General features: G+C 71.9%; 92 protein-coding genes and 1 pseudogene (1 of these 93 running past the window's edge). 42 read left to right on the top strand and 51 right to left on the bottom strand.

All coding sequences use genetic code 11. From position 1 onward, the window contains the following. The 4 genes and pseudogenes from ACFVTC_RS15850 to ACFVTC_RS15835 all read left to right on the top strand — a co-directional run. Positions 1–8,657, top strand: a pseudogene (locus tag ACFVTC_RS15850) (SDR family NAD(P)-dependent oxidoreductase); its annotated part reaches 1,132 nt to the left of the window's first position; the annotation flags it as partial. A gap of 60 nt (positions 8,658–8,717) precedes the next feature. After that, complete coding sequence (locus ACFVTC_RS15845) at positions 8,718–18,083, top strand: type I polyketide synthase (RefSeq protein ID WP_390127216.1); 9,366 nt, start codon at positions 8,718–8,720, stop codon at positions 18,081–18,083. 212 nt (positions 18,084–18,295) lie between these two features. Beyond that, entirely contained in the window at positions 18,296–19,603 is a 1,308-nt protein-coding gene (locus ACFVTC_RS15840; RefSeq protein WP_390127215.1) for a cytochrome P450, read from the top strand. Positions 19,604–19,668: 65 nt separating this feature from the next. Beyond that, a complete protein-coding gene (locus ACFVTC_RS15835) occupies positions 19,669–20,904 on the top strand; it encodes a macrolide family glycosyltransferase (RefSeq protein ID WP_390127213.1) in 1,236 nt (411 codons plus the stop codon). 183 nt (positions 20,905–21,087) lie between these two features. Here ACFVTC_RS15835 and ACFVTC_RS15830 read toward each other — a convergent pair whose 3' ends face one another. From ACFVTC_RS15830 to ACFVTC_RS15790, 9 genes are all read right to left on the bottom strand, one after another. Next, positions 21,088–22,266 carry a cytochrome P450 gene (locus ACFVTC_RS15830; protein ID WP_390127211.1) on the bottom strand — a complete coding sequence of 393 codons (1,179 nt, stop codon included), beginning with the start codon at positions 22,264–22,266 and terminating at the stop codon, positions 21,088–21,090. 115 nt (positions 22,267–22,381) lie between these two features. Beyond that, complete coding sequence (locus tag ACFVTC_RS15825) at positions 22,382–23,008, bottom strand: nitroreductase family protein (RefSeq protein WP_390127209.1); 627 nt, start codon at positions 23,006–23,008, stop codon at positions 22,382–22,384. Then, a complete protein-coding gene (locus tag ACFVTC_RS15820) occupies positions 23,005–23,904 on the bottom strand; it encodes a hypothetical protein (protein WP_390127208.1) in 900 nt (299 codons plus the stop codon). Before ACFVTC_RS15820 ends, ACFVTC_RS15825 begins: the two co-directional genes overlap by 4 nt. Continuing rightward, positions 23,901–24,959 carry a ScbA/BarX family gamma-butyrolactone biosynthesis protein gene (locus ACFVTC_RS15815; RefSeq protein ID WP_390127206.1) on the bottom strand — a complete coding sequence of 353 codons (1,059 nt, stop codon included), beginning with the start codon at positions 24,957–24,959 and terminating at the stop codon, positions 23,901–23,903. Before ACFVTC_RS15815 ends, ACFVTC_RS15820 begins: the two co-directional genes overlap by 4 nt. Beyond that, on the bottom strand, positions 24,956–25,930 hold the full coding sequence (locus ACFVTC_RS15810) for a nucleoside-diphosphate kinase (RefSeq protein ID WP_390127204.1): 975 nt from the start codon (positions 25,928–25,930) through the stop codon (positions 24,956–24,958). Before ACFVTC_RS15810 ends, ACFVTC_RS15815 begins: the two co-directional genes overlap by 4 nt. Then, the gene (locus ACFVTC_RS15805; protein ID WP_390127202.1) at positions 25,927–27,024 is read right to left on the bottom strand and encodes an SDR family oxidoreductase; all 1,098 of its coding nucleotides are present in this window, start codon (positions 27,022–27,024) and stop codon (positions 25,927–25,929) included. Before ACFVTC_RS15805 ends, ACFVTC_RS15810 begins: the two co-directional genes overlap by 4 nt. A gap of 26 nt (positions 27,025–27,050) precedes the next feature. Beyond that, positions 27,051–28,703: a hypothetical protein gene (locus tag ACFVTC_RS15800; protein WP_390127200.1), complete on the bottom strand. Its 1,653-nt coding sequence runs from the start codon at positions 28,701–28,703 to the stop codon at positions 27,051–27,053. A gap of 34 nt (positions 28,704–28,737) precedes the next feature. Beyond that, positions 28,738–31,503: a phosphoenolpyruvate synthase gene (locus ACFVTC_RS15795; RefSeq protein WP_390127198.1), complete on the bottom strand. Its 2,766-nt coding sequence runs from the start codon at positions 31,501–31,503 to the stop codon at positions 28,738–28,740. A gap of 101 nt (positions 31,504–31,604) precedes the next feature. After that, positions 31,605–32,624, bottom strand: a complete 1,020-nt coding sequence (locus tag ACFVTC_RS15790; RefSeq protein WP_390127416.1) for a beta-ketoacyl-ACP synthase III — start codon at positions 32,622–32,624, stop codon at positions 31,605–31,607. Positions 32,625–32,959: 335 nt separating this feature from the next. Between ACFVTC_RS15790 and ACFVTC_RS15785 the strand changes: the two genes are divergently transcribed. Continuing rightward, positions 32,960–35,149 carry an SAM-dependent methyltransferase gene (locus ACFVTC_RS15785; RefSeq protein ID WP_390127196.1) on the top strand — a complete coding sequence of 730 codons (2,190 nt, stop codon included), beginning with the start codon at positions 32,960–32,962 and terminating at the stop codon, positions 35,147–35,149. A 134-nt stretch (positions 35,150–35,283) separates the two neighbouring features. Here ACFVTC_RS15785 and ACFVTC_RS15780 read toward each other — a convergent pair whose 3' ends face one another. From ACFVTC_RS15780 to ACFVTC_RS15770, 3 genes are all read right to left on the bottom strand, one after another. Beyond that, positions 35,284–36,903 carry an acyltransferase gene (locus tag ACFVTC_RS15780; protein WP_390127193.1) on the bottom strand — a complete coding sequence of 540 codons (1,620 nt, stop codon included), beginning with the start codon at positions 36,901–36,903 and terminating at the stop codon, positions 35,284–35,286. 21 nt (positions 36,904–36,924) lie between these two features. Further along, entirely contained in the window at positions 36,925–38,145 is a 1,221-nt protein-coding gene (locus ACFVTC_RS15775; protein ID WP_390127191.1) for a cytochrome P450, read from the bottom strand. Positions 38,146–38,207: 62 nt separating this feature from the next. Next, a complete protein-coding gene (locus tag ACFVTC_RS15770; protein ID WP_390127188.1) occupies positions 38,208–39,443 on the bottom strand; it encodes a cytochrome P450 in 1,236 nt (411 codons plus the stop codon). 319 nt (positions 39,444–39,762) lie between these two features. Here ACFVTC_RS15770 and ACFVTC_RS15765 point away from each other — a divergent pair, with 319 nt between their 5' ends. The 4 genes from ACFVTC_RS15765 to ACFVTC_RS15750 all read left to right on the top strand — a co-directional run bounded on the left by ACFVTC_RS15765 (position 39,763) and on the right by ACFVTC_RS15750 (position 43,307). After that, positions 39,763–39,960, top strand: coding sequence for a ferredoxin (locus ACFVTC_RS15765; protein WP_390127186.1), 198 nt, complete (start codon positions 39,763–39,765; stop codon positions 39,958–39,960). A gap of 106 nt (positions 39,961–40,066) precedes the next feature. Continuing rightward, positions 40,067–41,320 (top strand): activator-dependent family glycosyltransferase, encoded by a 1,254-nt coding sequence (locus ACFVTC_RS15760; RefSeq protein ID WP_390127184.1) that lies wholly within the window; start codon positions 40,067–40,069, stop codon positions 41,318–41,320. Between the two features lie 194 nt (positions 41,321–41,514). Further along, entirely contained in the window at positions 41,515–42,525 is a 1,011-nt protein-coding gene (gene rfbB / locus ACFVTC_RS15755) for a dTDP-glucose 4,6-dehydratase (RefSeq protein WP_390127182.1), read from the top strand. After that, entirely contained in the window at positions 42,519–43,307 is a 789-nt protein-coding gene (locus ACFVTC_RS15750) for a BTAD domain-containing putative transcriptional regulator (protein ID WP_390127181.1), read from the top strand. The genes rfbB and ACFVTC_RS15750 overlap by 7 nt, the downstream gene beginning before the upstream one ends. A gap of 149 nt (positions 43,308–43,456) precedes the next feature. Here ACFVTC_RS15750 and ACFVTC_RS15745 read toward each other — a convergent pair whose 3' ends face one another. After that, a complete protein-coding gene (locus tag ACFVTC_RS15745; protein ID WP_390127179.1) occupies positions 43,457–44,440 on the bottom strand; it encodes an NAD-dependent epimerase/dehydratase family protein in 984 nt (327 codons plus the stop codon). 207 nt (positions 44,441–44,647) lie between these two features. Between ACFVTC_RS15745 and ACFVTC_RS15740 the strand changes: the two genes are divergently transcribed. Next, positions 44,648–45,235: a dTDP-4-dehydrorhamnose 3,5-epimerase family protein gene (locus ACFVTC_RS15740; RefSeq protein ID WP_390127177.1), complete on the top strand. Its 588-nt coding sequence runs from the start codon at positions 44,648–44,650 to the stop codon at positions 45,233–45,235. Positions 45,236–45,321: 86 nt separating this feature from the next. Beyond that, positions 45,322–46,569 carry a macrolide family glycosyltransferase gene (locus ACFVTC_RS15735; protein WP_390127175.1) on the top strand — a complete coding sequence of 416 codons (1,248 nt, stop codon included), beginning with the start codon at positions 45,322–45,324 and terminating at the stop codon, positions 46,567–46,569. On the opposite strand, the gene rfbH is transcribed toward ACFVTC_RS15735, so the two are convergent. After that, complete coding sequence (rfbH, locus tag ACFVTC_RS15730; RefSeq protein ID WP_390127173.1) at positions 46,553–47,854, bottom strand: lipopolysaccharide biosynthesis protein RfbH; 1,302 nt, start codon at positions 47,852–47,854, stop codon at positions 46,553–46,555. The two genes, ACFVTC_RS15735 and rfbH, sit on opposite strands and share 17 nt — an antisense overlap. 616 nt (positions 47,855–48,470) lie before the next feature. Between rfbH and ACFVTC_RS15725 the strand changes: the two genes are divergently transcribed. Next, the gene (locus tag ACFVTC_RS15725; RefSeq protein WP_390127414.1) at positions 48,471–50,612 is read left to right on the top strand and encodes a zinc ribbon domain-containing protein; all 2,142 of its coding nucleotides are present in this window, start codon (positions 48,471–48,473) and stop codon (positions 50,610–50,612) included. A 157-nt stretch (positions 50,613–50,769) separates the two neighbouring features. Continuing rightward, positions 50,770–52,134, top strand: coding sequence for an acyltransferase (locus tag ACFVTC_RS15720; protein WP_390127171.1), 1,365 nt, complete (start codon positions 50,770–50,772; stop codon positions 52,132–52,134). 113 nt (positions 52,135–52,247) lie between these two features. Here the strand turns inward: ACFVTC_RS15720 and metK are convergent, their stop codons facing one another. From metK to ACFVTC_RS15665, 11 genes are all read right to left on the bottom strand, one after another. Then, positions 52,248–53,459: a methionine adenosyltransferase gene (gene metK / locus ACFVTC_RS15715; RefSeq protein WP_390127170.1), complete on the bottom strand. Its 1,212-nt coding sequence runs from the start codon at positions 53,457–53,459 to the stop codon at positions 52,248–52,250. Between the two features lie 39 nt (positions 53,460–53,498). Further along, positions 53,499–54,197, bottom strand: coding sequence for a nucleosidase (locus ACFVTC_RS15710; protein ID WP_390127168.1), 699 nt, complete (start codon positions 54,195–54,197; stop codon positions 53,499–53,501). 24 nt (positions 54,198–54,221) lie between these two features. Beyond that, positions 54,222–54,740, bottom strand: a complete 519-nt coding sequence (locus ACFVTC_RS15705; RefSeq protein ID WP_390127166.1) for a hypothetical protein — start codon at positions 54,738–54,740, stop codon at positions 54,222–54,224. Between the two features lie 116 nt (positions 54,741–54,856). Beyond that, complete coding sequence (locus ACFVTC_RS15700) at positions 54,857–55,576, bottom strand: transglutaminase family protein (protein WP_390127164.1); 720 nt, start codon at positions 55,574–55,576, stop codon at positions 54,857–54,859. 25 nt (positions 55,577–55,601) lie between these two features. Further along, complete coding sequence (locus tag ACFVTC_RS15695) at positions 55,602–56,768, bottom strand: acyl-CoA dehydrogenase family protein (RefSeq protein WP_390127162.1); 1,167 nt, start codon at positions 56,766–56,768, stop codon at positions 55,602–55,604. Between the two features lie 20 nt (positions 56,769–56,788). After that, positions 56,789–57,166 (bottom strand): ectoine synthase, encoded by a 378-nt coding sequence (locus ACFVTC_RS15690; protein ID WP_148015058.1) that lies wholly within the window; start codon positions 57,164–57,166, stop codon positions 56,789–56,791. Positions 57,167–57,213: 47 nt separating this feature from the next. After that, positions 57,214–57,474, bottom strand: coding sequence for an acyl carrier protein (locus ACFVTC_RS15685; RefSeq protein ID WP_390127160.1), 261 nt, complete (start codon positions 57,472–57,474; stop codon positions 57,214–57,216). Beyond that, positions 57,471–58,922 carry an AMP-binding protein gene (locus ACFVTC_RS15680; RefSeq protein ID WP_390127158.1) on the bottom strand — a complete coding sequence of 484 codons (1,452 nt, stop codon included), beginning with the start codon at positions 58,920–58,922 and terminating at the stop codon, positions 57,471–57,473. The genes ACFVTC_RS15685 and ACFVTC_RS15680 overlap by 4 nt, the downstream gene beginning before the upstream one ends. A gap of 365 nt (positions 58,923–59,287) precedes the next feature. Continuing rightward, positions 59,288–59,980, bottom strand: coding sequence for a LuxR C-terminal-related transcriptional regulator (locus tag ACFVTC_RS15675; protein WP_390127156.1), 693 nt, complete (start codon positions 59,978–59,980; stop codon positions 59,288–59,290). Between the two features lie 200 nt (positions 59,981–60,180). Continuing rightward, positions 60,181–61,161, bottom strand: coding sequence for a DMT family transporter (locus ACFVTC_RS15670; protein WP_390127154.1), 981 nt, complete (start codon positions 61,159–61,161; stop codon positions 60,181–60,183). A gap of 54 nt (positions 61,162–61,215) precedes the next feature. Further along, positions 61,216–62,580, bottom strand: a complete 1,365-nt coding sequence (locus ACFVTC_RS15665; RefSeq protein WP_385081534.1) for a TrpB-like pyridoxal phosphate-dependent enzyme — start codon at positions 62,578–62,580, stop codon at positions 61,216–61,218. Between the two features lie 509 nt (positions 62,581–63,089). Here ACFVTC_RS15665 and ACFVTC_RS15660 point away from each other — a divergent pair. Together ACFVTC_RS15660 and ACFVTC_RS15655 are read left to right on the top strand one after the other, a co-directional pair. After that, a complete protein-coding gene (locus tag ACFVTC_RS15660; protein WP_390127152.1) occupies positions 63,090–63,578 on the top strand; it encodes a GNAT family N-acetyltransferase in 489 nt (162 codons plus the stop codon). A gap of 1,044 nt (positions 63,579–64,622) precedes the next feature. Then, positions 64,623–65,300 (top strand): LysR substrate-binding domain-containing protein, encoded by a 678-nt coding sequence (locus tag ACFVTC_RS15655; RefSeq protein WP_390127150.1) that lies wholly within the window; start codon positions 64,623–64,625, stop codon positions 65,298–65,300. Positions 65,301–65,413: 113 nt separating this feature from the next. On the opposite strand, the gene ACFVTC_RS15650 is transcribed toward ACFVTC_RS15655, so the two are convergent. Further along, positions 65,414–66,154, bottom strand: a complete 741-nt coding sequence (locus ACFVTC_RS15650) for a class I SAM-dependent DNA methyltransferase (RefSeq protein WP_390127148.1) — start codon at positions 66,152–66,154, stop codon at positions 65,414–65,416. A 106-nt stretch (positions 66,155–66,260) separates the two neighbouring features. Next, a complete protein-coding gene (locus ACFVTC_RS15645; RefSeq protein ID WP_390127146.1) occupies positions 66,261–66,992 on the bottom strand; it encodes an SDR family oxidoreductase in 732 nt (243 codons plus the stop codon). A gap of 158 nt (positions 66,993–67,150) precedes the next feature. Here ACFVTC_RS15645 and ACFVTC_RS15640 point away from each other — a divergent pair, with 158 nt between their 5' ends. Next, positions 67,151–67,627 (top strand): RrF2 family transcriptional regulator, encoded by a 477-nt coding sequence (locus tag ACFVTC_RS15640; protein WP_390127412.1) that lies wholly within the window; start codon positions 67,151–67,153, stop codon positions 67,625–67,627. 33 nt (positions 67,628–67,660) lie between these two features. Here the strand turns inward: ACFVTC_RS15640 and ACFVTC_RS15635 are convergent, their stop codons facing one another. The 4 genes from ACFVTC_RS15635 to ACFVTC_RS15620 all read right to left on the bottom strand — a co-directional run bounded on the left by ACFVTC_RS15635 (position 67,661) and on the right by ACFVTC_RS15620 (position 71,907). After that, complete coding sequence (locus tag ACFVTC_RS15635; protein WP_390127144.1) at positions 67,661–67,873, bottom strand: hypothetical protein; 213 nt, start codon at positions 67,871–67,873, stop codon at positions 67,661–67,663. Between the two features lie 30 nt (positions 67,874–67,903). Then, on the bottom strand, positions 67,904–69,319 hold the full coding sequence (locus tag ACFVTC_RS15630; protein WP_390127143.1) for a DEAD/DEAH box helicase: 1,416 nt from the start codon (positions 69,317–69,319) through the stop codon (positions 67,904–67,906). 458 nt (positions 69,320–69,777) lie between these two features. Further along, the gene (thpR, locus tag ACFVTC_RS15625; RefSeq protein WP_390127141.1) at positions 69,778–70,374 is read right to left on the bottom strand and encodes an RNA 2',3'-cyclic phosphodiesterase; all 597 of its coding nucleotides are present in this window, start codon (positions 70,372–70,374) and stop codon (positions 69,778–69,780) included. Between the two features lie 240 nt (positions 70,375–70,614). Further along, the gene (locus ACFVTC_RS15620; protein ID WP_390127139.1) at positions 70,615–71,907 is read right to left on the bottom strand and encodes an MFS transporter; all 1,293 of its coding nucleotides are present in this window, start codon (positions 71,905–71,907) and stop codon (positions 70,615–70,617) included. A gap of 134 nt (positions 71,908–72,041) precedes the next feature. Here ACFVTC_RS15620 and ACFVTC_RS15615 point away from each other — a divergent pair, with 134 nt between their 5' ends. Beyond that, the gene (locus ACFVTC_RS15615; protein WP_390127137.1) at positions 72,042–72,977 is read left to right on the top strand and encodes a LysR family transcriptional regulator; all 936 of its coding nucleotides are present in this window, start codon (positions 72,042–72,044) and stop codon (positions 72,975–72,977) included. Between the two features lie 221 nt (positions 72,978–73,198). Here ACFVTC_RS15615 and ACFVTC_RS15610 read toward each other — a convergent pair whose 3' ends face one another. Beyond that, positions 73,199–73,369, bottom strand: coding sequence for a hydrophobic protein (locus ACFVTC_RS15610; protein WP_381931184.1), 171 nt, complete (start codon positions 73,367–73,369; stop codon positions 73,199–73,201). A gap of 330 nt (positions 73,370–73,699) precedes the next feature. On the opposite strand from ACFVTC_RS15610, the gene ACFVTC_RS15605 reads away from it, so the two are divergent. Next, positions 73,700–73,945: a DUF5133 domain-containing protein gene (locus tag ACFVTC_RS15605; protein WP_390127135.1), complete on the top strand. Its 246-nt coding sequence runs from the start codon at positions 73,700–73,702 to the stop codon at positions 73,943–73,945. 340 nt (positions 73,946–74,285) lie between these two features. On the opposite strand, the gene ACFVTC_RS15600 is transcribed toward ACFVTC_RS15605, so the two are convergent. Beyond that, positions 74,286–75,308: a LysR family transcriptional regulator gene (locus ACFVTC_RS15600; RefSeq protein WP_390127133.1), complete on the bottom strand. Its 1,023-nt coding sequence runs from the start codon at positions 75,306–75,308 to the stop codon at positions 74,286–74,288. Between the two features lie 126 nt (positions 75,309–75,434). Here ACFVTC_RS15600 and ACFVTC_RS15595 point away from each other — a divergent pair, with 126 nt between their 5' ends. The 3 genes from ACFVTC_RS15595 to ACFVTC_RS15585 all read left to right on the top strand — a co-directional run bounded on the left by ACFVTC_RS15595 (position 75,435) and on the right by ACFVTC_RS15585 (position 78,078). Further along, positions 75,435–76,130, top strand: coding sequence for a type 1 glutamine amidotransferase domain-containing protein (locus ACFVTC_RS15595; protein WP_390127131.1), 696 nt, complete (start codon positions 75,435–75,437; stop codon positions 76,128–76,130). A 237-nt stretch (positions 76,131–76,367) separates the two neighbouring features. Next, entirely contained in the window at positions 76,368–77,153 is a 786-nt protein-coding gene (locus ACFVTC_RS15590) for an SDR family NAD(P)-dependent oxidoreductase (protein ID WP_390127128.1), read from the top strand. Between the two features lie 358 nt (positions 77,154–77,511). Next, positions 77,512–78,078 carry a hypothetical protein gene (locus ACFVTC_RS15585; protein WP_390127126.1) on the top strand — a complete coding sequence of 189 codons (567 nt, stop codon included), beginning with the start codon at positions 77,512–77,514 and terminating at the stop codon, positions 78,076–78,078. Between the two features lie 124 nt (positions 78,079–78,202). Here ACFVTC_RS15585 and ACFVTC_RS15580 read toward each other — a convergent pair whose 3' ends face one another. Next, complete coding sequence (locus ACFVTC_RS15580) at positions 78,203–78,973, bottom strand: crotonase/enoyl-CoA hydratase family protein (RefSeq protein ID WP_390127124.1); 771 nt, start codon at positions 78,971–78,973, stop codon at positions 78,203–78,205. A 47-nt stretch (positions 78,974–79,020) separates the two neighbouring features. Then, positions 79,021–80,229 carry a cytochrome P450 gene (locus tag ACFVTC_RS15575; protein WP_390127123.1) on the bottom strand — a complete coding sequence of 403 codons (1,209 nt, stop codon included), beginning with the start codon at positions 80,227–80,229 and terminating at the stop codon, positions 79,021–79,023. Positions 80,230–80,583: 354 nt separating this feature from the next. Here ACFVTC_RS15575 and ACFVTC_RS15570 point away from each other — a divergent pair, with 354 nt between their 5' ends. Further along, positions 80,584–81,891 (top strand): PQQ-binding-like beta-propeller repeat protein, encoded by a 1,308-nt coding sequence (locus ACFVTC_RS15570; RefSeq protein ID WP_390127121.1) that lies wholly within the window; start codon positions 80,584–80,586, stop codon positions 81,889–81,891. A 336-nt stretch (positions 81,892–82,227) separates the two neighbouring features. On the opposite strand, the gene ACFVTC_RS15565 is transcribed toward ACFVTC_RS15570, so the two are convergent. Continuing rightward, positions 82,228–82,605: a hypothetical protein gene (locus tag ACFVTC_RS15565; RefSeq protein ID WP_390127118.1), complete on the bottom strand. Its 378-nt coding sequence runs from the start codon at positions 82,603–82,605 to the stop codon at positions 82,228–82,230. Positions 82,606–82,894: 289 nt separating this feature from the next. Between ACFVTC_RS15565 and ACFVTC_RS15560 the strand changes: the two genes are divergently transcribed. After that, positions 82,895–83,764 carry an LLM class F420-dependent oxidoreductase gene (locus ACFVTC_RS15560; RefSeq protein ID WP_390127116.1) on the top strand — a complete coding sequence of 290 codons (870 nt, stop codon included), beginning with the start codon at positions 82,895–82,897 and terminating at the stop codon, positions 83,762–83,764. Between the two features lie 215 nt (positions 83,765–83,979). Here the strand turns inward: ACFVTC_RS15560 and ACFVTC_RS15555 are convergent, their stop codons facing one another. Further along, positions 83,980–84,624: a dihydrofolate reductase family protein gene (locus tag ACFVTC_RS15555; RefSeq protein WP_390127114.1), complete on the bottom strand. Its 645-nt coding sequence runs from the start codon at positions 84,622–84,624 to the stop codon at positions 83,980–83,982. 281 nt (positions 84,625–84,905) lie between these two features. Here ACFVTC_RS15555 and ACFVTC_RS15550 point away from each other — a divergent pair, with 281 nt between their 5' ends. Next, positions 84,906–85,538: a glyoxalase gene (locus ACFVTC_RS15550; RefSeq protein ID WP_390127113.1), complete on the top strand. Its 633-nt coding sequence runs from the start codon at positions 84,906–84,908 to the stop codon at positions 85,536–85,538. 233 nt (positions 85,539–85,771) lie between these two features. Here ACFVTC_RS15550 and ACFVTC_RS15545 read toward each other — a convergent pair whose 3' ends face one another. Continuing rightward, complete coding sequence (locus ACFVTC_RS15545) at positions 85,772–86,467, bottom strand: TetR/AcrR family transcriptional regulator (RefSeq protein WP_390127111.1); 696 nt, start codon at positions 86,465–86,467, stop codon at positions 85,772–85,774. A 263-nt stretch (positions 86,468–86,730) separates the two neighbouring features. On the opposite strand from ACFVTC_RS15545, the gene ACFVTC_RS15540 reads away from it, so the two are divergent. Together ACFVTC_RS15540 and ACFVTC_RS15535 are read left to right on the top strand one after the other, a co-directional pair. Continuing rightward, positions 86,731–87,159, top strand: a complete 429-nt coding sequence (locus tag ACFVTC_RS15540; protein ID WP_390127109.1) for a hypothetical protein — start codon at positions 86,731–86,733, stop codon at positions 87,157–87,159. Between the two features lie 425 nt (positions 87,160–87,584). Beyond that, positions 87,585–88,637 (top strand): DUF6215 domain-containing protein, encoded by a 1,053-nt coding sequence (locus ACFVTC_RS15535; RefSeq protein ID WP_390127107.1) that lies wholly within the window; start codon positions 87,585–87,587, stop codon positions 88,635–88,637. A gap of 421 nt (positions 88,638–89,058) precedes the next feature. Here the strand turns inward: ACFVTC_RS15535 and ACFVTC_RS15530 are convergent, their stop codons facing one another. Then, the gene (locus ACFVTC_RS15530) at positions 89,059–89,610 is read right to left on the bottom strand and encodes a hypothetical protein (protein ID WP_390127105.1); all 552 of its coding nucleotides are present in this window, start codon (positions 89,608–89,610) and stop codon (positions 89,059–89,061) included. 228 nt (positions 89,611–89,838) lie between these two features. Here ACFVTC_RS15530 and ACFVTC_RS15525 point away from each other — a divergent pair, with 228 nt between their 5' ends. After that, positions 89,839–90,279 (top strand): VOC family protein, encoded by a 441-nt coding sequence (locus ACFVTC_RS15525; RefSeq protein ID WP_390127104.1) that lies wholly within the window; start codon positions 89,839–89,841, stop codon positions 90,277–90,279. A gap of 229 nt (positions 90,280–90,508) precedes the next feature. On the opposite strand, the gene ACFVTC_RS15520 is transcribed toward ACFVTC_RS15525, so the two are convergent. Further along, positions 90,509–90,952 carry an SRPBCC domain-containing protein gene (locus ACFVTC_RS15520; protein WP_390127102.1) on the bottom strand — a complete coding sequence of 148 codons (444 nt, stop codon included), beginning with the start codon at positions 90,950–90,952 and terminating at the stop codon, positions 90,509–90,511. A 377-nt stretch (positions 90,953–91,329) separates the two neighbouring features. Here ACFVTC_RS15520 and ACFVTC_RS15515 point away from each other — a divergent pair, with 377 nt between their 5' ends. Further along, positions 91,330–91,602 carry a hypothetical protein gene (locus tag ACFVTC_RS15515; RefSeq protein WP_390127100.1) on the top strand — a complete coding sequence of 91 codons (273 nt, stop codon included), beginning with the start codon at positions 91,330–91,332 and terminating at the stop codon, positions 91,600–91,602. 146 nt (positions 91,603–91,748) lie between these two features. Here ACFVTC_RS15515 and ACFVTC_RS15510 read toward each other — a convergent pair whose 3' ends face one another. Continuing rightward, on the bottom strand, positions 91,749–92,411 hold the full coding sequence (locus tag ACFVTC_RS15510; protein WP_390127098.1) for a hypothetical protein: 663 nt from the start codon (positions 92,409–92,411) through the stop codon (positions 91,749–91,751). Between the two features lie 634 nt (positions 92,412–93,045). On the opposite strand from ACFVTC_RS15510, the gene ACFVTC_RS15505 reads away from it, so the two are divergent. Beyond that, the gene (locus tag ACFVTC_RS15505; RefSeq protein ID WP_390127096.1) at positions 93,046–93,336 is read left to right on the top strand and encodes a WhiB family transcriptional regulator; all 291 of its coding nucleotides are present in this window, start codon (positions 93,046–93,048) and stop codon (positions 93,334–93,336) included. 242 nt (positions 93,337–93,578) lie between these two features. Here the strand turns inward: ACFVTC_RS15505 and ACFVTC_RS15500 are convergent, their stop codons facing one another. Continuing rightward, the gene (locus ACFVTC_RS15500; protein ID WP_390127094.1) at positions 93,579–94,247 is read right to left on the bottom strand and encodes a hypothetical protein; all 669 of its coding nucleotides are present in this window, start codon (positions 94,245–94,247) and stop codon (positions 93,579–93,581) included. 590 nt (positions 94,248–94,837) lie between these two features. Between ACFVTC_RS15500 and ACFVTC_RS15495 the strand changes: the two genes are divergently transcribed. Beyond that, complete coding sequence (locus ACFVTC_RS15495) at positions 94,838–95,233, top strand: hypothetical protein (protein WP_390127092.1); 396 nt, start codon at positions 94,838–94,840, stop codon at positions 95,231–95,233. A 39-nt stretch (positions 95,234–95,272) separates the two neighbouring features. On the opposite strand, the gene ACFVTC_RS15490 is transcribed toward ACFVTC_RS15495, so the two are convergent. Next, the gene (locus tag ACFVTC_RS15490) at positions 95,273–95,941 is read right to left on the bottom strand and encodes a hypothetical protein (RefSeq protein ID WP_390127091.1); all 669 of its coding nucleotides are present in this window, start codon (positions 95,939–95,941) and stop codon (positions 95,273–95,275) included. A gap of 385 nt (positions 95,942–96,326) precedes the next feature. Continuing rightward, entirely contained in the window at positions 96,327–96,935 is a 609-nt protein-coding gene (locus tag ACFVTC_RS15485; protein WP_390127090.1) for a TetR/AcrR family transcriptional regulator, read from the bottom strand. Between the two features lie 41 nt (positions 96,936–96,976). On the opposite strand from ACFVTC_RS15485, the gene ACFVTC_RS15480 reads away from it, so the two are divergent. From ACFVTC_RS15480 to ACFVTC_RS15465, 4 genes are all read left to right on the top strand, one after another. Beyond that, the gene (locus ACFVTC_RS15480; protein WP_390127088.1) at positions 96,977–98,053 is read left to right on the top strand and encodes a zinc-binding dehydrogenase; all 1,077 of its coding nucleotides are present in this window, start codon (positions 96,977–96,979) and stop codon (positions 98,051–98,053) included. 20 nt (positions 98,054–98,073) lie between these two features. Continuing rightward, on the top strand, positions 98,074–98,676 hold the full coding sequence (locus ACFVTC_RS15475; protein WP_390127087.1) for an NADPH-dependent F420 reductase: 603 nt from the start codon (positions 98,074–98,076) through the stop codon (positions 98,674–98,676). A 63-nt stretch (positions 98,677–98,739) separates the two neighbouring features. After that, the gene (locus tag ACFVTC_RS15470) at positions 98,740–99,825 is read left to right on the top strand and encodes an alkene reductase (protein ID WP_390127086.1); all 1,086 of its coding nucleotides are present in this window, start codon (positions 98,740–98,742) and stop codon (positions 99,823–99,825) included. 144 nt (positions 99,826–99,969) lie between these two features. Then, positions 99,970–100,929, top strand: a complete 960-nt coding sequence (locus tag ACFVTC_RS15465) for a DUF1152 domain-containing protein (RefSeq protein WP_390127085.1) — start codon at positions 99,970–99,972, stop codon at positions 100,927–100,929. Here the strand turns inward: ACFVTC_RS15465 and ACFVTC_RS15460 are convergent. From ACFVTC_RS15460 to ACFVTC_RS15450, 3 genes are read right to left on the bottom strand one after another with little or no spacing between them, the layout of a single operon-like run. Next, the gene (locus ACFVTC_RS15460; protein WP_390127084.1) at positions 100,898–101,236 is read right to left on the bottom strand and encodes a hypothetical protein; all 339 of its coding nucleotides are present in this window, start codon (positions 101,234–101,236) and stop codon (positions 100,898–100,900) included. The genes ACFVTC_RS15465 and ACFVTC_RS15460 overlap by 32 nt on opposite strands. After that, a complete protein-coding gene (locus tag ACFVTC_RS15455) occupies positions 101,233–102,282 on the bottom strand; it encodes a BN159_2729 family protein (RefSeq protein WP_390127083.1) in 1,050 nt (349 codons plus the stop codon). Before ACFVTC_RS15455 ends, ACFVTC_RS15460 begins: the two co-directional genes overlap by 4 nt. Further along, on the bottom strand, positions 102,279–102,827 hold the full coding sequence (locus tag ACFVTC_RS15450) for a sigma-70 family RNA polymerase sigma factor (protein WP_390127082.1): 549 nt from the start codon (positions 102,825–102,827) through the stop codon (positions 102,279–102,281). The genes ACFVTC_RS15455 and ACFVTC_RS15450 overlap by 4 nt, the downstream gene beginning before the upstream one ends. 464 nt (positions 102,828–103,291) lie before the next feature. Between ACFVTC_RS15450 and ACFVTC_RS15445 the strand changes: the two genes are divergently transcribed. Then, complete coding sequence (locus ACFVTC_RS15445; protein WP_390127081.1) at positions 103,292–103,768, top strand: transcriptional regulator; 477 nt, start codon at positions 103,292–103,294, stop codon at positions 103,766–103,768. Between the two features lie 6 nt (positions 103,769–103,774). Beyond that, positions 103,775–104,278: a hypothetical protein gene (locus ACFVTC_RS15440; protein ID WP_390127080.1), complete on the top strand. Its 504-nt coding sequence runs from the start codon at positions 103,775–103,777 to the stop codon at positions 104,276–104,278. A gap of 426 nt (positions 104,279–104,704) precedes the next feature. On the opposite strand, the gene ACFVTC_RS15435 is transcribed toward ACFVTC_RS15440, so the two are convergent. From ACFVTC_RS15435 to ACFVTC_RS15425, 3 genes are all read right to left on the bottom strand, one after another. Continuing rightward, entirely contained in the window at positions 104,705–106,624 is a 1,920-nt protein-coding gene (locus ACFVTC_RS15435; RefSeq protein ID WP_390127079.1) for a hypothetical protein, read from the bottom strand. A 330-nt stretch (positions 106,625–106,954) separates the two neighbouring features. Then, on the bottom strand, positions 106,955–107,464 hold the full coding sequence (locus tag ACFVTC_RS15430; protein WP_390127077.1) for a GNAT family N-acetyltransferase: 510 nt from the start codon (positions 107,462–107,464) through the stop codon (positions 106,955–106,957). Between the two features lie 242 nt (positions 107,465–107,706). After that, the gene (locus ACFVTC_RS15425) at positions 107,707–108,195 is read right to left on the bottom strand and encodes a MarR family winged helix-turn-helix transcriptional regulator (protein ID WP_390127076.1); all 489 of its coding nucleotides are present in this window, start codon (positions 108,193–108,195) and stop codon (positions 107,707–107,709) included. 97 nt (positions 108,196–108,292) lie between these two features. On the opposite strand from ACFVTC_RS15425, the gene ACFVTC_RS15420 reads away from it, so the two are divergent. From ACFVTC_RS15420 to ACFVTC_RS15395, 6 genes are all read left to right on the top strand, one after another. Then, positions 108,293–109,498, top strand: coding sequence for a PP2C family protein-serine/threonine phosphatase (locus tag ACFVTC_RS15420; RefSeq protein WP_390127075.1), 1,206 nt, complete (start codon positions 108,293–108,295; stop codon positions 109,496–109,498). 177 nt (positions 109,499–109,675) lie between these two features. Continuing rightward, a complete protein-coding gene (locus tag ACFVTC_RS15415; protein WP_390127074.1) occupies positions 109,676–111,355 on the top strand; it encodes a SpoIIE family protein phosphatase in 1,680 nt (559 codons plus the stop codon). Further along, positions 111,352–112,455 (top strand): B12-binding domain-containing protein, encoded by a 1,104-nt coding sequence (locus ACFVTC_RS15410; protein ID WP_390127073.1) that lies wholly within the window; start codon positions 111,352–111,354, stop codon positions 112,453–112,455. Before ACFVTC_RS15415 ends, ACFVTC_RS15410 begins: the two co-directional genes overlap by 4 nt. Continuing rightward, on the top strand, positions 112,452–112,844 hold the full coding sequence (locus ACFVTC_RS15405; RefSeq protein ID WP_390127072.1) for an STAS domain-containing protein: 393 nt from the start codon (positions 112,452–112,454) through the stop codon (positions 112,842–112,844). Before ACFVTC_RS15410 ends, ACFVTC_RS15405 begins: the two co-directional genes overlap by 4 nt. A gap of 151 nt (positions 112,845–112,995) precedes the next feature. Next, the gene (locus ACFVTC_RS15400; RefSeq protein WP_390127071.1) at positions 112,996–113,139 is read left to right on the top strand and encodes a hypothetical protein; all 144 of its coding nucleotides are present in this window, start codon (positions 112,996–112,998) and stop codon (positions 113,137–113,139) included. Then, positions 113,136–113,549, top strand: a complete 414-nt coding sequence (locus tag ACFVTC_RS15395) for a hypothetical protein (RefSeq protein ID WP_390127070.1) — start codon at positions 113,136–113,138, stop codon at positions 113,547–113,549. The genes ACFVTC_RS15400 and ACFVTC_RS15395 overlap by 4 nt, the downstream gene beginning before the upstream one ends. A gap of 188 nt (positions 113,550–113,737) precedes the next feature. On the opposite strand, the gene ACFVTC_RS15390 is transcribed toward ACFVTC_RS15395, so the two are convergent. Continuing rightward, positions 113,738–114,751, bottom strand: coding sequence for a CHRD domain-containing protein (locus ACFVTC_RS15390; protein WP_390127068.1), 1,014 nt, complete (start codon positions 114,749–114,751; stop codon positions 113,738–113,740). Between the last annotated feature and the right edge of the window lie 592 nt (positions 114,752–115,343).

Genomic DNA, 115,343 nt, shown 5'->3' with positions numbered 1-115,343 from the left:
AGCCGTCCACCACCGTCGACTGGACGGAGGGCGACGTCCGCCTGCTGACGTCACCGGTCGAATGGACCGACCCGGGCAGGCCGCGCCGGGCGGGCGTCTCCGCCTTCGGCGTCAGCGGCACCAACGCCCACGTCATCGTGGAACAGGCGCCGCCCGCCGAACCGGCGGACGACCGGGACGACGACGCACCGGCCGACGCCGCCGGGACACGAACCGCGCCCACCCCGCCGGTCGTGCCCTGGCTGCTGTCCGCACAGACCCCACAGGCCCTCCAGGCCCAGGCCCGCGGCCTGCTCACCCACCTCGGCACCCGCCCCGACGACGGCGACCACGCCGTGGCGCACGTCCTGGCCACCACCCGCTCCGTGTTCGACCACCGTGCCGTCGTCCTCGGCGACGACCACGACGCCCTGATCCGCGGCCTCGAAGCCGTGGCGGACGGCGCCCCCGCCCCCGAGGCCGCCGTGGGAACGGCCCGCCGCGGCGGAGGCAAGCTCGCCTTCCTGTTCTCCGGCCAGGGCGCGCAACGCCTGGGCATGGGCCGGGAGTTGTATGACTCGTATCCGGTGTTCGCCGAAGCCTTCGACGCGGTGTGCGCGCACGTGGACGAGGGGCTGCGGGAGGTGGTGTTCGGTGCGGACGCCGACCTGCTGAACGAGACGGGCTGGACGCAGCCCGCGCTGTTCGCGATCGAGGTCGCGCTGTTCCGGCTGGTGGAGTCGTGGGGTGTGCGGCCCGACTTCCTGATGGGCCACTCAGTCGGTGAGCTGGCTGCCGCGCATGTGGCGGGGGTGTTCTCCCTGGAGGACGCGTGCCGTCTGGTGTCGGCGCGTGGCCGTCTGATGCAGGAACTCCCCTCCGGTGGTGCGATGTTCGCGCTGGAGGCCGCCGAGGACGAAGTCCTGCCGCTGCTGGCGGAAGGGGTGTCGGTCGCGGCGGTCAACGGCCCGCGCTCGGTGGTGGTCTCCGGTGTCGAGACCGCGGTGGAGGCGGTCGCGCAGGGGATAGCCGCTCTGGGCCGCCGTACCTCCCGTTTGCGGGTCTCGCACGCCTTCCACTCGCCGTTGATGGAGCCGATGCTCGCGGAGTTCCGCACGGTCGCGGAGAGTGTCACCTACGCACCGCCGCGCATCGCGGTCGTCTCGAATGTGACCGGACAGGCCGCCGGTGCGGGGGAGTTGGAGTCGGCCGAGTACTGGGTCCGGCATGTGCGCGAGGCCGTGCGGTTCGCGGACGGGGTGCGCACGCTGGCCGCGAACGGTGTCACCCGGTTCGTGGAGCTCGGCCCGGACGGCACCCTCACCGCCCTCGCGCAGTCCAGTGTCTCCGGCGACGAGGGCACGTTGTTCGCGTCCGTCCTGCGCAAGGACCGCCCCGAGCCGCTCACGGCGCTCGGCACGATCGCCACCCTCCACACCCGCGGCACCCCCGTCGACTGGCCCGCCGTGATCCAGGGCGGCGACTGCCCGCCGGTCACCCTGCCCACCTACGCCTTCCAACGCCGGCGCTACTGGCTGGACCCCGTCGCCAAGAACACCGCCAGGACGACGGGACACCCGCTGCTCAGCACGTCCATCGCGCTCGCCGGCTCACACACCGTCGTCTCCACCGGACGCGTCTCGCGCCGGACCCAGCCCTGGCTCGCCGACCACACCGCTTTCGGCACACCGCTCGTGCCCGCCGCGGTCTTCACGGACCTCGCCCTGCACGCCGGTGCCCGGCTCGACAGCCCCCACCTGGCCGAACTCACCGTGGACCGGCCCCTCGTCCTGCCCGAGACCGGCGAGACCGAGATCCAGACCGTGGTCGAGGGCACCGAGGAGGAAGGCCGCTGGACGTTCACCGCGCACTCCCGCCCCGCCGCCCCCACGGGGGACGGCCCCTGGCAGCAGCACGCACGAGGCGTCCTGCTGCGGCGGCCGGACACCGTGACGGCCGCCGAGCACCAGGACCCGGCCGCCTGGCCGCCCACCGGAGCCATCCCCCTCGACCTCGACGAGCTCTACCTCACCCTCGAGGACCGCGACACCGTACCCGGCACCGCCCTGCGCACCCTGACAGCCGCCTGGCGGCTCGGCGACGAGGTGTACGCCGACGCCGTGCTGCCCGATCCGCAGCGCGCCGAGGCCGGCCACTTCACCCTGCACCCGGCCCTGATCGAGGGCGCCCTCCTCGCGCTCTCCGCGACCGGACACCCCGCACCCCACGCCCTGTCGTGGTCCGGTCTCACCCTGCACGCCACAGCCGCCGAGTCCGTACGCGTCCGTATCCGCCCCCGCCCGGACGGCACCGTCGCGCTCGCCCTCTTCGACCCCACCGGCGCACCCGTCCTCAGCGCGGACGCACTGAGGACACGCACCCTCACGGCGTCGGACCTGCCGGCCTCCGAGGCCGCGGAGAACGACGACGTCTTCGGCCTCGTATGGACCGCCTCGCCCGGACCGGTGCTGGCGAACGCCCCCCGACTCGCCGTCCACGCCTCCCTCGACGACCTCCTCACCGCCGCCGGGACCGGCCCGGTGCCCGAGGTCGTCGCCGTTCCCCTCCACACCCCCCTCGACGACCGCACGGCGACCGCCGAAGCCGTCCGCACCGCCACCACCACCGCACTCGCCCTGCTGCAGACCTGGCTGACGGACGACCGCTTCACCGGCTCCCGCCTGCTCCTGCTCACCTCCGGCGCCGTCGCCGCGGCCGACGGCGAGACACCCGGCGACCTGCCCGCCGCGGCCGTCCGCGGACTCGTGCGCTCCGCCCAGGCGGAGAACCCCGGCCGCTTCCTGCTCATGGACACCGACACCCCCGGGCCCGACCCGCGGGCCGTCGCCGAGGCACTGCGCCACGACGAGCCCGACACCGCCCTCCGCGACGGCCGGGTCCTGCTGCCCCGCCTCACCCGCACCGATGCCGGGCAGACCTCGCGGACAACGGTCTTCGATCCCGAGCGCACGGTCCTGGTGACCGGCGGCACCGGCACCGTCGGCGCCGCCACCGTCCGCCACCTGGTGACCGGGCACGGCGTACGCCACCTCGTCCTCGCCGGACGCAGGGGCGCGGACGCGCCCGGCGCCCGCGAACTCGTCGCCGAAATGGCCGAGGCGGGCGCCGACGTCACCGCGGCCGCCTGCGACGCCACCGACCGCGACGCCCTGGCCGCACTACTGGCGGCCATCCCACGGGCCCACCCGCTGGGCGCCGTCGTCCACGCCGCCGGCGTGGTGGACGACGGCCTCATCACCTCCCTCACCCCCGAACGCCTCGAGGCCGTACTGCGCCCCAAGGTCGATGCCACGGTCAACCTCCACGAGCTGACCCGCACCCTCGACCTGACGGCCTTCGTCATGTTCTCCTCGGCCGCCGCCACGCTCGGCAGCCCCGGCCAGGGCAACTACGTCGCGGCCAACTCCTTCCTGGACGCCTTCGCCGGACACCTCCGCGGCGAAGGACGCCCCGCCCTCTCCATCGGCTGGGGACTGTGGGCCGCGGACAGCGGCATGACCGGCCACCTGGACACCGCACAGCGCGGCCGCATCGACCGCAGCGGCATCGGCGCCCTGCCCACCCGTGCCGCCCTGGCCCTCCTCGACCGCTGCCTGTCCCACACCGACGGCACCCCCCTGCCCCTGCGCGTCGACCTGCCCGCACTACGCCGCAACGCGGCCGGGCTCACCCCCCTCCTGCGCACCCTGACCGGCCGCGCACCGCTGCGCCGGGCCGCCGGTGCCGGGGCGCCCGGCCCGGCACCCGCGAGCGGCACACTGGCCGCGCTCCCCGAGGAGCAGCGGCACAAGGCGGTCCGCGCCCTGGTCCGCACGACGGTCGCCGGTGTCCTCGGCCACAGCAGCGACGCGTCGATCGCCCTCGACCGCCCCTTCGCGGAAATGGGCTTCGACTCCCTCACCGCCATGGAGCTGCGCAACGCCTTCACCCGCGAGACCGGCCTCGCCCTGCCCGCCACCCTGGTCTTCGACCACCCCACCCCGAACGCGGTCGCCGACCTCCTGCTCGCCGAACTCGTCCCCGCCACCGCGCGGTCGGCGCAGACCGCGCGACATGGTTCCGGCGCGGCGGCCGACCTCGCCGACGACCCGGTCGCGATCATCGGCATGGGCTGCCGCTTCCCCGGAGGGGTCGAGAACCCCGAGCAGCTGTGGGACATGCTCCTCAAGGGCGGCGACGGCATCAGCGACTTCCCCGCCGACCGCGGCTGGGACCTGGCCGCCCTCCACGACCCGGACCCCGAGTCCCGGCGCCGCGGCACGACGTACACCAGTCGCGGCGGCTTCCTGGAGAACGTCGCATCCTTCGACGCGGACTTCTTCGGCGTCTCACCCCGCGAGGCGCTCGCCATGGACCCGCAGCAGCGCCTGCTGCTGGAGACGTCGTGGGAGGCCGTGGAGCGGGCCGGCATCGACCCCCGCTCCCTGCGCGGCAGCCGCACCGGCGTCTTCACCGGCACCAACGGCCAGGACTACGCGCAGGTCCTGAACACGGCGGACGCCGACACCGAGGGCTACCTCGGCACGGGCAACGCCGCGAGCGTCATCTCGGGCCGGGTCTCCTACGTCCTGGGTCTCGAAGGGCCCGCCGTCACCGTCGACACCGCCTGCTCGGCCTCCCTCGTCGCCCTGCACTGGGCGATCCGCGCGCTCACCTCGGGGGAGTGCTCGATGGCACTCGTCGGCGGTGTGACGGTGATGTCGACCCCGGCGGCGTTCGTCGAGTTCAGCCGCCAGCGCGGCCTCGCCGCCGACGGCCTGTGCAAAGCGTTCGCGGAGGGCGCGGACGGTACGGGCTGGGGCGAGGGTGCGGGCGTGCTGCTCGTGGAGCGCCTGTCCGAGGCCCGCGCCAACGGCCACCCCGTGCTGGCCGTCGTACGTGGCTCGGCGGTCAACCAGGACGGCGCGTCGAACGGTCTGACCGCGCCGAACGGTCCCTCGCAGCAGCGGGTGATCCGTGCCGCGCTCGCGAGTGCGGGACTGTCGCCGTCGGACGTGGACGCGGTGGAGGCGCACGGCACCGGCACCTCGCTGGGCGACCCGATCGAGGCGCAGGCGCTGCTCGCGACCTACGGCAAGGACCGTGACGCCGAACGGCCGTTGTGGCTCGGCTCGGTGAAGTCCAACATCGGTCACACGCAGGCGGCCGCGGGTGTGGCGGGTGTGATCAAGATGGTGGAGGCGCTACGGCACGGCGTGCTGCCGGCCACCCTCCACGTGGACGAACCGTCCTCGCACGTCGACTGGGCCGCGGGCGAAGTACGCCTCCTGACGGAGTCCGTGGACTGGCCGCGGACCGCACGACCCCGCCGGGCCGGAGTCTCGGCCTTCGGGTTCAGCGGGACGAACGCGCACGTCGTGCTGGAACAGGCACCGGAGACGGTCACCGAGGAACCCACCACCGCGCTTCCCCGGCCCCTGCCCGTGACCAACTGGGTCGTCTCGGGCCGCGGTTCCGAGGGGCTGCACGCCCAGGCCGCCAGACTGCTGGCGCACGCCCAGGCCCACCCGGAACTGGACTCGGCCGACGTGGGTCTGTCGCTCGTCAGGACCCGTTCGGCGTTCGAGCACCGTGCGGTGATCCGGGGCGGCGACCGGGAGGAACTGCTCGCGGGCCTGGCCGCCGTCACCCGCGACGAGACGCTGCCGAGCGTGGCGCGCGGCACCGTGACCGAGGGCAAGCTCGCCTTCCTCTTCTCCGGCCAGGGCGCGCAACGCCTCGGTATGGGAAGGGAGTTGTACGAGTCGTTCCCGGTGTTCGCCGAAGCCTTCGACGCGGTGTGCGCGCAGGTGGACGAGGGGTTGCGGGAGGTGGTGTTCGGTGCGGATGCGGATCTGCTGAACGAGACGGGCTGGACGCAGCCCGCGCTGTTCGCGATCGAGGTCGCGCTGTTCCGGTTGGTGGAGTCGTGGGGGATGAGCCCCGACTTCCTGATGGGGCACTCAGTCGGTGAGCTGGCCGCCGCGCACGTGGCCGGTGTGTTCTCGCTGGAGGACGCGTGCCGTCTGGTGTCGGCGCGTGGCCGTCTGATGCAGGAACTCCCCTCCGGTGGGGCGATGTTCGCGCTGGAGGCCGCCGAGGATGAGGTCCTGCCGCTGCTGGAGGGCTGGGAGGCGGAGGTGTCCGTCGCCGCGGTCAACGGGCCCCGCTCGGTGGTGATCTCCGGCGTCGAAGCGGTCGCGGAGACCGTCGCGGGGGAGGTGGCTGCTCTGGGCCGCCGTACCTCCCGTTTGCGGGTCTCGCACGCCTTCCACTCGCCGCTGATGGAACCGATGCTCGCCGAGTTCCGCACGGTCGCCGAGAGCGTGACCTACGGTGAGCCGCGCATCGCGGTCGTCTCGAACGTGACCGGACAGGCCGCCCGCGCGGGGGAGTTGGAGTCGGCCGAGTACTGGGTGCGGCACGTGCGGGAGGCCGTACGGTTCGCCGACGGGATCGCCCGGCTCGAAGAACAGGGCGTGACCCGGTTCGTGGAACTCGGACCCGACGGCACCCTCACCGCCCTCGCCCAGCCCTGTGTCCCCGACAGCCAGGACGCGCTCTTCACCCCCACGCTGCGCAAGGACCGCCCCGAGACGGACACCGCCCTGGCCGCCCTGTCGGCGGCGTTCACCCACGGGGTCACCGTCGACTGGCCCGCGCTGTTCACCGGCGCGCGGACCATCGCCCTGCCCACTTACGCCTTCCAGCGCGAGCGGTTCTGGCCCGAACCCGCGCAGGACGCCCTCGAGCGACGCGTGGACGGCTGGCGCTACCGCGTCGACTGGGAGCCGACGGCCGTACCGCTGCCTCCCGCACCCGTACCGGGCCGCTGGATCCTGCTCCAGCCCTCGGACGAGGACGCGTTGGCGGGCATCGAGGAGTTCGTCCCCGGTGCCGACCGCTTCACCTGCCCCCCTCGCACGGATCGTGCCGCGCTGGCACGGGTCCTCGTACAGGCCGCCGAGGGCGGGGCCGTCGCGGGCGTGCTGTCGTGCCTCGCCCCCGCCGGTGGCGCGGGGACGACCCTCGCGCTCGTCCAGGCCCTCGGCGACGCGAGCCTCACGGTTCCGCTCTGGACGGTGACGCACGGCGCGGTGTCGACCGACGGACCGGCCGAGGAACCGGCCGATCCGGCACAGGCCGCCGTATGGGGCCTCGGCCGGGTCGCAGCCCTGGAACACCCCGACCGCTGGGGCGGCCTGGTGGACGTCCCGGCCCAGCGGCCCGACCGACACGCCCTCGCCGGCATCGCCGCCGCCCTCGTGTCCGGCGAGGACCAGGTCGCCGTACGCGGCCCCGAACTCCTCGCCCGCCGTTTGGTCCACGCCCCGGTCTCCGCCACCTCGGCCCCGGCCACCGCCTGGACCCCGCGCGGCCCCGTCCTGGTCACCGGCGGAACAGGCGCCCTCGGCGCGCGCCTCGCACACTGGCTCGTACGGCGCGGCGCGCGGGACCTCGTCCTGACGAGCCGCCGCGGAGCGGCAGCGCCCGGCGCCGTCGAACTCGCCGACGCACTGCGCGACCTGGGCGCCCAGGTCGCCCTGGAAGCCTGCGACATGGCGGACCGCGACGAGGTCCGCGCCCTGCTGGACCGGCACGCCGTCGACGCGGTGTTCCACGCCGCGGGCCGGGGCGACGCCGCACCGATCGACACCGCCGACGCCCAGCACCTCGCCGACGTATGGGGAGCCAAGGCCGCCGGCGCCACCCACCTGGACACCCTCCTGAAAGACCGCGACCTGTCGGCGTTCGTGGTGTTCTCCTCGATCGCCGGGGTGTGGGGCAGCGGAGGCCAGTCGGCCTACGCCGCCGCCAACGCCCAACTGGACGCGCTGGTCGAGCGCCGCCGGGCCCGTGGGCTCGTCGGTACGGCGGTGGCCTGGGGCCCGTGGGGCGGCGGGGGAATGGTGACGGACGACGGGGCCGTCGAGCTGGCGCGACGGGGTCTGCGGGTGATGGACCCCGGCCGTGCGCTGGCAGGTCTGGGGCGTGCCCTGGACCTCGGGGACGGCACGGTGGTGGTCGCCGACGTGGACTGGGAGAGGTTCCTCCCCACGTTCACCAGCAGCCGTCCCAGCCCGCTCCTGTCCGCACTCCCGGAAGCGGCCGCCCCGGCGGCCGGCCCGGACGACACCGCGGCCCAGGCCGCGGACCTCAGGCACCGGCTCTCCGAACTCTCCACCACCGACCGCAGGCTCGCCCTGCGCAACCTCGTGCGCGACCGGGCCGCCTCGGTCCTCGGCCGCGCCGACGGCCGGAGCATCGAACCCGGCCAGGCGTTCCGCACCATCGGCTTCGACTCCCTGACCGCCGTCGAACTGCGCAACCAGCTCAACCACGACACCGGTCTGCGCCTGCCCACCACCCTCGTCTTCGACTACCCCACCCCCGGACACCTGGCCGAGCACCTCTGCACCGAGCTCTTCCCCGACACCGCCGGCCCCGCGGACGCCGACGAGGACACGCTGCGCAAGAAGCTGTCCACCATCCCGCTGGCCCGCCTCCAGGAGAGCGGCCTGCTGACCGCGCTGCTGGCGCTCGCCGAGCCGGACGGCCCCTCGCAAGCGGAGGGGACGGCCCCGGGCGTGGCCGCCGAGGCCCAGGACGACGACCTGATCAGCACGATGGACGTCGACGACCTCGTCCAACTGGCCCTCGGCGACTCGGCCCACTGACGTGCAGCCCGCCGCCCACCCCGCCCGCCGAAGCCCGAAGCAAGAACAGTGGAGCTGAGTATGCCCACCTCCGAGGAACGCGTTGTCGCGGCCCTGCGCGCGTCGCTGGTCGAGAACGAGCGGCTGCGCAAGCAGAACGACCGCCTCGCCCGCGCGGCGACCGAACCGGTGGCCGTCGTCGGCATGGCCTGCCGCTATCCGGGAGACGTCCACTCGCCCGAGGACCTGTGGCGGCTCGTGGCCGACGGCCGGGACGCGATGACCGGATTCCCGGAGGACCGCGGCTGGGACCCGGCCGTGACCCCCACCGACACGGCGGCCCCGCGCGGCGGATTCGTGGCCTCCGCGACCGAGTTCGACGCCGGCTTCTTCGGCATCTCGCCCCGCGAGGCCCTCGCCATGGACCCGCAGCAGCGCCTCACCCTGGAGGCGTCCTGGGAGGCCCTGGAACGGGCGGGCATCGACGCCGCCGCCGTACGCGGCAGCCGCACCGGGGTCTTCGTCGGATGCAGCAACCAGAACTACGGCTCCGCGACCGGACGTGAGCTGCCCGAGGGCATCGAGGGCCACCTGCTCACCGGCAACGCCGCGAGCGTGGTCTCGGGCCGGGTGTCGTACGTGCTGGGTCTGGAAGGGCCCGCGGTGACCGTGGACACGGCGTGCTCGTCGTCGCTGGTCGCCCTGCACCTGGCCGTGCAGGCGCTGCGGTCGGGGGAGTGCGACCTCGCACTCGCCGGCGGCGTGACCGTGATGTCCACCCCCGACGTGTTCGCCGAGTTCGACCGGCAGGGCGGCCTCGCGGGCGACGGGCGGTGCAAGGCGTTCGCGGAGGGTGCGGACGGTACGGGTTGGGGCGAGGGTGTCGGCGTCCTGCTCGTGGAGCGGTTGTCGGACGCGCGCGCCAATGGTCATCCCGTGCTGGCGGTGGTGCGGGGTTCGGCGGTGAACCAGGACGGTGCGTCGAACGGCCTGACCGCGCCGAACGGTCCCTCCCAGCAGCGCGTCATCCGCGCGGCACTGACCGGTGCGGGACTGTCCGCGTCGGACGTGGACGCGGTGGAGGCGCACGGCACCGGCACGTCCCTGGGCGACCCGATCGAGGCCCACGCCCTGCTCGCCACCTACGGCAAGGACCGTGACGCCGAACGGCCGTTGTGGCTCGGCTCGGTGAAGTCGAACATCGGTCACACGCAGGCCGCCGCGGGTGTGGCGGGCGTGATCAAGATGGTGGAGGCGATGCGCCACGGCGTGCTGCCCGCCACCCTCCACGTCGACGCACCCTCGACCCACATCGACTGGGAGGCGGGCGAGGTCCGCCTCCTCACCGCACCACGCGCCTGGCCCGAGACCGGCCGCCCCCGCACCGCGGCGGTCTCCGCCTTCGGCGTCAGCGGGACCAACGCCCACGTCATCCTGGAACAGGGCACCCCCGCACCCGCACCCGCACCCGCCCCGGTCCCGGTCCCAGTCCCGGTTCCGGTTCCGGTTCCGGTTCCGACAGAGAACCCGGCACACGACCCGGCCCCCGTCGCCGCACCGCCCGTGGTCCCGTGGCTCCTCTCCGCCCGCACCCCGGAAGCCCTGCGCGCCCAGGCCCGCGTGCTGTCGGCCTTCCTCACCGGACGTCCCGACCACAGCTCCGTCGATGTCGGCTGGTCGCTGCTGACCACCCGGTCGACGTTCGACCACCGCGCCGTCGTCCTCGGCGGCGACCGCACCGACCTCCTCGACGGCCTGCGCGACCTCGCCGAGAACGAGACGACCCCCCGGACGGCGACCGGCCACAGCCGCGACGAGGGCAAGCTCGCCTTCCTCTTCTCCGGCCAGGGCGCGCAACGTCGTGGTATGGGCCGGGAGTTGTACGACTCGTATCCGGTGTTCGCCGAAGCGTTCGACGCGGTGTGCGCGCAGCTCGGTAACGGGTTGCGAGGTGTGGTGTTCGGTGCGGATGCGGATCTGCTGAACGAGACGGGCTGGACGCAGCCCGCGTTGTTCGCGATCGAGGTCGCGCTGTTCCGGCTGGTGGAGTCGTGGGGTGTGCGGCCCGACTTCCTGATGGGGCACTCAGTCGGTGAACTCGCCGCCGCGCACGTGGCCGGTGTGTTCTCGCTGGAGGACGCCTGCCGGTTGGTGTCCGCGCGGGGCCGTCTGATGCAGCAACTCCCCTCAGGTGGTGCGATGTTCGCGCTGGAGGCCACCGAGGACGAGGTCCTGCCGCTGCTGGCGGAAGGGGTGTCCGTCGCGGCGGTCAACGGCCCTCGCTCGGTGGTGGTCTCCGGTGTCGAGACCGCGGCGGCGGCGGTCGCGCAGGAGATAGCCGCCCTGGGCCGCCGTACCTCCCGTTTGCGGGTCTCGCACGCCTTCCACTCGCCGTTGATGGAGCCGATGCTCGCGGAGTTCCGCACGGTCGCGGAGAGTGTCACCTACGCGCCGCCCCGCATCGCGGTCGTCTCGAACGTGACCGGACAGGCCGCCGGCGCGGGGGAGTTGGAGTCGGCCGAGTACTGGGTGCGGCACGTGCGTGAGGCCGTACGGTTCGCCGACGGGATCGGGTGGCTGGCCGCGAACGGTGTCACCCGGTTCGTGGAGCTAGGCCCCGACGGCACCCTCACCGCCCTCGCCCAGCCCTGCGTCCCCTCCGACGACGGGATGCTCTTCACCCCCGTACTGCACAAGACCGGCTCCGAACCGGCGACCGTCCTGCGCGCCCTGGGCCGTCTGCACGCACATGGTGCGCCGGTCGGGTGGGAGACGTTCTTCGCAGGAACCGGTGCGGCGGCCGTGGAACTGCCCACGTACGCCTTCCAGCGCGAGCGTTACTGGCTCGACCCGTCCACGCCGAGGCCGAAGCCCGGCGCCGGCTCCTGGCGTTACGCCGTCACCTGGAAGCCGCTGGCCCGGTTCTCCGGCACCACGCCCGCGCTCGCGCCGCCCCCGGGCCCGCGGCTGGTGCTCGTCCCGCAGGTGCGCGACGAGCGGGCCGACGCCACCGTCCGCACCGTAATCGAAGGGCTCGCGGGGCACGGGTTCGAGCTGCGGCGGATCGAGGTGCCGCACCCCGCGTCCGAGACGGGCCGAGCGGACCTGGCGGCCCGACTCCGTGACGCCCACGACGAGTTCGGACCCGTCACGGCCGTCCTGTCCCTGCTCCCGCTGGCCGAGGACCGGACCGGGGTGGCGGCGGCCACGGCCACACTGGTCCAGGCGCTCACGGACAGCGGACTGCGCGGTCCGGTGTGGTCGTTGACGCGCGGCGCCGTCTCCGTGGGACGCTCCGACGTGCTCACCGCACCCGAACAGGCGGCGGTGTGGGGACTCGGCCGGGTCGCGGCCCTCGAACACCCCGACCTCTGGGGCGGACTCGTGGACCTCCCGGACGACCTCGACGAACGGGCGGTCGCACGGCTCGCCGCGGTCCTCACCGAACTGCCCGGCGGAGGCGGCGCGTTCGGTGCGTCCGCCGAGTCCGCCGAGTGCGGCGAGGACCAGGTGGCGGTCCGCGACTCCGGTGTCTTCGGCCGCAGGCTGTCCAGGCCCCGCCCCGCCCCGCTGGACGCCTGGCAGCCACGGGGAACGGTCCTCGTCACCGGAGGCACGGGCGCCATCGGCGCCCGGGTCGCGCGCTGGGCGGTCGAGCGTGGTGCCGAGGACATCGTCCTGGTGAGCCGGCGCGGCCCCGACGCGCCCGGCGCCCCGGAACTGGAAACAGCCCTCCGTGAGATGGGCGCGCGGGTCACGGTCGCCGCGGCCGACGTGTCCGTCAGGGAAGAGGTCGCCGCGCTCCTCGAACGGCACCGCGTCGACGCCGTGCTGCACACCGCGGGCGTCCTCGACGACGCCGTCATCGGCGGCACCGATCCCCAGCGCATCCGGCACGTCATGCGGGCCAAGGCCGAGGCGGCCCTGCACCTCGACGAACTGACACGGGACCGGGAACTGTCCGCCTTCGTCCTCTTCTCGTCGCTCGCCGGCGTCATGGGCAACGCCGGACAGGGCGCGTACGCCGCCGCCAACGCGGTCCTCGACGCGCTCGCCGAGCGCCGTCGCGCCGAGGGGCTGCCCGCCACCTCCGTCGCCTGGGGCCCGTGGGCCGGTGGCGGTATGGCCGCCGACGCCACGGGCGGCCGCAGGCGCGGCCGCGGCGCCGTGGCGTCACTCGACCCGGACCTGGCCGTCGCCGCCCTCGCGACGGCCCTGGACTCGGGTGTGACCACCGAGTTCGTGGCCGACATCGACTGGCCCCGGTTCGCACCGGCCTTCACATCGATCCGGCCGAGCGCACTCCTGCGGGAACTTCCGGAGGCCACCCCCTCCCCGTCCGCCGACCGGCCGTCGCCGGACGGCACGGACAGCCCCGGCGCCCGCATCGCAGCTCTCCCGCGCGAGGCGGGCGTCCGGGCCGCCGTGGACCTGATCCGTGCTCGTGCGGCGGCGGTGCTGGGTCACGCCGGGCCGGAAGCGGTTCCGGCCGACCGCGCGTTCCGCGAACTGGGCGTGGACTCGCTCATCGCGGTGGAGCTGCGCAACGTACTGGGCGCGGAGTGCGGGGTACGGCTGCCCGCCACCGTGGTGTTCGACCATCCGACTCCGGCGGCTCTGGCGGTGTTCCTGTACGGCGAGTTGGGCGGCGCCGTCGACGAGGCGCCCGGCGCGTCCGTGAGCGTGGCGGTGGCCGGCGACCCCGTGGTGATCGTCGGGATGGCCTGCCGGTTCCCCGGCGGAGCCGACTCCCCGGAGACCCTGTGGAGCCTGCTGTCGGAGGGACGCGACGGCATGACCGGCTTCCCCGACGACCGTGGCTGGGAAGGTCTCGGCGCGGTCTACGGATACGACGCCGCGGACTTCGCAAGGGTGGGCGGATTCCTGTCGGGTGTGGGCTCGTTCGACGCGGGCTTCTTCGGAGTGTCACCGCGTGAGGCGCTGGCGATGGACCCGCAGCAGCGCCTGCTGCTGGAGTCGTCGTGGGAGGCTGTGGAGCGGGCCGGTATCGACCCGCGGTCGTTGCGCGGTTCGCGGACCGGCGTGTTCGCGGGAACGAACGGCCAGGACTACCCGGCGCTGCTGTCGCTGTCGGACGGTGACTTCGGTGGCTACGTCGGCACCGGTAACGCGGCGAGCGTATTCTCCGGCCGGGTGTCGTACGTGCTGGGTCTGGAAGGGCCCGCGGTGACCGTGGACACGGCGTGCTCGTCGTCGCTGGTCGCCCTGCACCTGGCCGTGCAGGCGCTGCGGTCGGGGGAGTGCGACCTCGCACTGGCCGGCGGCGTGACCGTGATGTCGACGCCGGGTGCGTTCGTGGAGTTCAGCCGGCAGGGCGGGCTGGCGGGCGACGGCCTGTGCAAAGCCTTCGCCGAAGGCGCGGACGGTACGGGTTGGGGCGAGGGTGTCGGCGTGCTGCTCGTGGAGCGGTTGTCGGACGCCCGCGCCAACGGCCACCCCGTCCTGGCCGTCGTACGTGGCTCGGCGGTCAACCAGGACGGCGCGTCGAACGGCCTGACCGCGCCGAACGGTCCCTCGCAGCAGCGGGTGATCCGGGCCGCGCTCGCGAGTGCGGGACTGTCGCCGTCGGACGTGGACGCGGTGGAGGCGCACGGCACGGGTACGTCGCTGGGCGACCCGATCGAGGCGCAGGCGCTCCTCGCCACTTATGGCAAGGACCGTGACGCCGAACGGCCGTTGTGGCTCGGCTCGGTGAAGTCGAACATCGGTCACACGCAGGCCGCCGCGGGTGTGGCGGGCGTGATCAAGATGGTGGAGGCGATGCGCCACGGCGTGCTGCCCGCCACCCTTCACATCGACGCACCCTCGACCCACATCGACTGGGAAGCCGGTGACCTACGGCTGCTGACCGAGTCGGCGCAGTGGCCGGAGACGGACCGTCCCCGCCGCGCGGGTGTTTCCTCGTTCGGACTGAGCGGCACCAACGCGCACGTGGTGCTGGAACAGGCACCGGACCCCGCCGTCGAGGAAGAGCCGGCCGCGGGCCGGCCGCTGCCCGTCACCCCGTGGGTGGTGTCCGGGCAGAGCCCCGCCGCGCTGCGGGCCCAGGCGGACCGACTGCTGCACCACCTGCGGACTCGCCCGGAGTCGGCCCCTGCCGATGTGGCCCTGTCGCTCGTCGGGTCACGGTCGGCCTTCGGCAACCGTGCGGTGGTGCGCGGCACAGACCGTGAGGAACTGCTCGCGGGCCTGGCCGCCGTCACCCGCGACGAGACGGTGCCGAGCGTGGCGCGCGGCACCGTGACCGAGGGCAAGCTCGCCTTCCTCTTCTCCGGCCAGGGCGCGCAACGCCTCGGTATGGGCCGGGAGTTGTATGACTCGTATCCGGTGTTCGCCGAGGCCTTCGACGCGGTGTGCGCGCACGTGGACGAGGGGTTGCGGGAGGTGGTGTTCGGTGCGGACGCGGATCTGCTGAACGGGACGGGCTGGACGCAGCCCGCGTTGTTCGCGATCGAGGTGGCGCTGTTCCGGCTGGTGGAGTCGTGGGGGATGAGCCCCGACTTCCTGGTGGGCCATTCAGTGGGCGAGCTGGCCGCCGCGCACGTGGCCGGAGTGTTCTCGCTGGAGGACGCGTGCCGTCTGGTGTCCGCGCGGGGCCGTCTGATGCAGCAACTCCCCTCCGGTGGGGCGATGTTCGCGCTGGAGGCCACCGAGGATGAAGTCCTTCCGCTGCTGGCGGAAGGGGTGTCGATCGCCGCGGTCAACGGCCCGCGCTCGGTGGTGGTCTCCGGTGTCGAGACCGCGGCGGAGGCGGTCGCGCAGGAGACAGCCGCCCTGGGCCGCCGTACCTCCCGTCTGCGTGTCTCGCACGCCTTCCACTCGCCGTTGATGGAGCCGATGCTCGCGGAGTTCCGCACGGTCGCGGAGAGTGTCACCTACGCGCCGGCCCGCATCGCGGTCGTCTCGAACGTGACCGGACAGGCCGCCGGTGCGGGGGAGTTGGAGTCCGCCGAGTACTGGGTCCGCCATGTCCGCGAGGCCGTACGGTTCGCCGACGGGATCGGGTGGCTGGCCGCGAACGGTGTCACCCGGTTCGTGGAGCTCGGCCCGGACGGCACCCTCACCGCCCTCGCGCAGTCCAGTGTCTCCGGCGACGAGGACATGCTGTTCGCGTCCGTCCTGCGCAAGGACCGCCCCGAGACGGACACCGTCATGGCGGCGGTGTCGCGGGCGTTCGCACACGGTGCCGCCGTCGACTGGCCCGCACTGCTGGCCGGTTTTGGGGCGCGGCGGGTGGAACTGCCGACGTACGCCTTCCAGCGTGAGCGATTCTGGCCCCGGCCCGCCGCACACCGCCCGTCCGGGACGAGTACGAACCCGCTGGACGCGAGCTTCTGGGAGGCCGTGGAACGCGGCGACGCCCACGAACTCGCCGGGGTCCTGGGCGTGGCCGAGGCCGAACTCGACTCCGTCGTACCGGCCTTGTCTGCCTGGCGGCAGGGCGCTGCCGAGCGCAGTCGGGTCGACGGCTGGCGCTACCGCGTCGAATGGCAGTCCTCCACCGCACCGCCACCCGCCGCCCCGGACCCCGGCCGCCGGCTGCTGCTCCAGCCGACCGGCGAAGGCCCGGTGCTCGACGGCATCGAGGAGTTCCTCCCCGGTGTGGAGCGGATCGCCTACGACTCCGACGCCGGCCGTGCCGAACTGGGCCGTGTCCTGTCCGAGGCGGCAGTGGCGGGCGATCCGGTCGTCGGGATCCTGAGCCGGCCCGCGGACGTGACGGCCTCCCTGACGCTCGTCCAGGCGCTGGGTGACGCGGGCGTGAGCGCGCCGCTGTGGCAGCTCACCCACGGCGCCGTCACCGTGGGCACCCCGTCCGAAGGTGTCGTCGATCCGGCGCAGGCCGCCCTGTGGGGTTTCGGCCGGGTCGCCGCCCTGGAGCACCCCGACCGGTGGGGCGGCCTCGTCGACCTGCCGGAATCCGTGGACCGGAGTGTCCTCGCGAGCCTGGCCGCGGTCGTCACCGACGGCGCCGAGGACCAGGTGGCCGTACGCGGTGCGGCGCTGTTCGCCCGGCGGCTCTCCCACGCCCCGCTGCCCGGTGGCGCACCGGTCTGGGGGCCCTCGGCCGACGGCTGGCGCGCTCCGGAACGGGTGCTGGTGACGGGAGGCACGGGCGGAGTCGGCGCGCGGGTGGCCCGGTGGCTGGTGGGGCGGGGTGCGAGTGAGCTCGTCCTCACCAGCCGTCGCGGAACCGGCGCCCCGGGCGCGGCCGAACTCGTCGGTGAGTTGGAGGTGTTGGGGGCGCGGGTCGTGGTGGAGGCGTGCGACACGGCTGACGCTGAGGCGGTCGCGAGCCTGTTGTCCCGGCATCCGGTCGACGCGGTGTTCCATGCCGCGGGTGTGCTGGACGACGATCTGATCGACCGGCTGACTCCGGAGCGGGTCGCCGCGGTGCTGGCCGCGAAGGCGGTGGGTGCCGGTCATCTCGACGCGTTGAGCCGGGACTTGGATCTGTCGGCGTTCGTGGTGTTCTCCTCGATCGCGGGTGTGTGGGGCAGTGGTGGGCAGTCGGCGTACGCCGCGGCCAACGCCCACCTCGACGCCCTCGTCGAGCGGCGCAGGGCCCGGGGTCTTGCCGGCACCGCCGTCGCCTGGGGCCCCTGGGGCGGCGGAGGGATGGTCTCGGAGCAGGGCGCCGCGGAATTGGTGCGCCGGGGTCTGCGGGTGATGGATCCGGACCGGGCGCTGACCGGCCTCGGACGCGCGCTGGACGTCGGCGACGCCACCGTGGTGGTGGCCGACGTCGACTGGGAGAGGTTCCTCGCACCGTTCACCGCCCGCCGTCCCAGCCCGCTGCTGTCCGCCCTCCCGGAGACGCGGGCCGCCGCGACGGCGCCCGGGAACGCGGAGACCGGCTCCGACGCCCCACGCCCCCTGGTCGAGAAGCTGACCGCGGCACCCGCCGAGGCGCGGCTCCAGCTGGTGCAGGACCACGTGCGAAGCGTCGCCGCCACGGCACTCGGCTTCGACGGGGTGTCGGGCGTCGAACCCACCAAGGCGTTCCGGGAGATGGGCTTCGACTCACTGACCGCCGTGGAACTGCGCGACCGGCTCAACGCCGACACCGGTTTGCGGCTGCCCACCACCCTCGTCTTCGACCACCCCACACCCGCCGACCTCGCCCGCCACCTGGCGGACGAGGTCTTCGGGGGCGGGCAGGCGAACCCCACGGCGCTGCTGGCCGAGGTGGAGAACGCGGTCGGGAAGATCATCGGCTCTGGGCCCGGACAGGACCTGAGGGTTCTGCTCAAGGCGCGGCTCAAGGCGTTCCTCACCGAGGTCGAGGACCTGGAGGCCGGCCTGAATGGCCTGAACGGCCCGGACGACGGCACCCGGTCCGGGGTCTCCATGGCCGACCGGCTCGACGACGCCACCGACGAGGAACTGTTCGACCTGATCAGCCGGGAACTCGACCAGTCGTAGGAGCGCGGACCGCCCGAGAGCAGTGCGAGCCGTGATGACGAGCCGATTCACGGGTGCTTTTCGAAACGCCCGTGAATGGGGCGACTAGGGGATTTCAGGGTTTCCGTGGTATTCCCGTCGGTTTTCTCGACGGTGGTATTCGGGGCTTCGTATCGTGCTGTGCGTGATGGTGCACGACGGTTCCTCAAGGGAATTTCGGATACGGAGAGCGTATGTTGATCAGTACCGAGCGGATCGGCAGTGACCTGCGAGCGGGGGCCGTTTCCCTGACGACGCGGACTGTGGTGCGGGCGATGGCACTGTCCGGTGATCCCGTCATGCGGATCCTGGGCCGCCGCGCGCCCGCCGACCCCTATCCGGAGTACGAGCGGATCCGCGCGCGGGGCAGGGTGAGCCGACACCCGCTGGGCCTGCACGTCACGGCGGACCACGCGGTCAGCCGGGCCGCGCTGCGCGATCACCGCCTGGGCGTGGGGCCGACGAGGAAACGGCCCGGCGCCCTGGACTGGCTGGTCACGTCCGGGGAGGAGGAGCGGCTGTTCCACCCCATCGACGAGTCGCTGCTGGTGCTCAACCCGCCCGAGCACACCAGGCTCCGCCGGATCGCGGGTCCACTGTTCACCCCGCACGCGATGCGGGACCTGACCCCGGCGGTCGAGAAAGTCGTGACGCGAATTCTCGACGAGGTCGCGGGACGCGAAGAGTTCGACCTGGTGGCGGACTTCGCCCGGCGGATACCCCTGGAAGTGATATGCGACCTGTTCGCCGTTCCGGGAGCGGACCGTGACACCTTCGTACGGTGGGGCGGTGTTCTTGCCAACACACTCGACGGTATTCGCACCTTCGGCGAACGGCGGGACGTACGCCGCGCCCTGGCGGAGATGACCGAGTTCCTCGGCGCCCTCGTCGAGGAACGGCGCCGGGAGCCGGGCGACGACCTGGTGAGCCGGCTCGCGGCGGCCGCGCCCGCAGGGGAGCCGCTGGACGGCCGTACGCTCGTCGTGCTCGTCGGGATGCTGCTGATCGCCGGGTTCGAGACCGTGGTCAACGCGATCGCCGGGGCGGCCGTCGCGCTGCTGGAGCACCCCGACCAGAAGGCCCTGCTGCTGGACGACCTCGATCTCGCCGCCGAGGCCGTCGAGGAGTTCCTGCGCTACGAACCACCGGTCCAGGTGCTGCTGCGCGTCGCGCAGGAGCCGGTCGCACTCGGCGAGGCCGAGCTGCCGGCCGGGGCCATGCTCGCGATCGCGATCGGTGGCGCGAACCGGGACCCCGCTGTGTTCGACGACCCGCACCGCTTCGACCTGAGCCGCCCCAACAAACGCGACCACCTGGCCTTCTCGGCCGGCATCCACTACTGCCTGGGCGCGGGGCTGGCACGGCTGGAGAGCGAACTCGCCCTGCGGCACCTGTTCTCCCGCATGCCCCGGCTGGCCCTGGCCGGCCGGCCGCAGCTGCGTCCCATCCGCAACATCCGCGGCCCCGGCATCGTCCCGGTCCGGGCCCGGGGCACCCGGTGAGCTCCGCCGCCGGGGCCCGCGCGCCGCGTTCCCGCGCCGGCGGTCCGCGCTCCCAGGAGGCCCCCGTGCCCGGTCACATCCTCGTCCTGGACATTCCGGCGCAGGGCCACATGCGGCCCGCGCTGGCGGTCACCGAGGAACTCGTGCGGCGCGGGCACCGGGTCAGCTTCCTGACCGTGGAGGGCTTCGCGCCCGCCGTGCGGGCGACCGGCGCCACCGCGCTGGTCCACGACTCGCTGCTGACGCGGGCACTGAGCCCCGGGCAGTACAAGGAACTCACCCCCGACGTGCTGGCGTGGTCGGCGGTGCTCTTCCTCAAGGAGAGCGTGAAGCTGACGGAACTGGCCCGCAGGCTGTTCGCCGACGACGTGCCGGACCTGGTGTTCTACGACATGATCGTCTCCTCGGCGGGGCGCGCGCTGGGCAAGCTGTGGGACCGGCCCGCGGTGCAGTCCACCCCCTCGATGGCGTCCAACGACCACTACTCGCAGGTGCGGGAGATCGCCGGGTTCTCCGGCGTCGCCACCGACCACCCGGCCGTGGTCGAACTCCTCTCCCTGGCCGCGAAGTTCGCCGCCGACCTCGGCATCGACATGTCCCCGGAGTCCCTGGTGGGCTGGCGGGCCGACCGCAACGTGGTCTACGCGCCCCGGGAGTTCCAGCCGGCCGGCGACACCTTCGGCGAGGAGTCGGCGTTCGTCGGACCCTGCTTCTCCGCGCAGTACACGAAGGGGATCTGGGACGCGCCCGCCGACGGACTGCCGCTCGTCGTGCTCTCGATGGGCACCCTCTACAACGACCAGGCCGACTTCTTCCGCACCTGCGTCCGCGCCTTCGAGGGCCGGCCGTGGCACGCGGTCATCACCGTCGGCAACGGCGCCGACCCCGGGCGACTCGGCCCGCTGCCCCGCAACGTGGAGGCCCACGCGTGGATCCCCCAACTCGCGGCGCTGCGGCGGGCCGAGGTCTTCGTCACGGCCGCGGGACTGGGCAGCATGATGGAGTCGCTGTACGCGGGCACCCCGCCGGTGCTGGTCCCGCTGGTGCCGGAGACCCGGGTACTGTCCCGCCGCGCGGCCGAGCTCGGGCTCGGCACGCTGCTCGACCCGGCCGGGATCACCCCGGACAGCCTGCTGGACGCGGTGGAACGGACCGCCGCGGACACGGGACTGCGCGAACGGGTACGGCGTATGCCCGCGGTGATGGAACGGGCCGGCGGCGCGCCGCGGGCGGCACGGGCCCTGGAGGCACTGCTGCCCACGCCCGCGGAACAACGCCCCCGTCCCGGAAGCCTGTTGTAGAGCCGCACCACCCCCCTGCCGGCCGGACATGACCGGACGGATGCGCCACGCTCAACGCCCGTGCGCCGCAAGCCCGTTGATCGGGCGGGCGGACGGAGGCCGTGGCCGTCCGCCCGGCCCTCGCCACGTGGGACGGCGGAGCGGTGATCACCGGCCCCCGGTTTCCGCGGGATTCGCCAGGGGCTACGAGGCGGGCGCTCGCGGGTCCTCGTCACGCAGGACGACCGGCAGCGCGGTGAGCCTGCCGCCCAGGGCGCCGCCGCCGTCGATCTGGCGCAGGCCGCTGAAGGGGACGGCGAGGCGCGCGTGCGGATAGTGCTCGGTGAACACCTCGGTGAGCGCGCGCATCTGGAACAGGGCGAGTTGTGCGCCGACGCAGTAGTGCGGGCCCGCGCCGAACATCAGGTCCGGGCCGCCGGCCGGGCGGCCCGGGTCGACGCTGATACCGAAGAGGTCCACCATCACGGGCGTGCGCGGGGGCAGGGTCACCCCGGCCAGTTCGACCTCGACCGCGGTGAAGCGCCACAGCGTGAACGGGGCGGGCGGTTGGCGCCGCAGCACCTCCTGGACGAACTCGTCGAGGGCCTTGCGGCCGGTGCCGGAGACTCCGTGTTCGAGCAGGTGGGCCACCAGGAAACCCAGGAACGCCTCCATGGTCGGCTGCCCGGCGAAGATGATCACGAGAACGAGGTAGCGCAGGTCGTCCCGGCCGGTGTCGTCCGGCAGCCGGTCCCGCAGCTCGGCGGCGACTCCGGCGCCCGCCTCCAGCGCCGCGTCGGCGAGTTCGGCGAAGGCCGCCAGCGCGGCGCCGAACGCGACGGGATCCGGGCTGAAGAGGTCCCGGCACGCGGTGATCGCCCGGTCGAGGTGCTCGGCGGGCACACCGAGCACCTCGACGACCACCGCCAGCGGGAAGCGGACGGTGAAGTCGGCGGTGAGGTCGACCGCGCAGCCGGCGGGCACCGACGCGGCCAGGTCGTCGAGCAGTTCCCGGGCGATGGCGGTCATCCGGTCGTAGTACCGGCTGATGCCGCGCGCCGAGAACATCGGGGCGTGCGCCCTGCGCAGTGCCGTGTGCGCGGGGCCGTCGAGGGTGGTCACCGACATCTGCTCGGCGGCGGGCCGCTCCAGGCCGGCCACCCGCCGGTCCCAGCCGGCCGGTGCCATGCCCGGGTCCTTGACGAACCGCGCGTCCGTGAGGACCTGCCTGGCGAGGTCCTCCTCGGTGACGATCCACGCGGGGCCGCCGGCGGGCGCCTCCACCCGCACGAGCGGACCGGCCGCGCGTAACGCGGCGTGGGCCGGCCGGTGTTCGGTGACACCCCGTTCGACCGGGACGAAGGGGGTGATCGGTTCGGACATGGACCCTCCGGGTGAGCGCCGAGAGCGAGCGGTCCCGGTCGTCTCGACCGTGGACGTCCGTCGCTGATGTCTGGTGAAACCTGTGGCCTTCACACGCCGGCCGGCCCGTTCTCCGTCACCAGCCGTCGTGGTGCAGCACCTGTTCCAGCGGCAGCCGGGGGCCGGGGCGGAAGGCGGTCCGCAGCGGATGGGCGGTGGGCAGCAGGGCGCCCTGGTGGACCGTGGCCGGCAGCCCGAGCAGGTCGGCGACCTCCCGCTCCCGGTCCAGGTGGACCGTGGTCCACCCGGTGACCAGCCCGCGGCTGCGCGCCGCCAGCGCGAAGCTCCAGGCGGCGGGGAGCAGCGAGGACCACAGGCCCGCCTGGTTCCCGGACGGCAGCTCCTCGACCTCCAGTTGGAGGCAGGGGATCACCAGGACCGGGACCTCGTGCAGCCGGTCGGCCAGCCCGCGGGCGGCGGTGAGCATGCGCCGTACGTCGTCCGGAGCGCGGTCGAGGCCGGCCAGGGCGGTGGCGTTGCGCTCGTAGTACGCGGCCCGGTACACGGCCGCCACCTCGGCGCGCACCCGCGGGTCGGTGAGCACCAGCCAGCGCCAGTTCTGCCGGTTGTTGCCGTTGGGCGCCTGCAGGGCGATGCGCAGGCAGTCCTCGACCACCTCCCGCTCCACCGGGCGCTCCAGGTCCAGCCCGCGCCGTACCGTGCGGGTGGTCGTCAGCAGTTCCTCGCAGGTCAGATCGGTCACGGTGGGAACACCGCCTGGAGCACCAGGGCGAGATGGGTGAGCACGACGTATCCCATGGCCGGCGCCAGGGGCCAGCGGCCGTGGCGGGCGGTCAGGAAACGCCGGGCCGCCACGGCGGGGAGCAGGGCCGGCAGACAGGGCAGCAGTCCGGGCACGGTGGTCGGCCGGAAGAGCAGGACGTCGCACACCACGGCGCCGGCCACCAGGGCCAGGGCGACGGCGGCGCTGCCCGCCGGGCCGAGCACCGAGGAGTACAGGCGGTCGTCCGGGGCCGATTCCCAGGCGGTCTTGCGGGCGAACTCGAAGTGCAGGAACACACCGGCGCACAGCGCCAGCAGCGGCACGGCGCGCCAGTCGGCGCTGGCCGTCCCGGACCCGGCCGCCGTCAGGCAGACATAGCCGCCGAGCAGCACCTGGACGGGGTAGGTGACCGCCAGGTTGAGCAGCGGCCGCTCGCGCACCGCCGCGGACGCCGCTTCCAGGGCCGGGAGCACGAGCGCGTAGGCCGGCGGCAGCAGGATCAGGAGCACGGCGACGGGGGACAGGGCGGCGTTCAGGCCCGCCACCACCACGGTGATGACGGTCATGGCCCCGCGCAGTTCGGGGACGGTGATCGCCCCGGTGACCAGCGGCCGGTCCGGGTGGTGCACGCGGTCGTGGGCGAGGTCCTTCTGCTCGTCCAGCATCCGCAGGAACAGCAGGACCAGGACGACGCAGGCCGCGCGCACGGCGGTCGCCGCGGTGGGACGCCAGGCGCCGCCGGACAGGGCGACGGCCGAGCCCTCCAGGGCGAAGACCCACAGCACCCCGTAGGTGACGTACACGTGGGGGCGGAACATGCACAGCACGAAGCGGCCCAGGCGGACCGGGACCCGGGGCAGGACGACGGTGCTCACAACCGGGCTCCCGCGCCGTGGACGGCGGCCCGCGGACCGGCCCCCGAGGTGGCCAGGGCGGGCGGGGCGGCCTGAGCGGCCCGGGTGCCGCTCATCGGTTCGTGGGGGCGGGCCGGGGCGGCCGGGCCGCGTTCGGCGAGCCTGACCCGGGCGTCGGCGACCAGCGCGCCCGGCTGCCGCAACGTGCACTCGACGTCCGCCCCGGGCCGTACCGGGCCGGTCCGGCACTCCACCGGCAGGTCCAGCTCCGCGAAGCTGCGGAACCGGGCGTGCAGGGCGAGCGGCCGAGCGGTGGGGGTCAGCAGGACTCCCGCCCGCACGGCGGCGGCGATCGCCATCTGCCGGAAGGCCTCCAGCTCCAGCATCCCGGGGACGTGGTCGACCCAGTGGTCGAACATGACCGGATGCGAGGTGTCCGGTACCAGACGGGCCGTCAGGCCGTCGTCCGCGGTGGCCCGGACGGGTGAGATCACCGCGTTGGCGGGGTCCCGGCGGCCGACCAGTTCGGGCCGGATCCGCGTCACCGGCGGCGCGATGGGCACGGCGGGCAGCTCCAGCCGGCCGCGCTGGGCCGTACGCAGCCGGGTCCAGTGCTGCGGCGGCATCCAGGAGTAGTCGATGCCGGCCGTCATGACCTCGCGGTTCGCCACGGTCGCGGTGAAGCGCAGCCGCAGTCCCGTCACCCCCGCCCGGCCTCGTGCCCGGTGTTCGATCCGGGTGCTGATGACGACATCGGCGGGGAACGGGCCCGGTGCCGGCGGCCCGGCGTCCAGCACCTCGAACTCGACGGTCCGTAACAGGAACTTGTGGTCCAGCGGCACGTCCAGGAACCGGTGCGCCACCACGAAGATGCCCTGTCTGCAGGCCTCCAGCAGCATCATGGGGTCATGGCCGGCGCGGGCGCCGAGGGTGTCGTCGTAGAAGGCGTGCAGGCGGGGCAGCTGGGCGGCCAGCACCACCTCGTCCTCGCCGCGGCGCTCCGCGTCCGTCAGGAACACCTCGGCGACGGCCGCCCGGTGCACCAGCGCCCTGGGCAGGGTCCGGTCGAACTTCATCGGCTGCTCCTTCGGGAGGGGACGGCACGGAGATCCGCCAGGTGGCGGCGCCACTGCTCGACACCGGCGCCGTCCAGTACGGGAGCCCGGCCCGGCTCACGCATGGGCAGCACCTTCGAACCGACGACGACCGTGTCCCACGCGTCCAGCGCCACCTGGTGGTGCCACGCCGTCTCCAGCAGCTCACGCGGGGCGGCCGCCGCGTCCAGTCCGGGATGGCGGGCGACGGTGTCGCGCAGCCGCCCGAGCGCGGGCTCGAAGTGGAGTTCCCTGGGCTCGGAGGCGGCGTGCAGACGGCCGGCGAGCGCGCGGGCCCGCGCGGACCGGTCCTCCCCGGCCAGGGCCGAGCGGTAGATCCCCGCGCGCTGCTCGTCGTCGAAGTGGACGGCCAGCTCCCGCAGCACGTCGGCGGGTTCGTCGGGGGTGTGCACCAGATTGAGCAGATAGCTGTATCGGCCGAGCAGATGACGCAGCTGGCCCGGGACCCGGGCGTCCGGGTCGGTGGGGCCCTTCAGCCGGGTGAGCAGGACGGACGCGGGCACGTCGGTGTCGGCTTCGGGACGCACCAGCAGGACCAGGGAGTCGGTGCTGTCCAGGAAGAGCCCGGCGAGCCTGCGCCGGTAAGGGGTGGCGAGGTTCCACTGGTGGTACCAGAGCGAGCGGATCACGGTCCGGGTGAGCCGGGTCGGCTCCGCGGCGACGATGCGCAAGCCGTGCTCGGCCAGCCAGTCCACCGCGGCGAGCAGTCTGCGGGCGACCACCGCGTCGGGCTTGAGCAGCAGCGCCGCGTGACGGTGGGCGAAGCCGGTGACGTCGCCGGTCAGGGCGGCGAGCTGCTCGTAACTCTCCTGGTAGTAGGTGTCCGCGCCGTAGAGACGGCGTTTGAGCGGGTCGCAGGCGAGCAGCGGGGACACCTCGATGCCGTGGACGGGCTCGGACCGGTGCGGGGCGAGGGGGGCGGCGGGGCTCACGCGCGGTCACTCCCGTCGGTGCGGGCGAGTGCCGGTGCCGGCTCGCGGGACACGGCGGCACCGAGGTAGCCGACCTTGAGGCAGTGGTCGAGGAGGCGGCGCAGATAGGCCGGGCCGCCGGGCGGCGCCGGGTGCCGGGTGAAGGCGGCCGCGGTGGTGGCGTCGAAGTGGACGCGCCGGCTGAAGTAGCTCTCGTACAGCGAGATGACCCGCTGGTGGTAGGCGCGTTCGCGGTCCGGGAGGGCCGCCGCGGAGAAGGCCGAGGGCGGGACGAACCGGGCCACCTGGAAGGACGGGTACTCGGCGAGCACCGCGGAGAAGTCCCGCAGGGTGACGGCCTGCCCGACGGCGTGCAGGGTCAGCCCCCGGGCATCCTCGAAACGCGTGGTCACGTCGGTGACCAGATCCGCGACGTAGTCCACCGGCACCAGGTCGAGAGCCGCGTCGTAGCGGCCCGGGATGGTCCTGGCGAGGCCCTTGGTGATGAGCTTGACGACCGGGTACAGCGTCTTGAAGTCACGGACCCGGCCGGTGCGCGCCGCCCCGGCGACGATGCTGGGCCGCACCACGGCCACCGCCAGGCCCTCGGCCGCGGCCTGCCGCACCAGCCTCTCCCCCTGGAGCTTGCTCAGCTCGTAGGCGTTGCCGGGGCGCTGTCCGACGTCGAGTTCGTCCTCGTAGACGATGCCGTCCCGGGCACCGCACACATAGGCCGTGCTCACATGGACCAGCGGGATCCGGTGGGTTCGGGCGAAGGCCACCACCTGCCGGGTCCCGGTGACGTTCACGTCCCGGTAGCGCTGCTCGGGCAGCCCGAAGTCGGTGAGGGCGGCGCAGTGCACGATGCGGTCCGCCGCCGCGGCCGCGCGCAACTCCTCGCCGTCCAGGCCGAGTCGGGGGCGGGTGACGTCACCGGTGAGCCGGCGCGGTCCGGCCGGCGCGGCCGGCAGCGCCCTGCCGTTGTTGCGGACGATGTCACCGTTGCTGTGCATGAGGGCGAGCACACGGTGGCCCGCCGCGGTGAGCCGGGCGGTCACCTCGGCTCCCACCAGTCCGCTCGCTCCGGTGACCAGTACGGTCATGGTGTCAGCCATCGGTCGGTCCCTTTGGGTGGTGGGGGTCATACGGCCTGGTGGGGCTGGACGCCATTGCTGACGATCAGGTCGCGGGCCTCCTCCAGGGGGAGTTCCGCGCCGAGGTAGGTGCCGATGCGCAGCCAGTCGTAGCCGAGCTCCAGGGTGGCCCGCCAGGTGTCGGCGGAGTCGAAGGAGGACGGGAAGGCGTCGGCCCCGGCGGTGTCGCGGACCAGCGCGACGAAGTCCTCGAGATCGGTGCGGACCCGCTCGCCCTGCCCGGGTGAGGCGATGGTGCGGCCCAGCAGGTCCTCCGCCCGGCCGCGCACGGAGCCGGGCAGCGACGGCAGCAGCGACAGCCGGCGCACCAGATCGGTGTCGGCGGGCAGCGGGTTGACGCCGTACGAGCTCAGCAGCCCGCGCAGCGCGGCGTGGACCGCGCGGCGGGAGGTGAGTTCGGCGACCCGCCACTGGCCGCGGCGCAGGGCGCCGTCCAGGTCCTCGCGGGCGTTCTCCACCACGACGTTGGACCACACCAGGGCCATCGTGGCCGCCGCGAAGCGTTCGGCGGGCAGCGGGACCAGGTCGATGCCGTCGGGCCCGCTGACGGCCGCCCCGCGGACGGACAGCAGGGGCGGCGCGCTGTGGGGCGGCGGGGTGACGGGGCCGGCCGGGGCGGCCAGCGGCAGCGCCGGAGTGACGGTGCCGGCACCCTTCCAGGCGAGCCGGACCAGCCCGTAGCGCAGGAAGGCGGCGATCAGCCGGCCGGAGTCCGCCGCCCCGGCCCGCCGGGCACCGGCCAGCACCGCGGGCAGCGGTGTGCCCAGGACCAGGGAGCGCCAGACCGCCCCGGCCCGGCCGCCGAGCGCGAACACGTCCCGCCGGTCCCGGATGACGTGCACCCGCTCGCCGGTCTGCCAGGTGGTCACGCGGGCCGCGCGTTCTACGGTCAGCCGCTCCGGGCGCCACGCGACACCGGTGATGCCCAGCTCCGCGGCGAAGGCGAGACACTCACCGAGGTAGCCGTGCACGGCGTCGGCCTCGTGCCCGGCGGGGGCGGCCGATTCCAGGGCCCAGTACCGGTCGCGGACGTCCGCCCGGCCGGCCCGGTCGAGTTGCAGGGACAACCACTTGGGTTCGAGATAGGTCTCACCCAGGCCGGCCGCCCAGGCCTTGACCGCCTGGACGAGACCGGCGCGGGCCCAGTCGGCGGCCTCCGCGCCCTCGCCCAGGCAGTCCAGCGCCATCGCGTGCCGCAGCGACTGCTGGGCCCGGTGCGTCCACCACCCGGCGGCGATCTCCCGCAGCCGCCCGGCCGGGAGCAGGGCCTTGACCTCGTCGACCAGGGCGTGCCCGCGCAGCGGATGACTGCCCAGCAGCCGCTGGCAGCGGTTGAGGAGGTCCTCGGAGAGCCTGCCGGGCCGCCCGGCGCCCGCTTCGAGAGCCGTGAACTGCTCGGCGAGCTGACGCACCGACCGGGTCCGTATCTCCACCCGGCGGCCGTCGACGAAGAGCAGCGACGGCATGGTCGGCAGATCCGCCCCGTCGCGGCCGATGAGCAGGAAGTCGATGTCGGAGGAGGGGTTGCCGAACCCCTCCGCGATGGAGCCTTCGAGGACCACCGCCCAGTCGGGGCCCGGCGGCAGGGCGGCGAGCGACTTGTCGAGCAGGTCCTGCAACTGCTCGTCGGTGAGGATCACGGTTCGGGGTCTCCGTCCTGCGGGTGTCGGGGCTTCACGACGTGGACGTGCCGGCGTCCACGGACACCGGCACGTCCGGCACGTCCAGCACGGTGACCGTGCCGGCGGCGCCGTCGACGCGCAGCCGGGTGCCGCCGCGGATCTCGGTGGTGACGTTCTTGACCTGGACGACGGTGGGGATGCCCAGTTCGCGGGCGACCACGGCGACATGGGTGAGCGGACTGCCGCGCTCGATGACCAGGGCGGACGCCGAGGGCAGCGCGGTCACCCAGCCGGGATCGGTGCGGTAGGCCAGCAGGATGCCGCCGCCGACGTCGCGCGGGGCGTCGAGGACCACCGCGGGTCCCTCGGCGACGCCCGGACACGAAGGGGTGCCGCGCAGTTCGCGGGCCCCGCTGCGCACGGCGGCCGCCGTCCAGCCGCCGCGCTCGAGGTTGCCCGCCCAGTAGGCCGCGCCCCGGGTGGTGAACCGTGCGGGGGCGCGCAGTGCGCCGTCGTCGGCCAGGTGCCGGCGGCGCAGCGCCACCAGGTCCCTCAGCTCGGCGTCGGCGAGCATGCCCTCGTAGGCCCCGCGGACCTCCTCCAGACGCAGCAGGAACACGTCGTCCCAGGCGTCGAGCGCCCCGGCCCGCGCCAGGTCGCGGCCCATCGCCCGCAGCATGCGCTTGGCCGCCCCGAACGCCCTGGTACGGCAGAACCGCAGCCGTTCGCGGTCCGCGAGGGAACCGCGGGCCTTGCCGCGGACGAGTTCGTAGACCCGGCGGCGCGGACCGCGCAGCCGCCCGTCGAGGTACGCGTCGGCGTCCCCGCCGCGGCCCGCTGCGGTGGCGGGGCCGGTCAGGGCGCCGCGCAGCATGGTGAACAGCCCGGCCGGGTCCTCGTGCAGATCCGGCACCTCCAGCTTGAGTTCGTCGGGGCTGCGGTACCCGTAGGAGGCGATGTACGCGTCGACGGCGGCCAGCACCTCGGTGTGACCGCCCTCGCGCAGCGCCTGGTACGCCTCCTCGTCGGAGGTGGCCTCGAGCAGCCGGCGCACCTCGTCGTCCGCCGTGGCCAGGGCCGCCAACTCGGCCAGCGCCCACACCGGTTCGGCGGACTCCAGGTCGCCGCCGGGGCTCGCCGCGGCCCAGGTGAACCACTCGGGGGCGCCGGGCAGCCACCTGCGGGTGAGCAGGGCCAGCAGTCCGACGGAGAGCAGGATCGCGGCGTCGAGGGCCTGCATCGGCCCCCATTTCTCGATCAGTTCACGCTGCAGCCGCCGGAAACGCCGGTAGGTCTCCTCGCCCGGCAGCGCGTCGTAGTCGACGTTGTTGAACACCTCGTAGGCGCGGTAGAAATCGCGGTGGAAGGCGTCCACGGATTTCCTCATGGTGAGGAATTTCCGGGTGAAGACGAGAGTGCGGTACAGGCGGTTGAGACGGCCCCGAAGTCCCGGCCGGGGGGTGAAGGGGTGCAGTGCGTCGGCCGCCTCGTCGGAAATGCTCTCCTCGACCCCGAGGGATTTCTCCAGCACGCGCCGGTTCAGCCGGTAGAGGGGAGCCAGCCGTACCATCCGGTACCAGTGCAGGAGGTTGTAGTAGACCCGGCCGTGGAAATAGCCGAGCAGATGCGGGGTCCATTCCTGGACCTCCCGCAACTGGTCAGGCGTGACCGCGAGCGCGCGGGCGTAGCTCTCGTAGACCTTGGCGTAGGTGTCGGCGGCGAAGCTGTAGGTGAGCGGGGAGACGATGCCGCTGAAACTCTCGATGATGTTGGAGTTGTCCCAGATCCGCAGCTCTCCCCGGGCCTCCTCGGCCGGCACGGACGGCGTGGCCGTGGAGCCGGCGAGCGGGGTGGTGACCGGGCGGGACTGCAGCACCCACACGGTGTCCCCGGCGATCGCCCACTCGATGTCCTGCGGGGCGCCGTAGTGCCCGGCCACCCGGGTCCCGACGTCGTGCAGCCGGGCCAGGTCGCGCGCGCTCAGCGACAGCACCTCCCGGTCGGCCTCGGCGACCGGCCGTATCGCACAGCCGGGACCCGTACCGGCCCCGTAACTCTCCTGCTTGTCGCCGACGACGGCGTGCAGCCGTTCACCCGACGCGGCGTCCAGGACGACCGTGTCGGCGTCGACGGCCCCGGAGACCAGCCCCTCGCCCAGCCCGTACACGGCGCTGACGACGTAACGGCCGGTGCTCCCGGTCGTGGGGTCGACGGTGAACAGCACCCCGCTGCGCTCCGCGGGCACCATGCGCTGCACGATGACGGCGACGCCGCCCGCCGAGGGCGCCAGCGCGCGCTGCGCGCGGTAGTGCAGGGAACGCTCCGAGAAGGCGGAGGCCCAGCAGCGGCGGACGTGCGCGACGACCTCGTCGAACCCCGAGACGTTGAGGAAACTGTCGAACTGCCCGGCGAACGAGTGCTCCGCGCCGTCCTCGTCCGCCCCCGACGAACGCACCGCCACCAGGCCGCCGCCGACGTGCTCGTAGGCCCGGCGGACGGCTTCGGTGACGTCCTCGTCCAGGGGCGCCCCGGCGATGAGCGCGGCGATCTCCTCCGACGTCCGCCGCTCCCCGCCCCGCGGCGCACCGGCCAGGAGGGCCGTCAGACGTGTGTCCAGCCCGCTGCGCCGGGCGAATTCCGTGAAGACGTCGAGGCCGATCACCGACCAGTCCGGTACCCGGAATCCGACGGCGGTCAGGGAATGCAGGTTCTTTCCCTTTCCGCCGGCCCATTCGGCGATTTCGGCCGGTTCACCGGTGCGGGTGAGGACACGTAAGGACGTTGCGGACTGCTGGCCGGATCCCGCGCTGGGCGACACGTGGTTTCCCTCCGGGTAGTCGATCGGTTTCCCTCCCGAAGGTCTCACGGCAGGTTCCGCGAAAGACTTCCGCGATGACGGTCGTAGGTATTCACCTAAGTTCACGGGCAGTTCACTGCCGACCCCGGCAGTTCCGTACGCAGCGGCCGCAGTTCGGGCCAGATGAGGGCCGCCGAACCCCAGGTGAGCCCGCCGCCGAACCCGGTCAGCACCACCTTCTGACCGGGCCTCAGCTCGCCGGAGGCGGCGCAGTCGGTGAGCGCGAGGGGGATCGACGCGGCGACCGTGTTGCCCAGCGCGGCGATGTTGGACGGGAACCGCCGGGCGGGCAGGCCGAGGCGCCTGGCGACGGACGTCAGGATGCGGGCGTTGGCCTGATGGAGCACGAAGGCGTCGATCTCCCGCGGCCGCCACCCGGTGTGCGCGGCGATGTCCTCCACCGACTGCGCCATCCGGCGCACCGCCTGCGCGAAGACCGCCTGGCCGCGCATCGTGAAATAGGTGTCCTCGGTCTTCGTCGGCAGGCCCGTGGAGCGCTGCCTGGACCCGCCCGCGGGGATCTCGATGAGGTCGGCCTCGCCGCCGTCGCTGCCCAGGCTGAACCCCAGCAGCGCACCCGGCTCCGCGGCCTGGCCCGCGCGCAGCACGACCGCGCCCGCCCCGTCGCCGAACACCACCCGGGTGCCCCGGTCCGCGGGGTCGAGGATCGTGGAGAACGTGTCGGCGCCGATCACCAGCACGCTGTCGGTGATCCCCAGCGAGATCAGTCCGGCACCGGTGGCCAGGGCGTACACGAAACCGGTGCACACGGCCTGCACGTCGAACGCGGGCACCGGGCCCAGGCCGAGCCGGCTCGCCACCTGGGGCGCGGTCGCCGGGCAGAGCCGGTCCGGAGTGCTCGTCGCCAGGACGACGGCCCCCACGCGCTCCAGGCCCGCCGACGCCAGCGCGTTGCGCGCCGCCTCGACGGCGAGGTCGCCCGTGGACTGACCGGGCGCGACCACACGCCGGTGCCGGATGCCGGTACGACGGCGGATCCACTCGTCATCGGTGTCGAGGACGGCGGCCAGGTCGTCGTTGGAGACCACCGTGGCGGGCACCGAGCCACCCAGCCCGGCCACGACCGCCGACCGCGGCCCGAAGGGACCGGGCGCCGGAGGGACGAGCGGACCGGGCCGCGGCTCGGTCCGCGAACTCTCCTGCTCGTACGGGCCGTTCGGCCCACTGTCCACTGACTTCACGCCACCTCACCTCATCGCGGTAAGCGCAACGGGAATGAGCATGGGGTAACAAAGCCCCCTGGAATCAGTCGAGTTGACTCGCCTAAGCGAACTTCTACACTCTCGCGCCGGACCTGGGACGCGGTCCTCGCACCGTGTGTCCTTGGTCGGTGAGACACCAGTGACCGGCTGCTCCCACTGTCCAGGCCGGCGGTTCAATCGATGGGGGTCCCTCCATGATCCGTGTTGACCATGCCCGCGTCTTCGACGGCGAACGGGTACGGGACGGGATCTCCGTACTGATCGACGACGGACTCGTGGCCGCGGTGACACCCGCCCCGGAAGCGGACGCCGCCACGGACCCCCGGGTGACCGAGGTGATCGACGCCACCGGCCACACCCTGCTGCCCGGACTGATCGACGGACACACCCATGTCATGGGCACCCTGCACAACCTGCGGCTGGCACTGGCGTTCGGAGTCACCACCGAACTCGACATGTTCAGCTTCCCGCCCGCACTGACCGGCTGGCTCTGCGACACCGCGGCACGCACCGACGACGTCGCCGACCTGCGCAGCTCCGGAACCGTGCTGTGCGCGGCCGGCGGCCACCCGGCGGCCTCGATGCCCTTCCTCCCCTCGCTGGCCGGCCCCGACGACGCACAGGAACAGGTGACGGCACGCCGGAAGGAAGGCGCGCACCACATCAAGATGATGTTCGACGACGGCGGCCACCACGGCGCCGACCTGCCGACGCTGGACGGGCCGACCGCGCGCGCGGTGACCGCGGCGGCCCGGCGGGAGGGCCTGCCGACCGTCGCCCACGTCGCCGACGAGGAGACGGTACGCGCCGCGCTCGCCGCGGGGGTCGACGCGTTCACCCACGTCCCGCTGGCGGCACCGCTGCCCGGCGACCTGGTCGCACGGACCGCCGCGGACGGCCGGTTCGTCATCCCCACCCTGGCGATGATGGAGATGTCCAGCGGCGCCCGCGGCGGGCGCGCCCTCGCCGACGACGACCGCGTCGCCGCCCACCTGCCCGCCGACGCCGACGCCGCGATCAGGAACGGCACCGAGGGACTCGCCGTGACCGTCCCGTCCCCGGACCTGGACTTCGCCCACGCGCTCGCCACCACCCGCCGGCTCCACGAGGCCGGAGTGACCCTGGTCGCGGGCACGGACGCCAACAACGCGCCGGGGCGGGCCTGCCCGGTGGTCCACGGCGCCGCACTGCACCGCGAACTCGAACTGCTCGTGGCCGCCGGACTCACCCCCGTCGAGGCGCTGCGGGCCGCGACCTCGGCACCCGCCCGGCTCTTCGGACTGTCCGACCGCGGGCGGATCGCCCCCGGCCTGCGGGCCGATCTGCTGCTCGTCGAGGGCGACCCCACCACGGACATCACCGCCACCCGGGCCATCCGGCGCATCTGGCGTCGCGGAGTCCCCTTCGACCGCGAGGGGTTCCGTACCGCACGGCAGACCCCGGCACGCCCCACCCGGACCCCGGCACCATCACCGGACACGGACGGCACAGCCCGCCGCCGGCACGACGGCGGCACCACGGCGGACGGCGAGCTGACGGCCGTGGGCTCCACCGCGCTGGCGCTCGCCGCGGCCCGCGCCAGGGAGAGCGGCCGCCCCGACCGGCTCTTCGACGACCAGGTCGCCCTCCAGGTCACCGTCGCCGCGGGCGCCGCGCTCGCCGCCTGGTCGGGCCCCAGGGGCGAACGGCTGCGCAGGGCCATGGGCGACTACTTCGCCCTGCGCACCCGCTACTTCGACAACTGGCTGCTGGAAGCGGTCGGTTCGGGCTGCCGGCAGGTCGTCGTGCTCGCCGCCGGCCTGGACGCCAGAGCCTTCCGGCTCGACTGGCCCGCACCGCTGACGCTGTTCGAACTCGACCGGGCCGACGTGCTCTCCTTCAAGGAGAAGATCGTCACCGCCCGCGAACCGGCACCCGGCTGCGCACGCGTCCCGATGGCCGGCGACCTGCGCGACGACTGGCCCGCCGCCCTGCGCGCCCACGGCTTCGACCCGCACGTCCCGACCGCCTGGCTGCTGGAGGGCATCCTGGTCTACCTCACCGAGCAGGAGGGCGACGAGGTGCTCGGCCGCATCGGCGAACTCAGCGCCCCAGCGAGCCGGCTCGCCCTTGAGTACGGCAGCCGGACGATGTTCGCCACCGACACCACCAGGGCGGCCCTGGACCACGCCACCGCGACCGACACCCTGCACACGCTCGCCGCGCTGTGGCGCAACGAGAGCACCGCGGACCCCCTCGCCCGCCTCACCGGACACGGCTGGTCCGCCCGCTCCCGCGAGATCACCGACCTCGCCGGCCAGTACGGGCGGCCGGTGCCGCCCGCCTTCGACCCCACCGTCCCGGGCACCGCCCGCATCACGCTGCTCCAGGCCACCCGCGCCTGAACCGCCCCCATGACGGACCCGGCCCCCCGGTGACGGACCCGGCCCCCCACGACGGACCCGGACCGCCATGGCGGGGGAGCGGACACGGGCGGGCCGGTGGCCCCGGCCTCGCCGGGGACACCGGCCCGCCCGCCTCACCTCCCGCCGGGAACGCCACCCCCGCCGGTCCGCCCGTGGACGTGCAGGCGCTCCAGCCAGGCCGGGTCCCGCACCACGGCCGCGTGTTCCTGCGCCAGGCACAGATAGACGTCCCGGCCCCCGTCCTCGGCGGGCGTCGGCGCGATGTGCACCGTCGGCACCGGAAGGTCCGGGAACTCGTACCAGAACGGTTTTCCGCCGCCCAGGTCGATGCGGTACAGCGGGAACTGCGACCAGTTGTTGACGGACAGCGCCGTCTCGAAGACGTCCGGCGCCCGGACCGACATGACGTGCCGTGACACCCCCGCCCCGCGATAGGAGTTGAGGAAGGCGATCTCGTCACGGATCTTCTCGGCGGTGTTGGCGTCCAGACAGGCCCGGACGTCCTGGGCGACACGGCCCAGCGGACGCTCGCGCAGCGCCGCCGCCGGGGTGGTGGTCCAGCTGTTGCTGACGCAGTTGCCCCAGTAACCGGCGGGCAGCGCGTCGCCGAGCCGGGACTGCACGCTGACGATCATGCCGAGCCACTCGGCCGCCTCGTCGGGCCGGCCGCGCAGCTCGCCGAGCACCTGCCAGATGTGCGCGCTCAGCACGTCGTTGGTGGAGACCCAGGAACCCTCGCCGGTCAGCTGCCGCTGCGCGGCGTTCTTCATCGCGGCGAGTTCGGCGGCCTCGAAACGGGTGGCGACGGTCGCGAGTTTGTGCAGGCCGACCTTGAGGTTCGTCTTCAGCAGGCGCAGCCGGGAGACCCCGATGAACGCGCGCGAGGCCACCGTCGCGGGGTCCGCGGACTCCCGGCCCAGCGCGTCCATGACGTCACGGTCGTGGGACGGCTCCGGAGAGGCCAGCCCGTGGTGCTCGCGCGACCAGCTCTCGAGGAACGCGAGGGTGTTCCCGCCGTCCGCGAGACTGTGGTTGATCGTCACGCCCAGGATCGAGCCGCCGCCGCGCATCTGCGTCAGCCGGATCTTCAGCAGCGGGGTGTCCCGGTCGACGACACGGAAGGCGCTGACCTCCCGCAGCAGACCGCCGATCACCGGCTCGGTGCGCAGGCCGGGCCCGTACTCCCGCATGGACTCCGACGACACCGCCTCGGTGAAGCGGACCCCCGCGTCGTTGCAGAGCACACTCAGGCCGCCGTCCCGGTCTCGGGTGAGACGCCCGGCCAGCGGCGGGTAGCCGCGCAGCGTACGCGCCAGGGACGCGCGCAGTTCCGCGCCGTCCAGCGTGTTCCGGTAGAAGAACGTCATCGGCGTGTACCAGGGGCCGGTCAGCAGGTCGTAACCGCTCAGCCGGACCCGGCCGCCGCCGGCCGTGCCGGCGCGGACCAGGAAGGTCCGCTCCTCCCGGCTCTCCACGGTGTGGCGGAAGGCCGACACGGGCGCCTTGCCCTTCCCGCCCTTCGCCCTTCCCGCCCTACGCGTCCTGGCGGTCGCGCTCGTCGCGCTCGTCGCGCTCGTCGTGTCCGTCGTGCTCGTCGTGTCCGTCCTCGTCGTCTTCTCCGTGCCGGGCGTGCCGGGTATGCCGGGGGTGCCGGTCGGGTCGGGGGTGCCGGGCGTGCCGGGCGTGCCGGTCGGGTCGGGCGTGTCCGTCGGGTTGGTCGTGTTCGCTGTCACGGTGGTCCTCCTCGCGGCCGATCAGTCCCAGGCGACGAGCAGGCTGTCGACCCCGTAGTGCACGGCACGGTCGCGCAGCGGCACCTGGTCCGCGGGCGTGGCCAGCCGCAGCTTCGGGAAACGCTCGAACAGTGTGCGCAGACCGATCCTGAGGGTGGCGCGGGCCAGATGCTGGCCCAGGCACTGGTGCGCCCCGAAGCCGAGCGCCAGGTGCTTGCGCGGGATACGGGTGACGTCGAGGGAGTCGGGGTCGGTGAAGACCGAGGGGTCACGGTTGGCGGCGGGCAGCGACAGGACGACGGTCTGCCCGGCCTTGATGGTGACGCCCTCGATCTCGACGTCCTCCAGCGCGCAACGGCTGGACCCCATCTGCGAGATGGTCAGGTACCGCATCAACTCGTCGACAGCACCGGCCTCGTACAGCTCGGGGCGGCTGCGCAGCAGCGCCAGCTGCTCCGGCTGCTCCAGCAGCGCGAACGTGCTCAGGGCCAGCATGTTGGGCGTCGTGTCGAGGGAGCCGCCCAGGGTGAGGACCGCGAGGTTGACCATCTCCTCCTCGGTCAGCTCCCCGGTGGAGGCCAGCTGTCCGAAGAGGTCGTCGCCCTGTTCCCTCATCCGCTCACGGACCATGGGCCGCAGCGCCGCGTCCATGGACTCGACGTGATGGATGAACTCTTCCAGCGTGTACGTCAGCGTCATCATCGCCGAGAAGTGCTTCGAGATGACCGCCATCAGCTCGGCGGAGGCCCCCATCAGGGACTGCACCGTGCGCACGCTCACCACCTCGGCGAACGACGTCAGCAGGTCGGCCTGCGAGCCCTGCGCCGCCATCTCGTCGAGGGTCTCGCCGATGATGCGGGTCAGCTCGGGCTCGAACTGCTGGATCCGGCGGACCGTGAAGTGCCCGGCCAGCAGACGGCGGTACTTGGAGTGCTCGGGCGCGTCCGTCTTCGCGAACGAACCCGGCGGGGAGGGCTGGGGGTTGTACTCGTCCATCGGGAACGGCGGCGCGACCACGTGCGCCAGCAGCTCGTTGCGGTGGCTGAAGCGGTTGTCGGCCAGGATCTGCCGCACCAGGTCGTGCCGGGTGACCAGCCAGCCCGAGGTGTCCGCCGGGGCCACCTGGAAGGTGATGGGGCTGATGGGGTTCTCCGCGCGCAGGCGGGCGTACGCCGCCGGCGGATCGAACGGGCATTTTCCCCGGTCCGCCGGGATGACGGGTGCGTCGGGCCGTGTCTTCATGGTCACTCCGTTGGTGAGCCGGCTACGCCGTCGGGTGTCGTGGGGCGAGAGCTGGTGGGGTGTCAGGCACGCTTGACGGCCAGCGGCAGGTGTCGGGCGCCGAAGACGTTGGTGCCGTGGTAGGTCAGCCGCGCGTCGGGGTCGACCTCGATCCGGGCGAACCGGTCGAGGAGCGCGTTCAGGGCGACACGCCCCTCCAGCCGGGCCAGCGGCGCCCCGATGCAGTAGTGGATGCCGTGGCCGAAGGCGGCCTGGCGGGAGTTGGAGCGGTCCGGGCGGAAGGCGGCCGCGTCCTCGAAGACCTCCTCGTCCAGGTTGGCCGACAACAGCCACAGATGCACCAGGGTGTTGGGGGCGAGGCTCGTCCCGTGGAACTCGGTCACGGCCGTGGTGACCCGCTCGATCCGCGTGAACGGCGGACGCAGCCGCAGGGTCTCCTCGATCACGGCCGGCACCAATGACCGGTCCTCACGGACCCGTTCGAACAGTTCCGGCTCCCCGTCCAGGCACATCAGCGTGTTGCCCAGCAGCACCGAGGTGGTGACATGCCCCGCGAGCAGCAGCAGGGTCGCGAAACTCGCGATGTCCTCGTCGTCCAGACGCTCGCCGTCGAGCTCCGCGTGCACCAAGGTGCCCAGCAGGTCGTCCTGCCGCTCCCGGCGCCGCTCGTCGATGAAGCCCTGCAGGTACGCCGAGATGGTGGTGCCGGTCTCCTCCATCCACTGCACGCTCGCCTGATCCTCCGGGTCCGTCGACAGGAGCTGGTCCGCCCACCCCTGGAACAGATCCCGGTCGGCCGTCGGCACGCCGAGCATCCGCGCGATCACCGTGACCGGCAGCGGGTTGGCGAGCACGTCCACCAGGTCGAAGCGGTCATCGCCGGCCGACTCCAGCAGCTCCGCGGTCAGTTCGGTGATCCACGGTTCGAGACCGGAGATCAGCCCCGGCGTGAAGGCGCGGCTGACCAGGCGGCGCATCTTGCCGTGCAGCGGCGGGTCCAGCAGCAGGAGGGTGCCGCGCGGAGCCTGGCGTTCACCGCCCGACAGACGGCCCACGGTGTCGGACGAGAACGTCGCCGGGTCCGCGAGGACACGCTGGACGTCCTCGTACCGGAAGAGGTGCACCTGGCCCGCCTCGTCACGCCAGACCGGGCACTCCTCGCGCATCCGCGCGAGCCAGGCGAGCAACGTCGTCCCGCCGTCCGGCTCCACCGAGGGAGCCTTGCCGATGCCGGGTCCCGGCGCCGGATCCGCCGCTTCCCGCGTCACACCGACGTCCGAGGTGCCTTCCTCCGCCACCAGTGGTTCCCCCTCTCGTGCGGCCCGGTCGCCGTCGCGGCCCGCGACGCGCCGAATCCGACCGGCGCCCCGACGGGCCCGGCTCTCGCGTCACTCCAGCACGCGGCGCCGGACCGGGGCCAGGAACGGCCGCGCAGTCTAGGGATTCACCGAGTACCGCCCGCCGGGCCCCGCGCGAGGGCACGGCGGCGGCCGCAATCTCTGGAGGAAATCCCAGACAGTGACGGCCCACGGCCGCAACACCTGTGCCCGCGGCCCAAGATGGGCACGCCCCGGCAGCGGGGCGCCACCCCCGTACCGCCCGACGCGGAAGGCCGGCATGGACATCGCGATCGACCAGGACAAGTGCATGGGAGCGGGTCAGTGCGTACTGATCGCGCCCGAGGTCTTCGACCAGGACGAGACCGACGGACGCGCCCTTCTCCTGATCGAGCGGCCGGGAGGCGACCACCACGAGGCGATCCGCGAAGCGCACGATTCCTGCCCGCTGGGTGCCATCACCCTCCAGGAGGACTGAGCGGGTCCGGCGGCCGGCCAGGTGACAGCGCCCGGCTCACCTTCCGCCGGGCCCTCTTCGATGTCCCGCGGCCCGGCCGCAGACCTTCTACGAACGAGAGGATGCCATGCGCGTTCTGTTCGCCGGCCTGTCGGAGAAGTCGCACCTGAACACCATGGTGCCGCTGGCCTGGGCCTTCGTCACGGCCGGGCACGACGTGCTGATGGCCAACTCTCCGTCGCTGACCCCCGCCATCACCGGGGTCGGTCTGGTGGCCGCCCCCGTGGGCAGCGACGACCACACCCTGCTGCACGCGGACATGGCCCTCGCCCGCGAGTCCCAGGACGCCGACGTCGCCAACTGGAGCCACCTCGGCCCCGGCCAGGTCGACTGGGCCACCCTGCGCGAACGCTACGAGATCAGCGTGCCCTGGGGCTTCGCCCGCTACAACGACCCCGTCATGGACGACATGGTGGCCCTCGCCCGCGACTGGCGGCCCGACCTCGTCATCCGCGACCCCATCGCCTACGCCGGCGCGGTCGCCGCACGCGCCTGCGGCGCGGCCCATGCCCGCCTGCTGTGGTGCGCCGACGTGTACGGGCAGGCCAGGAGCACCTTCGTCGACCTCGCCCGCGACGTCCCCGAGGCCGAGCGCACCGACCCGCTCGCCGAGTGGATCGACGAACGGGCCCGCACCTACGGCGTGTCCTGCGACGAGGAACTCCTCAACGGCCAGTTCACGATCGACACCCTGCCCCCGAGCCTGCGGCTGCCGAGCGAACTGCACCAGCTGCCCATGCGCTACATCCCCTACAACGGCCCCGCCGTGCAGTGGGACTGGCTGCGCGAGCGGCCCAAGTCGCCCCGGGTGTGCGTCACGCTCGGCCGCACCAACAGCGAGGCCTACGGCGGCGACTACGTCCCCCTCTACGACATCCTCAGGTCGCTGGGCGCCCTCGATGTCGACGTGGTCGCCGCGCTCATGCCCGAACAGGCCGAACAGCTCGGAGACCTGCCCCCCAACGTGCGCGCCGTCAGCGGGATCGCCCTGAACACGCTGCTGCCCACCTGCTCCGCCGTCATCCACCACGGCGGCTGGGGCTCCTTCGCGACCGCCCTCGTCAACGGCGTCCCGCAGCTCGCCCTGTCGACCAACGTCGCCGACCAGGAACTGCGCGGACGCGCGGTGGAGAAGGCCGGCGCCGGGATCTTCGTCCACCACAGCGACGTCGACGCCGGACAGGTCCTCGTGCACACCCGCATGCTCGTGGAGGAACCGTCGTTCGCGGCCGCCGCGGGACGGCTGCGGGACGAGTCCGCGGCCCTGCCCAGCCCGCGCGCCCTGGTCGGCCGACTGGAACAACTGGTCGCCGACCGCTGACACCGCCCCGAACGCACGCCCGGAACGCACGCCCGGAACGCACGCCCGGAACGCACGGCCCGAACGCACCGCCCCGAGCCCGCTGCCCCGTACAGACCGGCCCACCGGCCGGATTCGCGCACCACACCGCACACACGAGGAAGGAGGACGGCGTCAACCGCGACCCCGACGGGGTACCTGGCGCCGCAATCCCGATGAGTCAGACACGCATCCTGGTGACCGGCGGTGCCGGCTTCATCGGTTCCCACTACGTCCGCACCCTCCTCGGCCCCCTCGGCCCCGACGACGTCTCGGTGACCGTCCTGGACGCCTTCACCTACGCCGCCAAGCGGGCCAGCCTCGACGAGGTCGCCGACTCACCCCGCTTCCGGCTCGTCGTCGGCGACATCTGCGACCCGGACGTCGTCGGCCCCCTCATCGCCGAGCACGACCAGGTCGTCCACTTCGCGGCCGAGTCGCACGTCGACCGCTCGCTGTCCAGCTCCGCCGAGTTCGTCCGCACCAACGTCATGGGCACCCAGGTGCTCCTGGACGCCGCACTGCAGCACGGCATCGGCACCTTCGTGCACGTCTCCACCGACGAGGTCTACGGCTCCATCTCGACCGGCTCCTGCTCCGAGGAGCAGTCCGTGAACCCCAACTCGCCCTACGCCGCGTCCAAGGCGGCCAGCGACCTGCTCGCCCTGGTCTACCACCGCTCCCACGACCTGGACGTACGGGTGACCCGCTGCTCCAACAACTACGGCCACCACCAGTACCCCGAGAAGATCATCCCGCTCTTCGTCAGCCTCCTCCTGCAGGGCAGGAAGGTCCCGCTGTACGGCGACGGGATGAACGTGCGCGACTGGCTGCACATCGACGACCACGTCCGCGGCATCGAACTGGTCCGCACCCGGGGACGGGCCGGCGAGATCTACAACATCGGCGGCGGCACCGAGCTCGACAACCGCCGGCTCACCGAACGCCTCCTGGAAGCGTGCGGCGCGTCCTGGGACCAGGTCGAGTACGTCACCGACCGCAAGGGCCACGACCGCCGCTACTCGGTCGACTGGAGCAAGGCCCACACCGAACTGGGCTACAAACCGCAGAAGGACTTCACCGAGGGCCTCGCCGAGACCGTCGCCTGGTACCGCGGCAACCGTGACTGGTGGGAGCCCGCCGTCACCGAGGCCGACGGGCCCGCGACCGGGACCCCCGCATGCTGACCTTCCGCACCCTGGGACTGCTCGAGGTGACCCGGGACGGACGGCCCGTGACACCCACCGCACCGAAGGTCCGCCAGATGCTGGCGCTGCTGCTGGCCCGCCGCAACACCCTGGTGCCGATCTCCGCGATCGCCGGCGAACTGTGGGAGCGCACCCCGCCGCGCAGCGCCACCGCCACCGTCCAGACCTACGTCTACCAGCTGCGCAAACTCCTGCAGAGCGACGACGAGACGGCCGCCGGAACGGGACCGCTCGTCACCAGGGCCACCGGCTACATCCTGCGGGTGGCCCCCGGCGACTACGACGCCGAGGAGTTCGAACGGCTCACCGTCCAGGCACGGTCCGCGATCGAGGCCGGTGACGCCCGCACGGCCACCGAACGCCTCCAGGCCGCACTGGCCTGGTGGTCCGGCCAGCCGTTCGCCGACATCGGCCAGGGCCCCTGCCTCCAGGCGTACGCGCTGCGCCTGGAGGAGCTCCACATGCACGCCCTGGAGCTGCGCATCACCGCGGGGCTCGGACTCGGCCAGCACCGCGAACTCGTCGCCGAACTCAAGGAACTGGCCAGCACCTACCCGCTCCACGAGTGGTTCCAGGGCGGCCTCATCATCGCGCTCCAGCGCTGCGGCCGCAGCAGCGAGGCCCTCCAGGTCTACCAGCGGCTGCGCCGGCTGCTCCGTGACGAACTGGGCCTGGAACCCTCCGCGGGACTGCAGCAGATCCGCCAGCACGTCCTCATGGACCAGGTCACCACCGCCGACCTCAGCCTGCTGCCGGGCTGACCAGGGAGCCGCCGGACGGGCTCACGCCCGCCCCGGCCCCTCCCTGCCCGGGTGCCCGCGCGGTGAGCTGCTCGGCGGGGCAGATCACCGGTTTCCCCGTGCCCGCGCGTCGGCGCGCCGCCGGCCCGCACGCGTCCCGGCGGCGCGGCTCAGACGGAGCACTCCGCCGCCTTCCACAGGTCCCGTACGGCATCCTCGGGCCCACGGCGGGGCGACCAGCCCAGCAGCTCGCGCGCCGCGGTGACGTCCACGCACATCCAGTCCGCGTCCGCGGCGGGCCGCACCGTACCGCCGGTGTCCTCGACCAGCCGCACCGCCCGCCCGCTCGCCGCGATCAGCCGGTCGACCACGGCACGCACATGCAGCGAGGTGCCACTGCCGATGTTCACCACCCTGCCCCGCGCCCGCGGCGTCCGCGTCGCGGCCACGACCGCCTCGGACGCGTCCTTGGCATCGACGAAGTCCCGGCTGCTGCGCAGCGGGGACAGCTGCACCGTGACGGGCTCACCCGGCGCCGGCCGGGCGAGCAGCTGCTGCGCCACCCGGCCCAGCAGGCTGTCGGGCGGGATCCCGGAACCGATGACGTTCGACAGCCGCAGCACCACCGCGTTCGTCCGGCCCTCCCGGGCGGAGCGCAGGACGGCCTGGCTGCCGAGCAGTTTCGACTGCCCGTAGTCCGTCGCCGGGCGGGTGGGGGAGTCCTCGGCGAGCAGGACGCCCGCCGGCTGCGGCGTGTACTCGTGCACCGAGCCCAGATGCACCAGCCGCGGCTGCCACGAGGCGGCGTCCAGCGCCGCCAGCAGCTGCTCCACGAGCAGCTGGTTGCCCTGCCGCATCACGCCGACCGACGACGACCAGGCCACGCCGGCCGCGTTGACGACGGCCACCGGACGCTCCGCGTCGATCAGCCGCGTCAGCGCGGCGGGCCCGTCCTCGACCAGGTCCATCGGGCAGAACTGCCACGAGGCCGGCGTCTTCGCGGCCTGCCGCGCGACGGCGAGGACCTCGTGACCGGCCGCCTCCAGGGCCGCGCCCGCGTGCCGGCCGACGAAACCGGTCGCGCCGAGGACGATCACCCGGCCGGACGATCCGTCCGGTGCTCCGGGCACTGCCTGCGTACCGACCAGCGACATGCCGCTCCCCCCTTTGGTCCGGATCGCCCCGCACCCGTACGTCGTCCCGGTGCGCCACGGCGGCGGACGTCGGTTTTGTGCGGTCACTGTGGCACCCGGCGATCGAGGACCCCTCCAGGACCGTTCGACTCGACCGTGCCCTGTGCGGCTCTTCAACGGTCCTCGACCGGCCCGCCCTATGGTGCTGCCACCATGAAGGTTCGAGAGATGGCTGTGCCGGACGCTTTCCACATCACACCGCACAAGATCGGCGATGTGCGCGGGAACTTCTACGAGTCGTTCCGCCACGACAGGCTGGCCGAGGAGATCGGCAGACCGGTGCCCCTCGTGCAGGTGAACTACTCGGTCTCCCGCAGGAGCACCCTGCGCGGGCTCCACGGCACCCTGCTGCCACCCGGCCAGGCGAAGGTCGTGTGCGTCGTACGCGGCGCGATCCTCGACATCGTCGTCGACGTGCGCCTCGGCTCGCCCACCTTCGGCACACACGAGGCGAACTGGATGAGCGCCGAGTCCGGCGACAGCGTCTTCGTCTCCGAAGGACTCGTGCACGGCTTCCTCGCCCTCACCGACGACACCTGCGTCTCCTACCTGTGCTCCACCGAGTTCGTCCCCGGCACCCAGGTCGACATCGACCCCCTCGACGCCGAACTGGACTTACCGTGGCAGCTGTCGGAGACCCCGCTGATGTCGGCCAAGGACTCCCGGGCCGTCTCCGTCGCCACCGCCCGCCGCACAGGTCTGCTGCCGCGCTACGAGGACTGCCTCGCCCACTACGCGGCGCTGCGCGGCACGTGACCGGTTCCCCGTCAGCGGGCCCGTCCCTCTCCCCGGCGGCCGCGGGCGCACCGTCCGAGGCCACCGCCGTACCGAAGGAACAGCCGATGCCGCACCGCACCGACCCCCGCCCGCTCCACTGCGCCGTCCTGCCCTTCGCGGACTTCGGGCACGTCGCTCCGAGCCTCGGCGTCGCCCGCGCGCTCATCGCCGCCGGCCACCGGGTGACCTACGTCGTGGACGAGCGGTACGCCGGCCTGGTCGAGGAGGCGGGCGCCCGTGCCGTCACCTACACCTCCGCGCGCGGCGAGTTCTACCGCGCCGCCGACCCGGCCCCCGGCCAACTGGCCGCGGAGGGCTACGCGTTGCTGGTGGACACCATCCGCACGGTGTTCCCCGCCGCCCTGACCGCCCTCGCCCAGGACCCCCCGGACGCCGTCCTCTACGACTTCGAGAACGTGGCCGCCGGACGGGTCGCCGCCCGGGTCCTCGACGCCCTGCCGGTGCAGATGTTCCCCAGCCACGCGGCGAACGAGACCTTCTCCCTGCGCGCCCAGATGTGGGACCGGGCCGACCCGGTCATGGCCAAGGGCGCCGGCGTCCTCATCGAGTTCATGGGCGAACACGGCATCGGCCTCGACGAGATGAGCCGCTACGGCACCGAGTGGGACGAGCACAACCTCGTCTTCCTGCCGCGGGACTTCCAGATCGAGGGCGACACCTTCGACGACCGCTTCGCGTTCGTGGGCCCCATGGTCACCGAGGCCCCGGCCGGCCTCTGGTCGCCGCCGGCGGACGGCCGGCGCACCGCGCTGGTGTCCCTGGGAACCGAGTCGGGCGACCGCGGCGACTTCTTCCGCACCTGCGCCCAGGCCTTCGACCCGGCCTCCTGGCACGTCGTGATGACACTCGGACACGGCGCCGACCGCGCACAGCTGGGACCGCTGCCCCCGCACGTCGAGGTCCACGAGTGGCTGCCGCACCCGGCCGTGCTGCCGCACGCGGACGTCCTCGTCTGCCACGCCGGCATGGGCAGCCTCATGGAGGCCCTGTACTTCGCCACGCCCGTGGTGGCCATCCCCCGCGCCCACGAACTCGGCCTCAGCGCACGGCGGCTGGAGGAATGCGGGGTCGGCCGCACCCTGTCGCGGACCGGCCTCGACGCCGAGGTCCTCGCCCGCACCGTGAACGGGCTGCTGGCCGAACCACGCACCCCCGCCGCCCTGCGGCGGATGCGCGCCGCGGTCCGCGCCGCCGGCGGTGCCGCCCGCGCCGCCGACACCCTTCAGGGCTGGGCCGCGCAGCACCGCCGGCACCGCACCGGCCGGCCGGCCGACATCAGTGGGGCAGCGTGACGAACTCGCTCACCGTCGAGATGCTGTAGTCGATCATCTCGTCCGTCAGGCCGGGGAACACACCGATCCAGAACGTGCTCTCGGTGGTGATGTCGCTGTTGGTCAGCGGACCGCTGACCCGGAACTCCCGCCCCTCGTACGCCGGGTGACGGGTGAGATTGCCCGCGAAGAAGCGCCGGGTGGCCACCTTGCTGTACTCCAGGTGGTCGATGAGCGCCCCCGGCGCGAACGGGGCCCCCGGCACGACGGTGATGGCGAAACCGAACCAGCTCGGGTCGCTGCCCGGCGTCGCCTCCGGCAGGATCAGGTGCGGAAGACCGTCCAGGCCCTCCCGCAGCCGCGCCCAGTTGCGGCGCCTGGCCTTGCCGAACTCGTCGATGTGCGACAGCTGCTGCAGCCCGAGGGCCGCCTGCACGTCGGTCGACTTCAGGTTGTAGCCCACGTGGGAGAAGATGTACTTGTGGTCGTAGCCGGCCGGCAGCGTCCCCATCTGGTGCTCGAACCGCTTGAAGCAGCGGTTGTCCTCGGCCGGCTCGCACCAGCAGTCCCGGCCCCAGTCACGCATGGACTCCACGATGCGGGCCAGCGCCAGGTTGTCCGTCAGGACCACCCCGCCCTCACCCATCGTGATGTGGTGCGCCGGATAGAAGCTCTCGGTCGCCAGGTCACCGAACGTGCCGGTGAGACGGCCCTTGTACGTACTGCCCAGCGCGTCGCAGTTGTCCTCGATGAGGAACAGACCGTGGTCGTCGGCGATCTGCGCGATCTCCTCGACGGCGTACGGGTTGCCGAGCGCGTGCGCCACCATGATCGCCCGCGTGCGCGGCCCGATCGCCTGCTCGATGCGCTCCGGCGTCGGGTTGTAGGTGCCGATCTCGATGTCGGTGAAGACCGGCACCAGACCGTTCTGGAGGATCGGGTTGACGGTCGTCGGGAACCCGGCGGCCACGGTGACCACCTCGTCGCCCGGCACCAGACGGCTGTCCTCCAGCTGGGGCGAGGTGAGCGAGCTGAGGGCCAGCAGGTTCGCCGACGAACCGGAGTTCGTCAGATGCGCCTTGCGCAGGCCGAAGTACTTGGCCAGCGCGCGTTCCAGCTTGCGCGAGCTCGGTCCGGCGGCGATCCGCAGGTCCAGGGCCGCCTCGACCATCGCGACACGGTCCTCCTCGTCGAGGACGGCACCGGAGGCCATGACGGACGTGATACCCGGCACGAATCCCGAGGACGCGTTACTGCGGTGGTACTCGCGTACCAGGTCGAGGATCTCTGTCTTGTCGTTGCCCATCGGCTGGTGGCCTTCCTGTGGCTGCCGGCGGGGACGGAGCCGTGGCCTCGACGGCAGGAAGTGCGAGCGGGGTCCCCGGACCGGGCTTGTGCCGTCCGGGAAGCCCAGCCCAACACACCGCGCACCGGCGTGCCCAGCGCTGCCGGAGAAGTCTAAGAGTTATCCCGTAATGTGACTCGGCTCGTGTGCCGACGGCCAGTGGTCTCGTTTACGCGACGTTGAGCTTCAGTTCGTGCGGTGCGGTGACGGCATGGTTGATGGCGTTGGTGCGACGACACTGCGAGGGATCTGACGGCCTTTGAGGTGCACGGTGGCGTGCTCAGCTATGGCGCGCCGTAGCCGGAACCGTTTGTAGTTCCGGTCTTTGATGATCCGGCCGTCCGCGGCGCGGTGACGTGATCTGGTGTGCAGGTCCTGCGCCTGCGGACCCGGAGTTCCCTGCTGGCGCAGTGGGCCAGAGCCAGCACATGCGTGCAGCGTAGAACCCCGCCCGGTGCGTTGTCGTGATCCCGTTGTCGGCGGTCCGTTGTAGCTTTGGCCTTCCTTGTCGGAGCCGCCAAGTTCCAGACTGAATGCCGTTGTTGCCGTGAACGAAAGGAGGTATGCCGTGAGCACTATGCTGCTCGGCGCGGCACCAACTTCCGACGGAGCCTTTCCCCGCAAGGTCCGGGGGAAGAACAAGGGCACGCGGTGGACGCGTGGTGAGGACACCGAACTCGCGGTCGTCCGACTCCCGCTGGACGTGAGCCGGCCCGAGGGTCGACACCGTGTGGTGCAGTTGTTCTCGGCGATGTGGTCGGTGAAGCGTGCCCTGCAGCGCGACGCACGGGATGCCGTTGATGCGTACTGGGCCGGCGATGTCCGCCGGGAGGCTGACGCGAGAGCGTGGCGGGCTGAGCTCGGCCTCTCGCGGGAAGGCATGGAACGTCGCGGGTACCGTCACATGGAACGCTCCCGATACCTTGGGCATCATGTAACGAAGGCCCTGGTGATGCATCAAGCGGACGAAGTGTGGCAAGGCGTCAGCAGGCACCTGTTTCTGGACGCGTCCGGCCGCCGGGCCGGGCGTCCGAGGACCGGCGTGTGGTGGGAGTACAGCCGCATCCCGGGCCGGGCCCGCTCTCACACTACGGCGAGGAAGTGGGAGACGTTCCGCCTCCATGGCACCCTGGCCGGGCACCTGGACACTTACCGGCACCGGAACCTCGACCAGGCCGTCATCACGCCAGAACAGGCGGCCGGGCTGATGCCAACGACGAGTGTTCTCGCGCAGCCGCGGCGAATGCCCGTGCCTGTCCGGCCCTCGGGGGCCGTTACTGGTGAAGTCACCGCGAAGGGCCGGCTGAAGACGCGGGCCGCGACCTGGTGGGACCATATCGGACCTCTCGTCCTCGTGTTCACGGGAGGCGTCGACTCGGTGCGCGGTGACATCGTTCTTCCAGTCCGGCTGCCTGCGGGTGCCGGCCGCTGGCCACGTCTGCTGCACTTCCTCGGAAATCCGGAAGCGTGGCACAAGGTCGACTTAGTCCGTCGCCGCGACGCATCCGCGCCGGGCGGGTGGGCGTACGAAGCGCACCTGATGATCATGTCCGGCGGATACGCGTCACCAGCCGCCCAGGCGCGAAGGGCCGCCGCGGTGAGCCTCAAGCGAGTCGGCGGGATCGATAGCAACGTCACCAACCTCTCCATCGTCTCCCTCCCTGACACCTTCGACCCCGCAGACGCAGATGTGCACGCGACCCGCGTCATGCTTACCCCTGACGAGCGGGCTGAGCTCGAGAAAGCCCGCCGCAAGGAACGCGGCCGCAAGCGTGCCCTCGACCGGTCCCGGCGCGCCACCAACCCCGGCCAGTTCAGCCCGTCGAAACGCCAGCAAGACAGGGCAGTGCGACGTGGCGCCGCCGGGCTCCCGGGACGGCACGTCGAGACACCTGGGGGCGCTCGGGCGGCGAACAGGGCCGGCGTGCCGGAGCAGGCCTACCGCCGGGATACTCTCTCAGCCGGCTACCGCCTGGGCAGGGCCCGGCTCGCCGAAACCGCCGCGACCGCGGCCGTGGCGAAAGACCACCGTGCCCGACGCATCGCCGAACAGATTGTCGCCGGTCACGGCGCCAACCTGGTCGTCGAGGACTGCGACATCCGCACCTGGTACCGGCTGTGGGGCAAAGCCCTGCAGGCCACCACCCCCGGCAGACTCATCACCGCGATCGACCGTGAATGCGAGAGGGCTGGCGGCCGCCTCCTGCGGGCATCAACGTTCACCACCAGGCTGTCCCAGCGATGCCTGTGTGGCGCCGACGTGCGGAAAACCCTGGCCGACCGGATCCACACCTGCCCGATGTGCGGCTTCACCGCAGACCGGGACATGGTCTCCGCCGCGCTTGCCGCGCATGTCCGGCTCACCGACCCCAACGACCCCAGCACTGCGGGCCTGGACACTGTCCAGGCCCGCACCACACAAATACTGTTCTCACCAGGGCTGCAAGAAGCCCTGTCGAGTCAACCGCAGCGCGGTGCCCTCCTCACCCGGGGCGTACCCACGCGGCAGCCCGCACGACCGAGATCCCCCGGCCGCAGGCCTCTGCTCGACACAACACCCCCGACCCGGACCGGCCCACCCCGAATGAGACCCGACCCGCAACCATGCGGCCAAAGGCCCACGTCGGAACAGCCGCTCGCACAGGAGACGCCGCCAACAGCGGAAGTCCACCTGCACGAGAACCGGTTGGCGGGCATCCCAATACAGGATGACTCTTAGGGATCCACCAAAACCGGCTTCGCGCAAGGTTGTTGGGTGTCCGCGCGCCCACCGGGACGATCCACGGAAGAGGACTAGGGATTTCCTCGCCCGGTCCGCGGAACGCTGGAGTGTCAGGCCAACAGGCGCGCCCGCAGGCCGATTTCAGTGAGGCACAGTGACCAACTCTTCAGCTGCGTCCCGGACACGGCACCACACCGTCACCGTCCGGGCCGGCGCGGCGAGCGCGGAGCGCGTGCGCCTGGGTGTCTACGACCTCATGACCGGCACGTTCGCGACCCCGCGCACCTTCTACTACCGCCGGACGCTGGACACCGCGGCGCTGCGCGCCTCGCTGGCCGCGACCCTGCGGCACTACCCGCTGCTGACCGGACGGCTGGTCCGTGACGACGACCGCGGGCTCAGCGTCGTCTGCGAGGACGCGGGCGTCCCGTTCACCGAGAGCCACAGCGACCGGCCCATGCCCGCGTACGGACTCGGCCGCTCGGCCAAGGACGACATCGGCTCCTACGTCCACAAGGCCAGCGCGTTCCGGATCGTCGGGCACGACACCCCCCTGCTGACCGTGCGGGTCACCCATATGCGCGGCGGCGGTTCGGTCCTGGGCGTCGCGATCAACCACAGCATCGTCGACGGCGCGGGATACCTCGACTTCCTGCGGCACTGGTCGCGCGTCCACCACGGTGAGGAGCACCGTGCGGCGCCGTTCGCCCGCACGCTCCTGGACGGTGTCGCGGAGGGCGCCGCGCCGGACGCCGCCCGGCACAGCACCCAGTACGCCCTGGTGTCCGGACCGCAAAAGGCCCGCTTCATCCTCCGGGTCAACGCCGGTGCGCGGCGCGTGCGTACCATCACGCTGCGCTTCGCCGCCGACGAGGTGCGGGCGCTGAAGGAGCACGCCCGCGCCGGGCTCGCCGGCAGCGGCCTGCGGGTCTCCAGCGGCGACGCCCTCAGCGCCCACCTGTGGAAGGTCCTCGCCGAGCTGCGGGCGCGCCCCGACGACAGCGTGGAGCGGCTCGGCATGGTCGTCGGCCTGCGCTCCGCCCTGCGCGCGGCCCTGCCCGACGGATACTGGGGCAACGCCGTCAGCAACGTCACCCCGGCCCTGCCGGCCGGAGAACTGCGCGCCGCCTCCCTCGCCGACACTGGCGCGGCCGTCCGCCGGGCCGTCGACGGCGTCACCGCCGACCGGGTCCGCGACGAAGTCGCCTTCCTGCAGGCCCAGCGCGACGCCCGCCGCACCCACCTCGTCCTGAGCCGCATGGCCCTGGACGCCTTCGGGGGAACCGTCGCGGTCAACAACGTCAGCCGGCTGCCCGTCTACGAGATCGACTTCGGCGCGGGACGCCCGTTCTGGTTCGAGTTCCCCGCCAGCCCCGTGCCGTGGTCGCTGCTGATCACCCCCACGCCGCTGGACGACCACAGCCGGGACGTGCACTTCAGCGTCCCGCGCAGGGCCGCGCAGGCGCTGCTCGCACCGGAGTGGACCAAGCGGCTGCACGCGTACGCGCCCCACGCCTGAACCTCCTCCCCGGCCCGCCCCGAGGGAACGCGCGGGGGCCCGGCATCCCCGCGGATGCCGGGCCCCCGCGCGTTGCGGGAGGGCGCGTCGTGACGCGCTCTCCCCGACAGCCCTCAGAGGCCGACGGCGGTGCGCAGCGCGTTGACGCGGTCGGTGCGCTCCCAGGTGAAGTCGTCGCCCTCGCGGCCGAAGTGGCCGTAGGCGGCGGTCTGCGCGTAGATCGGGCGCAGCAGGTCGAGGTCGCGGATGATCGCGGCCGGGCGCAGGTCGAAGACCTCGTCGATGGCCTTCTCGATCCGGTCGACGTCGACCGTGTGGGTGCCGAAGGTCTCCACGAACAGGCCGACCGGCCGCGCCTTGCCGATGGCGTAGGCGACCTGGACCTCGCAGCGCGAGGCGAGACCCGCGGCGACGACGTTCTTGGCGACCCAGCGCATCGCGTACGCGGCCGAGCGGTCGACCTTGGAGGGGTCCTTGCCGGAGAAGGCGCCGCCGCCGTGGCGGGCCATGCCGCCGTACGTGTCGATGATGATCTTGCGGCCGGTCAGGCCGGCGTCGCCCATCGGGCCGCCGATCTCGAAGCGGCCGGTCGGGTTGACCAGCAGGCGGTAGCCCTCGGTGTCCAGCTTGATGCCGTTGTCCGCCAGCGCCCGCACCTCCGGCTCCACCACGAACTCCCGGATGTCGGGGGCGAGGAGGGAGTCCAGGTCGATGTCCGCGGAGTGCTGGGAGGACACGACGACGGTGTCCAGCCGGACCGCCCGGTCGCCGTCGTACTCGATGGTGACCTGCGTCTTTCCGTCGGGGCGCAGATAGGGAATCGTCCCGTTCTTGCGGACCTGCGACAGCCTGTGGGAGAGCCGGTGCGCCAGATGGATCGGCAGCGGCATCAGCTCCGGCGTCTCGTCCGTCGCGTAGCCGAACATCAGGCCCTGGTCGCCGGCGCCCTGCTGGTCCAGGTCGTCGCTCTCCCCGTTCCCGGCGCGCTTCTCGTACGCGGAGTCGACGCCCTGGGCGATGTCGGGGGACTGCGTGCCGATCGACGTGGACACCCCGCAGGACAGGCCGTCGAAGCCCTTGACGGAGGAGTCGTAGCCGATCTCCAGGATCTTGTCGCGGACGAGCTGGGCGATGGGCACGTAGGCCGTGGTCGCGACCTCGCCGGCTACGTGCACCAGACCGGTGGTGATCAGTGTTTCCACGGCCACGCGCGAGGTGGGGTCCTGGCGCAGCAGGGCGTCGAGAATGGTGTCGCTGATCTGGTCGGCGATCTTGTCGGGGTGTCCCTCTGTCACGGACTCCGAAGTGAACAGGCGATGAGACACAGCGCTCCCTTGGGTGCGGGGGCTGTCGGCGGTGCAGCCCTATGCGGCGTGGGGCGCTGACAGCGGGTGGACGGTGAAGGTGACGGACGTGCGGGTGCGGCGGGGCAGACGGCGGGGCGTGCGGGGTGCGGGGACGTGCTTGTCGACCCAGCCGGCCAGGATCCCGGCGGCGTGGTCGAGGGCCTCGGGCCAGGTGGTGCGTGCGTCCTCGTCGGCGCTGTCGCTGACGAACTTGACGAGGCGTACGGGGATGCCGAGGTGCTGTGCCACGGTGGCGACGGCGTACCCCTCCATGTCGACGAGGTCGGCTTCGAGGGCGAGCCGTTCACGGACGGCGGAGTCCGTGACGAAGGTGTCCCCGGTCGCCAGGGTGGGCCCGCGGCCCGCGCCGACGGTGAGGGGAGCACCGTAGACGTGGCCGCTGATCCTGTGCAGAAGGGCCGTGTCGAGGTCGTGCTGGACGACCCGGGAGATCTCGTGGAGGCCCGACAGGCCCTCCTTCAGCGCCCCGGCCGTGCCCAGGTTGACGATCTCGCCGGGGCGCTCGCCCCGGGACAGGGCGAGGGCGAGGGCCGCCGCCGCGTTGACCTTTCCCATCCCGGTGACCAGGAGGGGGAACCGGCCGTCCAGGCGGGCGGCCTCCTCCTCCACGGCCGCGACGATCAGCGGCCGGTCGGAGCGGATCTCACCGAGGAGGCGGGGGCACAACGCGTGGTCGGTGACCGGGTGAAGGGACACGGCGCTTCCTGCCTTTCGCAAGTGTCAGCCCACCGGGCGTTCGGCGTCGAAGTCGTCGAGGTAGGCCCGCTTCGCGGCGGTGTCACGCGCCGATCGCAGATAGCGCGACCAGGCACGCCGCTCGTGCCCGGTCACGTCCAGTTCGACGACGTCCTGGGCGGCGAGCTGCAGGCCGGGCTCCTGCTCGTAGGGCCGGAAGCCGCCGCCGGTGTCGGCGTAGATCGCCTGGACCAGCTCGTTGCGGTCCCGCCACACGCAGACCTGCATGAAGTGGTTCTCGCCGCAGCGGTGCAGCAGCACGTAGCCGAACTCCTTGCGGAACGCCAGCCGTCCGGCCGCCTCCTCGGCCCGCAGGAACACCCGCGCCCGGTCGCTCACCGCGGGCGTCGCCTCCTGTTCCGCGCCGCGGATGTCGTACCACTTCAGGTAGGCGCCCGGCAGCACCAGGTGCCCTCCGGGACGGCTGCGGTGCAGCGTGTGCGACCAGCCGGCGTACTCGGCGTATCCGGTGAGGTCGTCGACGATTCCTGCCGCTGCCGACACAGCGATCTCCGTTCCTGTGGGTGCGGGTGCGGGTGCGGGTGCGGGTGCGTGGGTGTGGGCGGTCCGGTGCGGCCGCCCGGCGGGGGAGACCGGGTGGGGCCGCACCGGACGCCGTCTCAGACCGTCGCGGTCGCGGCCTCGTCGGCCAGCGATCCGGAGACGGTGGTGTGCGCGCTCGCGAACAGCTGCGGGTGCGCCTGCTGGATCCCGCCGACCACCAGGTCGTAGGGCACGTCGTCGAAGGAGCCGTGCTCGTGGATGAACTCCATGTGCTGCCGCCCGTCCTCGTCGAACGGGTGGTACAGGCTGTCGGTGCGGCCGTCGAAGTCCAGCGGCTTGATCTTGTAGAGCCGGCAGAGAAGCTTGTTGAAGACCGGGGTCGCCTTCACCCACCGGTCGTCGAGGTTGACCACGGTCAGGCTGTGGAAACGGAACACGTCCCCGCCGACCAGCTCCCGCAGCCGCGGCGAGGCGAGGTGGTTGCGCACGTCGCCGTAGTAGACGCGGCTCGGGATGCCCACGGCACGCAGCGCGGCCGCGTACAGGATGGACTTGTGGACGCAGAACCCGAAGCCCTTCTCCAGCACGCCGGTCGCGCTCAGGCCGTGCCGGGTCAGATCGGCGCCGTACACCTCGTAGGTGATGCCGTCCCGGACGGCGTAGTAGAGGGCTGTCGCCTTCTGGGTCTGTGTCTCGCTCTCCTTCGCGCGGGCGAGGGTCTTGTCGACGAACGCGCGGACGGTGGGCGAGCGGTGGTCCAGGAACTCGGTCGCGGCCAGGGTGGCCGTCTCGGTGGCGGTGCCGGCCGCAGCGGCGGCACCGGTGGTCTCTGCCATGTTTCTCGGGATTCCTTCCAGATCCTCAGGCCTGCGCGGGCCTGAGCGGACGGTTCAGGCCCATGAGGGTGGCCAGACGCTGGCGTTGGATCTCCGAGGTGCCGGAGTAGATCCGCCCGCCCACGGCGTCCCGCAGGTCTTTCTCGACGCCGTACTCGCTGACGTAGCCGTAACCGCCGAAGACCTGGATCGCGTTCAGCGCGGAGCGCACGTTCGCCTCGCTCACCACCAGCTTGGTCATCGCGACGTCAGCGGCGGCGTCGGCCTTGGACTGCACCTTCTCGGCGGTGTCGTAGATCCACTTCTGCGAGGTCTCCAGGTCGATCCGCATCTCGACGATCATGTTGGCGACCGACTGGTTCGCGCCGATGACCGAGCCGAACTGGGTGCGGGTGCGGGCGTACTCCACGCACCGCTCCAGGCGCCGGCGCATCTCCCCGACGTTGATCCCGAAGCCGCACAGGATCTCCCACTTCATGACGTGGTCGAAGATGAGGAACCCGGCGCCCTTGCTGCCGACCACGTGGTCGCGGGGGACCCGGACGTCGTCCAGGAAGACCTCGGCCAGCGGTGAGGTGCGCAGCCCCATCTTCGAGATGGGGTTGCCGACCGACAGGCCCGGCGAGTCCCGGCGCACCAGGAACGCGGTGATCCCGGCCAGATCACCGGGCGCGCCGGTACGGGCGTAGACGACGATCACGTCGGCGATCGAGGCGTTGCTGATGAACGACTTGCTTCCGTTGAGGACGAAGTCGTCGCCGTCCAGGACGGCGGTGGTCTGCATCCCCATCACGTCCGAACCGCCGGAGGGCTCGGTGATGGCGTGCGCGCCGATCATCGTGCCGGCGCAGATCTCCGGCAGGTAGCGGGCCTTGAGCGCCGACGAACCGAACCGCTGGAGCGGGACACCGGTGCTGACCATGTGGGTGGAGACCGAGAAGTTCAGCCCGGAGTCCTGGCATCCGTGGCCGAGCTGCTCCAGCACGTGGACGGTGGTCAGCAGGTCCTTGCCGAGACCCCCGTGCCGGGGGTCGAACGGCAGCCCGAACAGGCCGACGTCCTTGAGTCGTTGCCAGCCGTCCCGGTCGAACGTGCCGGCCTGGTCGCGTTCCAGGTGGTCGGCGCCGAGCTTCGCGGCCACGGCGCCGATCGCCTCACGCAGTTCCTGCTGTTCCTCGCTCCAGCGCATCATGACGGGGGAGATTCCGATCCTCAGTACTGGGAGAAGGCTTCGTCGCTGAGCGCGTGGCTCTCGTCGCCCCTCAGCGGCGGGTTGAAGACGCTGACCAGCTCCATGTCCTGGTCGGGGGAGGCGATCAGGAAGTGGGCGTCGTGCTCGTCGAGGACGTACAGCACACCGGGGGTCAGGTCCTGCGCGACGCTGCCGTCGGCGGCCTCGACGCGGCCCGAGCCGGAGATGCAGTAGCACGCCTCGAGGTGGCGCCGGTACTGCAGCCGTGACTTCGTGCCCGCGCGGACGACCGTGTGGCAGATGCCGAAGCCCATGTTGTCCGCTTCGACCAGGAGGCGGTGACTCGGACCGCTTCCCCACTCGACCGGTGTGACCTGCGACTTCTCGCGAATGAACATGGTTTCCTTTCTTTCTCCTGGGTGGGGACGTGCGGGGGAGCGGGGGGTTACTCGGGAGCGGTGACGCCCGCGTAGCGGCGGACGACCTTCTCGACGGCCGAGACGGACCGGAAGTCGTCCGGGGAGATCTCCAGGTCGGCGAACGGGATGTCGAAGCGGTCACCCAGCCACTCGATGAGCCGCAGCAGATCCAGGCTGCTGATCACCCCGTTCTCCAGCAGGTCGTAGGACGGGTCCAGTTCCGAGACGGGGGTGCCGGGCAGGTACTCCGCCACGATGTGCGCGGTGATGTCGCGTTGGATGGTCATTCGATCTTCTCCATGAGGAGGCGACGGCTCACCTTGCCGGTGGGCCCGATCGGCAGTGGGTCGGTCATCAGATGGAAGGCGGCGGGAATGGCCGCCCGGTTGACCTTGGCGGCGCAGTAGCTGCGCAGCTGCAGTCCGGTCACCGCGTCGTCGCTGCGACGGACGAACGCGTGCAGTGCGCGTCCCGAGACGGCGTGCGGCACGGCCACCACGGCCGCCTCGGCGACCCCTCCGTGGCCCTGGAGGACCCGTTCGACCTCCTCCAGGTTGATCCGCACACCGCGCACCTTGACCTGCGAGTCGGTGCGGCCCACCAGGGCCAGTTCACCGCCGGCGGAGCGGGTGACGACGTCGCCGGTGCGGTACCAGACGCGGTCACCGCGCACGACGAACCGGTCCTTCGCCCCGGCCTCGCCGAGGTACCCGGCGGTCTGGAACGGCGTCGAGACCAGCAGTTCGCCGCTGCCGGCGCCCCGCAGCACCTCTCCGTCGGCCACCACGTCCACCAGTACGCCCGGCAGCGGACTGCCCAGGGGCAGCACCTCCCGGTCGGCCGCCTCGGCGGCGGAGAAGGTGTGGATCATGCTGTCGTTCGTCTCGGTGCAGCCGTACACGTTGTGCAGCCGCGCCGCCGGGAAGAGCCGGGCGAGTCCGGCCCGCACCGACCGCGGCACGTGATCACCCGTCAGCAGCAGCTCACGCACACCCGGGAACTCGGAGGCGGTACCCGCCTCGGTCAGCAGACGGAAGAACATCGGCACCGCCTGCACGACGTGCGGCCGGGTGCTCGCCAGCAGTTCGAGCAGGTACTTGGTGTCGACGGCCCGGTCGTGGTCGACCGGTACGACACAGCCGCCGTGCCGCAGGGTCCCCCAGACGTCCAGGAGAGTGAGGTCGAAGTTGAGCGGGGCGAAGTTCAGCACCCGGGTACCGGTGCCGAGCGCGAACGCGCTGCCCGCCCAGGAGGTGAAGGCGTCGACGCCGGCCCCGCCCAGCGGAACGAGCTTGGGGACGCCGGTGGAACCGGACGTCGTCAGCAGCAGGCTGGTGTCCTGGGGCAGCACCGGCCCGCCCTGCGCGTCGCCGGCCACCGGACGGTGCGTCAGACGCTCCTCGACGACACCCAGTACGGCCTGACAGCCGCTGCGTCCGACCAGCTCGGCCAGAAGTTCCCGGCCGAGTTCCGTGGAGGCCAGCAGCAGCGGCCGTCCGGCCCGCATGCAGGCCAGGACCGTGGCGATCGCCACGGTCGACTTCGACGCCTGGAGCGCGAGCGGGCGGCGGGTGTCGGGATACCGGCCGGCCAGTTCGGCACCGATCCGCTCCGCCGCCCCGACCAGTTCGGCATACGTGACGACCTCGTCCGGCCCGCCGCCGAACAGCAGCGCCGGATCGTCCGGGCTTTGCCTCGCACGCACTGCGACGTCCGCCGCCACCGATCTGGACATGACTCCCCATTGATCGAAAATCGATGGACCCGAGCATTCGAGTCCTCCGACCGGATATACCGTCACGAACATTCTGAGGGTGTCGCCCAGCCGATTTCTTCGGACTAGCGGCCTGGTTTTGTACCCGTTCTTTGGACCTGTATCAGGACCGGATTGTACGGGCGCGGTGAATAAACCGTGACAGGCGTCTCGGGCGCATTATCGCTGCCCTTTCCCGGAAAACAGAAAAACTCATCGGGACGGCACGGACCGTGAATTCAAACCGGTCCGGACCGCCTTCGACGAGCATCCGTCACAACAGCGGTGACACTTGTACCGCAGGAAATCCCACACCCGTTTCCGCGACAGGTCTCAGTGCCGCGGCACTAGAAACCCCCGCCCTGCGGGCCCGCCAGAACACCCCGGTCCCACGCACGGACGATGGCCTGCGCACGACTGCGCACACCGAGCTTGCGCAGCAGGTTGGACACATGGAACTTCACGGTCTTCTCGCTCAGCACCAGCGCCTGGGCGACCTCGCCGTTGGACATGCCCGCCGCGATCAGATCGAAGATCTCCCGCTCCCGCGACGTCAGCGTCGACACCTGCGGCACCACCACCTGCGCCGGCCCACGCCGGACCAGGAGATCCACCAGCCGGCGCGTCAGCGGCGGCGGCAGCACGGCGTACCCGTCCGAGACCGCGCGGATCGCGGTGGCGATCTCGCTCAGCGCCGCGTCGAGCGGCACGAACCCGTCCGCCCCGGCCCGCAGATACTCCAGCGCCGTCTCGTCCACGCACTGGTCCACGAGCACCACCACCGCCACCCCGCCGGCCCGCCCGGCGACCGCACGCAGGATGTCACCGGTCTCCCAGCCCGGATCCGAGTCGTCGATCAGCACGACCCGCGGCTCCTGCTCGTCCAGCAGACGCAGCAGCTGCGGCCGGGAATCGGCCACCCCGACCGCCTCCAGCTCCGCCTCCGCGCCCAGCAGGGCACGCAGCGCCGTGACGAGCAGCGGCCGGCGGGCCAGAACGGCGATCCGGATCGGCCGGGTAGGGGAATCGGTGGCGGCCATCTGCGACATCAACCTCCAAACTTCCTGGATGAGGCACCGGGACCACAGGTGCCCCGGCTCGTGAACGCGCCGGTCCCGGCGCGCACCCGGCTGTGCGCGCCGCGCACCGGATCCGTCCCACCGCGACCGGCAGCGCCCGGCCCGCCGCCTGCGCACGGGGACCTCGCCCCGCACGGCGGCACCGCGGCGCGCCCGCACGGTCAGGGGACGCGCCCCGCCTCACCCGCGGGCTGCGCCTGCACGGCGCCCACGGCCACCGCGGCCGGCGTGAACTCCGGCTCGGGACCGGTGACGACCGGACGCCGCCCCAGCCGCGACAGCTGGTTCTCGCCGAGCAGGATGCTCACCACGATCACCGCACCGCCGACCGGCACGTTCCAGCTGAACCGCTCCCCGAGGAAGACGGCGCTGACCACCAGACTGATGAACGGCACGAGGTAGTTGACCGCGGAGGCACCGGTCGCACCGATGTCCGCGATCAGCCGGTTGTAGAGCACATAGGCGAGCCCCGTGCCGAACACCCCCAGCAGCACGATGCTCAGGGAGACCGACCAGGTGAACGACGGGGTGCGCCAGCCCAGGAACGGCAGCAGCGCCGCCTGGATGACCAGCGCCACCAGAACCTGCGCACTGGCCGACGACATCGGGGGGATACCGCGGTCGGACAGGAACTTGCGGACGAACACCGCATGCCCCGCGTAGATCACGGCGACCGCCAGACACGCCATCTCACCGCCCGCGGTGCCCGTCGCACCGTTCCAGGGCGCGATGGCGAGCACGATGCCCGCGAAGCCGAGCGTCAGCCCCGCACTGCGGCGCAGCGTCGCCCGCTCGGTGCGCAGCTGCACGGTGGCCAGCGCCAGCGTCAGCAGCGGAGTCGCGCCGGTCAGCACACCGGCCATGGCGGCACTGGTGTGCTGCTCGCCCCAGGCGAGGAGAAGGAACGGCGCGACCATGCCCAGCACGGTCGTGACGGTGATGTGCACCCACACGAAGCCGAAGCGCGGCAGCCCCGCGCCCGTCACCGCACCGATGCCGATCAGGACCACCGCCCCCAGGACCAGCCGGGCCAGCACCAGCTGCCCCGGGTTCAGCCCCTCGCCGGAGACCTTGATCAGGGGGTAACTGGAGCCCCAGATGACCCCCAGGACCACGAACTGCACGGCGCTGACACGTTTCACGGGATCGTCCCGTCCCTTCTCCTGTGCTCCTGCTTGCGGGCGGCCCGGACTGCGTCAGGCGTTCACCAGCTTGGGAATGCTCTCCAGCCCGTGCTCGAGGGCGCCGGGGTCGATGCTGTCGTCGGCGAGACTGCCGGACAGATAACGGTCGTAGGCGCTCAGGTCGAAGTTCCCGTGCCCGGACAGGCCGAACAGGATGGTCTTGCCCACGCCCTCCTCACGGCACCGGATCGCCTCGTTGACCGCGCCGCGGATCGCGTGCGTCGACTCGGGAGCGGGCACGATGCCCTCGGTACGGGCGAACAGCACACCGGCCTCGAAGCAGTCACGCTGACGCAGCGCCACCGCCTCCATCAGGCCCTCCTCCACGACCCGGCTGACCAGCGGAGCGATGTTGTGCGCCCGCAGCCCGCCCGCGTGCACCGACGGCGGCACGAATTGGTGGCCCAGCGTGTGCGTGCGGGTCAGCGAGGTCAGCCCGGCGGTGTCGGAGTAGTCGTAGGCGATCCGCCCCTGCGTGAGCGAGGGGCACGCGGCCGGCTCGGCCGCGATGAACCGGATCTTGGGCCCGCCGTGCAACTGCGCCCGCAGGAACGGGAACGACAGCCCGGCCAGGTTGCTGCCGCCGCCCGCGCAGCCGACCACGATGTCCGGGTAGTCCCCGGCCATCTCCATCTGCAGGAGCGCCTCCTGCCCGATCACCGTCTGGTGCGCACACACGTGGTTGAGCGCGCTGCCGCGGGTGTAGCCCCAGCGCGGGTCGGAGAAGGCGACCTGCAGCGCCTCGGACTTGGCGATGCCCAGGCTGCCCGGGTGGTCCGGGTTCTCCTTCAGCACCGCACGCCCGGCCTCGGTCTCCATGCTCGGGCTCGGCGTGCAGCTCGCCCCGAAGGTCTCCATCAGCGCCCGCCGGTAGGGCTTCTGCTGGAAGCTCACGTTCACCATGAACACCTTGGCGTCCATGCCGAACAGGGACGCGGCGAACGCGACCGCGCTGCCCCACTGGCCCGCACCGGTCTCCGCGATGAGACCGGTACGGCCCGCGCGCTTGTTGTAGTAGGCCTGCGGGATCGCGGAGTTCGGCTTGAAGCTGCCGGTCGGCGCCACACCCTCGTACTTGAAGTAGATCCGCGCCGGCGTGTCCAGAACCTTCTCCAGACCACGGGCACGCAGCAGCGGCGCCGGCCGCCACCGGGCGTAGAACTGCCGCACCTCTCCGGGAATCTCGAACTCGGCTTCCCTGCTGAGCTCCTGGTCGACCAGCGCCTCCGGCATGGTGCGGGTCATCTCGTCACGTGTGACCGGCTTACCGGTCGCCGGGCTCAACACCGGCGCCACATAGTCGAGGTCGGCGGCGATGTTGTACCAGGTCTCGGGAATGTCCCGGGCGCTGAGCTCGAACCGTACCGGCTCTATCATGGCTGCCTCTCTGCGCGTTGAATCGTCACTCCGGCCACGCGACCGCCGGGCTCTTGTGTCACCACACCTGCAGGCCGCCTCCGGACAATGAATTCTGGCCGCCGCAGCCACCGGCCGGATACCTCGGCAGGCAGGTGGTAGGGAAAACAATGGAACGTCACGAGAGAGCGGGACGAAGCCCGACAGACCTTTTCCTCCCGGCCGGCCATGTGGTACAAGCATGTCCCCACCCGCTTGGCCACCCGCATTCGAGGGTATTCCGGAGACGGACGGGCATGAACCCTCCCAGCCACCCCCGTATTTACCTCCGGAACCCTTCCCCGGGAAGCACGCGCGGCAAGGTCTGGGAATTCCACCAGTTCCCCCGCGGCCGATCCGTGGCATCTGCGCACGCGTGCGAACCTGAGCCCCCGGGGGCCCGGCCGCCGCGGCACCCCGACGCCGCACCGCCCGCTCGCCGCACCCACGCGGCCGGTTCATCGGATCACCAGGATCAGGGGATGGCACACATGATTCGTCCAGTCACCGCCGAGGACGTCACGCTGCTCCACACGATGGTGCACGGGATGGCCGAGAACGAGGAGGCGACCCAGCAGATCAGCACCGACGAGGACGAACTGCGCCGCGCCCTGTTCGGCCCCCACCCGGTGGCCTGGGCCCACTTCGCCGTCGACGACAAGACCGACGAGATCGTCGGCTACACCCTGTGGGCCCTCGTCTACAGCACCTGGCGCGGCACCGCCATCCACATCGACGACATCTACGTCCGCGAGGACGCGGTCGGACGCGGCTTCGACACGGCCCTGCTGAGCACCCTCGCCGGCCTGTGCGCCACGCGCGGCTACCGCCACATGCAGTGGTGGGGCAGGGTCACCAACGAGCCGACCGCCGCCTTCTACCGGTCGCTCGGCGCGGAGATCCCCTCGGTCCAGGGCAAGGAACTGACCGTCTTCCGCCTCTCCGGCGAGCCGCTGGCCGACCTCGGCCGCCAGGCCTGACCCACCCCGCACCGCCACCGCGCCGCGCGCCGTCCGAACGGGAAGCGATCCGTAAGTGAATTATTAGATGTGCCCCTCCCGGCTGTCGCGCGGTGCGCCCGACCCGTGAGGCTGACGGCATGAGCACACCACTGAGCGTCAGCGGCGCCGCCGCGAGGCGCACCGGCCGGCCGGGCGGACCGCGCGACAGGGACAAGGCCGAACCCGTCCGGGCACCGGGTCTCTGACCCGGCGTCAGCGGCCCTGGCCACCGGGATGTCCTCCCGCGCACGCGCTGCCTCCCGCCCTCCGACACCGGGCGGCCACCGGATTCCCGGATGTACCGACACCGGGAACCGGACGGCCCGCGTGCGCCCGGACCACGGACACCGGGCGGGGCCTTCGCAACACGCCCCAGTGCCCGCGGGCCACCGGCCGGTGGGTGACAGCCGCCGGCGACCGCACATCCCCGCGCGGCACTCCACCGCCGCACCGCACCCGCGCCACACCCGCACCGCACCCGCACCGCACCCGCGCCACGCGAGCCCACCGGGCCGTACTCCGGCACCCCGCCCACCCGGCCCCGCGGACACCGGCCACAGCCTGCCCGCGCACGGACGCCCACCGCACGGCACCCCCACCCGGTGTCCCGTGCAGAGGGGCCGCCGCCGCACCGGGACGGGCGGGCGTCCTCTCACCGATCCGCGCCGAGAGCGCCGCCGCACATGGGCGGGAGCGCCGCGCCCTCGCCGCAGCCGACGGACACCGGCCGCGCCCCGCGCCACGCCCACCGCGTGGGTCACCGTCGCCCGGGGTGCCCACCCCGCCGGCCCCCTGCCCGGCCGGAGCCGTCGTGGACGCACTGACCGGCCCCGGCGACCGGCTGACGCCGCGTCCGGTACGCCGCCCGGCGGGCCACGGACGCACGCTCACCGCCGTACGTACGCACCGAGACCGACGTACGGCGCCCCACAGCACCCCCCACAGCCCCTGCGACGCCCACCCGCACCTCCGGTGCGCCCCCGACCCTCCACATCCACGCCGCCCTCACCGAGGAGCTCTGACATGGTCCACCTGACCGACCCCGAGCCGACCACCCGCGGCCTCGGTACCACCGACGCCCCCGCGATCCGCTTCGGCATCCACGTGACACCGGACCTCGCCAAGGGCGTCATCGCCCGGACCGGCGCGCGCATCGAGGACTTCGTCCTGGTCCCGTCCAGCGTCCGTGAGTCGTTCACCCAGCTGCGCACCCGCCGCGTCGACGTCATGCTGGTGAAGTACAGCCCGCACGAGAACGACATCGCGGTGGGCCCGCCGGTCGGCTTCGACGCCCGCGCCGTGCTCGTCGGCACGGACCACCCGCTCGCCTCCCGCGACACGGTGTCGGTCGAGGAGGCCGCCTCCTACGACGCCTTCGACCGGCCGCAGGGGTTCCCGGAGTCCGTGTGGGACCTGATCGTCCCCCCGCGCACCCCCGCCGGAACGCCGATCCGCCGCGTCCACACCCTCACCACCCAGGAGGCGCTGACCCACACCCTGACCACCACGCAGGCACTCCACTTCTCCTTCCGCTCGGTCGAGGCGGGCCTGTCACCGCGGATCAGGGCCGTCCCGGTGAGCGACCTGCCCAGCGCGCCGATCGCCCTGGCCTGGCTCAACGGCGCCGTCCTGCCCGCCCATGTACGCGCCTTCATCCGCGCCGCCCAGACCGGCGCGACGTGGCTGCCGCAGGCGACCTGAGACCGGTCCCGCACGGCCGGCGGGCAGCGCGAGGTGAGGCCCCGTCATGATCCGCGTCCCGCCCGCGCCGCCCCCGCCGCTCTCCGCCGTCCCCTGGCGGTGCCCGGCCGGGGTCAGCCGGCCGGTTTCTCCCAGATCGAGACATGCCGGGTGCTCTCGCCGGTGAACGGGGCCCGTGTCCATCCCTCCCACCGGTCGCGCAGCCGCAGCCCGGCGAGTTGCGCCATCAGGTCCAGCTCGGCCGGCCACACGTACCGGAAGGGGAGGGACCAGTGCTCCGCGCGCCCGTCGACGATCGTGACGTAGTGCGAACTCATCGCCTGGGTGGCGACGTCGAAGGTGTCGAACGCCCATCGTGTCGAACTGATGTGGAACGGCACGGCGTTCTGTCCCGGCGGCAGCCGGCGCAGGTCCGGCACTCCCACCTCGACGACGAAGCGGCCGCCGGGGTCCAGATGGGCGGCCGCGTTGCGGAAGCAGGCCACCTGGGCGTCCTGCGTCGTCAGGTTGTTGATCGTGTTGAAGACGAGGTACGCCACCGCGAACGTACCCGGCGCCGTCGCTGTCGCGAAGTCGCCGATCGTCACCCCGACGGCGTCGCCGCCCGGCTTCGCGCGCAGCCGGGCCACCATGGCCCGGGACATGTCGATCCCGTGCACCGGGACCCCGCGGCGGGCCAGCGGCAGCGCGATCCGGCCGGTGCCGACGCCGAACTCGAGTGCCCGGCCGCCGCCCGCGAGCTCGGCCAGCATGTCGACCGCCGGGTCGACCGCGCCCGGCCGGAACATGTCCGCCGCCGAGTCGTCGTAGCCGGCCGCGATGGATTCTCCGAAGTAGCCGTCCTCATCGAGCATTTCGGGACCGTACCGCCCGCGGGCCGGCCGGCGCGCGCCGTTTTCCCCGCGGACGGGTGTCTTCGGAAGGTTCCGCGCGAGCCGGCACCGGCAGCCCTCTCGGGGTCTACTTCAGCCAGTCGGTGTAGCGGGTGGGGGCGATGCGGGCGCCTTCCTTGGTGGTGAGGACGTCGCCCTGGGGGACGGCGAACATGCCGGCGGTGTCGTCGACGGTCACCGAGCGCTTGTCGCCCTTGGCGGCGAGGGTGATGCGGCCGATCTCGTCCAGCGGGTAGGTGTCGGGTCCGCCGAGGTCGAGGGTGCCGTCGAGAGGGGATCCGACGGCCACTTCGGCGACGGTGGCCGCGACGTCGGCCGCGGCGACGGGCTGGAGGGGGGTGCTGGGCAGGCGGACGGTGTCGTCGTCGGCGGTCCAGGACAGGGTGGCGTCCATGAACTCCATGAACTGGGTGGCGCGGACGATGGAGTAGGGGACGGGGCCGCCCTTGAGGAGGTCTTCCTGGAGGGTCTTGGCGCGGTAGTAGTCGAGCTCGGGGACCTGGTCGACGCCGACGATGGACAGGATGACGAAGTGCCCGGTGCCCGCGCGCTCGGCCGCGGCCAGGAGGTTGTCCATCGAGGTCCGGAAGAACGCGGGGGAGGCGTCGTCGAAGGTCGGGGAGTTGGTCAGGTTGACGACCACGTCGGCACCCTCCAGCGCCGCGTCCAGGCCCTTGCCGGTGAGGATGTCGACCCCGGTGGACAGCGAGTGCGGGACCGCCTCGTGCCCGGCCGCGTTCAGGTCCCGTACGACCTGCGATCCGATGAGCCCGGTTCCGCCGATGACCGCGATCTTCATGACACGCCCTGCCCTTCTTTGATGGCTTATGTCCGCTATATAGCCAAAGAGGCGTGCGCGCACTCCATGCCTCTTACTCGGACATCTGATGTCCGGGATATTACTCGGATATTTGATGTCCGAGTCAAGGAGGGGTGGATTAGAGTGAAGCGGTGAAGATGTCTGGTGGGGTCGAGTGGGCGCTGCACTGCTGTGTCGTGCTGACCTCGGTGGAGGAACCGGTACCGGCCGCACGGCTGGCGCAACTGCACGACGTCTCGCCCAGCTACCTGGCCAAACAGCTCCAGGCACTCTCCCGCGCCGACCTCGTCCGGTCGGTCCAGGGCAAGGCGGGCGGCTACGTCCTCACCCGTTCCCCCGCACAGATCACGGTGCTCGACGTCGTCGAGGCGGTCGACGGACCCGGCCCGGCCTTCGTCTGCACCGAGATCCGCCAACGCGGCCCGCTGGCCGCCCCGCCGGAGTCCTGCCCCGCCCCCTGCGCCATCAGCCGCGCCATGGCCGGCGCCGAGACCGCCTGGCGCGACGCCCTGCGATCCGTCTCCGTGGCCGACCTGGCCCGCAACGTCAGCTCCGACTCCGGCCCCGGCGCGCTGAAGGGCATCAGCACCTGGCTGACCACGGCCGAGGCATAGGCGTACGGCGCCCGCCCTCTGGCCGGCCCTGTCCTATTGCTGGTAGGGGTCGCTGATGATGTGGCGGCGGTCGGCGGTGTCCAGCACGCCGCGGGGGAAGTCGGGGCCCGCTACGTAGTAGTGGGCCTTGGTGTTGCCGATCGGCGTCGAAAGGCCCGCTCTGGTGAGTGCCTGGATGTCCTGGGTGGCCTGCTGATTGGTGAGCCCTTCGATGTCCCGTACGGATGTGGCACGTGCACGTGCCACATCCGTCACCTGCCCGGCAGGGCCCGGTGTTCAGCGCCCCTTGCGTGTCCGGGCCGCCGCGCGGGCCTCCGCGACCTTGCGGGCCTCGGCGGCTTTGCGGGACTCCTTGGCCGGACGGCCCGGACGGGTGCCGAGGCCACCGAAGGGGACGTGGCCGCCGCCCTTCGCCCCGGCCGGCGGCCGCTTCGCCCCGGTGATGGCCGTCAGCGCCTCCTCGCCGGAGCGCACCTGCGTGACCGTCGGCCGGATACCGGCGTCGGACATCACCCGGTTGACCTCGCGCCGCTCGCCATGGGTGACCAGGGTGACCACCTTCCCGGACTCCCCGGCGCGCGCCGTACGCCCGCCCCGGTGCAGGTAGTCCTTGGCGTCGGCCGGCGGATCGACGTTGACGACCAGGTCGAGCGCGTCGATGTGGATGCCGCGCGCGGCGACGTTGGTGGCCACCAGCACGGTGACCTCACCGGCCTTGAACTGGGCGAGCGTGTGCGTCCGCTGCGGCTGCGACTTCCCGCTGTGCAGGGCGGCGGCCCGTACCCCGCTGGCCCGCAGATGCCGGGTGAACTGGTCCACGGCCGCCTTGGTGTCCAGGAACATCAGCACCCGGCCGTCCCGCGCCGCGATCTCGGTCGCCGTCGCGTACTTGTCGGCACCGTGCACGTTCAGCACGTGATGTTCCATCGTGGCGACCGAGCCGGCCACCTGGTCGACCGAGACGACGACGGGGTCGTGCAGGTAGCCGCGCACCAGCTGGTCGACGTTGCGGTCGAGCGTGGCGGAGAACAGGAGCCGCTGACCGTCGCCGCGGACCTGGTCCAGGATCTCCGAGACCTGCGGCAGGAACCCCAGGTCGCACATCTGGTCCGCCTCGTCCAGCACCGTGATCCGCACCTGGCCCAGATGACAGTCCCGCCGCGACACCAGGTCGGCCAGCCGTCCCGGCGTCGCGACGACCACCTCGGCACCGGTGCGCAGCAGCGCCGACTGCCGGTTGATCGACAGACCGCCGACCACCGTCGCCAGCCGCACGTTCAACGTCCGCGCGTACGGTTCCAGCGCGTCGCTCACCTGCTGCGCGAGCTCCCGGGTCGGCACCAGGACCAGTGCGAGCGGCCGCTTCGACTCCGCGCGCAGACCCGCCGTCCGCACGAGCAGCGCGAGCCCGAAAGCCAGCGTCTTGCCGGAACCGGTGCGCGCTCGGCCCAGGACGTCGCGGCCGGTCAGCGCGTTGGGCAGGGTCGCCGCCTGGATCGGGAAGGGCTCCGTCACCCCGAGGCCGCTCATCGTCCCCACCAGCTCCGGGGGCAGCCCGAGGGCGTCGAAGGACGCGGCCGGCGGCAGACCGGCGGAGACCGTCTGCGGCGTCGCGGGCTCGCCCTGTGGCGCCGTCGCCGACTGGTGCTCGCCGGCACGGGGGAGTCCGGAGACGGGCGGCTTCGCGTTCATGGGGAACCTTCCTCGATGCGACGCCCGAAACGCGCCGGGGCCCGTACCCCTTCGGTACGGGCCCCGGCGACATCGAAGCGTGCTCCCATTTTACCAGCGGGGCCCCGGCCGCCGGCCGGCCCCGATCGGGCCGTGCGGACACTGCGCGATCCGGAGCCGTTCCGCGTCCGCGACCGTGGGCCTCGAAGGCACGGACCGAGGCCGGGCAGTGCCTGCCAGTGGGGATGTTCTGCGGGCCAGCCGTCAACCACGTGTCTGACGACCTCGGCATGCGGCTTCGGTACAGCTTCCGCCCGTACCCGACGATCGGTCAGCGTGTTTCGCCGGGGGAGGTGTTCGGGTGGGCTCGGGTGGTCCGCGACGACGCTCTCAGGGCGCGGGAGACCGCCCGCTTCGAGGGGCTGCCGTTCCGCGAGGCACCCGGGGTGATCCCGTTTTCTCGGGCACTGCCGGTTCGTTCAGGAGCCCGTGGTGCTTTCGTCGCCGAGGGCCCATGCGTCGATGTCGCGGTAGTGGATCGGTCCGCGGCTGCGGCCGGCGTTGCTGCCGACCAGGTGCAGACGTTCGGCAGGCCAGCCGCGGCCGGTGAATCCCGCGAACCCTTCGGCGATCTCTTCCGCCGAGGACCGGTCTCCGCGGCGGGCGCGGGCCAGTGTCAGATGGGGGCGCAGGGGCCGGTCCTCGAAGGCGACCCCGCAGTTCTTGACGGTGGTGCGCACATCGGCGGCGAGCATGTGCAGCTCGTCGAGGTCTCCGTCGATTCCGCTCCACAGCACCCGGTCGTCGAAGGTTCCACTGCCGCGGAGTGCCAGACGGAGGGGCTGGTGGTCGGCTGCGAGGTCGGCGAGAGCCGGTCGCAGGAGCGGAACCGTCCCGGCCGGCAGCTCCCCGAGGAACGCCAGGGTGATGTGCCAGTCCTCGATGCGGTTCCACCGCATGTGAGGGTGGGTGCCGTAGGCGGGGCGCAGCTCCCGGGCCAGTTCTTCCTTCGCGTGGTCGGGCGGGGCGAGGGCGATGAACACGCGAACGGTCGCGGGTCGAGTCTGGTCGTTCACACCCGACTTCCTACCGCACCCGGGTGGCGGGGGCGACGGCCCGGGTACTGCGCACCCGCACCCGCACCACCGCCGTGCCGAAGCGCGGCCCTCTCCTGGCAGGCGCCAGGCGCCAGGCGCCAGGCGCCAGCCAGCCAGGCAGGCAGACATGCAGACATGCCGCGGCCCTCGACGGAACCGGCACCGGTCCGCTCCCGGAAGTGCGGCGCGGCCCGGTCGCCGTGAAGGCCGCGCGCCCCGTCAGGTGCGGCTCGGTGACGGCTCCGGATCGGAGAGACGCGCCGGCGCGCGGCGGGGGAGCAGCAGCGGGGTCGCCAGCAGGAGCACGCCGGCCAGTCCGATGGCCGCACGCGGGCCGAACAGGCTGCCCAGCACGCCCCAGACGGCCGTCAGGAGCGCGGTCGAGGCCTTGGTCGTCACCGCCCACGCGGACAGCGTGCGGGCGACCCGGTCGGTCGCGGTGCGCTCGAGGCGGTAGGTGGCCTGGACGGGGTTGAAGACCCCGCAGCAGAAGATGAGCCCGAGTTCGACGCCCGTCACCAGCAGCAGCCCGCCGGTGCCCGGCCCGAGGAAGGCCAGGCCGACGGGCCAGAGCGCGCGCAGCGCCCCGGCCCCGACCAGGACCTGGTGCTGCCCGAACCGGGTGACGAGCGGTCGGGCCAGCCGCGAGCCGAGCAGGCCGCCGATCGAGGGCGCGGCGAAGGCGAGGCCGTACTGCCACGGTGCGAACCCGAGCCGGCCGAGCATCAGGACGGCCAGCAGCGGCTGGGCGGCCATCACCAGGCCGTTGAACAGGGCGGTGTTGAAGAAGAGCGGACGCAGCGTCGCGTCGGCGAGGATGAACCGCCAGCCGTCGAACAGGTCCCCGGCCCGCACGCGTGCCGTCTCCCGGCGTCCGGGCGGCGGCTCGTGCCCGCCCGCCGCGCGGATGCCCAGGGCCGAGAGCAGGTAGCTGACCGCGTCGGCCACCACCGTCGCCACCGGACCGAGGAGCCCGATCGCGGCGCCGCCCAGCGGCGGTCCGATGATCGTGGTCGTCCAGGCCGTGGACTCGAACCGGGCGTTGGCGACGAGCAGGTCCTCGGCCGCCAGCAGCGTCTTCAGGTACGCGCCGGAGGCGGCGCGGAAGGTGATGTCGGCCGCCGCGACGACGACCGAGACCAGCAGGAGCTGGACGAAGGTGAGCGCGCCGAGCGCGAACGCGGCGGGAATCGTCAGCAGCGCCGCGAACCGCACCAGGTCCGTGGCGATCAGCACCGTCCGCTTGCGGCGGAACTCCACCCACGGACCGAGCGGCACCGCCACGGCCGCGCCCACCGCGGCCCCCACGGAGGCGAGTGCGGCGACCTCGGCCGGTCCGGCGTGCAGCACCCGGATGGCGATCAGCGGGAACGCGCCGAAGGCGAGCCACGTGCCGAGCGCGCTGGTCCCGTACGCTCCCCAGAACCACCCGAACCGCCGCCCCAGCCGATGCCCGCGCAGACGTCCCGGCCCGTGCCCGCGCAGACGTCCCAGCCGGTCCCCGCTACCCATGCCCGCCGTCCCCCGCCCCTCACCCGCACAACCGATCCGCGACCGGAAGCATCAAAGCGAGCGCCACACCCAGGGGTCAAACAACCGCGGGACCGCCCGGCCACAACCAACGGTTGTGCCCGTAGGGTGCCGACATGGACCTCGACACCGTCCGGACCTTCGTCGCCGCCGCCGACGCGGGGCAGTTCCAGGAGGCCGCCGCCGAGCTCGCGGTCACCCAGCAGGCCGTCTCCAAGCGCATCGCCGCGCTGGAGCGCACCCTCGGCGTGCGGCTGTTCACCCGTACCGCGCGCGGCGCCCGACTCACCATCGACGGGCAGGCGTTCCTGCCCCACGCGCGCGAGCTGCTGCGCGTCGCCGAACGCGCGGTCGCGTCCGTGCGCACCGGCCGCCGTCCGCTGCGCGTCGACGTGATCGCCTCACGCGGCGCGGCGGCGGGCCTGCTGCGCGGCTTCCACCGCGCACACCCCGAGATCGACCTCGACGTGGTGATGCTGTTCGACATCGAGACGGCCGTCGCCGCCGTCCGCTCCGGTGCGATCGACGCGTCCTTCCGCGCCGTCGCCGTGCCTGGCCGGCCCCTTCCCACGGACATCGGGTCCGTCCGGGTGCTCGACGAGCCGCTCGAGCTCCTCACCGGCCCCGCCCACGCGCTGGCGGGCGCCCGGTCGGTGCCCCTCGCCCAGCTCGCCGGGCACCGGATCTGGATGCCCGGCATCGTCCCCGGTACCGAGTGGGCCGCCTACTACGACGACCTCGTCGCCGAGTTCGGCCTCACCATCGAGGCGACCGGCCCCAACTTCGGCTCCGACGCGCTTCTCGACACCATCGCCGACACCCCGGCCCTGGCCACCTTCATGGGCGGGCAGACCCGCCTCGTCTGGCCCGCCGGCCACGGTCTGCGCCGCATCCCGGTGACCGACCCGACGCCCGTCTACCCGCACTCGCTCCTCTGGCACCGCGACAACCCCCACCCGGCGCTGGCCACGCTCCGCGCCCACCTCGCCGCCACGACGGCCGGCCACGACGCCGCCGGGACCTGGGTGCCGGACTGGGTGCTCCCGCGCTGAACACCGCCGTCCGTGCGGCCGGTGACGTTTCCTCAGGAATCCGGGTGCCTGGTCACCGGAGCCCACACGTTCACGCCGGGGGAGGACCGCTTTCGTCACCACGGTGACCCGGAGGTGCGACACACGGGTGGGCCCCGACACCGAGGCGTCGGGGCCCACCCGTGTGAATGCCCTGCTCAAGGCCGGCTCAGGACCTGAGCCCAGTACCTTGTCAGGACCGCTTACCAGCGGTACCAGCGGCCGCGCTTACCGCCGCTCGCCGTAGGACGGATCACAAATCCGAGGACCCACACGATCAGCACGATGACAGCGATCCACCACAGGGCCTTGAGTGCGAAACCGGCACCGAAGAGGAGCAGCGCGAGCAGGAGAACAAGAAGAACGGGAACCATGGTTATCAACCTCCGCCGCCCCGTGTGCCCTGCGGAACGATCTCCACTCCCGCGGATCCCAGGTGTTTCCCGGACGGGTCGGGGACGCGAAGGGGCCGTGCGGCACCGCCGGAGAGCCTGGGCGGGAGGCGGAGGCGATCGCGCGGGCCGAGCCGGCCGGGGGACGGTGCCCGCGCACGGTGGCATGGGCCGCTCGACCCGGGGCACACGAAGACCTGCCTGACGCCGGCTCAGTGACGAGCGCGGCGCCGGATGCCACACATGCGACCTGTTTCTCGCGATGCCGGCCATCTGTCACGCGAGCTGTGTTCTGGGGAGAGGAACAACATCATGATCCTTCCGGCGGAGAGGGAACTGCGCGCGGTACTGGCCCGGTTCGCGCAGACGCGTATCGAACACGATGTCCGCCCCACCGGCCGTACCAGCCGTGCACTGGACGACGTGACGTACACGCTGTGCGTGATGACCGGGGCCCGGACGGCCGAGCAGGCTCTGCTCGCCGCGGACGCCCTGCTGGAGCGGTACGGCGCTGACCGCGAGGGCACCAAGCGAGCGAACGAGACGCTGGCCGCGTAGCAGTGGGACCCGCCGGCACGCCAAGCGGTCCGGCGCGCCACCCCGCGACGATGTCCCTGTTCCTCAGCGGAGGGCATCCGTTCGCTCTCGTGTGTGCGGGGCGCGGCGCCGACCAGCGTCGGTTCACGCGCGTGGCCCTCCTGGCCAAGCCCACCGGGTCCGGGAACTCCGCGGCCACATCCACCTGCGCGGTGGCGTCGTACGTGTCACGTCTTCCCCTCAGCGGGACCGACGCCGTATCCGGACGCCGGGTACCGACAGGCCGACGAGCGCCTGCGCCGCACCCGGAGCCCGAGGTGCGTCCGTGCCCGACAGGGGTAGCCCGCGGGGTCCGCATCCGTCACCAGGAGCGGGCTGCCGTGAGGAGTTGTTCGCGGACGGCGGTGACCGGCGCGCGGGAGGGTGCGCCGGTCCGCTCCACCAGGAATCCGGTGTTGATGGGCGGGTCGTCCGGTGTGAGCAGGGGCACCAGTGCGCCGGATGCCAGCTCGGTCTCGCACAGGTAGCGGGGCAGCACCGTGATCCCCGCTCCCGCGGTCACGGCGGCCAGCACTCCGCGCAGGTCCGGCACGACGAAGGCGGGCCGAGCGGTCAGGCGCGTCCGGAAGACATGGCGCCAGTATCGGCGAAGGATCGGCAGGTCCTCGGCATACGCCACCAGGGGGACGTTGTGGAGGGGGCCCGGGTCGTCGCAGGCGACCGGTCCGATCCGCCGGGCCCACACCGCGGACGTGACCAGGACGAATTCCTCGTCCATCAGCGGGACCGAGGCCAGCGAGCGGCCGCGCGGCCGCACCGCGGACAGGACCAGGTCGAACCGCCCGGTGTGCAGGCCGTCGAGCAGGTCCTCCGCGAGTCCGAGGGTGACGCGCAGCAGTACGCCGCGGTCCGCGAGGGGCGCCAGCGCGGGCAGCGCCAGGGCCGACACCATCTCGGCGGGGCCGCCCAGATGTACCGGCTCCGATGGTGCCTCCAGCCCCGTGCGGCCGCGGTCGGCGACCTCGGCCAGAGCATCCAGGGGCCCGGCGATCTGCCCGGCCAGTTCGTCGGCGACCGTGGTCGGGGCCACTCCGCGGGGAAGCCGCTCGAAGAGCTGCCGGCCGAGCTGCTGCTCCAGAGCGCGCACTTGCGCGGTCGCGGTGGGCTGGGAGATTCCCAGTATCCGGGCGGCGGTGGTCAGCGAGCGGGCGCGGTGGACCGCGAGGAAGGTCCGCAGCAATCCGATGTCCAGGGGCCCGTCGGCAGCCGGAGCGATCGAGCGGGCCTTCCGCGCCTCCTTCGGACGGGCTTCGGCCGGGCGCCGGGCGGTACGGGACCGAGCGGCCCTCCCATCGGGTTTCTCATCGGATTCCTGATGACTCATGCGAGGCATCCTATTGGTTTCCTGATGAAAAGGAGATTTAGGGTCGTCAACGTTCCGCCGCGGTACGCCGGCGGACACGACCCCGCGCCCCCGGAACACCAGGGGCCGATCAGGGAGTACACCGACATGTCAGAGATCCTTCTCGTGCTGACCGGCACCGACCACCTGACGCTGACCGACGGCACCAAGCACCCCACGGGCTTCTGGGCCGAGGAGTTCACCGCCCCGTACCGGGCCTTCACCGAGGCCGGCCACCGGGTGGCCGTCGCCACCCCGGGCGGCGTCGTCCCCACGGTCGACCCCGTCAGCCTCGCCCCCGAGGTCAACGGAGGCCCGGCCGGCGCCGCCGCGATCGCGGCCGCCGTGGAAGCCGCCGCCGAACTCCGCACTCCGCTGACCCTGGGGGACGTCGACCCCGGCCGCTACGCCGCCGTCTTCTACGTCGGAGGCCACGGGCCCCTGCAGGACCTGGCCCAGGACACCGACTCCGCCCGGCTGCTGCGCGCCGTTCATACGGCCGGTACGCCACTGGGCGTGGTGTGCCACGGAGTGGCCGCGCTCCTCGCCACGGAGGACGCGGACGGCCTCTCGCCGTTCGCCGGCTACCGGCTCACCGGCTTCAGCGCGGCGGAAGAGCGGCAGACCGGGCTGGCCGACCGGCTGCCGTGGCTGCTGGAGGAGCGGCTGATCGCCCTCGGCGGCATCTACTCGGCGGGCGAACCGTGGGCGCCGCACGTCGTCGTCGACCGCACCCTGCACACCGGGCAGAACCCCGCCTCCTCCGCGCCGCTTGCCGCCGCACTGCTGAAGACCCTCGGCTGACCGGCACGTCCGGGCCCGTGGCCGGTGGAGCGTTTGCTCCGGTCGCGGCGTTCGCCCGCTCCGGGGTGACCGGATCCCACCGTGACTCCGCCGTCTGCCGGCCACCGGGCACCGCGGGCAGTACCGGGGCGAAACCGGTCCGCCGGTTGTGAGCCGGGCCCCCGGACCCTCGTCCCTTCCCGAAACCGCTGCCGGGCGGCCCCCCCACGGCGCCGCCCGGCCCGAAAGGTGTACGACATGGCAACGATCCTCATCACCGGAGCCTCCGACGGACTCGGCCGCGCCCTCGCCGAGGACCTGGCCGCCGACGGCCGGCACACCCTGCTGCTGCACGGCCGTGACCAGGGCCGTCTGTCCGAGGTCGCCGCGGCCACGGGCGCCGAGACCTACCGGGCCGACCTGTCCTCGCTCACCGAGGTCCGGCGGCTCGCCGCCGACGTCGCCGCCACGCACGACCGGCTCGACGTGCTCGTCAACAACGCCGGAGTCGGCTTCCACGCCACGGGCACCAGCCGGCTGACCTCCCCGGACGGACACGAACTGCGCCTGGCCGTGAACTACCTGGCGCCCGTCCTCCTGACCCGGGAACTGCTCCCGCTCCTGCGCCGGGCGAAGCCCTCCCGGGTCGTCAACGTGGCCTCGGTCGGGCAGCAGCCGATCGACTTCGACGACCCGCAGTTCACCCGCGCCTACACCGACGTCGACGCCTACTGCCGCTCCAAGCTGGCCCTCATCAGCCACGGCCTGGACCTCGCCGAGAAGTTGTCCGCCGGCGGCGTCACCGTCAACAGCCTCCACCCCGCGTCCTACATGCCGACGGCCATGTCCCGCGCGTCCGGCATGGACGTCGTCGACTCCCTGGAGCAGGGAGTGGCAGCCACCCGGCGCCTGGTCGACGCTCCCGAACTGGCCGGTGTCACCGGGCGGTACTACGACGGTGAGAAGGAGGCGCGGGCAGCGGCCGAGGCCTACGACCCGGACTACCGCGAGCGCCTTGCCGCACTTACCGACGCGCTGCTCTGAATCCCCCCACCGAACCCGGTCCGCCAGGTGGCCACTCGGACCGCCGCCCCCCTTCACGCACACGTGTGGAGAGCGCCGCGTCCGCACTCCTGCCGGGTCGCCCCCGCGCCGGACGCGGGCGTGCCGAGGGCCGCGGCCGGGGCCGGAAGGCACCGCACGCCGACCGGTCGCCCGTCGGGGCCGCCGCGACAGTGCCACCTCGTGCGTACCAGGTGCGGGCCGGTCCCCGGTACCCGTCCGCGCCGGAGAGGCCGGTGAGTTGACGGGCCACCACTTTCGGGGCGGCCCGCACAACCAATTCCGTGACCGGCATGTCGTACATGGCAGGAAACCGAGAACCACGGCGCAAGGGGGAACGATGCGCACAAGACGATACGGAGCGGTGCTGGCCGCCCTGACGATGGCCGGTGTGGGCGTGGGAGTGGCCGCGCCCGCGACGGCGGGGGCGGCCACGGCGGCTGTCGCGTGCCCGGCCGGCTGGGGCAGCCTTCCGAAGACCGCGCCGGACACCGACGCCGGATCGCTGACCGACATCAGGACCGGCGGGCACGACTGCTACGACCGCATGGTCTTCGACGTACCCACGGCGGGCACCGGACCGATCGGGTACACCGTGCGCTACGTCGACGCGTTCTATCAGGACCCGTCCGGCATCCGCATTCCGATCTCCGGCGGGGCGATCATCGAGATCAGGGTGTCCGCCCCCGCCTACGATCCGCAGACTCACGCGGCGACCTACCCGGGCCGGGGCGGCCAGGCGCTTCCGGGCGTCGACCTGACCGGCTACCGCACCTTCCGCGAGGCGAAGTTCGGGGCCAGCTTCGAAGGGGTCACGCAAGTGGGCCTCGGTGTACGGGCCCGGCTGCCGTTCAAGGTGTCCCAGCTCCCCAACCGCCTGGTGGTCGATGTCGCCCACACCTGGTGAGGCAGACGGTCACCTCAGCCGCGTCCGGCCGGGCGACGACCACGGCGATGACCCGTAACGGGGCGGCGGACACAGCCGCGGACCAGCGAAGTCCTGTCGACCGCCGGATGATCCGGACGACCTCCTAGCGGTGCCAGGCGGGTGGGCGCTTCTGGGTGAACGCGTGGGCGCCTTCGGTGGCGGCGGTGGTGGTGAAGACGGGTGTGCTGAGGGGGTCTTGGACGGTGTAGGCGGTGTGGTCGTCGAGGCCGCGGGTATGGCGGACGATCTGTTTCGTGGTGAGGACGGCGTCCTGGGAGTGGGTCTGGACGCGTTCGGCCAGGGCGAGAGCCGCGTGGAGGGCTTCGCCTTCGCGGGTGAGCCGGTTGACGAGTCCGTAGCGGGCGGCGTCCGCAGCGGGCAGGGGAGCCGCGGTCAGGAGCATCTCCATAGCCACGTGGTAGGGGAGGCGACCGGGGAGACGGATGGCTCCCCCCTCGGCGGCGACGAGCCCGCGGGCGACTTCGGGCAGGGCGAAGAACGCGGTGTCGGCGGCGGTGATGAGGTCGCAGGCGAGGGCGAGCTCGAAGCCCCCGGCGACGGCCGCGCCCTCGACGGCGGCGATGAGGGGCTTACGGAGGTGCGCGCGGGTCAGCCCCGCGAGCCCGCGGTCGGCGATGACCGGGACGCCTTGGCCGGGGAAGGCTTTCAGGTCCATGCCTGAGCAGAAGTGGCCCCCTGTTCCGGTCAGGATGCCGACGGTCAGCAACGGGTCGGTTTCCAGCCGGGTGAGGGCCGCGTCCATGGCCTTGGCCAGTGACTGGTCGATGGCGTTGCGGACCCGGGGCCTGTTGAGGGCGATGAGCAGGACGCCGGGGCATGGTTCGGTCACGACCACGGGGTCTTGGGTGTCCATCGGGTGTGCTCCTGGATGGGGGTGTCACGGTGGAGTGGGCGGGAGCGTCAGTTCCGTACGACGGGCAGCGCGGCCAGTCCGCGCATCACCCGGGCCGGCCGCCAGGGCAACTCGTCGGCCGGTTTGGCCAGCGTCACGGGACCCAGGCGTTCGAGCAGCAGGGGAAAGGCGACGGCGCCTTCGAGGCGGGCCAGGGCGGCGCCGATGCAGAAGTGCGGCCCGTACCCGAAGGCGAGGTGGTCGTTGGGCGTTCGGCTCACGTCGAGCAGGTCCGCGTCCGTGAAGCGGGTCTCGTCGCGGTTGGCGGAGCCGATCAGAAGACTGACGATGTCCCCCTCGCCGATCAGCCGGCCGTGGAGACCGATCGGCTCCGCGGCGCACCGGAATGTGGCGTCCCGCACCGGGGAGTCGTAGCGCAGCAGTTCCTCGACGGCCGAGGCGACCAGGCCGGCTCCTGCCTCCGGTCCGGTGAGCCGGGCGGCCTCGCCGGGGTGGCGGAGCAGGGCGAGCATGCCGTTGCCGATGAGGTTCATGGTGGTGTCGTGGCCCACCAGCAGCAGGAGGTAGGCGGTGGAGCGCAGTTCCTCCTCGCTCATCGCCCCGCTGTCGTCACTGGCCCGTACGAGAGCGTTCAGCAGGTCCACTCCGCTGCGCTCGGAGCCCGCGCGCTTGTCGGCGATCAGGCTGTCCAGCAGGGCGTGCAGACCGGCTTCCATCCGGGCAGGGTCCAGGCCCGGGGCGGGGGCGATGGTGGCCATCAGGGTGTCCCGGGTCGCCGCGTTGTCGAGTTCGTCGGGGACACCGAGGATCGCGCAGATCATCCGGAAGGTCAGAGGCGCCGCGAAATCAGCGATCACGTCCACGTGCGTGTGCTGCTCGATCCGGTCCAGCAGCCGGTTCGCGGTGTCCGCGATGAAGGGTTCCAGCTGCGCGATACGCCGGGGTACGAACGCGGCGTTCACCAGGGTCCGCAGACGGGTGTGGTCCGGGGGATCGGCGTGGACCAGGTGCTGGTTCAGACCGGCCGGCCCCGCGACATAGCCGGGCACCCGGCCGGGCTCCTTGCTCAGCCGCCCGTCGTTCAGCAGCGCCCGGACATCGTCGTAGCGGGAGATCTGCCACACGGCGGGACGCCCGGGTCTGCGGTCCGCGTGGGCGGGCGCATGCCGGCGCAACCACGCGAAGTAGGGGTAGGGGTCCCGCACCCGTACGGCCAGCAGACCGGGGGGCGGGGACGGCACAACGGGAGCGGGCACGGTAGCTCCGGACTCGAAAACCGACACGGACACCGCACCAACGACCGGTGACGCCCGGAGGATGCGGAACTCATTGTTCCGGCATGACGGGAAAGACAGGACCGGCTCCGGCGGGCCGGAGCGGCAAGTCACATCCGTCCGACCGTCCACCACTGCCCCACCCCTGACCGCCACCGCTGACCTCCACCCCTGGGCCCTATCCCCACCGCGTCCGTTCCGCGACAACTCCCGTTGCTCGCAACGGATCCCGGATCCGCTACAGGTGCTTGATCTGTCCATGCCCGGACGTCCGGCGCTACGCTGAACACGGCCGGTACGGCGCCGTTTCCGCAGGCGTACCGTCAGGGGGTTCCGATGTGGTTCGGACGCACCATCAAGGCGGCTGCCGGGGTCTGCGCGCTGGGGGCTCTGCTGCTGGTGGCCGGCTGCGGCGATGACGGGGACGAGAGCTCCGAACGGCCGCGCGCCAGCCGTCCCGGCGGCTCCTCCGCCGGCAAGAGCCCGTCCTCGGCCACGCCCAGGACGAGTTATCCCTCGCCCCACCTGTTCGACCTGGCCAGTGCGGTCCCCCTGCCCGACGAGGCCGAGGGAGGCAAGCAGGTCACCCTGCACGGGACCACGGCCTATGTGTGGTCCCCGGAGAGCCTCCAGGCCGTCGACACCGGCACCGGCGCCGTCCTCGCCCGTGTCACCCCCGAACGGGAAGCGGCGTTCAAGGTCACCGACGTGCTGCGCAGGGCGCCTCGGCCACCGGCCGTCAGCGGAACGGGAGCCGACGCGGAAGTCATCACGCTCTTCGTGGTCAAGATCCCGGGATCCGGTACCACGCCGGCCGACTACGGCCTGGAGATCATCGGCGTCGAGGCCGCGACCTCACGTCCGGCATGGCGGACCGAGATCGTGCTCCCCACCTGGTCCCGCGACAGGTATCTGACCCTGAGCGCCGAAGTCGCCGGCGTCGAGAACGGCATCGCGGTCGTCAGAGCCTCCAACGACGACAACGAGATGACTTATGCCGTGAACCTCTCCACCCGCAAGACCCTCTGGCAGAAGGAACTCGCCCCCTGGGCCGTCACCGGTGGCGCGGTCGTCGGGCCGAACGTCGCCGACCCTTATACGAAGAGGCACTTGACGGCCTTCGACATCAGCACCGGCAGGCCGCTGTGGACCAGCCGCAAGTCCTCCGGGGCCGCGTCCGCCCGAGAGGCCGGTCCCCGCCTCGTCCAGTTCACCGGGGGGTGGGGGATCGGCGACAGGTTCGTGCAGCTTCTCGACGCACGCACCGGCGAGGTGAGGAGCACGATCGACGGCTCCTTCGCCGACATGGGCTGCGCCTACGACGGCAAAGCCGTGATCGTCTGTACGGGCGGTGGTTTCCCCGCGTACGCGTTCGCCCTCGACGCCACCAGCGCGGACCTCGTCTGGCAACTCCCCGACAAGGCCACCGACCGGGTGGCTCCATCGGTCACCGCGGTGTTCAACGGCGCGGTCTACGGGAAGGTCACCGGCACCGAGGGAGCCGGTCCTGTCGTCCTCGACTCCCGGACCGGACGCGACATCCAGACATCACCGGGGATCGCCCCGGTCGCCGTGAACGGCTACGTGGGCATCGCCCCGGACAGCGGCAGCGACACGGCCCTTGCCTACCGCACCACGGGTTAGGGCAGGTAGTAGTACAGGCGGTGACCCCGCGCCCCGGCCGGGCGGGCCGGGCAGGCCCACGGTCTGCCTCGACCCGGCCGGGCGGGCCGGGCAGGTCCACGGTCTGCCTCGACGAGCCGGCACGCCTGTGCGGCGCCTGCGCGGCGCAGACGAGGACGTCGTTCGTCTCCACGGCACCGGCGTACGCGTGGGCAGACTGAGGCTGAGCCGCGCGGGGGAAAATCCCCCGTCGGGGCATCCCGATCGCCGGCGGTACCGGCGGCGCGGCCGCCGGATCCTGCGCCGGGCTCGGCGCGACGGGGGTGTGTTCGCCTTCGGGCGTGGGCGACGGGCCGGTCACGCGGTGTCCCGGGTGTCGTCGTCGAGCTGGTCGAGGATGCGCTGCTCCGCGTCGTGGAGTGTGGTGCGTGCGGGCGGGGGCCGGGTGCAGTCGGCGCCGTGCACGGCGCCTTGGGAGGACTTCCAGATCGGACAGCAGGGGACCGGGAGCGGTGCGGGGCCGCGGGCGGCCAGCTCGGTACGTTCCGCCGCGACGCGGGCCCGGCGCCGCCGGTCGTGGCGTGCGCGGCGTTCCCGGACCGTGCCCTGGGCCAGGAAGAGCGCGAGAGCCCAGAACACGCCGGTCTGCCACCACAGGTGATGGAAGGCGGTGGCGCTCCCGACGGATGCGAGGACGGTGGCGCCGAGGGTGCGGGCGATTTCAGGTCGGGTCACAGATACTCCCCGCTGGACTGGACGTCGTTCACGTGTTGAGTTTCCCCAACGAGAGGCCCTGACCACGGATGTCGCGGGAGATTTTGGGCGCGGCCGCGGGCAGCCGCGTGTATGCCCCCGTGCCGCTCGCCACGAACAACCGCGTGTATGCCCCCGTGCCGCTCGCCACGAACAACCGCGTGTACGCCCCCGTGCCGCTCGCCACGAACAGCCGCGCACCGTATGGGCCCGGACCCCGTGCGCTTCACGCTTAAGGTGACGGCCGGAGGCGGGGAACCGGAGGTGGAGAATGCGAGTGGGGTTGCACGCGCTCGGTATCGGTGACGGTGCCCGTCCCGAGGTGATCCGTTCGGTGGCCGCAGCCGCGGAGACGCACGGCTTCGCCAGACTCTGGTGCGGCGAACACGTGGTGCTCGTGGACACACCCGCCTCCCGCTACCCCTATGCCGCGGACGGCCGGATCGCCGTGCCCGCGGACGCGGACTGGCTGGACCCGCTGCTCGCCCTGACCTTCGCGGCGGCGGTCACCAGCCGGATCGAGCTCGCCACCGGCGTCCTCCTGCTGCCTGAGCACAATCCGGTCCTGGTCGCCAAACAGGCTGCCACGCTCGACGTCCTCTCCGGCGGGCGGTTCACCCTCGGGGTCGGAGTCGGCTGGTCGGCCGAGGAATTCGCGGCGCTCGGCGTCCCCTTCGCCAGGCGCGGGCGGCGCACCGGAGAGTACCTCGCCGCGATGCGTACCCTCTGGTCCGAGGACCCCGCCTCCTTCACAGGGGAGTTCACCCGCTTCGACGGGATCCGGGTCAACCCGAAGCCGCTGCGCGGCGGCCGGCTCCCGGTCGTGGCCGGCGGCAACAGCGACGCCGCCCTGCGCCGCGCGGTCACGCTCGCCGATGGCTGGTACGGCTTCAACATCCCGGCGGCCGACGTCCCGGCGCGCGTCACCGTTCTCGCCGACGAGTGCGCCCGCCACGGTCGTGCCCTTGACGAGCTCACGGTCGCCGTCGCGCTGAGCGACGGCATCCCGGAGCACCTTCCCGCACTCGGTGCGGCGGGCGTCACCGAACTCGTCGTCGTCGGCGCACCCCCGCCCGATCCCGGCGCGGCGGCCACCTGGGTGGCGGAACTCGCCCGAACCTGGATTCGTCCCGAGGAATAGTCCCTGGCGACGCCTCGCCGGTGCCCCCGGTCGGCCGACCGGCCTCGGGCGCGGCGAGCGGGCGACCCGAGCGCAGCGCGGCCAGCGCGGCCAGGGTGTCCCGGCAGGGCCTTGACGCGATCCCCCCGGAGGGCGAGGCCGACGTCAGGCCGTGCGTGGCTGCCGCTCCCGCACGGCCCGCGCCGTCGCAGCCTGACCTCGAGCGGACCCTCGGGTCACCTTCGCCAGAACAGGTGGTGCGTCACGCCGCTCGGACTGGGCACGACCTCCAGGTGGAACCGGTCGAGCAGCTCGTCGGGGGACTCCCAGAGCCGGAGTCCGGACCCGAGCTTCACCGGCGAGACCGCCACATGCATGGTGTCGACGAGGTCGGCGGCAAGGAACTGCCGGATGGCGGTGACCCCGCCGCCGAGCCGGACGTCCTTGCCCTGTGCCGCTTCACGCGCCGCTTCGAGAACCGTGGCCGGGTCGCCGTCGACGAAGTGGAACGTGGTGTCGGAGAGCGTGAAGGACGGACGCGCGTAGTGGGTCATGACGAACACCGGCGTGCGGAACGGGGGTTCCTCCCCCCACCAGCCACGCCACTCGTGGTCCTGCCAGGGCCCGCGCTGGGGCCCGAACTTGTTGCGGCCCATGATCTCGGCACCGATGTCGTGTGCGAAGTCCCGCGTGAAATAGTCGTCGAGACCCCGGCTCCCCCCGGGATCCGTACGCATGGGCCAGCTCGCCGTGGCGCCGGCCCAGGCGAACAGCCTCTCGGGATGGTCATGGCCGAACGGACTCTCGAGACTCTGGTGCTCACCGGCACCGATTCCGTCACTCGAGACGTTGAAGTTCATGACTTTCAGCAGTTGATCCACGTGCTTCCTCGTCCGATCCTGTCGCGTCACCGTGTGGCGAGGCGCCACACACCATGACGTCGAACGGGACGTGACCGGATCGACAGCGGCCCACAACCTTTTTCCAAGACGCACCGGGAAGGGGCCCCACCGGCGGTGTGGCAGTTCTCAAGGGCGGTGCCCGCGCCGTTCGCGGTGGCTGCTGCTCCGGCAGGACGGGTTCGGCAGGACGGGTTCGGCCACGCCGGACCGGGCAGTTTTCGAGAAGCGTCGGTGGCCCGGCCGCCCCTACCGTCGAAGCCATGAAGTCCATCGATTCCGTCACCCTCGAGGTGGCCGACGCCACGGCCGCCGCCCGGTTCTACTCCACCGCCTTCGGACTGGACCCGTCGCACGTACGCCTGCGTGCCTCCGAAGCTCCCACGACCGGCTTCCGCGGGTTCACCCTGTCGCTGGTGGTGTCCCAGCCGGGCAACGTCGACGCCCTGGTCGGAGCCGCCCTCGACGCCGGCGCCACCGCCCTCAAGGCCGCCTCGAAGTCGCTGTGGGGCTACGGCGGCGTCGTCCAGGCCCCGGACGGCGCGATCTGGAAGATCGCGACGTCGGGGAAGAAGGACACGGGCCCGGTCACCCGGGACTTCGACGAGCTCGTGCTCCTGCTGGGCGTCGAGGACGTGAAGGCCAGCAAGCGGTTCTACGTCGGGCAGGGACTCACCGTGGGCAAGAGCTTCGGCGGCAAGTACGTCGAGTTCGTCACCGGGCCGGGTCCCGTCAAGCTGGCCCTGTACAAGCGCCGCGCTCTCGCCAAGGACGCGGGTGTCCCCGTCGAGGGCACCGGATCGCACCGGCTCGTGCTCTCCGGCGCCGGCAGCCCGTTCGGCGACCCGGACGGGTTCGTCTGGGAGGCCACCGCACCCCTGACCGCCACGGCCTGAGCCGGAGGCGTCCCCGCTTACGGGAACAGCACATGGGGGGCGCGCCGGGGGGCAGCCGGAGGACGGTGGTCGGACAGCCCGTGGTCCTGCCGCCCGGAGGCTGTCCGGAGTGCTGTCCGGGGCCCTCCCGGCCGGTCGGCCGAGCTACCGGTCCGGTCCGGTGCGGCGCCGGCCTGGTGCGGCGCCGGTCCGGTGTGATGCGCGGCCGTCGTCCGCGGCTTCGTCTGCCGTGGTCAGGACTGCTCGCGGCAGTCCCCTTCGGTGCACTCGAGAGTGACGAGGGTCTGGTCGACCTGCTCGCTGGTCAGAGGAGGTTCGGGCAGTTCGTGGGCGCCCTCGGTGCGGAAGGCGTCGAGCATCAGGTGGAGGTGGCGGCGCCAGGCGGTGGGGGCGACGGCACGGGTGGCCCGGATGATCCCGGCCTGGGACCAGACCACGAAGGCGATGTCCTGCGCGGTGACGTCGCCGCGCAGGACACCCTGTTCCTGGGCGTTGCGCATGATCTGGACGCAGAGTTCCTTGGCGCGTTCGTACATCTCGCGGCCGGCCACGTGAAGGGGCAGCCGTGCCGAGACCAGGTCGTTGAAGGCACGGTCGCAGGCCTGCAGCTGGCAGAACTTCTCCAGGTAGCGGCAGAACCCTTCCCAGGCGTCGTCCATGGCCGCGGCTTCTTCCGCGGTGGCGAGCAGTTCCGTGTACTTCGCGTTGAAGAGTGTCTCGACCAGGTCGAGCCGGGTGGGGAAGTGGCGGTAGAGCGTGCCGATCGCGACACCGGCCTCGCGGGCGACGCCCTCCAGGGACGCCCCGAGGCCCTGCTCGGAGAAGGCCGCGCGGGCGGCGGCCACGATCGCGTCCCTGTTGCGCTGCGCGTCACGGCGCAGGGGCTTCGCCGGTGTCTCGCTCGCGGACGGGGCGTGATGGTGACTCATGGCGCGAGCGTAACATGAGGATCCCCTCGGATTCGACTGTTGTCGTGTTTCCGATCGCAATCTCGACCCCTCCGACGTGCTGTGATGAGCCTCACCGCAAACATGAGGCACTCCTCGGGTACGGTAGCGGAGTCGAACGTGAGGCACCCCTCCGGATGACCTTGTAGCCAGCCGACCGACCCGGGATTTCCGGATCGCGGTTCAGATAGAAGCGGCGCCCGCCAGACCGGCGAAACCGCGGCAGTCCCGCAAGGAAAATGACCATGAACAGCATGACCAAGCGCGTCTCGATCGCACTCGCCTCCACGGCACTGGCCGGCGGAGCCCTTCTCGGAGCCGGCGGCTCGGCGTCGGCGGCCACGGCGTCGGCGCCCGCGCAGCACACGCAGTACGTGTCCGCCACCTCCGCTGTGAGCTCGGTACGGGCCGCGGGCCACGAGGGTGAAGCGACGTCGTGGCACGGCGTGAGCGCTGCCCGCTGGTACGAGGGCCAGGTCGACGAGGCGGCGTCGTGGCACGGTGTCAGTGCCGCGCGCTGGTACGAGGACCAGGTCGACGAGGCGGCGTCGTGGCACGGCGTGAGTGCCGCGCGCTGGTACGAGGACCAGGTCGACGAAGCGGCGTCGTGGCACGGCGTGAGTGCCGCGCGCTGGTACGAGGACCAGGTCGTGTGGTCCCTGAACCACAGCTGACGCGGCCCGAGCCGCCCCGCTCCGGAACACCGGCGCCTGCCTGGACGGCAGCACCGTCGCCCACCCGGCCGGCCAGGATCCCGCATCGCGTGCCCCACGGCGGTCCGCACCCGCATCGAGACGAACACAGGTACTTCTGCGACCACTGCGGCCCCCGAACCAGGCCCCTGAACCGGGCCCCTGAACCGGGCCCCGAACCAGGCCCCGGACCCGGCCCCTGAACCAGGCCCCGGACCCGGCCCCCGAACCAGGCCCCGAACCAGGCCCCCGTCCGGTCGACCGCCCCGCGGCCCGGCGACAGGTGATGGCCGGCTCGCCTGGAAGCGGGCGACGTCCAGTTCGCCGATGAGCACCCGCCCCTGCACATGCCCGGAACTGTGGCTTCCACCACGGCGAATGTGATCTTGCTGTGGTGAGATCACCGGATGCTCGGTTTCCTCCTCCGTCTGCTGCCGTTCTGGGTCCGCGAGCCCCTGCTCATCGCTATCGGGTCGGTTCTCGGCGTACGCATCATGTATCTCGCCGTCCGTGATCACGATCGGGTCGCGGCCGGCCTCGGCGTGGTGTTCCTCGTGTTCACCGCGATACGTGTCCACACGGTGGTCCGGGCCCTGCGTGCACGCCGGCCCCCGAGTCCCGCGGCCCCCGAAGACGGAGCGACGGCCGACGCTGCCGCCCAGCCCCAGCCCCAGCCCCAGCCCCAGCTCCAGTTCCAGGACCAGCCCCAGTTCCAGGACCAGGCCGGAACCGAGCCGCGTTCCATCCCGGACGCTCCGGAGAAGGAGCACAACGCGTGGGCCCAGGCCGTCGCGGCCGTGGCCGTGTTCGGGGTGATCGCGGCCGTGCTGTGGGCGGCCCCACGCTTCATGCCGTCCGACGACAACTCCCCGCGGCCCGCGTCGTGTTCGGACGGAGAGCACGAGGAACTGCCGAAGGCGTACAAGAAGACGCCCCAGCCGGTGACCGGCGAAGAGCTGTGCGAGGCGCTCAACCGGCCGGACCTGGCCGAGCTCCTCGGAACGCCCGGCGAGACGGCGACCACCGCTTCCGGCACCAGCGACACCGCTCCCTTGACCGACGGGAAGGTCGCCGAGCCCGAGGCCGAGGTCGCGTTCGACACGTACACCGTGAACGTCTCGGCCACTTACAACGAGATGTCGACCGGCCAGTACGTGAAGCTGATGAAGTTCGGGGACGAGAGGGACATCAAGACCCTTACGGTTCTCGGCCGGCCCGCGGTCCTCTCCTCGGACCACACCATGAAGATCGAGATCAATCTCGGGAGTGGCGGATCCGGCGGACCGGTCGAACAGGGCCCGCTGGCCAGGACGCTGTCCGTGGCCCTCGAGCGTGACGACAAGGGCGGCTACTACGACATCACCGTGTGGAGCACGTCCGGAGCGCTCCCGGACGACAGCGTTCTCCTCGGCATCGCCGAGAAGGTTCTTCCGACGATTCACGGACGAGCTGTTCGATGAGCCGCCGGGAACATTTCGGCGGCGCGAAGAGGTCCGGTCACACCGCCGACGACGCCATGGGGGAGCGGCCGTGACTGCGTGACTGCGTGACCGAGCCCGGGGACGGGTCGTCGAGGCCGCCACCGCCCGGCCCCTCATCGCGTGGCCGTGCGAGAGGATCCCCGGTCCGCGTACGTCGTACGTCCGGTGCGACGGGTCCGGCTCCTAGGTGAGGGCCGAGTTCAACCAGCCTCATCAGGGGTATCCCTCAGCCGCGGTCCGTCTGGGACCGTCCGGCGGAGCGAAGGGCCTGCGACGGACGATTTCGACCGCGTCTTCGATCCGGGCTACGCGGCTGTGGGCCTGTTCGCCGACCGAGGCACGGAGAACACCGCTGGACCGAAGGCCGTCCTGCGCGGAAACGGAACGGCCGGGGTGGGATTCAGCGCTGCCAGAGGAAGGCGGCCTCCGCGCAGGGGCGGCACGTGAAGAGGTAACCGCGGCCGCCGCCTCCGAAGTTCGCGGCGGTGGCGAAGTCATGGCCCTCAGCGAGGGACGCCGCGAACACCATCCGGGCGGCGCAGGACGTGCAGGCCGGCGTCTCGTCGCCCTGGAGCCACTCCGGGGCGCCGCCCAACTGCCCCAGTACGGGAACGCCGGGGGCCGTGCCGGCTGGATGGGGGCGCAGGGCGGTGACGGCGCGAAGACGCGTCTCGCCCTCGGCGGGGACGGTGACCGGCGTCAGGTCGCCAGTGAACAGGAACGCCTGGTTGGCGCCCGAGCCGGCGTCCCAGTCGTCACACATGCCGGGATCGTTCTGGCAGAAGAACACCGCGACCACACCGCCGTCGACGGGCAGATGGGCAAGGAACTGCATGGCCCCACCGCACTCCCGGCATACGGGCCAGACGATCCCGCCCGGCGCGAGCGGGACACCGCCGGTACGCCATCCGGGTGCGTCAGGGGCGGATTCCCCGTCGTGGACCAACAGCATGGACACACCCTAGGCCGGCGGGTCAGGCGTGTTCACGGGGGCGGCCACCCGCGCCGCACTCACCCCCGGTGGTGGCGTCCGGCTCGCGGGTCTGCCGTAACGGTGCTGAGGCGCGATCCGGGTTTTCTGGAGTTCGGTGGTCTGCGGATGTCGAGAACGTGCCACCGGCTCCGTCCCGGGGACATCAGTGGTCACCACCGGCCGCTCGAGGCAGAAGGAGAGACCAGCATGGCGATTCAGCGGATGGACAACGTGGGCATCGTCGTCGAGGACATGGACGCCGCCATCGCGTTCTTCGTGGAACTCGGTATGGAACTGGAGGGCAGGGCGGAGGTCGAGGGACTCTTCGCCGACCAGTGCACCGGACTCGACGGCGTCCGCTGTGACATCGCGATGGTCCGGACCCCGGACGGCCACAGCCGACTCGAGCTGGCGAAGTACCGCAGTCCCGCGGTGATCGGCGCCGGGCCCCGCAACCGGCCGCACAACATTCTGGGCACGCACCGCGTCATGTTCGCCGTCGACGACATCGAGGACACCGTTGCCCGCCTGCGCCCCCACGGCGCCGAACTCGTCGGCGAGATCGCCCGGTTCGAGGACAGCTTTCTGCTCTGCTACCTCCGCGGCCCGGAGGGCATCATCGTCGGACTGGCCGAGCGGCTGCGCTGAGACGGACAGACCGAACCGTGCGGCCGAACCGGATCAGCGAGGTTCCGAACCACCGATCGGCCAGGAGGTCGAATTCGGAGGGCGGGCCTTCGTGCAGAGAGGGGCGGGCGCCGTGGAAGCTGGAGAGTGCCTGATGGGATCCGGTGGCGCGGAGGACGTCGACGCGGGCGGCGGCCGCCCCGGCCCGCCGACCGCAGCGCGGTAGATGGGCGCTGGGGGCCGCGGTGCGTCAGGTCGCGGTCTTGAGGAAGGCCGTCAAGCTGTCCAGGAGCATGGTGGTGCCCTGCTCGGCGAGGTCGCGCTCGTCGGCGGTGTCGCAGGTCTGGCTCACCACGACGCGTGTCCGGTGAGCACCCTGCTCGACGAACTCGACGGTCATGACCGCAGGTTCGTCCTTGCCCGGTACGTCCATGCCGATCACCAGACGCCGATTCTCAGCGACCTCGGAGTACGAGCCGGTCAGCGGGAACCGGCCGCCGTCCGGGGTGACCACCGTCGCCTTCCACGCCCCGCCCGGCCGTACGTCCATCTCGACGGACCCGGGGGCGGCATAGGACCACTGCGCGTAGGACTCCGCGGTGGTCCAGGCACTCCAGACCCCCGCCACGGGGGCTTCCAGCGTCCGTTCCGACGTGTAGGAGAAACGCTCGGCCGTCGTCTGTTCTGCGGTCACTTTGTGCTCCCTGGCTCGCTCTTGCGGGTTGTCGCACTGCAGACAAGAAGCGACGCGAAAAGTCATCGGTCGTCCGCGCCCCTTTTTGAGCGGCGGACGGTCGGGGCCCCGGGCCGGCCGGCGTCGGAGCTGATCGGCTCGTGACAAGGCGCCCCCCGTCGTACGGTGGAAGCACCGGGAGGTACGCCTCCGCAGCACCCTGCGGTGGTGCCCGCCCCGTCAGAGGCCGCGTATCCACCCTGCGGCTGTTCCCCATGCGGCCGCTCCGAGAGCGGAGGCCGTGGGCGAGCCCTCGCCGAGCGCCGCTCGGCGCCGCTCCCGCACGGTTCACCGCCGGGACCGGGCCGCGTGACAATCCCGGAAAGCAGGTGCGCCCCATGCCCACGTCGTCCCGCGTCGCCGCTGTCCTCACCGGCCTGACACTCGCGCTCGGCACCCCGGCTCTCCTCGCCCCCGCCGCCCACGCGGACATCCCCGCCTGCACTCGGATGGCAGGACAGACGGATGCCGACGCCGGCACCATCACGTCGGCGTGCCACCGTGGCGTGAACGGTGACCTCCAGGGCTGCGTGAACGGGCTGACCGAGGCCGGAGTGCCGGGCGGCGCCGCGAACGGCGCCTGCCGGCTGGCAGCCCACGAACCTCGCTGAACCGTCCGTGGACTTGTCCTCGAGCGTCGGAGGCGCCCTCCGGGGCGCCTCTCCGGTCCCTCCCGGGTCGAGGCGCCCTTCGTCGAGGCGAGGTGTCCGGCCCCGCGGGGTGGCGCGGGGCCGGCGGGGTGGCTCGTGAGCCGGGGTCAGGAGGCCGGAAGGACCTTCCAGGAGCCGGTGCCGGGGCCGCGGTCGGTGTAGTGGCTGGTGGTCACGTCGTACTTGGCGCCGCCCTGCTGGCCGGAGAGGCCGTTGGCGTCGAGGAAGCCGCCGTTGGCGGAGCCGTAGTCGTTGAGCAGGTTGACGACGTCATCGGTGCGGATGCGGCCGTCGGCGGGGGAGGACGTCTCGCCGAAGATGTGCCACTTGCCGGTGCCGGGGCCGCGGTCCTTGCGGGCGGTGGTGGAGACGTCGTACTTGGCGCCAGAGCGGTTGGAGTGCCCGTTGGTGTCCAGGTAGGTGCCGGTGGAGTACTGGTTGACGAGGTAGACGACGTCGCCACTGGTGACGTGGCTTCCGCTGGCCTTGCCGGTGGCGGAGACGACCTTCCACACGGAGGTCTGGGGGCCGCGGCTGTTGGGGGTCTGGTTGGTGCTCACGTCGTACTTGGCGCCATGCTGCTGGGACAGGCCGTTGGCGTCCAGGTAGCCGCCGTCGCCCTGGTACTGGTTCCGCAGCAGGATCTTGCTGCCGTAGGTCAGTTCGTGCGGGGCCGAAGAGCCCGCCGCCGTCGGAGCGGTGAAGGTGAACGCCGTGCTGGTGAGCGCGGCCGCGGCTGCGAGGGCGGGCATGACGAAGCGGATCCGCATGGATCTTCCTCTGCTGTCTACGACGGGCTGGAAAATCCAACCAGCAATTACCGAGTGCAATTGCCAATTACGGAGCGTAGCAATCGGAGATCTTGGGGCGAAGCCGACGCACCGCCCTGCGGAAGGCGGTCAGGGGGCGGCGTGGGCAGTGACCGCCCCTGCGAGGACGCTGTGGCCCGTACACGGGAACCCGGCTTCTTCCCGGAACCCGCGGCGGCCTCCCCCCGCGCGGCGGAGCTCGGGGAACCGGAAGCCACCCAGGCCGCCGCCGACGGCTTGTGGACGCACGTGTACACGGAGCCGGCCTCACGGCAGGAACTGCTCCTGGAGGCGTGCCGCGCGCCCGATGGCGACCCGGTTCGATCCGTGGCGCAGGCCCAACCGGCCAGTTGATGCGCAGCGGCCTTCAACGAGCCTGAGAGGAAGCGGGTCGCGCTGCGTATATCGGGCTGGACAGTGAAGAAGGGGCCGAAGCCCTGAACAGAGGCGCGCCTCACAGGCGGGAGCGTCGGGGCGACGACGCCGCGATGGGGAGGGGCGGGGCGGGACGATGAGTGCGGTCCGGGGACCGAGCCGAGACGGCAACCTGCGGCGACGTGATTCAGCGCGCTCAGCCGTGGGGGAGAGGGACGTCATGACGAGTGCGAAGACCGACTGGAGAGAGAACTCCGCCTGCGGCAGCGCCGATGCGGACGAGCTGTTCGCGGACAGTCCGCGCCAGAAGCGGGCCAAGATGATCTGCGCGCGGTGTCCGGTGCGCACGCAGTGTCTGGCTGAGGCCCTCGATGAACGTATCGAGTTCGGGGTGTGGGGCGGCATGACCGAGCGGGAGCGCAGAGTTCTGCTGCGGCGCAAGCCGGACGTCGCCTCCTGGCTCTTTGTGCTGGAGGCGGCCCGGGACGGTGTGGTGTCCCGGGCCGGCTGACGGCGCGAAGGACCCGGCGGTTCACCGCGACCACGATCAGGCCGGCGAGCGCGACGGTGAGTACGGCGGGCCACGGGGCGCCGGTCAGGCCGAGAGAGGGTGCGGGTGTCGCGCGCTGCCGCGGATGACGGCGTCTTCACCCCAGTGGCCATGAGCATGTTCAGCAAAGGCCGGGTGGCCACGGACCGCCGCCTGCCGCGGTTGGCGTCGCTCGGGTGCGGGGCGGCTGCTCCGGTGGGTCGCTAGCCTGTCTGGGGCTCGCCGAGCGGCAGTCCCGAGTCGCGCAGCCATGCCTGTCCGGCCGGACTCCAGGCGACGCGGGACCCGAGGGAGACCCAGACCCCGAAATCACCGGGGGCCGGCTCGGCGCACTGATCGGCCCAGACGCTGTTCAGGCAGAGTCGGACGCCGCAGCCTTTGAAATCGGACAGGCCCCGCCAGCCGCAGTTCCAGCGGACGTCCATGGTCAGTGGCCCGAGTGCGGAGACCATCCGGTCCAGTTCCTCCTCGGTGCAGTCATCCTCGGGCTCGCTGCCGGGGCCACCGAAGGGCGGGGTCCCGGCCAGGGAGAGGGACAGACCTTCGGGCAGCGGCCACAGGTCGGCCAGGTCCGGGCGGAGCCGCATGTCCGTAATGAACATGTGGCTCCGCTCTTCCCAGTCGAACGCGACACCGCGGTGCCGCAGTTCGTCCCGGACGGGTTCGAATCCAGGCAGGTCCCGGTCCCAGGCGGCCAGCGCGGCGCCGAACGTGCGAACCGCGTGCACGTACTGCTCGGCTGTGTCGATCAGCTCCAGTTGGGGCCAGGGGATGGTCTTCCAGTCGGACAGTTCGCGCATGATCGCGCGCGCCCGTGACAGCGCGCTCGGCGCATCGGGAAAAGGCTCGAGAACCCGATGGAGAATCGACATGGACAAGAGGCTTTCCTTTCACAGCGGCAGAGGCGGCCCCGCCTGACAGCGCGCAGGTCCGGGAACCGCTCGTAGCTGTCCGCCGGCAACTCGCCGAGGGCCGCCGCGCCGATGAGCGGCTCCCCTTCTTTTTCACAGCGGGACGGCGCCTTGGGCACGCGGCGGCCCCAGGGGCTCTGCCGGGGTCGAGGGATCAGCGGTCGGTGACGCTGCGCCCGCATGCGTCATGTCAGCCGTAGCCGATCACGCCGCGATGAGTCGTTCAATCCACGACGGGTAAAGCCGCCTTGGAGCAGGTGGTCCCCAACGGTTCCACCGCTCGCCGAGTGCCGGCCTTCCCCCCTGGCCTTCCCCCCTGGCCTTCCGCCACGGCCGTGTCGGCCGGGGGCCCAGGCCGAGCGACTCCCGCTCTCGTGGACACCGCCCAGTCGCGCGAGCGGGCCTCACCCGACGCCATCCGCGAAGGTCGACGGGGGTTTCGATCGTGTCGGAACCGGAGGTGAGGGTGGGATGATCCTGTCCCCTCCGGTACGCCTGGCGATGCCACGTGTACCGGATCGCCGGTGACCGACGAGGAAGACGAAGGAACCATGACGCTGAACGTGGGCCAACGGGTGCGGCTGGCGGCGGAGCTCCGGTTGGCCGGGCCGGTGACCCCGGCCGGGGAGCCTCCGCGGGAGACGGGCGCCTTCGCCGCCTCTCTGGCCCTGGCGGCGGGCATCGAGGGGACCGTCGAGCACGTGGACGAGCATCACCGGCAGCAGAGCCACGAGGTCCGTGAGTACCTGCGCCTCAAGTCGCTCCTCGATGACTTCGGCCACCAGATGCCGACGGCGAGCAGAAAGCAACTGGGGGAGCAGGTAGGGGCCTTGGAGGAGCAGTGGGTCGCCTATCAGCGACGGATGCTGCGCGTCACGGTCCGCGTCCGGCTCGACAACGGATTCATCCTCGACGACGCTCCCGAGGAGGCTTTCGCCTCCGCCTGACCAGGTGTCGGGCCTTCAACCGGCCCGACGAACCCACCGTCAGGGTTGTCGCCCCGCCGTCGTTGTGACCGTGAACGGTCCGGTGGCAGGGGCTGTGCACGCGGTCATGTCCGTTTGTTCTCCGGCGGCATGACCCGCTTCGCGGAGTTGGCCACCCTTCTCCCGCAGGTCGAGGTGGAAGCGGGTGGCCTTTCCGTCCTGCTCGAGGCCGTGGATGCGCTCGTCGAGGTAGCCGAGGGTGTTGAGGACCTTGGCGGGAGTGGGCTGCGAGACCGCCTGCAAGGACTGGATGATGCGCTGTTCGTGCTGGACGCTCGCGCACGCATCGCGGGGGCTCAACCCTGCCGCGGGCTCAGCCGGGGCGCCGGGCTCGACCGGTGCGGTCGGGGGAGTCTCGCCAGGGGCGAGGCTCGGCTTCCCCTCCGGCCCCGTCGGCTTCTCGTCCGTCGGTCCCGAGGCGGCACCGACGGTGGAAGAACACGGCTGCGCCACCTTGTCCAGCATGGCCGCGAACGCCGCCTGCTCGGGGGACGACTGCGGGGCACTCGACCGGGAGCCGGTACCTCCGCCCGGCTCACCCCGTGACCCGGTGGCACCCGGCTTGTCACTTCCGCAGCCGGTAAGTACCAGGGATGCGAGAGCGACAGCTGCTGCGAGGCTGCGCCGCGGAGGAGCGAACGCGCTGACGAAGGCGCGGATACATGTCATACGCGCAGTCTCCGGCGAGCCTCCCGCGCCCCGCATGGGCACGCGTACTCATACTCCCGGCCCGCTCTCCCCTGGAGTGCGGCTTGCCGCATTCCAGGAGCGGGCAGGCGGCGGGATGATCGCGCTGCTCGGTGGAGGGTCGGGCGATTCATCCCACGCTGGGCGCCCGGGACCGGGTCCAGTTCGTCATCACCGCCTGCGAGAGGGGGCTCGTCACCCTCCCTCGCCGACCGTGTCCCCGGCCCCCATGGCGGATCCGGGAACACCCTGTCGCTCGCGTCTCGTACGAGCCGCCGGAGAAGCAGCCGCCACCGCGCCACCCACTGCGGCTGTGAACAGGACGGGAACGCCTCAGCTCCATGTCCCGCAGCGGCCCTGAGTCGCGTCAGTCGAGGGAGTGGTCGCGGCCGGTGCGCAGGATCTCGTCGGAGAGTTCGGGGCCGACGTGGTGGACGGCGCGGGCGAGTGTCAGCGCGCCGACCATTTCGCTGAGCAGGCGGATGGCCCTGTGGCGGGCTTCGGCCGGGTCGAGCTCGTGGTCCTTGTCCTCGGCTTCGCGCAGGAACTCGGCGGTGAAGCCGGTGAGGTATCCCTCGACGCCTTCGGCGTACGCGCTCTGCACGGCTTCGCTGTGCCGTCCGGCGTCGGTGGCCAGGGAGGCGGAGGGGCAGCCTCCGTCCGGGGCGTCACGGTGCGCGGTGGACAGATAGCCGGCCACGACCCGCTCCAGCGGGGAGCCGGTCTGGTCCGGACCGTCCTCGATCGTGCGGGCCAGGACCGTGAGCGAGGCGGCGTAGGAGGCGGCGCACACCTCCACGGCCAGGTCGTTCTTGGAGGCGAAGTGGTTGTAGAAGCCGCCGTGGGTGAGTCCGGCTTCCTTCATCAGATCGGCGATGCCGACCGCGTCGATGCCCTGCGAGCGGAACATGCGGCTCGCCGCTTCGAGGATGTTCTGCCGGTTGCGGGCCTTGTCCTGCTGGGTGATCCGCGGCATGGCCGTCCTCTCGCGTCGCTCTCGATTTGACCTTTTTAAGGATGTCTATCATCATAGCAAGAGATTCAATGATGCCCATCATTAATAGTTCGTGGAAGGAGAGCGTCATGCGCGCCATCACCTACGACCAGCACGGAGAAGCCGGGCGGGTACTACGCCTGAGCGAGCAGCCGGCCCCTGCCGCGCCCGCCGCCGGACAGGTGCGGGTGCGGGTGCTGTCCCGGCCGGTCCACCCCGGCGACCTGGCGGGGGTGGAGGGCCTTCCTGGCGGGCCGCGGCAGCCGTTCGCCACGCCCCGGACTCCCGGCGTGGAGGGAATGGGCGTCATCGAGACCGTCGGCGAGGGTGTGCGGGATCTGCGGCCCGGTCAGCGGGTGGCGTTCTTCCCCGTGCCGGGTGCGTGGAGCGAACTCGTCACGACGCCGACCGATCTTGTGGTGCCGGTGCCCGAGGACCTCAGCGACGAGACCGCGGCTTTGATGCTGGTCAACCCGCTGACCCTGCTCTCCTTGATGCGGGCGGTCGAGGACGCCCAGCACGGCCGGCCCGGTCCGGTGGTGCAGACGGCCGCCGGTTCGGCGGTGGGAAAGCTGGTCAGCGCCGCAGCACTCAGGCACGGCATCCCGCTGGTCAACCTGGTACGCAGCGCCACGGGCGCGCAGACCTTGCGGCAGCGCTTCCCCGCACTGCCGACCATCTCGACGGCCGACGCGGACTGGCGCGCTCAGGTCCAGGACGCGACCGGCGGCCGGGGCGCCCAGGTCGTACTGGACGCGGTGGGCGGATCCCTGACCGGTGAGCTGGCCGGACTGCTCACCGACGGCGGCACGCTGATCACCTACGGACACCTCGGTTCCGGCAGCACGCCGCTGGAGTCACTCGCGCTGACCCCGCGGGCCCTGACCGTGCGAGGCACGTCCGTCTTCCAGTGGATGACCACCCGCACGCCTGAGGAACGCGCCGAGGGCGTCGCCTTCGCCGCCCGTCTGGCCGCGACCGCCCCGGAACTCTTCGAAGTCGCCGCCGGCTACGACCTCGCCGACTTCGCGAAGGCCATCGACCACGTCCGCCGCCCCGGCAAGGACGGAACCGTCCTGCTCACCAGCCCCGCACCCTGAGCCCCACGAAGGGCACCGCCATGAAGATCGGAACCCTCGGCGCCGGAACCGTCGCCCAGGCCATCGCCCGCCACGCCGTGGCCCACGGCCACCAGGTCGTACTGAGCAACAGCCGCGGCCCGGCCTCCCTGGCCGGCCTCGCCGACGAACTCGGACCGCTCGTCCACGCCGGCACCGCGCACGAAGCCGCCGCTGCGGAACTCGTCGTGCTCGCAGTCGGCTGGCCCCAGATCCCGGACGCGGTAGCCGGCCTGCCCCCCTTCGACGGGCGCATCGTCATCGACGCCACCAACCAGTTCGCCTCCCCGCCCCCGCCCATGAAGATCGCCGACCTGGGCGAGCTGACCGGCAGCGAACACGTCGCCTCCCTGCTGCCCGGAGCCCGCGTCGTCAAGGCGTTCAACACCCTCTACGGCCAGTACATCGCCGCCGACCCACGCCACCGGGCCGGACGCCAGGTGCTGTTCCTCGCCGGTGACGACGCCGACGCCAAGACCACCGTCAAGGACCTCACCGCCGCCTTCGGCTTCGCCCCCGTCGACCTCGGCTCCTTGCGCGAGGGCGGACGCCTCATGCAGCTCGGCGGCCCGCTCTCCGGCCTCCACGCCCTCAAACAGGACTGAGCCGGGCCCTCACCCATTCCTCGCTCTCCTCCTCATCCACCCCCCAGCACAAGGAAGTTGCTCATGACCCCCCAGCCCCTGCTGCAGCCCGTCCGCCTCGGCGCGCTGAACCTCCCCAACAGCGTCGTCATGGCCCCCATGACCCGCGCCCGCGCCCAGAACGCCGATCTGGCCCCCACCGACCTGCACGCGACCTACTACGCGCAGCGCGCCGGCGCCGGCCTGATCGTCACCGAGGGAACCTGGGTCAACGCCGACGGGGTCGGTCTGATCCACGTGCCCGGCATCTACACCGACACCCAGACCGCCGGCTGGGCGAAGGTCACCGAAGCCGTCCACGAGGCCGGCGGGCGGATCGTCTCCCAGTTCGGCCACCTCGGCACGGCCTCCCACCCCGACCACCTCGGCGGCCGCCTGCCCGCCGGACCCTCGGCCGTCAACCCCGGCGAGAAGTCCTTCACCCCCTCCGGCCCGAAGGACACCGTCACCCCGCGCGCCTACACCGCCGCCGAGATCACCGCCACCATCGCCGACTACCGCCACGCGGCCGAGAACGCCCGCCGCGCCGGCTTCGACGGCATCGAGATCCACGCCCAGCAGTCCCACTTGATCCCGCAGTTCCTCAACCCGCGTCTCAACCAGCGCACCGACGCCTACGGAGGCAGCAGCGAGAAGCGGGCCCAGTTCCTCCTCGACATCCTCGACGCCGTCAGTGACGTGTGGGGCAGCGACCGCGTCAGCGTGAAGATGTCCCCGACCTGGGACAACGGAGGCACGTTCACTGCGGACGAGGAGACACTCGCCGACTACGACCAGCTGCTCAAGAAGCTCAACGACAGCAACCTGGCCTACCTGCACCTCCTGGGCACCCCCGGCACCATCGAGGAGCGCATCGCCCTCTTCTCCCGCTACCGCGCGCACTACCAGGGCAACATCGTCGCCAACCTCGGCTTCACCCAGACCCTCGGCAACGAGATCCTCGACCACGGGGTCGTCAACGCGGTCTCCTTCGCCGAGTCCTTCATCGCCAACCCCGACCTGGTCGAGCGCTTCGCGCAGGGCCACCCGCTGGCCGACAGCGACCGGAACACCTACTACGCCGGTCAGGCCGAGGGCTACACCGACTACCCCGCCTTCACCGCCAACTGAGCAAGGAACACGTCGACACGGCGACGGCGTGCGGGGCAGCAGGAAACCTCCCGCTGCCCCACACCCGACGCGGCGCCGACCGGCTCCCCGGACGCTTCGAGAACCCGGGAGCGCCCGGGGCCGGGCCCCCGGACAATGATCGTCATGACGTCCCTCCACTCCAACCCACTCTTCACCCGGCTCGCCGATGCCGAACGGATCCTCGTCGCGGGCGCGGGTGGCGGCTTCGACATCTACTCCGGCCTGCCGTTGGCGCTCTCCCTCCTGCATCAGGGCAAGCAGGTATATCTCGCGAACCTCTCCTTCAGCGCACTCGCCGGTCTCCCGATCGATGACTGGGTCGCCCCCGACCTGGCCGCCGTCACTCCCGACTCCGCTTTGCACCAGGGTTATTTCCCGGAGCGGACCCTCGCGCAGTGGCTGCGCCGGCACGGCTACCCGTTCACCGTGTACGCCTTTCCCCAGACCGGGGTGCGCCCGCTGCGCGCCGCCTACCAAGCACTGATCGAGCTGCACCGCGTCGACGCCGTGGTGCTGGTCGACGGCGGTACGGACATCCTGATGCGCGGCGATGAAGCCGGGCTCGGCACTCCGGAGGAGGACCTGACGAGCGTGGCGGCGCTGGCCGCGCTGGACGGCATACCGACCCGGCTCGTCGTGTCGGTCGGCTTCGGCGTAGACGCCTACCACGGGGTGAACCATGTGCAGGTATTGGAGAACATCGCCGCGCTGGAGCGCGACGGCGCGTACCTCGGTGCGTTCTCGATACCGCGCGCCACCCGTGAGGGAGCCCTCTACCTTGACGCGGTGGCGCACGCTCAGCACCACACCCCGGAGCACCCCAGCATCGTGAACGGTTCAATCGCGGCAGCCGTGCGCGGCTCGTTCGGCGATGTCCGGTTCACTGACCGCACCCGGGGCAGCGAGTTGTTCGTCAACCCGCTGATGTCCCTGTACTTCACCTTCGACCTCCCGGGCCTGGCAGCCCGCTGCCTCTACCTGGACCGGATCGAGGACACCCACCTGATGCGCCAAGTCCACTCTCGGATCGCCGAGTTCCGCGAATCCACGGTCACTCGCCCACCCCGCCGCTTTCCGCACTGACGACCAGGCCGAGTGTGCCCTGCCCGGTCACATCGCCGCGTCCGCCAGGAACGACGCCACGGCGGTGCGGGTCGACCGCGCAACGCTGACAACTGCCATGGCCGGGCCTGTGATCGGGCCATGGCGGCGCGCGGTTGATGCGCACATGCGCACCGTCGGGCATGACTGCCTTGTCCGAGGCTTGTCGAAACCGTGCGCAGCGCCTGTTGCGCAATCGGTCGGTACGGGAGACCTGTTGTGCGGCGGTCGGCCCGCCGGGCTCGGTGAAGGGCGTCCGGCCGAGGCAGATGTCCCTGGCGAGGTTCATGCCTCGCCTCCAGCCACGTCGGCCGCAGGGCCGATGGCGGGCATCTCGACAAGACTGAGCGGTCCGTTGCTCACGATGATCGATCCGAGCGGGTACATCGGTCCGTCTGTGCCCCGTAGGCACAGCAGCGGCATCCCGCTCTCCTGCCGCTCGCCGAGGTGGACCCAGAAGTTGTCGAACCGGTCGCGGTATCCGCGGGTGAGGTCGTAGATCCGCCCCCACAGCATGAAGGGCTCGCCTGTGGCGTCGGCCGCCTCCTGGAGCAGCCGCGGAACCTCGTGAGCGGTGAGGTGGATCTCTACCCCCTCGACGGTTCCGACAGCGAGCTGCGCGTATCCCGCCTGGTGGCTCGTGACAGCGACAGGCGTGCCGATCGCCGTCAGCCAGTACCCCCAGTCGTCGAGCGAGGTGGCCTTGATCGCGACGCTGACGCGGTCTCCTTGGGCCGCTACGGCTGACAGCTCCGGGCGCGTCGCATGGTCGGACTGCAGCTTGGCCGCGACCGTGACAGCGCGCGCGTACTCCTCTGACCACTCCGCCGGGGATTCCGCGGCCCGCTCGGCCACGGCCGCCTCGTCGTCGGCGATGGCGGCAAAGGGGCGCATCCGCGGCAGCTGGTCTTCGACGAGCTCCGGCGCCAGCGCGTGTTCGTGCGGCGCGTTCGGCGACTTGACGCGGTGCACGACCCGGGCGCCGGCCGCATCCGGTGCGAGGGACGCACCGCCCGGTTCGCCGTCGTGCTGGGCCTCAGGACCGTCGTCCTCGGCCAGGAGGCCCCTGAGGTGCAGGACGTCCGCGATCTGTATGGCCACGGCACGGGGGTAGCTGCAGTCGTCGACGATGGTCTCGACGGCCGCCTGATAGATCGCCGTATGGCTGCGCCGTGCCTCGAATTGCGCGCGCAGGCGCTTGAGGGCCTCCGCTCCGCCAGGCTCCACCAGCCGTCCTTGTCTGTCCAGGTCGACGATGAATTTCGCGGCCAGCCTCTGCAGCCGCTCAGCCAGCTCTCGTTCCGTTGTGGTCGGGACATCGAGAATGGTCGTCACGCCGGGCCCTCCTCGTAGACGGCACGGAGTGACTGAACGGCCCGATACTGGAGCGTCTTGAGCGCACCAGTGTTGCGTTCTATCGCGAGGGCGGCTTCGGCCACCGAGTGATCCTGCAGGTAGCGCAACTCGAGAACCTGGCGTTGAGGTGGCAGCAGCCGGGCGAGTGCCTGCCGGACCAGGTCATGTTCCATATGGTCCAGTACGGCTTCCTCGGGGCTGTCGACCGCCGCGTCGTGATCTCGCATGTCGTAGACGGGGAACTCGCGGCGCTGAGCGCTCTTGAAGTAGTCGGCAATCTTGTTCCGGGCGATGACGCACAGCCAGCCGCCGAACCCGGCTCCGCGCCAGGAGAATGTACCTGTGCGCAACCAGGACAATGCACGAAGGAACACTTCGCCCGTGATGTCTTCGGCCAGCGCCCGGTTTCTCCCGACGCGTTTGTAAACGAATCCGAAAATCGCGCGGTGGTGCTGCCGGTACAGCTCGGCGAAGGCGTCCGGGTCGCCCTGCTGAGCACGGGCGACGAGGTCCGGTTCCCTCATGTCGCCACCGGGGGACACTCCGTGAGACTCTGCCGTCAAGGCCTGCTCCGTTCATGAGTGGATGAACCGCGGTGGGCCGGCGTCGCGAGGATTGCTTCCGGCCGGGCCCGACCCCGGGGCGACCTCCGTGCCTCGGGGCGCGCCCTTGGAACACCGGCGGCGGCCGGACCCGCACCTGTGGGCAGGGAGGGCGGGTGGCGTCTGCAGCCGCCTGCTTCCGTCGCCGGCGAGGCACTCGGGGCAGCAACTCTCACGAGTGCGACTTCACTCGCGCGTGTGAGAGTCAATCAAATAACTCGCATGAGCGCAACTATTCACTTATGTCGCATGAAACTTTTTTCGACGCGGACGGGCTCTGGGCTGGCCTATCTGGCCTGCACAAACGGGTGTTGCGTTCCTGACCTGCGAAAACGCATGCGTGAGACTCCTGCTTAGGTAGCTCGCATGCGCGCTACTCTCCGAACATGCGCAGCATGGAAGATCCCCACCAGGAGACACGCGAGGAGCGAAAAGCTCGCGTCAAGGCCTTCGGTACCTACCTCACACGGAAAGCGATCGAGGCCGGCTTCGACGTGAGGCCCTACAAGGGAGGCCGGGCCGAGCTGGCCCGTTTGCTCGACACGAAGCCCACGACGATCTCGCGGACCCTCGACGGCGAGACCCTTCCCCTTCCGCAGCAAGTCACGAAGTGGGCAAAGATCCTCCGCGTAGATCCACGGGAAATGTTGGTTGAAAGTGGTGCGCTTCCTTCGGAACACGGGCCCGAACCATCAATTCGGGCGGTACCCTCATCAACACTCACCCCGGAAGACGCGGCCGACGCATGGGGGATCTCCGATCCCAAAATCCGCTCGATGCTCCTCGGAGGCATCTTCCACGCCATCCAGCTGCAAAAAGAGACGGACGCAGCAGAGGGCCGGGGAACCTTGGCAAGGGGGTAGGACGAAGTGGGGTACAGACTGGCGATCGCGTCCACTGCGGGCTGCACTGCCGGCGGAATACTGGTCGGCGAGGGCGTCTTCCGCCACACCTGGGAACTGGCCGCAGGAGGAACGGGGTTCCTGTCCGCCGGCGCGGTCGGCTTCCTGGCCGCGACCATGCGTTCGCTGCTGGTGGTCTCCGCGGCACGGACTCGGCGGGACCTCAACGAGATCGCCGAAGAGCGGCGGCGGATGGAGTCGGACATGCGGGCACGCGAGCGGGCCGTGGAGCAGCTCGAGTACGCCGTGGACCGTCGAGTCGCCGTGACCGCCCTGCGGATCGCCAGTTATGCAAAGGCCCTGGACGACACAAGGGATGAGAACGCGAGCCTGCGATTGCGGATCGTCGAACTGAAGCACGAGATCGATGAGGTCAACGACGAGAGGAACCAGCTGATCACGCAGGAGCTGGTCGCGGGCAACGACCGCTTCACCTCGAAGTGCCTGTTCTCTGTCCCCGGTTGCGACTAGGGCGTGTTGCGAAAGTCCCGCCGCCCGCCCGCCCGCCCGCCCGCCCGCCCGCCCGCCCGCGAGGCAGGCGGGATTTTCGCAACACGCCCTGGCTTCGACGCCGCAACGGCTGTCCGGACACTGGACGAAGCGGTCCGTGACCGCCGCCCCGGCTTCCGAGCGGGCCGCGCACCGCACTTCGCGGCGCGACGACCCGCGCACCGCCGAGGCGATCGAGCGGGTGGGGCCTCTCGGTGACGGCTTCGAGCACGACCACCGGGTCGACGCGCTCTGGCGGTGGAGGTGGCGGAAGGGAACTCGGCCGCCGAGTGACGGCCGGTCAGCGCGAGCACCGGCCCTGACCGGTGGAGCCATTGCCGGCGAGGCGGATTGTGCAGGTCGGGGCGCCCCGGGAGCGTCCGAGTCCTTCGTCGAAACGTGCGGTGTTCAGCGCCGGGCTGCCACGGCTGCCGAGGCCACGGCCAGGATGCGGTGCAGGACGGAGACCGGGATCGCCGGATTGGTGACCGCTGTGCACGCCGTGTCGCGCTCGTGCAGCAGCTCGGCAAGGACGCGGGCCGGCAGCCGCGGATTGCGCATCGCGATGCCGCGGACGTGGGCCGCCGGGTCGTTCAGCAGCCGCACCGCGTCAGCCGGTGACAGCCGGGTGTCCTCGGCCGCGCGGCGGCGCGCCTCGACTTCCGGGTCGCGGGCGAGACGTGCGACGTCGGCAGGCGTGGACTCCGGATCGTCCAGGGCCAGGCGGCGCATCCGCCCACCGGGGTCGCCGGCGTAGCGCAGCAGGCCCGTACGGGGGAAGTTGGGGTGGCTGCGGGGGCGGTCGGGATGAGTGAAGCTGCCGTCCCACCAGCGCCAGACGTCCAGCAGCATCCCGGCCGGCGCGTCATCGCACGATTCGGCGAGGAACAGGCGGACGGCCCGGTCCTCGTCCCGCGCCAGCCGCTCCACGACGTCCGGGGGAAGACGCCGGGCACGGGCCACGCTTCGGCGGATGAGTGGATGGGACGATACGGCGAGGCGGCGCATCGCCTCGTCGTCACCGTGCAGGACCTCGACCCAGAGCAGAGTGCGCGACATCGACGTCGGGTCGAAGTCGTGGCGCACCGCGGCGCGTTGCTCCTCGTCGAGGTCGGGCCGCAGCGCCACCGCCGAGCGGACGTCGTCGTACGGGTCCTCGGCCAGGGCGGCGACGCTGTGCGCACTGAGCCGCGGGTTGGCGGCCAGTGCTCGGCGTACCTCCGTGTCCCCGTCCCGGACCAGTTCCGCCTCCAGGTCGGGCGAGAGACGGCACTGTTCGAGCGCGCGCAGAGGCGCGGGCAGCGCGGCGAAAACCTCGCGGGGCATGGGGACGCCGTTGTGGTGGGCGAGCAGCGCCGCCGTACGCACCGCGTCGTCGGTGTCGGCCAGCAGTCGCGCCCGCAGCGGCGCGGCGAGGTCTTCCCACCGCGCGCAGGCAGCCGCCCGCACCCGGGGATCGGCGTCGGCCGCGAGGCCGGGGAAGTGGTGTGCGGGGAGCCCCGGGAGTTCGGCGGCCTGAGCGCGGGACGGGCCTGCGAGAAGGTCGTCGTAAAGGTCCTCGGGGAGTTCGACGCCCCAGACGCAGGCATGTTCGGCCCAGTGCACGCGCCGGCCCGGCGACGGTTCGGCGCGGACCAGGCGTACCCACTGATCGGATGTGAGCTTGGGCCGGAAGGTGTCCGCGGGCCTCGACCGCACTTGCGGATCGGGATGCGCCACGGCGGCGTCGAGCACGGCAGGCCGGTCGCAGCTGTACAGGAAGCCCGCCTCCACATCCAGCAGCCGGATCAGCAGTTCGTCCGTCGCGGCCGGATTGGACCCGATCCCCTCGGCCCAGTGCAGAGGCCACGCACGTCGGCCCGGCACCGCCGCCCACACCTCGGCGCGCTCGACCTCCGTCTCGCGCCCGGCGGCCGCGGCGGCCTCCTCCAGCCGCTCCGGCAGTCGGTCGAGGGCCGTCACCCGAGACCCGTACGCGCCGGACACCTCCGCCAGCAACACCTGCCCGTCGGGGGAGAGCGCCACGAACCCGGGGTCGCCGGTCAGCTCCGGCACACCGCTCCCTGCGTACCGGACCCGAGTCCACCAGGAGTCGTTGCCGCCGGTCCGGTGCCCGAGTACGGCCACCAGGAACTCGCCGTCGGCATCGCAAAGACGGCGCCACCACGCGGCGTCGAGAGCTTCCCGGGCCGCGCCGTCCGGTGCCGCGATTCCCCGCGCGATCCGCCAGCCGGCTTCCGGCGGGAACAAGCTGCCCGGGCACACGTCCTCGACGACCGTGAGTCCGGCGTGTGCGAGTAGTTCATGGAGTTCCTGTCGGTGCTGCACCCGGTCATGATCCCCATCGGCTCACGCTGGGACAAGGCCCTCAGCCCAGGCGCAACCGCCCCCACCCGCGTACACGTCTGCCGACGGGTTGAGGCTTCCGAACACCTCCTCCCACGGCACGGGAGCCTCGTGCGTTGCCGGCCCGCTCCAAAGCCCTGGCGGAGCGAAAGGGCCGACAGCGGAGGAACACCCGATCACCTTCGCCGTCCGACGCCATGGGACGATCTTCGCCGAGCCGAGCCGAGCCGAGCCGAGCCGAGCCGAGCCGAGCCGAGCCGAGCCGAACCGTGTCCGGGTCGTCCGGGCGCCGGTGCGGTCGCACCTGTCCCGTCAGGTCAGGTCCGTCCTCGGGTCCACGGCCCAGTGGTTGGTCTTGAAGGTCCGACCGGCGAAGGTCAGGTCGGTCTCGGAGACGAAGCGGAAACCGACCGAGCGACAGATGCCGTTCGAGGCGGCGTTGTTCGTTGCCGGGAAGGCGTGCACGACTCCCCAGCGGTTCTCGTCCCGAGCCTGTTCCAGAAGTGCGCGCACGGCGCGCTTGCCCAGTCCTTGCCCTTGGAACTGAGGCAGAACCATCCAGCCGATCTCGGAGACCGGTCCGTCATCGGTGGTGTGGGACCAGAGGGTGACCGTCCCTGCCACCATCTCGGGGGTGGCCGGATCAGGAACGATCATTTTGAACCAGGCAAGGTCGGCCGCCGCCTGCTCGGCATCCCGGCATACCTTGGCCGCCATCTCCTCAGGCGGCTGGGGGCCACCTAGGCCAGCCATCATGACGGGATCGCACCGCATCCGGACATACGCGTCGACATCGTCAGGCGACACGTTGCGCAGTCTCACCGGCTTCTCCTCGCGTTCACCGAAGATCGTCGCACAGCATTGATCATGCGTAACCCCGAACGTGCTCCGTGCCAGACCCGTGCCAGACCCGTGCCAGATACGGGCGTTGGCGTTGCACCGGCACAGGTGGGAATGCGGTGCCCGGGTCTGCGCCGGGTGGTCGGGACGGTTGGAGTTGGCGTCCGGCCGCAGCCGGTGGTGGGCCGGGTGCCGAGTGGCCCGAACTCGTCGAAGGCGAAAACTCAGGCGGTTTCCTCGCGGTCGATCGCGATGGCGGGTTCGCTGACCGCGTCGCACAGTGCGCTGAGTCCGGTGGCGAGGGCGTGCTGTGCGTCGGGGGTCATGCGGGTCATGGCCTGGTGGAGTACCTGTTCCCGGCGGAGCCTGAGCTTGTGAAGGTGCGCGATACCGATGTCGGTGAGTTCCAGCTGCATTTCGCGGCGGTCCTCGGGGCGTGGGGTCCGGCGGAGATATCCGGCTGCTTGGAGGCGGTCGCAGAGGCGGGTGACGGACGGCGCGGCTGCCGAAAGGTGGCGGCCCAGCGTGCTCAGATTGATGCCGGGTTCGCGTTCGATGATGTACATCACGCGGGTCTGAGCGGTGGAGAGCGGCGCGGTGCTGAGCGTGCTGCGGCCGCGCTCCCAGGCGATTTCGAGGAGCTCGAGGACAAGGCCGATCTCGGGCACGGCAGGGGAGGCGTGCTGGTGGAAGGAGGTGGGGGCCTTGCGCATGTGACACTCCCGCGTGAGCCTTTTGTGCTCGTTCCGGCTGGTCGATACCGACAGTCGCACAGATGAAGATATGTCAAGGAAAGAAGGACCGGCACCGGTGGACAGACCCAGCACGGTCGAGCGTTCCCTGCGCGAGGCCGCGCCCCATGAGATCTTCGACGTGATCCGCAGCCTGATCGAGCGCCGCCATCAAGCCCGGAGGGTGGAGCTGTTGATGGCCGACTACGCCATGACGAAGCTGCAGCCCGTGGGGCTACTGCCCACCACCCGCCCCCCGGTCTCCGCGCACACGAGTGCTCCGGGCCGCGCGTTCGGCGCCCAGGAACCGTACTGCGTGTACGACGGATCGGCATCCACGGTGACGGCTCACCTGCCGGTCAGCGTCCGGGGGGACCGGCTGGGAATCCTGAGCGTCACCCTGCCGGCCGGGGGGGAGGGGGAGGACAGAGTCGCGAAAGACGTCATGGAGGAGCTCCAGGAGTGCGCCGACGCGCTGGCACACGAGGTGGTCGTCGCGGAGCGGGACACCGATCTGTTCCTGCAGGCGCGCCGGGCTGAGCGGCTGACACTGGCCGCGGAGATGCAGTGGCAACTGCTGCCGGGACGTTCCTGCGCCCGCCCCGAGTACAGCCTCGGCGCCCAGCTGGAACCCGCGTACGCGATCTTCGGCGACAGCTTCGACTGGTCCGCCTCGACCGATGACCTGTATGTGACCGTCAGCAACGGCATGGGCGAGGGAATCGACGCAGCGCTGCTGACGAACCTCGGGATCAACGCCCTGCGCAATGCCCGCCGGGCCGGCCTGGACCTGGCCGATCAGGCATATCTGGCCGATCAGGCCGTCTACGGGCAGCACCGGGGAAGCCAGTACCTGTCGATGCTGCTGCTCCGCTTCCACCTCCCGACCGGGGACGTGGAGATCATCGACGCCGGTTCGCCGCGCGTATGGCGGGTGCGCAGAGGAACGATCGAGCCCATCGAGCTGGAAGCGCAGTTTCCGCTCGGCATGTTCGAGGACACCGTCTACGTCGCCCAGCACTTCCACGTCGAACCGGGAGACCGGCTGCTGTTCATCAGCGACGGCGTCTACGACGCGCTGTCACCGGGCGGTGAGAAGTACAGCCTGCGCGCGCTGGCCGGATCCATCACCAGTACCCGTCTGCTGCCCGCCTCGCAGGTGCCCAGAGCGATGCTGGAGGAACTGCTCGGGTACCGCGGCTCCAGCCCGGCCGTGGACGACTCCCTGGTGATGTGCCTGGACTGGCACGGCCGACCCGCTCACTCCCGCACACCAGCCGTATGACCTTCCTGTGAAGGTTTCGAATCTGCGCTGTGAGCAACGCCGCGCTGCACACCCCCCGGGGCCGGTCGCCCGCGGGGGTGGGTTGCTATCGATGACACGCCTGGTAAATGCTTGCCGCAAGGCAAGTATTTTTCCAGTGGGAAGGGTGGTGCGGTTCGCCCCGGGCGGGCCCTCTTCATGGCCTCTACCGAGGGCATCTGCGTTACCAGAACCGAGCAGCCCTGTACGGCCGGGCTGTGGGCTCTGGCCCCCTACCCCGTGATCATGGCCGACGCGGCGGGCAGCGTCGTGGAAGTGAACCGCGCGGCCTCCCTTCTGCTGGAAAGCGCGGTACCGGGGGCCAGCATGTCGGACGCGGTTCCGAGCTGGCTGGCGCACGCCCACCAGGACGCGGTCGTACGTAGGCAGGCGGCCCGCGACCACCAGGACGTCGAGGTCCTTGCTCCGGTATCGGGGCGGATCGCGGAGCACAGCTTCGAGGCGCACCCCACCCGGGGCCAGGACGGAAGCGTGGTGTGGTGGCTGGTCGACGACACCGACCGGCGGCTCGCCGAAGACGCACTCGCCACCGAGCGCGCACGCACCAGATTCCTCGCGGAGGCGTCCAACGTCCTGCTCGCCTCGTTGAACACCGAGCGGTGCATGGCCGCCACCGCACGACTGGCCGCCGAACATCTCGCGGACGTGGCGATCGTCGTCACCCCGTCATCCCGAAGGAAACTGCCCGTCGCGACTGCGATCGCGGGCCAGGACGTCACCCGCACCCTGATCACAGCCGACCCGTCTCAGGTCCCGGGCCTCAGCGAGGCGCTGCAGGGGTTCCCCCCGGTGGCCTCACGCTGGATCGATCCCACGACACTGCCCGACTGGATCATCCCGCACGGTTTCAGCGGGACGATCGGGTCCGTCGTCGTGACCCCCCTGCCCGGCCACGGCGTGCCCGCCGGAGCCCTGATCCTGCTACGCGTAACGGACCACGCCGCGTTCAGCGAGAACGAGGAGCTCTTCGCCCGGCTGTTCGCCGCCCGTGCCGGCGCGGCCCTGTCGGCGGCCCTCCTCTACAGCGAGCAGAGCTCCATCACGCAGACTCTGATGCGGGATCTGCTGCCCCCACGACTGCAGCGGCACAACGGGGTGGAGATCGCCGGGGGTTACCGGCCGGCCGGGGCCAGGGAGCGGGTGGGCGGAGACTTCTACGACGTCCACCCCGGCAGCACCCCGGCCGACGCGTCACTGGTGGTCCTGGGCGACGTGTGCGGCAAGGGCCTGGACGCGGCAGTCCTGACCGGCAAGATCCGCAACACCCTGCAGGCGCTCCTGCCGATGGCCGACGATCACGGGCGGATGCTCGAGCTCCTCAACGGCGCGCTCCTGACCTCCCACCACGCCCGCTTCGCGACCCTGGTGATGGCCTCGGTGCAACGCACCGACGACCAGGTGCGGCTCCACCTCACCTCGGCCGGCCACCCCGTCCCCCTCGTGGTCCGTACGGACGGCAGCGTCGAGGAGGTTCGCACCCACGGCACTCTCATCGGAGCCCTCAAAACGATCGCGGTGCACTCCGCCGACGCCATCCTGCGACCGGGCGAGACGTGCCTGCTCTACACCGATGGATTCACCGAGGCCCGCGGCGGACCGCGCGGCGACGAACTGTTCGGCGAAGAGCGCCTGAAACGAGCCCTCTCGGAGTGCGCCGACATGCCCGCGGAGGCCGTCGTCGAGCACATCCAGATGCTCGCCTCCCAGTGGCTGCGCGACGCCGGCCACGACGACATGGCCGTCGTCGCGATCAGCGCCCCCCGCACGACCCGGCTCAGCGCGGTGAACGGCCACACCCGAGGCAGGTACACCACGTGAAAGGGCACGACCCCAACGACCCCGACACCGCCGGCATCCAGGCCCTGCAAGGCATGCTGTGGACGGCAGTGACCAACCGTGACGAATACCGAGCCGCGGACATCGTCTTCGCCGCCCTGGAAGACGGCCTGGGCGCGGAAGCGATCCTGCTGGACGCCATCGCCCCCGTACAGGCGAGAGTCGGCACCGAGTGGGCCGCGAACCGTATGAGCGTGGCGCAGGAACACGCGGCGAGCGCCATCACCGAGCGCATCATCGCCGCCCTCGCCCACCACCCCGCCACCCGCACCCCGCCCACCCGGGGCCGCATCACCGTGGCATGCGTGGACCAGGAATGGCACGCCCTGCCCGCTCGCCTCCTCGCCGAAGTCCTCACCCTGCGTGGCTGGCAGGTCGACTTCCTCGGCGCCCAAGTACCCACCCCCCACCTCATCGCCCACCTCCACAACAGCGGGGCGGACGCGGTCGCACTCTCCTCCTCGATCCCCAGCCGACTGCCCGCCGCCCACGCCGCAATCACCGCCTGCCAGGCCATCGGCGTACCCGTTCTCGCCGGCGGGGCCGCCTTCGGAACCGACGGCCGCTACGCCCGTCTCCTCGGCGCCAACGCCTGGGCCCCCGACGCACGCGCCGCAGCCCGGCACCTCGCCGACGGCATCCCCGCCCCCGACCTCGCCGCCGCACGACAGCAGATCGACGACCTGCCCCACCTCGCCGACCAGGAGTACACCCTCGTGGCCCGGGCCCAGGGCCAACTGGTCAAGGAAGTCCTCGCACAGCTGGAAAACAGCTTTCCCGCGATGGCCGCCTACACCCCACAACAGCGCGAACGCACCGCTGAAGACATCGCCCACATCGTCGAGTTCCTGACCGTCGCCCTCTACACCGATGACGACGACCTCTTCACCACGTTCATCACCTGGACCGCGGGCATCCTCACCGCACGCCACGTCCCCGCCCAGTCCCTGCACCCCGCCCTGAACACCCTGGCAACCGAACTCAAGGACTTCCCCCGATCCACCCGGCTGATCGACCAGGCCCGCCTCGCCCTGGGCAGTGCATCCGCACCAGCCGGAACACACCCCGGAGCCCCCGCATGACCGCCCTGCCCCACTCCTCCTTCACCCTCACCGCTGAAGCCGGCCCGGGCACCGCACACCTCTACCTCGTGGGTGAACTCGACTACGAGACCAGCGACGAACTCCTTCAGCACGCCGACCAATGCCTCGCAGCACAGCCAGACTTGTGCGAACTGCGCCTCGACTGCGCAGAACTCCAGTTCTGCGACTCCATGGGCCTCTCCACCCTGCTGACGATCCACCGCAAAACCACCGCGCGAAACATACGGCTGCACCTCGACAACCCACCCCCCTTCCTGGAACGCATCATGAACACCACCGGAGTCCGCCGGCTCTTCCCGCAGGCGTACGAATCCGAGCACGCCGAGCAGACGCTCACCGACAGACACACGCCGCCCCGCACGCCCTAGTTGACACCGCGTGCGGCATCGAGCGCCGTGGGTGCGTGTCGCGGCAGCTCCCACTCCGGCCTGATCCGCGACGGCCCCTCTTGCGGCCGCGTGCCCGAGCACGACGTCCGGACCAGCAGCCGCCCCTGCCCTGAGCGATACAGTGCGCACGGTGGACATAACCTGCCGGGTCGCCCGGCTCTCCTGCCGACCGCGCGGACTCGACCCGTTGTTCGCCCGCACCGGGCTGGAGAAGAACGGCCGGACGAAGTCGCCGGCCAACCCCGCCAAGCTCCCCCTGGGCTCCGCCGGTTGACGGGTTCCCTCCTCCTGGCGGTTCTTCTCGCGGCGTGCGGCCTCGCCTTCATCCGGTCCCAAGAGCGCCGGCGGCTCGTCCGTATCGTCAAGGCCTCCGCGATCACGGGGATCGTCTGCTATCTGCTCGGCTGCCTCCAGGTCGTCACGACCATCCCGGCACACGCGTGCCCCGACCTGCTCGAACCGCGCCCCACGGTCCACCTCGTCCGCTACGAAAGCGGCCTTCTACCGCCCCGGGCGATCTGCCACTGGGACAACGGCGCGCGGAAGGACTTCGTGAGCGGCTGGATCGATCCGCTCCTCCTCACCAGCGCTGCCGTTCTGACAGCCGGCCTGGTGGCGGCGCTCGTCCTCTCCCACCGCCGCCACCGGAACCACCGGAACCACCAGGAAGGACATGCACGTTGAACGGCGCGCCCCCGCATCTGTCGAAGTGGTCCCGGCCGGGCCGGCCGAGCCGCCCCCTCACGCCTCACCTTGTGTCTGTGTCCCGTCCGAACCGCTGCTCGTGGAAGCCGACCCACCGAGCGAGGTGCGGCGATGCCGGTCCGTGGCGACCGGCATCGCCTTGCTGTGTGCCGGGGGGCGGGTTGCTGTTACTTGGTGGCGAGGAAGAGGTAGTCGGCGGTGTAGGGGACGTGCGCGGTGGGGTGGGTTTTCGGGTCGCAGGTGCCGGCCGGAGCGACGCCGCCGTGGGTGTTGAGGCGCAGGACGCTGGTGGTCTTGGAGAGCAGTCCCTCGCTCTTGCCGGTCTGCTGGGCGCGCAGGAGGAGTTGGGGGATGTTGCCGGGGCCGTTGTCGAACTTGTTCAGGACGGTTCCGGTCACCGAGGAGTGGTCGGGTGCGATCCACTGCGGGGGGCCGGCGGGCCCGTGCTGGGCGAAGCTGTGCTGAATGCCGCCGTGGAGGGTGGCGTCGACGTTGTCCTGGGTGAAGGCGTAGGAGCCGTCGTCCTGCTTCGTGCAGGCGTAGATCTGTGCTCCCTTGATCACGCCGGCCAGGGCCGAGTGGCGGATGGCGTCGGGCAGCGAGACGGCTCCGGGCAGGGCGACAGCCTGCCCGCGGACCGCGCCGCCGGGGAACTCGCCGGTGTGCAGGTTGAAGTAGAACTGGTCAGGGTGGGCTTCGACGGCCTGCAGCAGGCGCTCGTCCGTGATCTTCACGCTGCCGAACACGAACGGACTGCCGTCCTTGAGCTTGTCCATGAAGAACGGGATCTTCACGTCACCGTTCGTGCGGCGTGCCCCCTGGTGGAGGTGGGCCATGGTCGGAGTCCCGGTACCGGTCCAGGCGAAGGCGAAGGACACCTCCTCGCCCTGGATGCGCATGAGCGCCACCGCACTGCCGTCCTTGTCACCCACGGCAGGCTTGCCCTTCACGGGCACCTCGTTGTCGCCGGTGAGTACCGAGGTGAAGTACCGCGCCCCCGGGGCGTTCTTGGAAGAGCGGCCGATGACACCCGCCGCCTGCGCCGCACCCGAGTGCTGCGCCGAACGCGCCGCGGGGTGGGCGACATTCGCGTTGGCGGCAGTGTCCTCGCCGTTGCAGGCGCTCAGCAGCAGGGTGCCGGTGGCGGCGGTCATCGCGATGGTCGCGAAACGCTTGAACATGCTGGTCGTTCTCCCCGTGATAGCCGATCCGCGGAGGATCCGCGGTCGTTCTCCCTTCATCACGGGGGCACCCGCGCCACTCCCTCAGCCGATGACAGTCCTGAGACACGCCTGAGAACGGACGAGATCACTACGGACACGATCTCGACATCCGTTCCCTGACACGGGCCTACGCGCCGCCCGGGTCGGCGAGGAAGCTGCGCGCCACCCACACCATCCCGCGCGTCTCCGTCCCCGGGGTCACCGACGCTGACTTCGGCTGCCACCTGCCCCGCGGCAACTCGCCGGCCTTCTGTAGTGGGCGCCGGGAGCGGCCGGCGCGTTCGCTCCTGCCGTCCGACGGCAGGAGCGCCCCGCGACAGGGCTCCCGTGTCTGCGGGACGCCACCGCGGCGTCACAGATTCCGCAGGGCGTGGGCGTGACCGTATCCCCCCGGCCGCTCGCCCTCCCAGGCAGCCAGGTCGTAGCTGATGCCCTGAGAATTTCACACCACGCTTAGAAGCCATCTCATTTGGTTGGGTAGGCTTCCGGTCGTGGTGGGGATTGTTGAGCGGCTGGTGCCGGATGAGTTGTGGGAGTTGTTCCAGCGTGT

The organism is Streptomyces sp. NPDC057950, assembly GCF_042887295.1.
Lineage (GTDB): Bacteria > Actinomycetota > Actinomycetes > Streptomycetales > Streptomycetaceae > Streptomyces > Streptomyces kaempferi.
Note: the sequence above shows the minus strand (reverse complement) of the source record. Positions and strands in the feature narration are given on the sequence as shown.

Coding starts and splice junctions, on each gene's coding strand:
- ACFVTC_RS15845 (WP_390127216.1), top strand. CDS start 8,718: ATGCCCACCTCCGAGGAACGCGTTGTCGCGGCCCTGCGCGCGTCGCTG.
- ACFVTC_RS15840 (WP_390127215.1), top strand. CDS start 18,296: ATGTTGATCAGTACCGAGCGGATCGGCAGTGACCTGCGAGCGGGGGCC.
- ACFVTC_RS15830 (WP_390127211.1), bottom strand. CDS start 22,266: ATGTCCGAACCGATCACCCCCTTCGTCCCGGTCGAACGGGGTGTCACC.
- ACFVTC_RS15815 (WP_390127206.1), bottom strand. CDS start 24,959: ATGAAGTTCGACCGGACCCTGCCCAGGGCGCTGGTGCACCGGGCGGCC.
- ACFVTC_RS15805 (WP_390127202.1), bottom strand. CDS start 27,024: ATGGCTGACACCATGACCGTACTGGTCACCGGAGCGAGCGGACTGGTG.
- ACFVTC_RS15785 (WP_390127196.1), top strand. CDS start 32,960: ATGATCCGTGTTGACCATGCCCGCGTCTTCGACGGCGAACGGGTACGG.
- ACFVTC_RS15775 (WP_390127191.1), bottom strand. CDS start 38,145: ATGAAGACACGGCCCGACGCACCCGTCATCCCGGCGGACCGGGGAAAA.
- ACFVTC_RS15765 (WP_390127186.1), top strand. CDS start 39,763: ATGGACATCGCGATCGACCAGGACAAGTGCATGGGAGCGGGTCAGTGC.
- ACFVTC_RS15760 (WP_390127184.1), top strand. CDS start 40,067: ATGCGCGTTCTGTTCGCCGGCCTGTCGGAGAAGTCGCACCTGAACACC.
- rfbB (WP_390127182.1), top strand. CDS start 41,515: ATGAGTCAGACACGCATCCTGGTGACCGGCGGTGCCGGCTTCATCGGT.
- ACFVTC_RS15750 (WP_390127181.1), top strand. CDS start 42,519: ATGCTGACCTTCCGCACCCTGGGACTGCTCGAGGTGACCCGGGACGGA.
- ACFVTC_RS15745 (WP_390127179.1), bottom strand. CDS start 44,440: ATGTCGCTGGTCGGTACGCAGGCAGTGCCCGGAGCACCGGACGGATCG.
- ACFVTC_RS15740 (WP_390127177.1), top strand. CDS start 44,648: ATGGCTGTGCCGGACGCTTTCCACATCACACCGCACAAGATCGGCGAT.
- ACFVTC_RS15735 (WP_390127175.1), top strand. CDS start 45,322: ATGCCGCACCGCACCGACCCCCGCCCGCTCCACTGCGCCGTCCTGCCC.
- rfbH (WP_390127173.1), bottom strand. CDS start 47,854: ATGGGCAACGACAAGACAGAGATCCTCGACCTGGTACGCGAGTACCAC.
- ACFVTC_RS15725 (WP_390127414.1), top strand. CDS start 48,471: ATGCTGCTCGGCGCGGCACCAACTTCCGACGGAGCCTTTCCCCGCAAG.
- ACFVTC_RS15700 (WP_390127164.1), bottom strand. CDS start 55,576: ATGGCAGAGACCACCGGTGCCGCCGCTGCGGCCGGCACCGCCACCGAG.
- ACFVTC_RS15695 (WP_390127162.1), bottom strand. CDS start 56,768: ATGATGCGCTGGAGCGAGGAACAGCAGGAACTGCGTGAGGCGATCGGC.
- ACFVTC_RS15690 (WP_148015058.1), bottom strand. CDS start 57,166: ATGTTCATTCGCGAGAAGTCGCAGGTCACACCGGTCGAGTGGGGAAGC.
- ACFVTC_RS15685 (WP_390127160.1), bottom strand. CDS start 57,474: ATGACCATCCAACGCGACATCACCGCGCACATCGTGGCGGAGTACCTG.
- ACFVTC_RS15680 (WP_390127158.1), bottom strand. CDS start 58,922: ATGTCCAGATCGGTGGCGGCGGACGTCGCAGTGCGTGCGAGGCAAAGC.
- ACFVTC_RS15675 (WP_390127156.1), bottom strand. CDS start 59,980: ATGGCCGCCACCGATTCCCCTACCCGGCCGATCCGGATCGCCGTTCTG.
- ACFVTC_RS15665 (WP_385081534.1), bottom strand. CDS start 62,580: ATGATAGAGCCGGTACGGTTCGAGCTCAGCGCCCGGGACATTCCCGAG.
- ACFVTC_RS15660 (WP_390127152.1), top strand. CDS start 63,090: ATGATTCGTCCAGTCACCGCCGAGGACGTCACGCTGCTCCACACGATG.
- ACFVTC_RS15655 (WP_390127150.1), top strand. CDS start 64,623: ATGGTCCACCTGACCGACCCCGAGCCGACCACCCGCGGCCTCGGTACC.
- ACFVTC_RS15650 (WP_390127148.1), bottom strand. CDS start 66,154: ATGCTCGATGAGGACGGCTACTTCGGAGAATCCATCGCGGCCGGCTAC.
- ACFVTC_RS15645 (WP_390127146.1), bottom strand. CDS start 66,992: ATGAAGATCGCGGTCATCGGCGGAACCGGGCTCATCGGATCGCAGGTC.
- ACFVTC_RS15640 (WP_390127412.1), top strand. CDS start 67,151: ATGTCTGGTGGGGTCGAGTGGGCGCTGCACTGCTGTGTCGTGCTGACC.
- ACFVTC_RS15630 (WP_390127143.1), bottom strand. CDS start 69,319: ATGAACGCGAAGCCGCCCGTCTCCGGACTCCCCCGTGCCGGCGAGCAC.
- ACFVTC_RS15620 (WP_390127139.1), bottom strand. CDS start 71,907: ATGGGTAGCGGGGACCGGCTGGGACGTCTGCGCGGGCACGGGCCGGGA.
- ACFVTC_RS15615 (WP_390127137.1), top strand. CDS start 72,042: ATGGACCTCGACACCGTCCGGACCTTCGTCGCCGCCGCCGACGCGGGG.
- ACFVTC_RS15610 (WP_381931184.1), bottom strand. CDS start 73,369: ATGGTTCCCGTTCTTCTTGTTCTCCTGCTCGCGCTGCTCCTCTTCGGT.
- ACFVTC_RS15605 (WP_390127135.1), top strand. CDS start 73,700: ATGATCCTTCCGGCGGAGAGGGAACTGCGCGCGGTACTGGCCCGGTTC.
- ACFVTC_RS15600 (WP_390127133.1), bottom strand. CDS start 75,308: ATGAGTCATCAGGAATCCGATGAGAAACCCGATGGGAGGGCCGCTCGG.
- ACFVTC_RS15595 (WP_390127131.1), top strand. CDS start 75,435: ATGTCAGAGATCCTTCTCGTGCTGACCGGCACCGACCACCTGACGCTG.
- ACFVTC_RS15590 (WP_390127128.1), top strand. CDS start 76,368: ATGGCAACGATCCTCATCACCGGAGCCTCCGACGGACTCGGCCGCGCC.
- ACFVTC_RS15585 (WP_390127126.1), top strand. CDS start 77,512: ATGCGCACAAGACGATACGGAGCGGTGCTGGCCGCCCTGACGATGGCC.
- ACFVTC_RS15580 (WP_390127124.1), bottom strand. CDS start 78,973: ATGGACACCCAAGACCCCGTGGTCGTGACCGAACCATGCCCCGGCGTC.
- ACFVTC_RS15570 (WP_390127121.1), top strand. CDS start 80,584: ATGTGGTTCGGACGCACCATCAAGGCGGCTGCCGGGGTCTGCGCGCTG.
- ACFVTC_RS15560 (WP_390127116.1), top strand. CDS start 82,895: ATGCGAGTGGGGTTGCACGCGCTCGGTATCGGTGACGGTGCCCGTCCC.
- ACFVTC_RS15550 (WP_390127113.1), top strand. CDS start 84,906: ATGAAGTCCATCGATTCCGTCACCCTCGAGGTGGCCGACGCCACGGCC.
- ACFVTC_RS15545 (WP_390127111.1), bottom strand. CDS start 86,467: ATGAGTCACCATCACGCCCCGTCCGCGAGCGAGACACCGGCGAAGCCC.
- ACFVTC_RS15540 (WP_390127109.1), top strand. CDS start 86,731: ATGAACAGCATGACCAAGCGCGTCTCGATCGCACTCGCCTCCACGGCA.
- ACFVTC_RS15535 (WP_390127107.1), top strand. CDS start 87,585: ATGCTCGGTTTCCTCCTCCGTCTGCTGCCGTTCTGGGTCCGCGAGCCC.
- ACFVTC_RS15530 (WP_390127105.1), bottom strand. CDS start 89,610: ATGCTGTTGGTCCACGACGGGGAATCCGCCCCTGACGCACCCGGATGG.
- ACFVTC_RS15525 (WP_390127104.1), top strand. CDS start 89,839: ATGGCGATTCAGCGGATGGACAACGTGGGCATCGTCGTCGAGGACATG.
- ACFVTC_RS15515 (WP_390127100.1), top strand. CDS start 91,330: ATGCCCACGTCGTCCCGCGTCGCCGCTGTCCTCACCGGCCTGACACTC.
- ACFVTC_RS15510 (WP_390127098.1), bottom strand. CDS start 92,411: ATGCGGATCCGCTTCGTCATGCCCGCCCTCGCAGCCGCGGCCGCGCTC.
- ACFVTC_RS15505 (WP_390127096.1), top strand. CDS start 93,046: ATGACGAGTGCGAAGACCGACTGGAGAGAGAACTCCGCCTGCGGCAGC.
- ACFVTC_RS15500 (WP_390127094.1), bottom strand. CDS start 94,247: ATGTCGATTCTCCATCGGGTTCTCGAGCCTTTTCCCGATGCGCCGAGC.
- ACFVTC_RS15495 (WP_390127092.1), top strand. CDS start 94,838: ATGACGCTGAACGTGGGCCAACGGGTGCGGCTGGCGGCGGAGCTCCGG.
- ACFVTC_RS15490 (WP_390127091.1), bottom strand. CDS start 95,941: ATGACATGTATCCGCGCCTTCGTCAGCGCGTTCGCTCCTCCGCGGCGC.
- ACFVTC_RS15485 (WP_390127090.1), bottom strand. CDS start 96,935: ATGCCGCGGATCACCCAGCAGGACAAGGCCCGCAACCGGCAGAACATC.
- ACFVTC_RS15480 (WP_390127088.1), top strand. CDS start 96,977: ATGTCTATCATCATAGCAAGAGATTCAATGATGCCCATCATTAATAGT.
- ACFVTC_RS15475 (WP_390127087.1), top strand. CDS start 98,074: ATGAAGATCGGAACCCTCGGCGCCGGAACCGTCGCCCAGGCCATCGCC.
- ACFVTC_RS15470 (WP_390127086.1), top strand. CDS start 98,740: ATGACCCCCCAGCCCCTGCTGCAGCCCGTCCGCCTCGGCGCGCTGAAC.
- ACFVTC_RS15465 (WP_390127085.1), top strand. CDS start 99,970: ATGACGTCCCTCCACTCCAACCCACTCTTCACCCGGCTCGCCGATGCC.
- ACFVTC_RS15460 (WP_390127084.1), bottom strand. CDS start 101,236: ATGAACCTCGCCAGGGACATCTGCCTCGGCCGGACGCCCTTCACCGAG.
- ACFVTC_RS15450 (WP_390127082.1), bottom strand. CDS start 102,827: ATGAGGGAACCGGACCTCGTCGCCCGTGCTCAGCAGGGCGACCCGGAC.
- ACFVTC_RS15445 (WP_390127081.1), top strand. CDS start 103,292: ATGCGCAGCATGGAAGATCCCCACCAGGAGACACGCGAGGAGCGAAAA.
- ACFVTC_RS15425 (WP_390127076.1), bottom strand. CDS start 108,195: ATGCGCAAGGCCCCCACCTCCTTCCACCAGCACGCCTCCCCTGCCGTG.
- ACFVTC_RS15415 (WP_390127074.1), top strand. CDS start 109,676: ATGGCCTCTACCGAGGGCATCTGCGTTACCAGAACCGAGCAGCCCTGT.
- ACFVTC_RS15405 (WP_390127072.1), top strand. CDS start 112,452: ATGACCGCCCTGCCCCACTCCTCCTTCACCCTCACCGCTGAAGCCGGC.
- ACFVTC_RS15390 (WP_390127068.1), bottom strand. CDS start 114,751: ATGTTCAAGCGTTTCGCGACCATCGCGATGACCGCCGCCACCGGCACC.